The sequence below is a fragment of the Streptomyces sp. WMMB 714 genome, from assembly GCF_900090125.1.
GTDB classification, from domain to species: Bacteria; Actinomycetota; Actinomycetes; order Streptomycetales; family Streptomycetaceae; genus Streptomyces; species Streptomyces daqingensis.
The window spans coordinates 172446-253560 of sequence record NZ_FMHJ01000012.1; the positions used below are offsets into that span (position 1 = coordinate 172446).

An 81115-nucleotide genomic window follows, 5' to 3' on the forward strand; every position below is an offset into this window, starting at 1 on the left:
AAGCGCTGGTCGCCGAGCGAAGGCGTGCTCTTGTCGTTCAGCGCACCGGTTGGGGCAAGTCGGCCGTGTACTTCGTGGCGACGGCGCTGCTGCGCACCCGCGGAAGCGGCCCCACCGTCATCGTCTCCCCGCTCCTGGCGCTGATGCGCAACCAGGTGGCGGCCGCCGAGCGGGCCGGTATCCACGCTCGTACGATCAACTCCGCCAACACGGAGGAGTGGGAGGCGATCCAGGCCGAGATCGCCGAGGGCGCGGTCGACGTGCTGCTCGTCAGCCCGGAGCGGCTCAACAATCCGGACTTCCGGGACGAGGTGCTGCCCCGGCTCACAGCGGCCACCGGGCTGCTGGTCGTGGACGAGGCGCACTGCATCTCCGACTGGGGGCATGATTTCCGGCCGGACTACCGGCGGCTCCGCACCATGCTGGCCGAACTCCCTCCGGGAGTCCCCGTGCTGGCGACGACGGCCACCGCCAACGCCCGCGTGACGGCCGACGTGGCGGAGCAACTCGGCACCGGAGCGCCGGCCGGAGACGGGGCCGAGGGCGGTCAGGTCGACGCGGCACTGGTGCTGCGCGGGCCTCTGGACCGGGAGAGCCTGAGCCTGGGAGTGCTGCGGCTTCCCGACGCCGCCCATCGCATGGCGTGGCTCGCGGACCACCTCGAGAAGCTTCCGGGCTCCGGCATCGTGTACACGCTCACAGTCGCCGCCGCGGAGGAGGTGACGGCCTTCCTCCGCGGTCAGGGACACGAAGTGGGCTCCTACACGGGCCGGACGGAGCACGCGGAACGAGAAGCCGCCGAGGCCGACCTGCTGGCCAACCGTGTGAAGGCGCTCGTGGCCACCTCCGCTCTGGGAATGGGCTTCGACAAGCCCGACTTGGGCTTCGTCGTACATCTCGGATCACCCTCCTCCCCCATCGCCTACTACCAGCAGGTCGGGCGCGCGGGACGCGGCGTGGAGCATGCCGAAGTCCTCCTGCTCCCCGGGCCGGAGGACGAGGCGATCTGGCGGTACTTCGCCTCCCTCTCCTTCCCCGCCGAAGAACAGGTGCGCCGGACGCTGGAGGTGCTGGCGTCCTCGGAGAGGCCGCTCTCCCTGCCCGCGCTCGAACCGCAGGTGGATCTGCGGCGCTCCCGGCTGGAGACGATGCTCAAGGTGCTGGACGTGGACGGCGCGGTCCGCCGGGTCCGCGGTGGCTGGACTGCCACAGGGCAGCCCTGGACGTACGACTCGGAGAGGTACGCCTGGGTCGCCCGTCAGCGGGAGTCCGAGCAACAGGCGATGCGCGAGTACGCCGTGACCACCGAATGCCGCATGGAGTTCCTGCGCAAACAGCTGGACGACGAGTCGGCGGCGCCCTGCGGCCGCTGCGACAACTGCTCGGGCGCCCGATTCGATTCCCACGTCTCCGACAAGCTGCTCGAAGCGGCGCGCGGCGAACTCGCGCGGCCCGGAGTGGAGGTGGAGCCGCGGAAGATGTGGCCGACCGGGCTCCCCGCGGTCGGCGTCCCGCTGAAGGGCCGCATTCCGGCAGACCAGCAGGCCGCCGCCGGGAGGGCTTTGGGCCGACTGTCGGACATCGGCTGGGGTAACCGGCTCCGCCCGCTGCTCACCCCGCAGGCCGGAGACGGGCCTGTGCCGGACGATGTCGCGCAAGCGGCTGTCGAGGTCCTTGCCGACTGGGCCAAGGGGCCGGGCGGCTGGGCGTCCGGCGCCGCGGACGGCTCGGCCCGCCCGGTCGGTGTGGTCACCGTCGATTCCCGATCCAGGCCGCAGCTGGTGCGCTCGCTGGGAGAGCGCATCTCCTCAGTGGGCCGCATACCGCTGCTGGGCACCGTGACGTACGCCGAACAAGCGGCCACGGGTGCACCCCCACGCAGCAACGGCGCGCAGCGGGTGCGTGCGCTCCATGCGGACCTGATCCTGCCGGAGCCACTTGCACGTGCGGTCGCTGAAGCAGACGGCCCGCTGCTGCTCGTGGACGACTTCGCCGACAGCGGCTGGACTCTGGCCGTTGCCGCGCGGCTGCTGAGAGGAGCAGGCGCGTCGGGTGTCCTGCCCCTGGTCCTCGCCGTGCAGGGCTGAAGCGCAGCCGGACGCCGACCGGCTGTTGCTCCGGCTCCGGCCGGAGCAACAGCGGCCGATCCCAGATCGAACGGTCAGCGGGCGTCCCGGCTCAGCTCAGCTTCGGGGAGCAGGCGCATGTGCAGGCGTCACAGCAGGTCGCGAAGCCGCTGCGGATCGCCGCAGACGATCAGCCGCTGCCGGGCCTTCGCCAGCGCGGCGGGCAGTGCCTCCGCCGCCGAAGCGTCGGTACCGCCGTTGACCGCCAGAACCGCCACTGTCCGCCGGGTGACACGCGGCAGCGCATCAGCGCTGACGCAGAACACGTCGTTGCCGTCGGTCAGTTGGCGCCAGTAGGCGTCCTCACCGAAGGAGAGTTCATGCTGGGCCCACGGGTGCTGTTCCCCGGTGGTGAGCAACAGAATGTCGCCGGGCGCGATTCCGTCGTCCAGGAGCTTGTCGACGGTTTCGTCGGCGACGTCGACCGCCGTGTCGTCTGTGGCGCCGACAAGTTCGATCTGTGCGGTCACGGTCGAAGTACCGCTGCCCGATGCCGAGTTGCCGCGCTGCTGCGACGGGCCCCCGCTGCGGACGGTTCCTGGACGGCCGGGTGTCGGTCCCTTGCTGTCCGCACGCGGATGCGCGGGGCGGGACGGGTTACGGGGGCCGGGGACGGGTGCTGCGGAGCGGGAAGCCTGCGGAGTTCGGGTGGCGGCCGCGATGTTGCGGGGGCCCGGGACACTCTCGTGAATCGTTGGCTCCTCAGGAGTGAGAGGCATGGAGTGATGTCTATCAAACGCGGGTTCGGGTCCCGTGGGCGGGTGCGACTCCCGGCATCGGGGCTCCCGCCTGCTGGTTCAGAAGATGCTCATCTGGTCCACGGACGGGTCCTCGGCCGAATCCACCCGCGTCCGCTTCAGGTGCTGCCAGCGGGGGAGGGCGTCCATGAAGGCCCACGACATGCGGTGGATCGGTGTCGGCCCAAGCGCCTGAAGCGCCGTCTTGTGCACGGGCGAGGGGTACCCGGCGTTGTCGTGAAAGGCGAAGTCCGCGTGCTCGCTGCCGAGTTCGGCCATCAGCGCGTCTCGGCGCACCTTGGCGAGGACGGAGGCCGCAGCCACCGAGATGCACGACTGGTCGCCCTTGATCACGGTACGCACCCGCCACGGCATGCCGAGGTAGTCGTGCTTGCCGTCGAGGATGACCGCGTCGGGCCGGACGGGGAGGGCCTCCAACGCGCGTACAGCAGCGAGCCGCAGCGCCGCCGTCATTCCGAGTTCGTCGATCTCCTCCGAAGAGGCGTGCCCGAGCGCGTGAGCGGTGACCCACTCGTTCAGTATCTCGGCGAGTTCCGTGCGCCGCTTGACGGTGAGGAGCTTGGAGTCGGTGAGGCCCTCAGGGGGGCGGCGCAGGCCGGTGACGGCCGCGCAGACGGTCACGGGACCGGCCCACGCTCCCCGGCCGACCTCGTCGATACCGGCGATCAGCTTGGCACCCGTCTTCGCGCGGATCGACCGCTCGACTGTGTGCGTCGGAGGCTTGTACGGCATGGCCGCCTCAGCGTAGCGCTGAGTGCCGGCGCCCTGCTCCGGGGGGCTATCCGACGGCCTCTCGTCCGGAGTGCGTTCGCCCGCGCCGGCCACTTCCTCGCCGGACACGGCGTGTTCGCCCTCCGGCTCGTGCAACGAGCCGTGTGGAGCGGTGTCTTCGTCCGGAGAGTTCATCGTCGCGCGTCCACCGAGATGGATTCAGCCGAGGGAACCGTACGAGCGCGGTGTGCACCACTGCTCGAAGGGCCGGTCGAGGTGGTACCTGCCATCACTCCCCAGTTCCAGCGTACGCGTCTCCGCGTTGCCGGGGTTCGACAGCGACTCGAACTCCGCCACGGTCCAGTGCAGCCATCGCATGCAGAACAGCCGCATGGTCAGGCCGTGCGTGACGATCAGTACGTTGGGCGGGTGATCGGGCCGCTCGAAGCTGCGCCACAGACTCTCCAGGAAGGCGCCGGCGCGGTCGTAGACGTCGGCGCCGGACTCCCCCTGCGCGAAGCGGTAGAAGAAGTGTCCGTACGCGTTGCGGTATTCCTTCTGCTTGCGTACGTCCTCCCGGTCCTGCCAGTTCCCCCAGTCCTGCTCCCTCAGGCGCGGCTCCTCGCGCACGCGGATCAGCGCCGGATCCAGCCGGAACGCGGCGAGGGTCTGGTGGGTCCGGCGGTACGGCGAGACATAGGCGGAGATCCGCTCCTGGCCGAAAAGCTTCCGCAGGTGCTCGCCGGTCTCCTCGGCCTGGCGTACGCCCCGTTCCGTCAGTGCCAACGCGTGGTCCGGGACCCGCTCGTAGATGGAGTCGTCGTTGTTCCCCTCGGACTCTCCGTGCCTGACCAGGACGATGCGACGAGGTCTTGCCATAGGGCCACTCTAGGCTCACGAAGGGAGATCAGACGGTCCAGGAGGGTTCGAGGTCGATCACATCGCCCGCGATACCGGTCACGTCCGCACCCAACTGGGCACGCAGCGCGAGCCGCTCTACGCGCTCTGTGCGGTACTTGCCGTGCTCGGCGGCCGAGTCCCACATGGAGAGCACCATGAATTCGTCCTCGGTCTGGGCCTGCGTGAAGACTCCCCGCAGCATCCCCGGCGAGCCCGCCATGGCCGGATTCCACACCTTCTCCTGCATGAGCGTGTAGTGCTCGATGCGATCAGTGCGGACCCGGCAGTGAGCGACGCGCAGCAGATCGGCGTCCGTGAAGACGGGCCGGAATCCCGTCTTCACGTCGAAGCGGTACTCGAAGAGGCGGACCCGCATGTCCTTGTACGTGCCGACCTGGGCGGCATGGAGCCGGTCGTGGGAGCGGGCCATGAAGGAGTCGTAGAACGCCCGGCTCTCCCAGAACCCGAAGAGATGCGCGACTCCCGGCCGGGCACGGCTCCAGCCGCCGCCCTGACCCCGGAACCCCGGCTCGCCGAGCAGTCCCGCCCACTTCCGCTGCCCGCGCTCGAACCCCCGACGGTCCACGACGGTGCAGCGCATCCACTTGACCAGCACCGCGCCATCGTACGGCCAAGAGAGTGACAATCCGTACGCACACGGTCCCCGAGTTGTGCTCACGCGCCGCTCGGTACCGCCTTCCCGGGAGCCCTTCACCGGTCATCGGCTACGACGGCCCCCTCCCGCCACGACAGCCTCCAGATACTCGCTGTAGGTACGGACGCCGACCGCGCGACCGGGCGTCGTGTGATGCCCCTCCCGGTAAGCCCTGGCTGCCCTCCCGGGCGGCCGTACCGGCACGAGCGGACCTCGCAGGCCGTATGCACGCAGAGTGAGCAGGGCGAACTCGCGCATGGTGCGCACTTCCGGACCACCCATGTCTGCCGCTCGCCCTGCGGCCTCGCCCGAGGACAACTCGGCGAGTCTCCGGGCGACTTCGTCCACCTCGATCGGCTGGGCGGACATGCCGGCGGGATACATCGTCACCGGGAGTCGCCGCTGGATCGAGGTGATGCGTGCGATGAGGTCGTGGAACTGCGTGGTGCGCAGGACGCTCCACGGCAGGCCGCTCTCCTCGATGATCTTCTCCGCAGCCAGCTTGGCCCGGTAGTAGAAGAAGGGGATCCGGTCGACGCCGACGATGGAGATGTAGACCAGGTGCGGTGCGTTTCCCGTCCGGCGTACGGCCTCGATCAGTGTTCGTGTGGCCCCGAGGTCCTTGCCGGAGCCGGTCGTCGCGCAGTGGATGACGCTGCCCACCCCGGCGACGGCTGCATCCAGCCCGGCCCCCGTGGTGAGGTCGCCGCTCACCCAGTGAGTTCTCGGAGCGTCCGCCTGCGCCGCGCCGTCGGACGCCGTATCCGCAGCGGGCCGCGGACGGCGGCTGAGGACACGCACGGGCCGCCCGTGCTCCAACAGATCGGAGACGACCCGCCGGCCAAGCGTGCCTGTGCCGCCTGTGACCAGCACCGGTCCGGAGTTCTCGCTCATGACCCCATCCTCCGTCCGCCCGGCGTCGTCCGCGACGCCCTCGCTCCGCACCGTGTCGCACCCCGGGCCGCCGGGCCCTTTCGGTCGGCCAAGCCCTCCGCAGAGCGCTGACGGATAGGTTTCCGCCATGACGGACGACTGGCGAGAGGACCGGATCGGCAGTGCCCTGCGGGGCGCGAACCCCAGCGTGCTGCGAAGGATGGAGTCCGGCTTCGCGGTGATCGGCGACGTTCAGTTCCTGCCGGGGTACTCGCTGCTGCTCACCGACGACCCTGAGGTGCAACGGCTGTCGGAATTGCCCAGAGCGAAGCGGATCTCCTTCCTCTCCGACATGGACCGCCTGGGAGAAGCGGTCGAACGCGCCTGCGGCCGCCTCGACTCCGCCTTCAGGCGCGTGAATCTGGAGATCCTCGGCAACACCGACGCTTTCCTGCATGCCCACGTGTGGCCTCGCTTCGACTGGGAGCCGGACGAGCTGGTGGGCAAGCCGGTCTGGCTGTATCCCGGTGACCGATGGCGCGATGAGAGGTTCGCGCTCGGCACGCAGCACGAGTCGCTGCGGAAGGCGATCGCAGCCGAACTGGACGAGTTGACCTCGCCGCCGAGCGAGCGGAGCGGCTGACGGGCAAAGGAGCCGAAAACGCGAACGGGGGCGCCGACCGGTGGTCGGCGCCCCCGCCCCTGAGCGTCGGCACTTCAGCTGCGGAGTTTCACGCGCACAGGGTGCCCTTCCGCTCGCTCAGCTGCAGCCGCTCGTGGAGCCGCACCCCTCGCAGAGGTAGCAGCTGCCCGCTCGGCGCATCTTGGTGCCGCAGGAGAAGCACAGCGGTGCGTCGGCGTTGAGGCCGAGCTGCATCTCCATCAGCTCCGTCGAGTTGTGCGCGCCGCCCGGCGCGGGCGCCGGGGCCTGAGACTCGCTGACTCCTTCTGCCTTGGCCTCTTCCCTGGCCTTCTCCTTCGCCTCCTTGACCGTTTCGGCCTTCGGAGCCGACTGCGCCAGGCCCTCGACGTCCAGCTCCTCCTCGGACGGCTCGTACGAACCTGTCTCCAGGTGACGCTGCCGCTCCCCTGCGGAGTGGATACCGAGAGCCGACCTGGTCTCGAAGGGAAGGAAGTCCAGCGCCAGCCGCCGGAAGATGTAGTCCACGATCGACTGCGCCATGCGCACGTCCGGGTCGTCCGTCATGCCCGCCGGCTCGAAGCGCATGTTGGTGAACTTCGAGACGTACGTCTCCAGCGGCACGCCGTACTGCAGGCCGACCGAGACGGCGATCGAGAAGGCGTCCATCATGCCCGCGAGCGTCGAGCCCTGCTTGGACATCTTCAGGAAGACCTCGCCCAGCCCGTCGTCCGGGTAGGAGTTGGCGGTCATGTAGCCCTCGGCGCCGCCCACCGTGAAGGAAGTGGTGATCCCGGGGCGCCCCTTGGGCAGGCGCTGCCGGACGGGCCGGTACTCGATGACCTTCTCCGGCTCTGCCTCCGCCTTCTTCTCCTCCTTGCGCTTGGCGGAGAGCGGCTGGCCGACCTTGGAGTTCTCGACGTAGACGGCGAGCGCCTTGGTGCCGAGCTTCCAGCCCTGGAGGTAGATCTCCTCGACGTCCTCGACGGTGGAGGACGCGGGCATGTTCACCGTCTTGGAGATCGCCCCGGAGAGGAACGGCTGGGCTGCCGCCATCATCCGCACGTGCCCCATGGGGGAGATGGAACGCTCTCCCATCGCGCAGTCGAAGACGTCGTAGTGCTCGGGCCGCAGACCGGGAGCGTTCACCACGTTGCCGTGCTCGGCGATGTACTCGACGATCGCCTCGACCTGCTCCTCCTGGTAGCCCAGCCGCTTGAGGGCCTTGGGCACGGTGTTGTTGACGATCTGCATGGAGCCGCCGCCGACCAGCTTCTTGAACTTGACCAGAGCCAGGTCGGGTTCGACGCCCGTGGTGTCGCAGTCCATCATCAGGCCGATGGTGCCCGTCGGCGCGAGGACAGAGGCCTGCGCGTTGCGGAATCCGTTCTTCTTGCCCAGCCGCAGGACGTCCTGCCAGGCCTCGGTGGCCGCCGCCCACACCGGCGTGTCCAGGTCGTCGGCGCGCTTGGCGGCCGTGTTCGCGTCGGAGTGCTGCCGCATGACGCGGTTGTGGGCGTCGGCGTTGCGTGCGTACCCGTCGAACGGGCCGACGACAGCGGCCAGTTCGGCCGAACGCCGGTACGACACGCCCGTCATCAGCGAGGTGATGCTGCCGGCGAGCGCCCGGCCGCCGTCGGAGTCGTAGGCGTGGCCCGTGGCCATCAGCAGGGCGCCCAGGTTGGCGTAGCCGATGCCCAGCTGGCGGAAGGCCCGCGTCGTCTCACCGATCTTCTCGGTGGGGAAGTCGGCGAAGCAGATGGAGATGTCCATCGCCGTGATGACCAGCTCCACGACCTTCGCGAACCGCGCGGCGTCGAAGGACTGGTTGCCTTCGTCGTCGTCCTGCAGGAACTTCATCAGGTTGAGCGAGGCGAGATTGCAGGACGAGTTGTCCAAGTGCATGTACTCGCTGCAGGGGTTGGACGCGGTGATGCGTCCGGACTCCGGCGAGGTGTGCCAATGGTTGATGGTGTCGTCGTACTGGATGCCGGGGTCGGCGCAGACGTGTGCGGCCTCCGCCATCTTGCGGAAGAGCGACTTGGCGTCGACCTCCTCCACGACATCGCCCGTCATGCGGCCGCGCAGCGCGAACTTGGAGCCGGACTCGACGGCCTTCATGAACTCGTCCGTGACACGGACCGAGTTGTTGGCGTTCTGGTACTGGACGGAGGTGATGTCATCCCCGCCCAGGTCCATGTCGAAGCCCGCGTCGCGCAGGGCGCGGATCTTCTCCTCCTCCTTCACCTTCGTCTCGATGAAGGCCTCGACGTCCGGGTGGTCGACGTCGAGGACGACCATCTTCGCCGCACGGCGCGTGGCACCGCCGGACTTGATCGTTCCTGCCGAGGCATCGGCCCCGCGCATGAAGGAGACGGGCCCGGAGGCGTTGCCGCCGGAGGAGAGGAGTTCCTTCGAGGAACGGATGCGGGAGAGGTTGAGACCGGCGCCCGAACCGCCCTTGAAGATCATCCCTTCTTCCTTGTACCAGTCGAGGATCGACTCCATGGAGTCGTCGACGGACAGGATGAAGCAGGCGGACACCTGCTGCGGCTGCGTCGTGCCGACGTTGAACCACACCGGCGAGTTGAAGCTGAAGATCTGGTGCAGAACGGCGTAGGCCAGCTCGTGCTCGAAGATCTCGGCGTCCGCCGGCGACGCGAAGTAGCCGTTCTCCTCACCGGCCGCACGGTACGTCTTGACCACGCGGTCGATGAGCTGCCTGAGGCTGTTCTCACGCTGCGGCGTGCCCACCGCCCCGCGGAAGTACTTGCTAGTGACGATGTTGGCCGCGTTGACCGACCAGAAGGCGGGGAACTCGACGCCACGCTGCTCGAAGTTGATCGACCCGTCGCGCCAGTTCGTCATGACGACGTCCCGGTACTCCCAGGTCACCTCGTCGTAAGGATGCACCCCGGGAGTCGTGTGGACGCGCTCGATGCGCAGCCCCTTGCTTCCCTTGCCGCCCTTCGCGCGGGAGCCGCGTGCCGGGCCGCTCGTCGTCTCTGTCATTCCGCCTCCCTGTACCGGGCATAACGCCCCGATGTACCCCGAATCTTCCCAGGGCACCTTGCTGTGTCCGATGGCTTGTGCCGGCTCGTGGCGCACGGACGCACCATGGCCGGGTCGAAAGTCCTGGCGGGCTGCCGCTCAGTCGGCGGCGGGCACCGCTACCGGCGGTGCGGAGCTCCCGCTCCCGCCGTCCGCCCCACTTCCCCCGCGGGCCCCGTCGCCCGCTTCCTGCTCGCTCGCCCCCACGCTTCTCCGCGCTTCGCGCAGCTCCTGCACGGCGTCCTCGAAGTCCTCCAGGGATTCGAAGGCGCGGTAGACGGAGGCGAACCGCAGATAGGCCACAAGATCGAGGTCCTGGAGCGGGCCGAGTATCGCCAGCCCCACGTCGTGCGCGGACAGTTCCGCACTTCCGGTGGCGCGCACAGCCTCCTCGACGCGCTGCCCGAGCTGCGCCAGCGCGTCCTCTGTGACGGGACGCCCCTGGCACGCCTTGCGCACACCGGCGATGACCTTGTCCCGGCTGAACGGTTCGGTGACGCCGCTGCGCTTGATCACCATGAGGGACGCGCTCTCCACCGTCGTGAAGCGGCGGGAGCAGTCCGGGCACTGGCGGCGACGCCGGATCGCGGTGCCGTCGTCGGCCGTGCGGCTGTCGACCACGCGACTGTCGGGGTGTCGGCAGAAGGGACAGTGCATTTTCCCCACCCTCCTTGAGCCTGCGAGAAGCCCGCTTCGTGCATGACTGGTACACCCCTCGGCGGGCACCGGAAGCGCCCGCGAAGTTGCCACAAGCATAAGCGACGAAGAGACGAATGAATCCCCCGGGACCACAACTTGTGGGTGGCGTACGCCAATCTAACCACTAGATCTGGTGTCGGTGCGTCAGATGCCGCGATGCGTGTCGCAGCTCGCGCGGTGCTCCCGACCCTACGCGAGAAGAGCCGCCGCAGACGCATCGGGGCACACCTGGGAGACTCCTCCCACACTGGCTCGAACCGGCCGGCGCAGCGGCTCGGCGAGACGACGGCGGCACTCGAAGAGAACACCCTCTACACCGCCGGCGCGACTTCGACGCGAAGAACCGGAGATTTTCACTCGAACGTGTGTTTGGCGCAACCTTTCGAAACCAACTACCGTTGTCCCACTAGGGAGAACCGCTCGAGAGGGGCCGACGTGACCACAACCGCAGACAGCGCCACCATCACCCCCCAGAACCGTCCCACGCAGTCGCCCGATCGCGTTCAGTCACTGAACGACGGTCCCGTGAGCCCGGAAGCGCCCGAGGAACAGCAAGCCAAGCGCTCGCTGCCCGGACGACCTCCAGGGATCCGTGCGGACAGTTCTGGGCTCACCGACCGGCAGCGCCGGGTGATCGAGGTGATCCGCGACTCTGTGCAGCGGCGCGGCTACCCGCCGTCGATGCGGGAGATCGGCCAGGCCGTCGGGCTCTCCAGCACGTCCTCCGTCGCCCACCAGCTGATGGCGCTCGAGCGCAAGGGCTTCCTGCGCCGCGACCCGCACCGTCCGCGCGCCTACGAGGTGCGGGGCTCGGACACGCCCAGTACGCAGGCGGCCACCGACACCGCGGGCAAGCCGTCCGCCTCGTACGTGCCGCTCGTCGGCCGCATCGCCGCCGGCGGTCCGATCCTCGCGGAGGAGTCGGTCGAGGACGTCTTCCCGCTGCCGCGTCAACTGGTCGGTGACGGCGAGCTGTTCGTGCTCAAGGTCGTCGGTGACTCGATGGTCGAGGCGGCCATCTGCGACGGGGACTGGGTGACGGTGCGCCGTCAGCCCGTGGCCGAGAACGGGGACATCGTCGCCGCCATGCTGGACGGCGAGGCGACCGTCAAGCGCTTCAAGCGCGAGGACGGACACGTGTGGCTGCTGCCGCACAACGCCTCCTACCAGCCCATCCCTGGCGACGACGCCACCATCCTCGGCAAGGTCGTGGCGGTGCTGCGAAGGGTGTGACCCGCATCCGCCCCCTCGCCGGGTCACGAGCCGTCGGTTCCACTGCGCCGGGACCGGCGGCTCTGTTGTGCGCGGACGCGCCGCTGCCGCACCCTCGCCACGTCGGGCAGGAAGCGGCGGGAAATTGCTTCGACAGGGACGGTTGCCACCCGGCAGGGTGCCGTCCGTGACGAGCAGCGATTTGTGGTCCCGTGAAACCGCCGAACGCTACGACGCCGAGGAGCGCGAGAACTCCTCGGCCGCCGTACTGGAGCCGACCCTCACCTTCCTCGCGGAGCTTGCCGGAGGAGGCCGCGCACTGGAGTTCGCCATCGGCACCGGACGGGTGGGCGTTCCTCTACGGGAACGCGGCGTTCCGGTGGTGGGCATCGAACTGTCCGAGCACATGGCAGCGGTCCTGCGGCGCAAGGTCGACGAGGACACGCTCCCGGTCGTTATCGGAGACATGGCAACCACCGTCGTCCCTGGCGAGTTCGCCTTGGTCTACCTCGTCTACAACACCATCGCGAACCTGCTCACGCAGGACGAGCAGGTCGAATGCTTCCGCAACGCCGCACGCCATCTGACGCCCGGCGGCCGGTTCGTCGTCGAACTGGGCGTGCCGCCCCTGCGGTTCCTGCCGCCCGGCCAGATCGCGGTGCCCTTCGACGTATCCGAGCAGCATCTCGGCTTCGACACCTTCGACCTGGTCAACCAGACGCTCGTCTCCCACCACTTCACCCGCGACGGCGACGACGGCCGCTACCGCCGCGGAAGCTGCCGGCAGCGGTACGCCTGGCCGGCGGAGCTGGACCTCATGGCACGGATCGCCGGCCTTGAGGTGGAACGCCGCGTGGCGGACTGGGAAGGGACGCCGTTCGGTCCGGACTCCGGCAAGCACGTCTCCGTGTGGCGCAAGCCGGTCTGAGGTCTACGACCGGCCGGAAGGCGCAGCCTCCTTGGCTGCCGCGTCGATCGCGGCGAGTGACCGGCGTACCTGGTTGCGGTCTGTCGTGTACCAGAAATCCGGCATGGAGGCCCTCAGGAAGCCTCCGTACCGTGCGCGCGCCAGACGCGGGTCGAGGACCGCGACCACGCCCCGGTCCTCGGACGCCCTCACGAGCCGGCCGGAACCCTGGGCCATGAGCAGCGCCGCATGCGTCGCGGCGACCGCCATGAAGCCGTTCCCGCCGTGCTCCTCGACCGCCTTCTGCCGGGCGCTCATCAGCGGGTCGTCCGGGCGGGGGAAGGGGATGCGGTCCATCACGACGAGCTGGCAGCTCGACCCTGGCACGTCGACGCCCTGCCAGAGCGAGAGCGTCCCGAACAGGCACGTCTCCGCGTCCTCCGAGAAGCGCCTGATCAGTTCGCCCAGCGTCTCCTCACCCTGCAGCAGGATGGGCACGTCGAGCCGCCCCCGCAAGTCCTCCGCGGCGGACTGCGCGGCCCGCATGGAGGAGAAGAGCCCGAGCGTGCGGCCGCCCGCCGAGCCCACCAGGTCGGCGAGTTCGTCGAGCATGTCGCGCCGCTGGCCCTCCCGGCCGGGCGGCGCCAGATGGCCGGCGACGTAGAGGATTCCCTGCTTGCGGTAGTCGAAAGGGGAGCCGGCGTCGAGCCCGCGCCACTGCGGTGCCTCCTCCCCCGTCTTCTCTCCCTCGCCGCCCGGCGAGTCGTCCTCCAGGACGCGTTCGGGGGCCAGGCCGAGTGAAGCGCCCACCCCGTTGAAGTCGCCCCCCAGCTTCAGAGTCGCCGAGGTGAGCACGACGGAGCGGTCGGCGAACAGCTTCTCGCGCAGCAACCCCGACACGGAGAGCGGCGCGACGCGCAGGGACGCGCCGTAGCGGTCGTGCCGCTCGTACCAGACGACGTCGAACTCCGAGCCCTCCACGACACGTTCGGCGACGTCGTGGACGTTCTCCATCGCCGCGAGGGCCAGTTTGCGCACGGCGTCCTCGTCCTGCACCGACTTGTCGCGGGTGTTGCCCAGTGCGGTGACGCACTCGCGCGTCGCGTCGCGGAGGGCCATCAGGGCGTGACCGAGCTCCTCCGGGACGACTTCGAGGCGCCCGGGAAGAGCCAGCTCCATGAGGCGCTCGAACCCCTCCGCGGCGGTCAGCGCACGGTCGGCCGCCTTCTCGTCGACGAGCCGTGCCGCGCGGCGCACCGCTCGGTTGACGCCGCCCGGGGTCAGCTCGCCCGTCGCCACGCCAGTCACCCGCGAGACCAGCTCGTGCGCCTCGTCGACGATCAGGACGTCGTGCGGCGGGAGTACGGGAGCACCTTCGATGGCGTCGATCGCCAGCAGAGCGTGGTTGGTGACGATGACCTCGGCGAGCTTGGCCCGCTCGCGGGCGGCCTCCGCGAAGCACTCCGCGCCGTAGGCGCACTTGGACGCGCCGAGGCATTCGCGCGCGGAGACCGACACCTGGTTCCAGGCCCGGTCCGAGACGCCGGGGCGCAGGTCGTCCCTGTCCCCCGTCTCCGTCTCGTCCGACCAGTCGCGCAGGCGCAGCAGGTCCTTCCCGAGCCGGGACGTGGGGGCGGCGCCCTCGAAGGGGTCGAAGAGCCCCTCTTCCTCGTCCTGCGGAACGCCCTCGTGCAGCCGGTGCAGGCACAGGTAGTTCGAGCGGCCCTTGAGCATGGCGAACTCGGCACGGCGGCGCAGCAGCGGCTGCAGCGCCTCGACCGTGCGGGGAAGGTCGCGCTCGACCAGCTGGCGCTGGAGGGCGAGTGTCGCCGTGGCGACCACGACGTGCTCGCCGTGCGCCAGCGCCGGAACCAGGTAGCCGAGCGATTTGCCCGTGCCGGTGCCCGCCTGGATCAGCAGATGGGTGCCGCTGTCGACGGCCTCGGCGACCGCCTCGGCCATGGCGATCTGACCGGGGCGTTCCGTGCCGCCGACAGCGGTGACGGCGGCGTGCAGGAGATCGGTGAGGGCGGGCTTGCTCATAGACACCGCACCCTACGCGCCGCCTCTGACAACGCGTCGGCCGCGCTCACCCCGGCGGGAGGTCGGCGGAGGGGCTCAGCGGATTGGCAACCGTGCCGTGCACGGCGGCGTGCGGCCGGTCCGGCCTGTCGCGGTAGCCGTCCAGATGCAGACGGTTGCGGTTGAGGCAGAGCCTGTCGATGCGCGGCGTGAGCAGGTCGAACGTGCCGAAGCGGTCCTTCATCTCGGGGAAGCGGGCCTGGTACCGCTCTGTCTCCGCTCTCACGAGGGCCCAGAACTCCGCTTCCGGTACGTGCAGTTGCTCCTCGCAGAGCGGAGCCAGGTAACGGAAGACGCCCACGAACAGGCCGGAGTGGATGAACTGGGTGAGGAAGTCCGGCGGCTCCCGCAGCAGCACCTCGCCCACCTCCGCCGGCATCCCGGCGAGCTCCGGCACGGGCTCGGCGCTCACGTTGACGTCGTCCACGAAGTCCTTCACCGCCAGGCGCACCGGCACGTCGTCCTCGTCGAAGACGACGATGGCGTTCTCGCCGTGCGGTGAGAAGACCGTGCCGTACCGGTAGAGGAAATGCAGCAGCGGCGGGAGAAGGGCCGCGAAGAGGTGGCGCAGCCACACGCACGGCTCCAGTCCGGAGCGTCCCACCAGCTCCGCGGTCAGGGAACGGCCGCGGGCGTCGGTGTGGATGAGGGCCGCGAGGGTGCGGGCCCGCTCGCCCGAGTCCAGCTGTCCGGACAGCGGTTCGCGCCAGATGCAGCCCAGCAGTTCGCGGTACTGGTACGGCACTTGCGGGAGCCGGTCGAACAGGGGGTGGGAGACGGTGACGGAGGCGACCTCGCCGAGGAGGATCACCCGGCACTCGTCCCGGAGGTACGCGTCGCCGTCGCGCAGCCCGTGGATCCACCGGGTCACGGCTGGGGCCGCCAGGGTGCGCTCGGTCGGCAGACCCCTCCAGACGAGGGTGTTCAGCACGGACAGCGGCAGTTTCACCGTGAGCCGCTCCGGACGGCTGGTGTTGAGGAAGGTGCGGATCGACTGCTGGGGCAGTCGCAGATCGCCGTCCGTGGGCAGGGGAACGATGTCACCGGTGGCGAGGGACGCGGCATAGAGCGGTGCGATCATCTCCTCCCACTGCCAGGGGTGGACGGGCAGGAAGAGGTATTCCTCGGCCTGCAGTCCGCGTTTGCGCAGCGTGTAGCGGAAGCTGCGGAGCGTCTCCGGCCCCAGCTCGCGTGCGTAGAGCTGCTGCGGCTCGGCGAGGGAGGGCACCCCGCGGTACGCGGCCAGACCGGCCCGTACGGCGATCCAGGGCAGTCTCTCCGCGCTGCGCGATTCCGGGGCCCAACGGGCCGCGTCGGACGCGGAGAAGCCCATCCGGCCCTTGTTGGCGACGAGCCACGGGTGGCCCTTCTGGTGGCCTTCGAGCTCCGCGTAGCCCAGGTCGGCCAGGCGTTCCGCGGTGAGTTCCCGCGCGGCCGAACGGACGTCCGCGGTGAGCGTGGCCGTCAGCTCGCGGATGAGATGCCCGGTGGTGTCGCCGGTGAGTCCGAGCACGGATTCGTGAGCGTGAGAGAGGAAGGTGAAGGGGTCCGCGTCGGCGGGGGTGAGCGACGCCGGGTCGATGTTCCAGTGGCCGTACGCGCCGCGCCGGGCACGGAAGCGGAGGGTGAGCCCGTCGTCGACGCGGAGGCGGTACGACCGGCCCGCGGCACCCTCCGAGGCAGCGCCTGTGCGGGAGTCGGGCCGGACGTCCGGATCGTGCTCCGGTTCGATGATCCCCTCGTAGGCGAACTCGCTGAGCATCTTCAGCAGGAGTCTGCGCGAGGCACGACGCCAGCTGTCCGCGTCCAGTCCGTGCGGGAAGTGCAACGGGGCGGGGCGACAGGTGTCGTCGGTGCCGTCGTCAGCCGTCGGCGGAAGGTGCACAGGGGTCTCCTTTGCTCGGGGACTGGAACGCTGGAGCAGCGAATCTTCGGGGGACGGGCGCGGTCGTACGCGCCTCAGAGCACTTCGCGCAGTTCGCGGTCGCGGACCATCAGCGCCGCGCGCTTGTCCGGCAGGTCCACCTCGGCGGACAGCCGGAACCCGGCGCTCAGGAACGCCGAGACGGAGGCGACGTTGCGTACGTCCGGCTCGGCCAGGACCCGGCCGCAGCGGGGCCGCTGGTCGAGGACGAGGTCGGCGACGGCGCGCAGCAGAGCCGTGCCGATGCCGCGGCCGCGGTCGGGGACGCCGCCGATCAGCAGGTGCAGTCCGGTGTCGTGCGGACGCGCCTGGCAGTAGCGGGCGATGGGGTCGAGGTCTGCGCGGTAGACCTCCCAGTAGCTCATGGGTACGCCGTCTAGAACGCCCAGACAGGGAACGCTGCGTCCGTCACCGTCCAGTTGTTTCCGCAGATGCTCTGCTGTGACGTCCTCCGGACCGGCGAGCTCCCAGAACGCGGCCACTGCGGGGTCGTTCATCCATGCGGTGATCAGCCGGAGATCGCGTTCCAGACGCACCGGCACCAGCCGCACCGTCCCGACCGGTGTGCCTGCGGGCGGCCAGGTGTGGACGGAGTCGAGAAGTCCGGGATCCTTCGCGCTGCCCGGGACGGGGCCGCGGGCGCCCGGGCCGGCGACTTGCCGGTCGTGGCCGTACGGGAGGACTGCGGAGCCGCCTGGAGGTGCGGCCCGGCCGGCAGTCGTGCCGGAGCCGGACGCTGCGTGTGCGGCGAGCCGGCCGATCTCGTCCGCCTTGTCGTGTTCGGCCAGCAGGGCGGCCAGTTCACCGGCCAACTGAAGATCGAGGGTGTCGTCGTTGCTGGATCCGGAAGGGGGCCGGTTCGGCTGTTGCACGGACGGCGCCTCCTCTCGCTTGTCAGGGCCCGGCGGGTGCCGTGGTGACGGTCCGCGCAGGCCGTTCGCGTCGCCCGCGTGCGTGCGCGGTGCGACGTCTGGCGGGAGCCCGGCGTTCAGCCGGCCACGGGGTTGGTGACGGTGACGTAGACGGACTGGGTGTCGACGGGTCCGACCAGTTCGTCCATGCCGTGCAGCCTGGTGAGCAGGTTGGCCTTGCATCGCAGCGCCGGCGCGTCGAGGAGCATGGCGGGGAGCGGCGACGCGGGTGCGCCGTCCTCCCCCACCGCCTCGGTGCGCAGGAAGCGGCGGAACGCGGCGAGCAGCACCTGTTCGGTTGCGAGCCGTTGCTCCCCCAGCGAGCCGATGAGGCCGAGCACGTTGTTGACGCCCAGGTAGTACGCGAACCGCTCGTCGACCACCGCGTCCGCGACGAAGGAGTCGCTGGCGACGCCGAGCGCCGCTCCGGGAAGCCGCTGCTGCAGCTCCTCCCGGTGGGAGGTGCGGAAGTAGTAGCCCTGGTTGTCGCGGTAGCGTCCGCCGCTCGGCCAGCCGTCGCCGTCGAGCAGGACGAGCGTGTTCTGCTGATGCGCTTCCAGTGCGATGCCGGCGTTGGCATCGAGCCACAGCACAGGCCGTACGACGGCGTCGAGGTAGCGCAGGAACCACTCGGTGGCGACAGCGGTGACCGGCCGCCCCGTCCTCGCGGACAGCCGCTGCACGATGCCGGCCAGACGTGAACGCATGACAGTGCCGCCGGCCTCCGCCACGGGGCGCGGTGAGGTCAGTCCGGCCAGGCAGACGGCGTCGTCCGAGGCGCCGAAGGGGTTGTGCCGGATGACCGTGTCCATGCCCGGGACCGGCAGCCCGTCGGGTCCGTCGACGCCGAGCCACGCGGGATCGCGGACGATGTCGAAGCCCGGATGCGCTGCGCGCCACTGTGCGCTGAGCCCCGCACGCAGCAGACGGTGCACCTCCAGGCCGCGAAGAAGCTCCTTGCGGAGGTTCTCCCGGCGGGAGTTGGTGATGGGGAGGTCCAGGGAGAGCTTCAGCATCGCCGGTCCGTCGGGTCGCGCGACGGTGCGGACGGACGAGGTGGGGTGCCACCGGTCGCCCGTCGTGCCGATGTCGTGCAGCAGTCCGTCCGAGAGGAGCCGGGCCACTGCCGGTCTGTGCTGAAGCTGGCGGGCCTGCCACGGGTGCAGGGGCAACGGCACGGTACCGGCGGGCAACCGGACAGCGGCATCCCCGGCGAGGCGCACCGCGAGCTGGTCGCCTGTGACTGTCCGGCCGCGCTCCGTCCATGCGGAGTCCCGGGCGAGCACTGACCGGTCGACTGCCATCCAGTGCAACTGGAAGGAGCCCCGCAGCTCAGGCGAGTACGCGCGGCACTCTGCCTCGGAGAGTCCTTGGCGTGCCTTCGGCGACGGATGCAGGGGGTGACCGAGGACGAGTGACTGCTCGGCGTCCAGGAACGGGCCCACGGGGGACGGCGGTTCGGGTGCGGCTGTCCGTGCGGCGAGGAAGCGGGCCGTGCGCTCGACGGAGTCCGCGACCCGGCCCACGAGACCGGCGGACTCGGCGGAACCGGCCGCGTTGTGCGGGGAGGCGGCACTCGCGGTGGTCGTGGCCGGGGCCTGTGTCGCCGCAGCCGTCCGGGCGGAGTGCGACGCCTCGCGGCTGAGGAGTGCGGCCAGCGTGACGGCGTCGACGGGCGCGCAGTCCGGCGGGGCCTTCTCCGGTACCGGCGGTCCGAAGCGGTGGCGGCCGGTGTCGGACCAGTAGCGGACCGGGACCCGCAGTACGAGGCCGGACGCGTGCAGTGCGACGCGCAGTGTGTCCTGGGCGGGCCGCGGGATGTCGTTCTCCCGTACCCAGCACCGCAGCAGGTTCTCCGTCGCGGCGGCGTCCGCCGCCTGCGCGGGGTCGCTGGGGCTCTCGGCGGGCGGACGCATGTCCGGAGCACCCGCTGCTTGCCGTGGCAGTCCGGTGTGGCCGGCGCCTTCTGCCGTCGCGTCCAGCAGCGCGGTCGCAGCGGGCAGTGCGGCCGCCCGTGGACGCGGCGGTTCCGGCGTCCCGTCAGCGGCTTGCGATGGAGCCGATGAGACGGTGCTCTCCGGCAGGTCGATCCGGCGGCTCGCCAGAACCTGGCCGGGCACGACGGCGCGGTGCCGGCCCGTAGCGGGAGCGGGCGCGGGCGCCGTTCCGCTCGGCGGGCCTTCGGCTCCGGTACGCGCGTTCACAGAGATCTCCTCCGGTGTCGACTTGGCGCGCTCAAGAGCGGGCCGGACTCCCCCGTCCGTACCAACGAAGCCGATGCCCGGGGATCACGGGCGAAGTGAAGATCTGTCATGTGAACCGGTCGGAACCGTGGACCCTGCCGGGCCCGTCCCCCTTCTCACCGGGCATAGTGGTTGCCGCTCCGCTCGGCGGGGCCCTCACAACTCAAGAGGCGGAACGACATCCAGGGGGAGTTCATTCATGTCAGCCAACCTCCGGCGCTCGCGACGACGTTCAGCGCCGGCTGTGGCCACAGTCGCCGCAGTCGCGGCTCTGGCACTGACGGCCACGGCTTGCGGGCCGGAAGAGGACAACGGGGGGAGCGCGCCCAGCGCTTCGGCCTCGGCGGCCGAGCCGGACGCCAAACACGATCTGAACCTGCCGGACGAGCTCCCCAAGGACCTCCCGAGTTCCCTCAAGGACCTGGAGAAGTGGCGCAACGGCGAGTGGAAGAACTGGGACCGCGACGAATGGCTGCGCCAGGCCAAGGAGTTCATCAACCCGATCATCGACGACCTCTGGGACCCGGACCGGATGAAGGACGCCGACGGGAACGACCGCAAGGTCGATGACGACGAGATCGACGACGGCGGGAGCGGCGGCGACAACGGCACCGGTGAGGACGAGGGCGTCACCGACCCCACGCCTGCGCGCGTGACGGCCAAACCGGTCAGGCTCCCCTACACCAAGGACACCGCCCCGGTGGGCAAGGTGTTCATGGACACCCCGAAGGGGCCGCTGGTCTGCTCCGGCACCGTCGTCGAGGACCCGGCGCACCCCGGGAAGTCCAACCTCGTGGCGACGGCCGGGCACTGCGTGCACGCGGGCAAGAGCGGCGGCTGGTTCCGCAACGTGGTCTTCGTGCCGCGCTACAACCCGAAGGGCCTCTCCAACGCGCAGCTGGAGAACGCCAAGAGCAAGGACGTCGCCCCCGACGGCGTCTGGTGGGCGAAGTACGCGGGCACCACGGACCACTGGATCGACGAGGGCGCGAAGGCCGGTGGCGGCGGCGCGTCGCAGGACTTCGCCGTGATGAAGGTCCGGCCGGAGGACAAGAAGTCCGGTCCGTCGCTGCAGGAGGTCGTCGGCAAGGCCGCGAAGATCAACTTCAACACTCCGCGTGTGAAGTCCATCCCGAGCCTCACACCGCACGGCTACCCGGCGGCGCCGCCGTTCGACGGGGCGAAGATGCTCACCTGCACCGGCAAGCCCGGCCGTCTCACCATCGACCCCGCGCAGCCCACGATGTACCGCGTCGGCTGCACCATGACCGGCGGCTCCTCCGGCGGCGGCTGGCTCACCGCGAGCGGTCGGCAGCTGCTGTCCGTCACCTCCATCGGTCCGGTGCAGGGCGGCTGGCTCGCCGGCCCCCGCATCGGCAAGGAGGCCAAGGGCGTCTTCGACAGGATCGCGAAGAAGTAGCCGGCGGCACCGCACCACCGGCGCCCGAAGCGGTACGGCCGGCGCGTCCGGGGCGCGCCGGCCGGCATCCGCCCGGTGCCTGCTCGGCAACAACCCGGACCGCTCCGGCAGCCCGGACCGCTCGGTCCCCGGCGCCGCACCGGAATCGCCGCCCGCCGGCCGGCGTTCCCCGGCGCCGCACCGCACCCTCCGCGGGGCGGTCACGCCCCACGGCACGCACAGCCATCAACTCACGCCCGATCAGGGGGATCTGTTCCATGTCATCGATACGCAGGCCGGGACGCCGTCCTGCCGTGGCCGCCGCGGCGGTCGCCGGGGTTCTCGTACTGACCGCCACGGCCTGTTCACCGGGCGGCGAAAGCGACAGCGCCGCGCAGGCCAGGCCGTCCGAACGGCCGTCCTCCGCGGAGGACCTGGGCATCCCCGACAAGCTGCCTGAGGACCTGCCCACTTCGCTGAAGGACCTGGAGAAGTGGCGCAACGGCGAGTGGAAGAACTGGGACCGCGACCAGTGGATCCGTGAGGGCTCCGACTTCGTGAACCCCTACATCAAGGACCACTGGAAGCCCGGCCGCATGGAGGACGCCGAGGACAACGGCAAGCGCGTCCCCGAGAATGTCGAGTCGGCCTCCGGCGCCAGCGCGACCGGCCCCGAGCCCCGGCCGGTCGAGGCTCGCGGCGTCAAGACGCCGTACACCAGCAACGCCGCACCCGCGGGCAAGGTCTTCATGGAGACGCCGCAGGGCCCCAAGGTCTGCTCGGGCACCGTGGTGAAGGATCCGCGCAGTCCCGGACAGTCGAACCTCGTCGCCACGGCGGGCCACTGCGTCCACTCCGGCAAGGACGGCGGCTGGCTGCGCAACATCATGTTCGTACCTGCCTACAACAACCGCGGACTGCCGCCGTCGCAGATCCGGAACGCCCAGCCGCAGGATGTCGCTCCGTACGGGCAGTGGTGGACGGAGTGGGCGCAGACGAGCGACTACTGGATCAAGCAGGGCGCACAGTCCGGCGGTGGCGGGGCCCAGCAGGACTTCGCGGTGCTCCAGGTCCGTCCGCAGCAGCGCACGGGCAAGTCCCTGGAGGAGACAGTGGGCGCGGCAGTGAAGATCAACTTCAACGCTCCGGCCACCGAACGCTTCTCGGGCCTCAGCTCCTACGGCTACCCCGCGGCTCCGCCGTACGACGGGGCGAAGATGTACAGCTGCACGGACAAGCCGGGCAGTCTCACGATCGACCCCGGACAGCCCGCTCTCTACCGCATCGGCTGCACCATGACCGGCGGTTCCTCCGGCGGCGGCTGGTTCATGAAGGGCGAGAACGGCAAGGCCGAGCTGGTCTCCGTCAACTCGATCGGCCCGCAGCCGGCCACGTGGCTGGCCGGGCCGCGACTCGGCCCGACAGCGAAAGCGGTCTTCGACAGCATCAGCAAGAAGTTCGCGAAGTAGAACTGACCGGCACACGCACTCACGCCGGCAGGACACACGCGACGGCCCGCTCTTCACATCGAAGAGCGGGCCGTCGCACTGTTCGGCCGCCACGGCGGCTGTGTGCTACGTGCGCTGGGCAGCGGCAGCGGGCTCGTACTGGCGCAGTTCGGACGCCAGTTCCGGATGGACACGCACCTTGAGCAGCGTGCCCTCGCCCGTGTGCTCCTCGGAGAGCACTTCGCCCTCGCCGTGTACGCGGGAGACGAGATTGCCCGCCGTGTAGGGCACGAGCACCTCCAGCTCCACGGACGGACGCGGCAGTTCCTCGTCGATGAGCGCACGGAGCTCGTCGATCCCCTGCCCCGTACGGGCGGAGACCGCGAGCGCGCAGCGCTCGGCACGCAGCAGCCGTTCCAGCACGAGCGGTTCGGCGGCGTCGGCCTTGTTGACGACGACGATCTCGGGGACGTGCGAAGCCCCGACGTCACTGATCACCGCGCGCACAGCGGCCAGTTGCTCCTCCGGAGCGGGGTGCGAGCCGTCCACGACGTGCACGATGAGGTCGGCGTCGGCGACCTCCTCCATCGTGGAGCGGAACGCGTCCACGAGGTGGTGCGGGAGGTGCCGCACGAAACCGACGGTGTCCGTCAGGGTGTGCAGCCGCCCGCTCGGCGTCTCCGCCTTCCGCACGGTCGGGTCCAGAGTCGCGAACAGGGCGTTCTCGACGAGGACCCCGGCGCCCGTCAGGCGGTTGAGCAGCGAGGACTTGCCCGCGTTGGTGTATCCGGCGATCGCGACCGAGGGCACCTTGTTGCGGCGCCGCTCCTGCCGTTTGATCTCGCGGCCGGTCTTCATCTCCGCGATCTCGCGCCGCATCTTGGCCATCCGCTCACGGATGCGCCGCCGGTCGGTCTCGATCTTGGTCTCACCGGGACCACGCGTCGCCATGCCGCCGCCCGAGGAACCGGAGCCACCGCCGCCCATCTGCCGTGACAGCGACTGGCCCCAGCCGCGCAGCCTCGGCAGCATGTACTGCATCTGAGCCAGCGCGACCTGTGCCTTGCCCTCACGCGACTTGGCGTGCTGGGCGAAGATGTCGAGGATGAGGGCCGTACGGTCGACGACCTTCACCTTGACGACGTCCTCGAGATGGATCAGCTGACCGGAGCTGAGTTCACCGTCGCAGACCACGGTGTCCGCACCGCTGTCGATGACGATGTCGCGCAGCTCCTGGGCCTTGCCGGAGCCGATGTACGTCGCGGCGTCCGGCTTGTCGCGGCGCTGGATCACGCCGTCGAGGACCAGTGCCCCCGCCGTCTCGGCCAGCGCGGCGAGCTCCGCGAGGGAGTTCTCCGCGTCCCGGGCCGTGCCGGAGGTCCACACCCCGACGAGCACGACGCGCTCCAGGCGGAGCTGCCGGTACTCGACCTCGGTGACGTCCTCCAGCTCGGTGGAGAGGCCGGCGACGCGGCGCAGGGCCGCCCGGTCGCTCCGGTCGTACTGCTCGCCGTCACGCTCTCCGTCGACCTCGTCACTCCAAGCAACGTCCTCTTCCATCAGGGCGTCAGCTCGACGGTCGGATTCGGCGACACGCAGGCCAGTGGTGGGAAAGGAAGAAGAGGGAGAAGAGAAGGTCATTTGATCCTTACGTCGAAGGCGGATGCGGGAGATGTGCGCGCGGTACGCGACAGGGCCCCGCGAGTCCCGATAGGGGAACGCTTGCCCCGCGTCATTGATTCCCGGGCGGATTCCCGGACGCCGGAGCGTCCCGTGACGCTCCGTGCGCCGCCTGAAATGGTGGCACGGCGCCCGCGCGCCGTCACCCCGTTTACCGGCCGCCCGCCCGCCACCGCGGATGGCCGGGCATCGACGGCGTCTTCTCCCCGTACAGCCAGTCGTCGAAGAACGCGCTCAGGTCCTTCCCGGAGACCTCGTTCGCCAGGGAGACGAAGTCGTCCGAGGAGGCGTTGGCGTCCCGGTGCCGGGTGACCCATTCCCGCTGCAGCCGGTCGAACGCCTTCGCCCCGACCTTCTCCCGGAGGGCGAAGAGCAGGATCGCGGAACCGTCGTAGACGCTCTTCCGGAAGATGTTGATCTTGTTGCCGGGTTCGGCTGCGTGCAGACGGCCGGGCGGGCCGAACTTCCGCCGCCAGGTGTCGGACTCCTCGTACGCCTTCCTGACCCTCGAGGCCAGTGACGGACCGCCGCGTTCAGCCGCGTAGAGCCACTCGTACCAGGTGGCATGGCCCTCGTTCAGCCAGAGGTCGTCCCAGGTGACGGGAGTGACGCTGTCACCGAACCACTGGTGCGCCGCCTCGTGCACCATGATCGACTCCGGATACCAGTCGGGGACGGCGCCGGAGGTGAAGAGCTGCTTCTCGAACAGGGACAGCGTCTGCGTCTCCAGTTCGAAGCCGGTGCTGGCGTCGGCCATCAGCAGACCGTACGTCTCGAACGGATAGCGCCCCAGCCTTCTCTCCAGCCACGCCAACTGCCCCGGCGTCTTCTCCAGCCACGGTTCCAGCGCCTTCCGGTCCTTGCGGGGCACCACATCACGCAGCGGCAGACCGTGCGGCCCCTTGGCCCGCCGCACGGAGGAACGGCCGATCGACACCTGCGCGAGCTCCGTGGCCATGGGGTGAGCGAGACGGTACGTCCACTCCGTGCGGCCGCCGCTCCTGTGCACCTTCCTCTTCAACTGTCCGCCTCCGACGACGGTCAGAGCCTTCGGAGCAGTGACGCGGAACGTGAATGCGGCCTTGTCGGAAGGGTGGTCGTTGGACGGGAAGACGCGATGGGCGGCGTCCGCCTGGTTCGCCATGGCGAGGCCGTCCTCGGTACGGACCCAGCCGCTCGTGGCCGCCTTGTCCGTCGGACTGGTGTGCCGGACCTCCACGCGCATCCGCTGTCCTTTCCGCAGCGCAGCGGCCGGGGTGACCACCAGATCCTCCTTCACGCTCTGGCGCTTCGCCGGACGGCCGTTGACGCGTACAGAGCGCACCTTCCCCGCCGTGAAGTCGAGGTTGAAGCGGGACAGCCCGTCCTTTGCGGTGACGTCGGCGTCGATGACTGTGCGCGCGTCGAGCGGCTTGGCGTTGTCACCCGAGTAGTCGAAGGCGATGTCGTAGGCGCGCACGTCGTACCCCGGGTTGCCGAGTTCCGGGAAGAGCCGGTCGCCCACTCCCTGCGGTTCCGGCGGCGGCAGAGCGGCACCGACGAGCGCGAGGACGGCGGTGGCGACGGCGGCGCAGGTGCAGGCGCGGCGACAGGCGGGAGGGGTCGCCCGCGCACTGCGCGCCGGCGCCCGAAAGAGCGGGAAGTCCATGCAGTACTGCTATCCGTGGCGGACAGAGCGCAAGGTCTGCCCCGCGCGGGCCCACTCGAAAGAAGTCAGCGTGCTGTGTCGGCAGGACAGTGCGACAGCTGCGGGCCTTCACCAACCGTGCGGTTCTCCCGTCTGCGCGGCGTCGAACGTCAACGTGCCGGGAGCGGCCGGCTGGCCCGGGTGACGTCGTAGACGCCGGGGACGCGTCGCATCGCGCGCATCAGATCAGGCAGTCCCGCCGCGTCGGGCAGTTGCAGCGTGTACGTGTGGAGGACTCGCTGTTCGCGCGGCGGTTCGACGTCGGCGGCGACGACTGCCGCGCCCTGCGCCGCGATGATCTCGGTCAGATCCGCCAGCAGATGCGGCCGCCCCAGCGCTTCCGCGCGCAGGGTGACGCGGCAGCCCGCTGCCCCCTGCCGCCAGCTCACCGGGACCGGTCGCCGGCCGGTGGACGCCATGCGTGTCACTGTCTGGCAGCTCTCGCGGTGCACTGTCACAGCGCCGCCCCGGACAGCGAAACCGGTGACGGAGTCCGGCGGCACGGGCGTACAACATCGCGCCAGGCGCACGACGGCGTGCGGGTCCTCGGCCACAACCGATGCCGTCTCCGTCGCGCGGCCGCTGTCGGGGGACGGACCGGTGCTGTCCTCCCGGGAGCTTCGGCCACCCGGGTCGGCCGGGTCCGGCGGAGACACGGGAGCCGCCGTCGAGCAGGGTGCGACAGCGCGGGAACCGCCGTCTCCGGCCTGCCGGGCGTGACCGCCACCGTTTCCGGTGGCACCCACACTGGTCAGCTCCTGCTTGGGCTCCGCCTCCGCCGCCACAGGGTGAGCGGCGAGCCAGTGCCGGATCGCGATGCGCGCGGCCGGGGTGCGGGCGTGGTCGAGCCATTCCGGCGATGGACCGGACGGTGCGGAAGCCGCGGGCTCGAGGAAGAGCTGCAGCGCGTCGCCGTCCCTCAGCACCGTACTGAGCGCCGTCAGGCGCCCGTTGACGCGTGCGCCGATGCAGCGGTGGGCCGCTTCCCCGTACCTGGCGTAGGCGGCGTCCACGCAGGTCGCCCCCGCCGGAAGCGGCAGCGCGCCACCGCTCGGGGCGGGCGCCGCGCCAGGGGAGGCGCAGTAGACGGTGATCTCCCGGTCCTGCGCGAGTTCGTCGCGCAGCTCCGTCCAGAAGGTCTCGGTGTCCGTGGCGTGGCTCTGCCACTTCAGCAGCCGGGAGAGCCAGCCGGGGCCGGGCTCGGTGTCGCTGCCGTCACCGCCGGAGGGGACGCCGTGCGGGTCGCCGAGTGCGATGACGCCGGCCTCCGCGACCCGGTGCATCTGCCGTGTGCGCACGAGGACTTCGGCCACGCGGCCTTCCTCGTCGGCGATCGCCGTGTGCAGCGACTGGTAGAGGTTGAACTTCGGCGCCGCGATGAAGTCCTTGAACTCGGCGACGATGGGCGTGAAGCAGGTGTGGAGTTCACCGAGGACGGCGTAGCAGTCGGCGTCCTCCTCCACCATGATCAGCAGACGCCCGAAGTCGCACGGCCCGAGTTCGCCCCTCTTCTGGCGGAGGCGGTGCACGGAGACGGTGTGGCGGGGCCGGATGAGGACCTGCGCGATGATGCCGGCCTCGCGCAGCACCCGCCGCACCGAAGTGGCCATGCCTGTCAGCGGATCGGGCTCCTTGGCGTGTTCGGCGATCAACTCCCGTGCCAGCGCGTGCTCTTCAGGGTGGAGGATGGCGAAGACGAGGTCTTCCAGCTCGGTCTTGAGTGCCTGTACGCCCAGCCGCTCGGCGAGCGGGATCAGCACGTCCCGCGTCACCTTGGCGATGCGGACCTGCTTCTCGGGGCGCATGACGCCCAGCGTGCGCATGTTGTGGAGCCGGTCCGCGAGCTTGATCGACATCACGCGGACATCGTTGCCGGTGGCCACGAGCATCTTCCGGAACGTCTCCGGCTCGGCGGCGGCGCCGTAGTCGACCTTCTCCAACTTGGTGACGCCGTCGACGAGATAGCTCACCTCCTCGCCGAACTCCTCGCGCACCTGATTCAGCGTCACGTCGGTGTCCTCGACCGTGTCGTGCAGCAGGGAGGCCGTCAACGTCGTGGTCTCCGCGCCCAGTTGGGCCAGGAGCAAGGTCACGGCCAGCGGATGCGTGATGTACGGGTCGCCGCTCTTGCGCATCTGTCCGCGGTGCGAGGACTCCGCGAGCACGTAGGCGCGGCGCAGCGCCGCGAGATCGGCTTCGGGATGGTGGGCACGGTGCACTTTGGCGACGTGCTCCATGGCGTCGGGCAGACCGTCACGGCGCGGGCCCTGCCCCAGCAGGGCCGCGTGACTGAGCCTTCTCAGACTCCTCATGGCACCTCCGCTGACGCAACACCCCGGACAGGCCCGGGCCTGTGATGCTACCGACCCCAGCACACGCGGATGACCGGGTCCCGCGCAGCGTGAAACGGATCACCCCATCGAGGGACGTTTAAAGGTAAGGGAGTTCACCAGTGCGCTTGTTGCGTGCCGCCGGATCCACGCCTCAGGCGTACAGCCACTCCGGATCGAGGGAGCCCTCCGCGACGATCACAGCGGGGCCCGTCATCTCGACTTCGCCGTCGGCCCGTTCGGTGATCACCAGCCGTCCGCCGGGCACGTCCACGGTGTACGTCGCCGACGTACCGTCAGCTGCCGGGTCCACACCGTCGCGCCGCGCGGCCGCCACCATCACGGCGCACGCACCGGTACCGCAGGAACGCGTCTCCCCCGAGCCCCGCTCGTGGACGCGCAGGGCGACGTGGCGGGGGCCGCGGTCCACCACGAATTCGACGTTCACGCCCGCCGGGTAGACCGCCGCCGGGGACACCTCAGGCGCGTCCAGCAGCCTCCCCGCATGCGCGAGATCGGCGACGAACGCCACAGCGTGCGGGTTGCCCATTCCGACGTGCACGGCCGGCCACTCGCGTTGACCCACGCGGACCGTGACCTCGTCCCCGGGAAGCGCCGCCGACCCCATGCCGACGGTGACCTCACCGCCGTCCTCGGCGAGGTGCGTGCGCCGCACCCCCGCCCGGGTCGCGATCGCGATCTCACCCGCCTTGGCCAGGCCCGCCCTCTCCAGGTAGCGCACGAAGACGCGTACGCCGTTGCCGCACATCTCCGCGACGGAGCCGTCGGCGTTGCGGTAGTCCATGAACCACTCGGCGTCCCCCGCCATCGCCCTGGCCTCGGGATGGGCCGCCGACCGCACGACCCGCAGCAGCCCGTCGCCGCCGATCCCCGCCCGCCGGTCGCACAGCCGCGCGACAGTCTCCGGAGACACCTCGAGAGTGCCGTCCGGGTCGGGGAGGATGACGAAGTCGTTCTCGGTGCCGTGGCCCTTCAGGAACGGCACGGGCTGTGCGCTGACCATGCACCCGATCCTACGGGAGCACCGCTCGCCGCTCCTGGCGGCCTGGGGTACTCAGCGGAGGCGGGCGACGCGCCAGATGGCCAGCACCACGACGGTGCCCACGACGACGGCGTACAGCAGCACGACGCGCCAGTCCGGGCGGTCGCCGGACCCCCGCGCGGGCAGCCCCGGCCACATCAGGCCCGCTCGGCGGGCCGCCATGACGCCCCAGCCCGCGGCGCAGCCGCAGATCAGCAGCCCGAGCATGGAGACGACCGCTCCGGTGCCGCCGCCCGGCTCGAAGGCGAGGGGGAACGCGAACATCAGGGAGCCGAGTGCGCTCAGCCCGACGATCGGGGCGATCTGCCACAGCCGCAGCTTGCGCGGCGGACGCAGGTCCTGGGGTTCGACGGGCGGCTCGTCGACGGCGCGCAGCTCGTCGGAGTCGTGGCCGAGACCGTCCTCATCGCCGTCCACGGCATCGGCGAGGCCGTCACGCGCACCGGAGGTGCCGTTTCCGCGGAAGCCGGCACTGCGGTGAGCCGCCGCGGCACTGCCGACAGCGGAACCGCCGCCGTGCCCGGACGAATCCTCCGCCCGGTCGTCGAGGCTCGTGATGTCGTCGAGGCTTCCAACAGGCCCGACTCGCTTCGCCTCGTCGACGGCTGTCTCCTCATTGTCACGAGGGCCGGCCTCCATCGCCACCCGCCCTCCCAACTACGGCTGCAGGCTCCGAACGATGGTCGATGATGGCACGCCGCCACGGCCCCGACGGACGCGCAGGGCGTCCCGATGCCATCACGTGATCAGGCTGTGACCGCTTCTTCCAGGAGGGCCAGTGCTTTCCCGGTCAGTTCCGTCCTGTCCGGTTCCGCGCCGCTCAGCCAGTGGACACGCGGGTCGCGTCGGAACCACGAATCCTGGCGGCGCGCGAAGCGCTTCGTGGCGCGCACCGTCTCCTCGCGCGCCTCCGCCTCGGTGCACTCTCCCGCCAAGCTGGCGAGCACCTGCTGGTAGCCCAGGGCGCGGGACGCCGTACGTCCGGATCGCAGGCCGGCGGCCTCCAGGGCACGTACCTCGGCGACGAGGCCCGCCTCCCACATGCGGTCCACACGGGTCGCGATCCGGGCGTCGAGTTCGGGCCGGGCCACGTCGACACCGATCTGGACGGTCTCGTAGACGGCCTCGTGCCCGGGGAGGTTGGCGGTGAAGGGGCGGCCGGTGATCTCGATGACCTCCAGGGCGCGCACGATGCGCCGGCCGTTGCTCGGCAGGATCGCCCGCGCGGCCGCAGGGTCGGACTGCGCGAGCCGCGAGTGCAGCGCTCCCGACCCCTCGGCCGCGAGATCGCCCTCCAGCCGCGCCCGCACCACGGGATCGGTGCCGGGGAAGTCCATGGCGTCGATCGCGCCCCTCACGTACAGCCCCGAACCGCCCACCAGCACGGGGACGCGTCCCGCGGAGCGGAGCCTGTCGATCTCGGCTCTGGCGAGCCTCTGGTACTCGGCGACGCTTGCGGCGGCTGTGACGTCCCAGATGTCGAGCAGGTGGTGCGGGACGCCTCTGCGCTCCTCGTCCGGCAGTTTGGCCGTGCCGATGTCCATGCCCCTGTAGAGCTGCATCGAGTCCGCGTTGATCACCTCACCGCCGAGGTGACGGGCGAGCTCGACGCCCAGGTCGGACTTCCCCGCAGCGGTCGGTCCGACCACGGCGACGACCGGCGGTTCGCTGCGGCTTGAGGGAAGGGCGGAGGGATTCACGCCGTCAGTGTCGCAAACCCCCGTGGCGTCCCCCCTCCCCGAAGGGCCGTGCAACGCGCGGCCCGAGCGGCTTCGTTGTGCTTTTCAAGTATTTCCGGAGTCGCTCTCCGGGACGCCGCGGCCCGGCGTTGAGGGGTCGAGGCTTCCCGAAGCGCCGGATCGCGGCCGAATGAGTAAGGTCAGGAGTGTAGGTATGGGCGTCTTTGTGTGACTTCTGCACCGTTCTCCGGTCCGCCTCGGAAGCCGCCCGCCGGCACCGCCGAGGGTGCCGGGCCGGCGAGCGGGGAGGCGCAAGGGCAGGAGGCCGGGCCGCACCGGCGGCTGTGGACGAGAGCGAGGATCTCGGTTCCGAGTCAGCGGTCGCCCGAGGCAGCCGTCGCCGTCGAAGCCGGCGACGCCCGCAAACTGAAACGCCGCTCAGGCACACCGCAAAGAAGGAAGGTGGCCACCATGGGCTTCATGGACAAGGTCAAGGACATGCTGGGCCAGCACAGCGACAAGGTCTCCAAGGGCGTCGACAAGGCCGGAAAGATGGCCGACTCCAAGACCAAGGGCAAGTACAGCGACCAGATCCGGAGCGGCACGCAGAAGGCCAAGGACCAGGCCGAGAAGCTCGGCCGGCAGGACGGCGGCGGTAAGGGACGCTCCGATTCCGGCGGGGGCCGCGGCAAGGGCCCCGGCGGAGCCTGACCAGGAGTCCGAGCCGCCGAGCGGACCGAGCCGGGCCTCCTACGGTGCGGACCGGCCCGCGGGCGTGTGACTCCGGAGTACTCCGGAGTCACACGCCCGCTTCCGTACGGGCCGGCCGAGGGCGGCTTTACGGCGACGCCCGTCAGCTCCAGCTGGCGACGAGGTACCCGACGCCGTACGGAGCCTCGTCGTAGAGCAGGCGCCCTTCGAACCCGTCGCCGGTGCCGGCCTCGCCCTTTCCGGCTGCCGCCGCGCCCGCGAGCACGTGCCAGCTCGAGCGTCCGGACGCACCCAGTTCGTACCCGAGCTCCTCGTCCAGAGCGAGGAGCTGCTCCGGGCTCGCCTCGTCCAGCGCGCGAGCGGCACGGGCGTCGAAGGCGGCGGCACGTTCGTCGAAGTAGCCGGGGGCCTTGAGGGTGCGGCAGTTCGTGCCGTCACCCATCACGAGCAGAGCCAACCGCTCGTCCGAAGCGGCCAGTTGGGCACCGACGGCCTCGCACCGCTCCCTGTTCAGGGGCTCGCCGACGCCGAGGCCCTCGACGGGGGCGGCAGTCCACTCCGCGCGGCTCAGCAGCCACGCGCCGACGGCCAGGGACGAGGGCAGCGGGTGCGCGTCAGGGACCGCGTCGCCCTTGCCGAGCGTGACGTCCAGGTCGACTCCGAAGCCGCGGAAGGAACCCCGCGCCCCCTGCGCGTACGTACCGCGGGCGGGGGGCTCGGCCGGACCGACGACCACGAGTTTCTCCGGGCGGGCCGCGGCGAGACGTCTCAGCGCTTCGTCGCAGGCCGCACGGGCTGCGTCCATCTCGTGGGCCGCACCTCCCGCGACCTCGGGTACGAGCAGCGGCGGACAGGGGCATACGGCTGCGGCGACAAGCATGGCGCGCAGCTTAACGCCGCAAGTCGCTCTGCGTAACCGCTCGATCATCACGTAATTACGGCGAGCGGCACGGACTGGGGATCCGCCGCCGCGCGGCGCCGGAAGTCTCACCCGTCGCGCTCCTGTACGAGTGCCGCCCAGGTGAAGCGAATGTGGGGACGTCCCGCTCGCGCCCCCTGTGGACGATGAACACCGCGTAGCAGCCGGTGACTTCGCCGGCGGCCGGCGGTGCCGCAAGGGGGCTGCCCCAGCCGTCAGCGGGAACGCGGGAACGCGGTCTCCCGCGCCGTCCGCCGGCGGCGGACGCGTCTCGTCCGTCCGGATCCGCGTGTCAGCGGACTCCGCAGCCGCCGGTGTCGGCGGGGAGCGGCTCGGGGACGCCCACCGTCGGCAGCCCCAGCATGACGCCCTGCTGCTGCGCGCCGGCGGGGGGTGCCGCGTGCCGGGCCTCCCAGGCGTCGCCCGCGCGGGTGCGGCGCACCGAGACCGGCGGGGCCTCCGCGAGCAGGTGGTGCGGTGCCGCGTAGGTGATCCCGACCGTCACCGTGTCACCCGGGCGTACCGCCTCCTCCGGCGGCGCGAAGTGCACGAGCCTGTTGTCGGGGGCCCGCCCCGACAGCCGCTTCGTGGCGTTGTTCTTCCGTCCCTCGCCCTCCGCGACGAGCAGTTCCAGTGTCCGGCCGACCTGCTTCTTGTTCTCCTCCCAGGAGATCTCCTCCTGGAGTTCGACCAGGCGCTCGTACCGCTCCTGCACGACCTTCTTGGGGATCTGCCCGTCCATCTCGGCGGCGGGCGTCCCGGGGCGCTTGCTGTACTGGAACGTGAAGGCCTGCGCGAAGCGGGCCTCCCGTACGACGTGGAGCGTCTCCAGGAAGTCCTCCTCGGTCTCCCCGGGGAAGCCCACGATGATGTCCGTGGTGATGGCCGCCTCCGGCATCGCGGCGCGCACCTTCTCGATGATGCTGAGGAAGCGCTCCTGGCGGTACGAGCGCCGCATCGCCTTCAGCACCTTCGACGAACCCGACTGCAGCGGCATGTGGAGCTGCGGCATCACGTTCGGCGTCTCCGCCATGGCCGCGATCACGTCGTCGGTGAAGTCCCGCGGGTGCGGCGAGGTGAAGCGGACCCTCTCCAGTCCGTCGATACGTCCGCAGGCGCGGAGCAGCTTGCTGAACGCCTCGCGGTCGCCGATGTCGGAGCCGTAGGCGTTGACGTTCTGCCCGAGCAGCGTGATCTCGCTGACGCCCTCGTCGACGAGCGCCTCGACCTCGGCGAGGATGTCACCGGGACGGCGGTCCTTCTCCTTGCCGCGCAGCTGCGGAACGATGCAGAAGGTGCAGGTGTTGTTGCACCCGACGGAGACCGAGACCCACGCCGCGTATGCGCTCTCGCGCCGCGTGGGCAGCGTCGAGGGGAACGCCTCCAGCGACTCGGCGACCTCCACCTGCGCCTCTTCGCGGATGCGGGCCCGCTCCAGCAGTACGGGCAGCTTCCCCACGTTGTGGGTGCCGAAGACGACGTCGACCCAGGGGGCCTTCTTCACGATCGTCTCGCGGTCCTTCTGCGCGAGGCATCCGCCGACGGCGATCTGCATGCCGGGACGGGACGCCTTCTTCGGTGCGAGCTGGCCGAGGTTGCCGTACAGCCGGTTGTCGGCGTTCTCGCGCACCGCGCAGGTGTTGAAGACGACGACGTCGGCGCCGTCGGCGTCCCCGGGCGCGCGCACGTAGCCCGCGTCCTCCAGCAGGCCGGCCATCCGCTCGCTGTCGTGGACGTTCATCTGGCAGCCGAACGTCCGCAGCTCATATGTCTTCGCAGTCATCTCAGTCGACCAGAGTACGCGCTCCGTCACGGCCCCCGCCCCTCGCTTACCGGGCCGCGGGCTGGCACGATCACGCGCATGTTCAGCTTCCGCCGCATCCTCCCCGGCACGGGCAGCGGCCGCTCGCGCCGGCGCTCACTGCTGCGTGCCGGAGCAGCGGCCGCCGTGGTGCTGTCCCTGCTGCTGTGGTGGCTGATCCCCGGCGGGCAACCCGCACCCAGCGGCACCGTCTCGTTCGCCACGGGAGTCCCCACCGGTGTGTACGCGCGCTACGGCTCGCTCCTCAAGGAGCGTGTGGACCGCGAGATGCCGGGGGTGGACATGCGGCTGCTGCCCAGTCAGGGCTCTGTGCAGAACCTGGAGATGGTCTCGTCCGGCAAGGCCTCCTTCACGATCGCGGCCGCCGACGCGGTGGCCACCTACCGCGACAACAGGGAGAAGGGCGCCGGCCGGCTGCGCGCGTGTGCCCGGCTGTACGACGACTACATGCAACTCGTCGTACCCGCGGGCTCCGCCGTGCGCAGTGCGAAGGACCTCGAGGGACTGCGCGTGGGCGTCGGCCAGGAGCGCTCCGGGGTGAACCTCATCGCGGGGAGGCTGCTGCGGGCGGCCGGGCTGGACGTCGACAAGGACGTTCACGCTGTGCGCGCGGGGATCGACCGGATGCCCGGCATGCTGGAGCAGGGGAAGCTCGACGCGTTCTTCTGGTCGGGTGGCCTGCCGACCAACGCGATCGAGGGGCTCGCCGCGAAGACCAACATCCAGCTCGTCCAGCTCGGCGACCTCGTACCGAAGTTGCACGCCCTCGAGCCCGAGACCCGCTACTACCGGGCAGCGGTGATGCCTCCGGACGCGTACCCGGCCGTCCAGCAGGGCGAGCCGGTCAAGACGGTGGCGGTGGCCAATCTGCTGGTGACCACGGACCGTACGGACACCGCACTGACGGAGGGTGTGACGCGGGCGGTCCTCAGGAGCCGCGACCAGATCGGCGACAAGGTCCACGCGGCACAGAAGGTCGACCTGCGTACCGCGATCTACACGGCTCCGCTGGCGCTGCACAGAGGCGCGAGGGACTACTACCGCTCGGTCAAGCCGTAGCGCACTGTCCGTGCGGGCCCGGCTCCCGGGGGCGGCCGGCTCGACGGCCGGACAGCTGCATGCTCGACGGCCGGACAGTGCACCGCTTTGCGGCACCTCTGCCGTAGCGCTCCTGCCTCGCACCCCGTCGTCGCGCTCTCCCACGGCAACTCCCCTTTCGCGCCTCTGCCTTCGGCGAATCTGCTGGGGGCCGAGATCTCTTGGGCGGGCACAGCACCCCGCCGAGTGTGGAGGACAGCGGCATCCCGGCCGCCCCACACATGGAGGAGCCATGGCCCTGCTGACGACCGGCCTTCAGCCGGTGCGCGGCGCGCGAAGCGCCGACGAGGACACTCCCCGCACCCGCTTCGACGACCTCCTGGCGGAGCAGCTGGTCGCACAGCGCATCGTCCTGCTGGGCACGCAGGTCGACGAGGTCTCCGCGAACCGGGTCTGCGCACAGCTGCTCATGCTGTCCGCCGAGGACCCGAGGACAGACATCTGCCTGTGCATCAACAGTCCCGGCGGCTCCGTCACGGCCGGTCTGGCGGTCTACGACACCATGCAGCTCGTCCCGAACGACGTCTCGACCCTGGCCATGGGATTCGCCGCCAGCATGGGCCAGTTCCTGCTCACTGTCGGAGCGGCGGGCAAGCGCTTCGTGATGCCCAACACGCGGATCATGATGCACCAGCCGTCCGCCGGGATCGGAGGACCGGCCGCCGACATCGCGATCCAGGCGGAGAACCTCGAGTTCATGAAGCGGACGATCGAACGGATCACCGCGTCGCACAGCGGTCAGGGCATCCGGACGATCTCCGACGACAGCGATCGTGACCGCTGGTTCACGGCGGAGCAGGCGACGGAGTACGGGCTGGCCGACCGCGTCGTCGAATCGCTCACGGACATCCGCCCGGCCCGTACGCAGCGACGGATGGGGTTGTCATGAGCCAGTACACGATCCCGACAGTTGTCGAACGCACTCCGCAGGGCGAGAGGGCGTTCGACATCTACAGCCGGCTCCTGGCCGACCGCGTCATCTTCCTCGGCACGGAGATCGACGACGGAGTGGCGAACGTCGTCATCGCACAGCTCCTCCACCTGGAGGCGTCGAACCCGGAGCGGGAGGTGTCGATCTACATCAACTCGCCCGGCGGCTCGTTCACTTCGCTCATGGCGATCTACGACACGATGACGTTCGTCGGGGCCCCGATCTCCACGTTCTGCGTCGGTCAGGCCGCCTCCACCGCCGCGGTTCTGCTCGCGGGCGGCGACGCCGGACGACGCTTCGTCCTCGATCACTCGCGTGTGCTGCTGGGGCAGCCCGCGAGCGGCGGCCACCAGGGGACGGTCTCCGATCTCAGCCTGCAGGCCAAGGAGATGCTGCGCATCCGCTCCCAGGTCGAGGAGGTCCTCTCCAAGCACACCCACCACGACGTCGGGACCCTCCGCGCCGACATGGACCGCGACAAGGTGTTCACCGCTCACGAGGCGGTGGCGTACGGGCTCGCCGACGAGGTGCTCACGAAACGCGCCGAAGCTGCTGCCTGACGCGCGGTTGCGGCGCCGCCGTCAGTTCCGCCACGTCGAGCGGGGGCGGCGGCGCCGGACACGCCGTCAGGCGGCGAGGCGCATCTCCCCGTGCAGGGGGCTTGTGCGCGCGCCGCTGTGCCGGGAGCCCGCGGCGTCGGGCCGGCGCGCGAGGAACGAAGTGGCCGAAGCGGGCGCCGTGCGCGGCGCCGACGCCCGAGCGACCCCGGCGAGGCGCACCAACTCCTCGTGCACGAGGACGAGGAGACCGGCGAGATCCAGGCCGAGCGCCCTGGCGGCTGCCGCGAGCACTTCGGACGACGCCTCCTTCAGACCGCGCTCCACCTCGGACAGGTACGGCATCGAGATGCGGGCGGCCTCCGCGACGTCCTTGAGCGTGCGGTCCTGGGCGAGCCGCTCACGCCGCAGGACGTCGCCGACGACGTCCCTCCAGAGGGGCTCCTTCGCGGCAGCGGGACCACCAGGAGCGGCGGGGCGCTCCACCGCGGGGTTCCCGGGGTGCGCGGACGGCCGCACGGGCGGGCGCCCCTGCCCGTGCGGTGCGTGCGGCGACGCCGTCTCGGGCGGGCACAGGGGGATGACGCGGGCTCGGTTCGCGGCGTGTTGGGTCACCTTCCCAGCGTAGGAGCGCGCAGCCCCAGGGGAAGGCAGCCGCGGTCTGCCCTCGGCGAAACAGCGGGGTTCGCGCCGCCGCGGGACGCGCTCACGGCGGCACGCACCGCCCTGAGAGCGCGTCTCATTTGGGCCGGCATGCAGTCGGTAGCCTGCGGTCGTGGGGATTGTGGAGCGCTTGGTGCCGGGCGAATTGAGGGAGCTGTTCCGACGGGTGGTGCCCGAGGCACCTGCGCGACCGCAGGGCGGCGGCCGTCGCAGATCACCTCACTTGCGTCAGCTCAGGCTTTCCGCCACCGACAGGTAATCGGTGTATATCTGCGGTGAGCCGGAGAACGAAGCCAGCTGCTTCCATTCTTCGTACATCTGCTTCGTGTCCCGATATGCCTTGGCGAATGCGGCAGCCTCAGCAGTCGGGATGTCCGCATCAGGATAGAACGCATGAAGTGCCGCGAGGCTGGCAATCTCCATCATCACGACATACTGATCCAGCCGGTTTCCGCGCTCGCCTTTCAGCAGGCGGAATTTCCAGTCGGGATAGTCCTCGATGCGATGATGGTTTTCAGCGATGAAGCTTTCGAAGGTATCCGCCCGGACGTCGGGGCGCAGCGCGAGATTGTGGATGCCGATCACCCGGGCGAGAGGTTCTTCTCCTGGGCGGCGCTCCTGATAACGCGGCCCATCGCCGACGGTGCTCTTCTTGTTTTCCGCCAGCAAGCGGTAGTCGGTATAAATCGTGGGCAATTCGCTGAATGTGCCGTATTTCTTCCATTCACGGACAAGCTCCCGGGCCTCGGGACGGTCGCGCCAGAACTGGCGTGCCAATTCTGTTTGATTGCCGTCAGCCGCCAGGTAGTGGTCGCGCTGCCCGGCGTCATCGATTTCGAACAGCATCATGTATTGGCCGACTCGTTCGCCACGCAGGCCGCGCAGCAGCGTCCAGCGCCATCCGGGGTAGCAGGGAATATGCACGCCCTTATGACGAGCAAAGGTTTCGAACTGCTCCGGCGTCACGCCGGCCTCGGTATCGATAGCGATGTAGTACAGAGTGAAGACCGGCGCGTTCGACGTGTCTTGGCGTGGCATTCAATGCTCCATCGGTCTCGACTACTGTTGGGCGAATCTGCTGGTCCAAGTCGTATTTGGTTGTTCCGAAGTTCGACGGCAAGTCAAGCATCGTCTGCATCCTCATCTGCTACCGCAGACTCACTGAATGAGACGAGCCCTTGGGTACGGCCTGCCGGCGGGCCGACCGCCTGTCCGCCGGATCAGGCGTCCGGGTCGAAGGGGATGTCGTCCGGCTTGGCCTCGGCGAGGTGGGCGTTGAAGGTGTCGTCCTTGATGCCGAGGGTCGCGTCGCCGAAGTCCGCGCCGGTGAGCTTGTCGCGCACGCCCTCGGGGAAGCCGTTCCAGCCGACCAGGGCCGGGTACTGCCACACGCCCTTGTGGTTCTCCGGGGGTTCGTCGCCTCCGTCGTTCTTGGCGGCCCGGAAGCAGTGCGTGCTCACCCCGTCCTTGTGGTAGACGACCTTCGGGTGCGTGCCGTCGAACGGCAGGTCCGAGGCCTTGTGGACGGCGAACCCGCCGTGCTGGGAGGTCGAGACGTACTCGGCCTTCCCGTCCTTCACCCACACCACGACGTGTTCCCAGTCGTGCCTGTGGCCGGCGCTGCCCGGGCCGAGGGAGACCTGGTCCTTCTCGAAGTAGGAGGCGTAGACGATCCCGCACCAACCGTTGTTGCACTTCTCGCGCGAGTAGTTGTTGGTGTTGTCGAGGTCGGATTCGTCGTGGCACTCGCCGTTGACGTCGCCGCCCAGCTTCAGCCCCTCGTTCAGCGTCCCGTCGGGACCTATGGCGGGGGTGGCGTAGCAGCCGTCGGTGTCGTAGTCGTAGGCGGGCTGGAACGTCTTCTCGCGTTCCTCCGCGTTGGCCGGCAGTGCCGTCGGTGGCCCCACGACGGCTGAGGCGGGGAACGCGAGCAGTGCCAGGACGGCGGCTGTTCCCGCGGCTCCGGCGATCGACAGCCGCCTCAGCCGCCGGCGCGCGGGCTTCGAGCTGGTGGTCTTCTCCACGTGCGTCCTCCTCATCGGCCCGGCAGGGGCCCGAAACTCCGAACCGAACTCAACTGAACGGCCTGCATTGGCATGCGCATGATTGGGGCGAGGGAAACATCCTCCGCCTCGTGGACACCGCGCCACAAGGCGCCGCAGCGTCCGTGCGCGGTGCCGAGGCAGTTCGACGCCCGTGAGGACTGTGAGGACTCCGCGTCTCTCCGGCTCAGGCGCACCCGGCGGTTCCTTCCGGCCCCAACAGGCGGGCCGCGGCGAGCCGTTCGCGCTCGCCGGCACCGGCCCTCCCGCCGGACAGACCGGCGGCGGTGTGCCCTTACGCCACCGCTGGCCGAATCACAAGCGCTATCTTCGCGGCGCGCATGATGGCAGGGTCCCTACCAGGAGGAACGAGGATCCACAGATCGGAGCAGCCGCATGCACGACGACCGCCGCATCGTTGAGGACCGACTGCGCCGCGTCCTGAACGAGCGCATCAGGCCCGCGGTGTACAGCAGCCCCGTACCCCTGACCCTCGGGCGCTGGGACGCACCCGGCGAGCCCGTGCCTGTGGACGAGGGCCTCAACGCGTCCTACGAGCCCGCGAAGGCGGGCGAGCGGTGGGGGCCCGCGTGGGGCACCACCTGGTTCCGCGTCACCGGACGCGTCCCGCAGGAGTGGCGGGGCCGGACCGTCGAAGCGGTGCTGGACCTCGGCTTCGACCGGAACATGCCCGGTTTCCAGTGCGAGGGCCTCGTCTACCGGGCGGACGGCGAGGCCGTGAAGGCGCTCAATCCGCGCAACGACTGGGTGCGCATCGCCGATTCGGCGACCGGCGACGAAGAGATCGAGCTGTTCGTCGAGGCCGCTTCCAACCCGATCGTCAACACCCCGCAGACGCCCACGTACCAGGGCGACAAGCTCACCGCCAGCGACCGTCCGCTCTACCGCCTGCGGCGCATGGAGATCGCGGTATTCGAGGAAGAGGTCTGGGAGCTGGTCCAGGACCTCGAAGTGACCGGATCGCTGATGCGTGAGCTGCCCCTCGAGGACGCGCGGCGCTGGGAACTGCTGCGTGCCATCGAGGACGCGCTGGATGCTGTCGACCTTCATGACATCGTTGGCACCGCCTCCGCCGCCCGCGCCGCACTCAGTGGCGTACTGTCCACGCCGGCGCGCCCGTCGGCCCACCGCATCAGCGCCGTCGGGCACGCGCACATCGACTCCGCGTGGCTCTGGCCTGTCCGCGAGACGGTGCGGAAGGTCGCCCGTACGGCTTCGAACATGGTCAACCTCATGGACGACCACCCCGAGTTCATCTTCGCCATGTCGTCCGCGCAGCAGCTGGCCTGGATCAAGGAGCACCGGCCGGAGGTCTACGCGAAGGTCAAGAAGAAGGTCGCGGACGGCCAGTTCGTGCCGGTCGGCGGCATGTGGGTGGAGTCCGACACCAACATGGTCGGCGGTGAGGCCATGGTGCGGCAGTTCCTCTACGGAAAGCGGTTCTTCCTCGACGAGTTCGGCGTGGACACCAAGGAGGTGTGGCTGCCGGACTCCTTCGGCTACACGGCGGCCATGCCGCAGATCGTGAAGCTGGCGGGAGCGAAGTGGTTCCTGACCCAGAAGATCTCCTGGAGTGAGACGAACAAATTCCCCCACCACTCCTTCTGGTGGGAGGGCATCGACGGCACGCGCGTCTTCACGCACTTCCCGCCGGTCGACACCTACAACTCCGACCTCGGCGGGGAGGAGATGGCGCACGCCGCCCGCAACTACCAGGAGAAGGGCGGCGCCGCCCGCTCGCTCGCCCCCTTCGGCTGGGGAGACGGGGGCGGCGGTTCCACGCGCGAGATGCTCGCCCGCGCCGAGCGGCTGAAGGACCTCGAGGGCTCGCCCCGCGTGACCATCGAGAAGCCGTCGGCCTTCTTCTCGAAGGCGGAGGAGGAGTACGCGCAGAAGGCGCCCGTGTGGGCGGGCGAGCTCTACCTGGAGCTGCACCGGGGCACGTACACGTCGCAGGCGAAGACCAAGCAGGGCAACAGGCACAGCGAATCACTGCTGCGCGAGGCCGAGTTGTGGGCGGCGACGGCCGCGGTGCGGACAGGGCACACCTACCCGTACGAACAGCTCGACGCGCTGTGGAAGACGGTGCTGCTGCACCAGTTCCACGACATCCTGCCGGGTTCGTCGATCGCCTGGGTGCACCGTGAGGCCCGTGAGACCTACGCCCGGGTGAAGGCGGAGCTCGAAGCAATCATCGGGGAGGCGCAGGCCGCCCTCGCCGGGGAGGGCGACGTCCCGCTCGTCTTCAACGCGGCACCGCACGCGAGGGACGGCGTCCCCGCCGGCGGCGCAGCGCCTGCCCGGGAGCGCGCCGGCGGCACCCCCGTGTCGGCCGAGGAACGCCCCGGCGGTGGCTGGGTCCTCGCGAACGGGCTGCTCCGGATCGAAGTGGACGCGCGCGGTCTGGTCGTATCGGCATACGACAAGGAAGCGCAGCGAGAGAGCGTCGCCCCCGGCGAGGCTGCCAACCTGCTGCAGGTGCACCCCGACTTCCCCAACCACTGGGACGCCTGGGACGTCGACGCCTTCTACCGCAACAACGTCACCGACCTCACGGACACCGACGAACTGGCGCTCGCGGAGTCGGGCGAGGAGCGGGCCACCGTGCGTGTGGCCCGCTCCTTCGGGGGCTCCTCCGTAGTGCAGCGGCTCACGCTGCGCGCGGGCGCGAAGGTGCTCGACGTCGAGACCGAGGTGGACTGGCACGAGACCGAGAAGTTCCTGAAGGCCGCCTTCCCGCTGGACGTGAAGGCCGACCGCTCCGCGTCCGAGACGCAGTTCGGGCACGTCTTCCGGCCCACGCACACCAACACCTCGTGGGAGACCGCCAAGTTCGAGATCTGCGCCCACCGCTGGCTCCACGTGGAGGAGCCCGGCTGGGGTGCCGCCGTCGTGAACGACTCGACGTACGGGCACGACGTCACGCGCGAAGTCCGCTCGGACGGCGGCCAGACGACCACCGTCCGGCTGTCGCTGCTGCGGGCGCCCCGTTACCCGGACCCCGAGACCGACCAGGGCACGCACACGCTGCGCTTCGCGTTCGCGCCGGGTGCCACGCTCGGCGACGCCGTGCGGGAGGGCCACTGGATCAACCTTCCGGAACGAACGGTGACGGGCTCCGGCAGCGACGTCGCACCGCTGGTCGGCGTGGACAACGACCAGGTCGTCGTCGAGGCCGTCAAGCTCGCGGAGGACCGCAGCGGCGACCTCGTGGTGCGGCTCTACGAGTCGCACGGCGGGCGCGCGCGGACGGTGCTCTCCACCGGCACTCCGGTCACCTCCGTGACGGAGACGGATCTGCTGGAGCGTCCCCTCGCGGACGCCGAGGCGCGGGAGCTGACCGCGGACGGCACGGTCGAGGTGGCGCTGCGTCCCTTCCAGATCCTCACCCTCCGGCTGGGCAGGCAGACGGCCCAGCAGTAGGACGGTGCACTGCCGGGACGGCGTTCGGACCGCGTCGCCGGATGCGCGTCCCAGCCGTCCCGGCAGTGCGATCCGGCAGTTCCAACCGGGCAGTCCGTACGGAACGGTCAGGTCCTCGGCTCGTTTGGACCGGTCAGGTCCTCAAGCGTTTGGACCGGTCAGCTTTTCGGCTTCGCCTGGCCGCTCCCCGGACCGGCGGGCGGATCGTCCGATGAGGGTTTCGTGCGCGGCACGGTGATCACCACACGCAGCCCGCGGGGCTCGTTGCGCCGGTAGGCGATGCGCGCCCCTCCGGAGGCCAGCAGCGCCTGCGTGATGGACAGGCCCAGCCCCGACCCCGAGACGTTCTGATGCCGGTTGCTGCGCCAGAAGCGGTCGCCGATGCGCTCCATCTCCTCCTCGCTGAGGCCCGGCCCGCCGTCCGCGACGGTGAGCGTGACCTGGTCCCCCTCGGAGGCGACGCCCACTGTCACCGGCCCGCCCTCGGGCGTGAACTTCAGGGCGTTGTCGACCACCGCGTCGAGCGCACTGGACAGTGCGACGGGATCGGCCCAGCCGGTGGCGGCCGCGGAGCCCTCCGACGCCAGCCGGACACCCTTGCGCTCCGCGACGGGACGCCACGCAGCGACGCGTTCCGCCGCCAGTTCGGCCACGTCGGTCAGGCGCAAGTCGGCCGGGGCGTGCTCGGCCAGCGCCAGGTCGAGCAGGTCGTCCAGCACACGGGCGAGGCGCTTGCCCTCGGACTGGACGGACTCGAACTCCTCGTGCGCTTGCGGCAGTTCCAGGCCCAGCAGTTCGATGCGCAGCAGCAGGGCGGCCAGCGGATTGCGCAACTGGTGCGACGCGTCCGCCACGAACGCCCGCTGCTGCTCCAGTACGTCCTCGACGTTGTCGGCCATCCCGTTGAACGAGCGGGCCAGCCGCCTCAGCTCGGGTGGTCCTTCGGAGGCGGCCACCCGCGACTTGAACTTCCCCAGCGCGATCTCGTGGGCGGCCCTGTCCAGCGTGCGCACCGGCCGCAGCACCCAGCCCGTCAGCCGCAGGGCGAGGCCGACGGCCAGCAGCATCGCGGCGAACTCGCCCACGGCGATCGGCAGCCAGTCCCGCACGATCCGGGAACGCAACTGCCCGGTCGGCGAGTCGGTCAGTACGACGGCGGCCACGTCGCCGTCCCGGATGACGGGCGAGGCGACGGCGATACGGGCGTCCCCCTGCCACGGCCACACCTGAGCGGGGTCGTGGCTGCGGCGACCGGCCAGCGCCTCGGCGAAGGCGTCGGCGCCCTGACCGTCCTCGGGGACCTTCCATCCGTCCGGCGCGACCCCCATGGGGCGCCCGTCGCGGAGGAAGACACCGACGTCGATGCCGTACAGGGCGTGGTAGCGGTCGAGCTCGTCCTGGAGGATCTTGCGCCGTTCGTCCTCCTCGCTCGACGTCGCGACGAACTGCGCGAGCGCGGCGAAGCGCGCGGTGTCGTCGATCCGGTCCACCACGACGCGCTGCTGCTGCGCGGCGGCCTGACTGGCCGCGAGGGGGAAGCCCAGGGCGAGGAGCACACCCGCCAGCAGGACGAGCAGCAGCGGTAGCAGACGGGCATGCATCGCGGATCCCTGCCGGCCCGGTCGCCTAGGCCGTCTGCGACGGCACGACGAGCCGGTAGCCCACACCCCGCACCGTCTCGATCAGTGCGGGCTGCTGCAGCTTCGAGCGCAGGGACGCGATGTGCACCTCCAGGGTCCGCCCGGTGCCCTCCCAGCTGGTGCGCCAGACCTCGCTGATGATCTGCTCGCGCCGGAAGACGACACCCGGCCGCTGCGCCAGCAGCGCCAGCACCTCGAACTCCTTGCGGGTGAGAGCGACAGGAGCACCCTCGACGTAGACCTGGCGCATGGACAACTCGATGGTGACCGGCCCCAGCCGGAGCGTGCGGTCCGCGGCGGCTGGGCCGCCGGCGGCACCCGCCGCTCCCTGCGCGCCCGGTGCGCCGGAGCCGCTGCCGGAGGTGTCGGCGCTGTCCTCGGGGGCCGCCCGGCGGCTGACTGCGTGGATGCGCGCCAGGAGCTCACCGGTGTCGTAGGGCTTGACCACGTAGTCGTCGGCGCCCAGGTTCAGGCCGTGGATCCGGGACCGGACCCCACCGCGGGCGGTCACCATGATCACGGGAGTGGAGCTGATCTTCCGGATGCGCCCGCACACCTCGAAGCCGTCCTGGTCGGGGAGGCCGAGATCGAGCAGGACGACACCGAAGGGAGGGGCGTCGTCGGCGGGCAGCAGTTCCCGGAGAGCCTCCTCGCCGCTGCGAGCGTGGACCACATCGAAGCCGTGCCGTTCCAGCACCGCTGAGAGCGCCGCGGCGACGTGGTTGTCGTCCTCGACGAGCAGCAGCCTCACTCCGGCCTCCCTTCGAATCGTCGTGCCTGCCGTTCGGCGAGTCTGCACCGGCACTGCATCCACGCGCATTCGCGCAGGTGAGTCAAGGGGCTCCCGGTCACGCGGAACGTACCGTTATGCAGCCGGTACGACACAGTGCGCAATTCCCCCGCCGCTCCGGCGACGTGCTCGCGGCCCACCGCCTCCGGCGCGTTCCCAGTGGCACAAGCAGCCCCGTAGCCTGGGCAGGCGCTCGCACAGTGTGCCGTTTCGCGACGCGATCGTTATGCTCAATTTCCCCTCAGATGTAATGACGCTGGTGGCGGTCGCTCATTAGTGTCCTCGCAACCGACGAGGACGGAGCTACACGCCGATGAGCGAAGTATCGGTGACCAAGGACGCCGCGCCGGCCGCGGACGACCTGGTCGTACTGGACAACGTCAACAAGCACTTCGGCGCGCTTCATGTGCTCCAGGACATCGACCTGACCATCTCGCGCGGGGAGGTCGTCGTCGTCATCGGGCCCTCGGGGTCCGGCAAGTCCACGCTGTGCCGCACCATCAACCGCCTCGAGACGGTCGACTCGGGCAGCATCTCCATCGACGGCAAGCCGCTGCCCCAGGAGGGCAAGGCGCTGGCCAAGCTGCGCGCGGACGTCGGGATGGTCTTCCAGGCGTTCAATCTCTTCGCGCACAAGACGGTGCTCGAGAACGTGATGCTCGGACAGACCAAGGTCCGGCGCACCGACAAGCAGGAGGCCGAGAAGAAGGCCCGCGCCCTGCTGGACCGCGTGGGCGTGGGCAACCAGGCGGACAAGTACCCCGCGCAGCTCTCCGGAGGCCAGCAGCAGCGCGTCGCCATCGCCCGCGCGCTCGCCATGGACCCCAAGGTGATGCTCTTCGACGAGCCCACCTCCGCGCTCGACCCCGAGATGATCAACGAGGTCCTCGAGGTCATGAAGCAGCTCGCCGACGAAGGCATGACGATGGTCGTCGTCACCCACGAGATGGGCTTCGCACGCTCGGCCGCGAACAGGGTCGTCTTCATGGCGGACGGCCGAATCGTCGAGGAGGCGACACCGGACCAGTTCTTCAACAACCCCCGCAGCGACCGCGCGAAGGACTTCCTCGCGAAGATCCTCCACCACTGACGTGCCCGCCGAGCGGAGGGCCGCGATCCCGACTGGCCCAGGCGCCTGCGACCGCCGACCGGCTTCCCGCACCCCCGGCTCTCACCCCACCGACAGCCGGACCGCCGGACGCCCCCACGCACCGATACCGAGCAAGGGATGTTTCTCATGAAGTTCCGCAAGAGCGCCGCTTCGGCGGCCGTGGTCCTCTCCGTCGTCCTCTCCGCCGCCGCCTGCGGCGGCAAGGAGGGCCCCGCCGGTGACAAGCCGGGCGGCGACACCGACAAGAAGGCGCTGCCGACCTACAAGGTCGCCAAGGACGTCGACGTCGACTCCCCCGTGATCAAGAAGGCGCAGAAGCGCGGCAAGCTGATCATCGGCGCCAAGTCCGACCAGCCCTACCTCGGTTTCCAGGACCCGTCCTCCAAGGAGTACGAGGGCTTCGACATCGAGGTCGCCAAGATGGTCGCGGCGGACCTGGGCTTCGACCCGGAGAAGGAAGTCCAGTTCAAGACGATCGACTCCTCGGTCCGTGAGACCGCGATCTCCAAGGGCCAGGTCGACCTGATGGTCGGCACCTACACCATGAACGACGAGCGCAAGAAGCAGGTCAGCTTCGCGGGCCCGTACTACATGGCCGGCCAGGACCTGCTCGTCCGCAAGGACGAGAAGTCCATCAAGGGCCCGGACAGCATCAAGGGCAAGAAGGTCTGCTCGATCACCGGCTCGACGCCGCTGCAGAACATCAAGGACAACAAGTCGAAGTACGGCGCGACGCCCGTCGAGTTCGGCAAGTACACCGACTGCGTCAAGCAGCTGCTCGACGGCCAGGTCGACGCCATGACCACCGACGACGCCATCCTCAAGGGCTACGCCGCCGAGCGTCCCACCAAGCTCAAGGTCGTCGGGGAGACCTTCAGCGAGGAGCCGTACGGCATCGGCCTGAAGAAGGACGACAAGGCGCTGCAGGAGGCCGTGCTCGACGCCGTCGAGGCGCACCAGAAGGACGGCAGCTACAAGAAGGCGTACGACGCCACGCTGGGCCGCTCCGGCTCGAAGTTCGAGGAGCCCCCGGCCCTCGAGCGCGGCTGAGTCCGCGCCGCGAGGCCTGCCGGCGCGCCGCGCTCCGTGAACGCTGCCGGCGCGCCGCAAGCCCTGCCGGCCACCGGCGTCACCCGCCGTCCCGTACGCCCGCCTCGCGGGCGGGCGTACGGGACGCGGCATTTCCCTGACCGCCCAGCGGAGACCCTATGAATGTTCTGCTCGATCACCTGGACCTGTTCCGCGACGGATTCATCGGAACGGTCTCACTGACCGCGACCAGCGCTCTGCTGGCACTCGTGCTGGGCGTGCTGATAGCCGGCTTCCGGGTCTCACCCGTGCCGCCCCTGCGCGCCTTCGGCACCGTGTGGGTGACGCTGCTGCGCAACACCCCGCTGACGCTGCTGTTCCTCGTCGCCTTCTTCGTCCTGCCGCAGGTCGTCTTCCCCGGCATCAGCTCGTACGTCCTGGGCGTGCTGGCACTGGGCTTCTACACGTCGGCGTTCGTCTGCGAGGCGGTCCGCTCCGGCATCAGCACCGTGCCGCTCGGGCAGGCGGAGGCGGCCCGCAGCCTCGGCATGACCTTCGTGCAGACGCTCCGGATGGTCGTACTGCCGCAGGCGACCCGGACGGTGCTGCCGCCTCTCAGCAGCATCATCATCGCGCTGACGAAGAACTCGGCCATCGCCGGCGCCTTCAACAACCCCGAACTCTTCAGCGTGCAGAAGGTGCTGAGCGACAAGGGCTTCAACGTCATGGTCATCTTCGTCTGGGTGGCCCTCGCCTACCTCGTCCTCGTCTTCGCGATCAGCGGTCTCTTCCGCTTGCTGGAGCGCCGTCTGGAGGTCGCCCGATGAGCTCGTCCGTCCTCTTCGACGCACCCGGGCCCAAGGCCCGCATGCGCAACCGCCTGTACGCCGTGATCGGCACGGCCGGCCTCCTGGCGCTGCTGGGCTTCGTCGTCTACCGGCTCGCCTCCAAGGGCCAGTTCGACGGCGCCATGTGGGACATCTTCAACTACGCGGGCGTCCGCAACTCCATCGTCACGGGCATCGTCAGCACGCTCCAGGCGTTCGCCATGGCCGGGGTGCTGTCGCTCGTCCTCGCGGTGCTGCTGGCCGTGGCGCGGCTGTCGGACCACAAGCCCGTCAGCTGGGTCGCCACCGGCATCATCGAACTCTTCCGCGCCGTACCGCTGCTGATCACCATCTACGTGCTGTGGGTGGGCTTCTTCACCAGCGAGCCGCTGTGGGCCGTCGTCATCGGACTCACGCTCTACAACGGAGCCGTACAGGCCGAGGTCCTGCGCGCGGGCATCGTCGCCGTGCCGAAGGGGCAGAGCGAAGCCGCGTACGCCCTGGGCATGAGCAAGACCCAGGTCATGACGACGGTGCTGATCCCGCAGGCCGTGCGGTCGATGCTGCCGACGATCGTCAGCCAGCTCGTGGTGACCCTCAAGGACACGTCGCTGGGCTTCGTCATCACGTACGAGGAACTGCTCTACGCCGGACGTCAGATGGCCAGCACCATCCTCGTCGACGGTGAGAACCCCTACGTTCCGGTCGTCCTCGTCTTCGGTGCCATCTACGTCGCCATGTGCCTCGCTCTTTCCGCGCTGGCCAACTGGATCGAGCGGCGCGGACGCCGCACGAAGACCGGCATCAAGGTCGCCGAGGCCCAGAAGGCGACGCCCGACATGGGCAGCGCGGGCGGAGGGGCCGCGATCTGACGGGCCGTCCCCGGCCGAGTACGCCGGCGGGGACGGAGCAGCGTAAGGACGAGGCGGGGGCGGAGGCCCGGACAGATCATGACAAGTCCGGGCCTCCGCCCCCGCAGCTTGACGGGTGACCTTGCACTGGGTTGCATACATTGCGTGATCGCTCACGAGGCTCCACCTGTGCCGACTCCCCCTTCGCCGGCCGCTCCCGCGGCACGGGTGACGCGCGGTGCGGGACGCCTGGCGCACACCTGCCGCAAGGGACTGTCCGGCACGCGAACCGGAGCAGGAATCCGCACGGTGACGCGCGCGTGACCGAGTCCGAAGTCATCGTCGTCGGCGCCGGACCGACCGGCCTCGCCCTCTCACTGGCCCTCGCCAGGTACGGGGTGCCTTCCCTCGTCCTCGACAACGGGGACGGCGAAGTGACGGCGCGGGCAGCCCGCACCTGCGTACTGCGTCCCGACACGGCAGCATGGCTTCCCTCGGCCCCGGGAGCCGCCGTCCCTGCCGCCCGCTGGACTTCGTGGCGCGCAAGGCGCCGCCGGCAGACCGTCCACCAGAAAGAACTCGACGAGACCACCGCCCCCTTCCACGTGGAACAGCACGCGCTGGAGCGGGCACTGCGCGCGGCACTCGCACAGGAGAAGCTGGCACGCGTCATGCCGGGCAGCCATCTGGACATCCTCGAACAGGACGCGGCAGGGGTCACCGCGCACACGCGCCCGCGCAGCAGAGACGGCGGGGACGGCCACGGCGGCGGGACGTGGTGGCGCGGCAGCTACCTGGTGGGCTGCGACGGTGCGCGCTCGACGGTGCGGAAACTGCTGGGGGTGCCCTTCGCCGGACGTACGGCCGTGGAGCGGCACGCGGTCGCGGCCCTGCGGACGCGGCTCCCCTGGGAGTCGGAGGCGCTGCTGGACCGCGATCTGGACGGCGGACTGAGCGAGGTCACCGCGCGCCCCCTGCCCGGCGGGGTGTGGCGGCTCGACTGGCTGCTGCCGGCCCGAGGCGACCTCGTCACGCCGGAAGCGCTGCTGGATCGCATCCATTCGACGCTTGCCCACTGGCACCGCGAGAGCGGAGCCGACGGCTCCGGCAAGGGCGCGGCGGGCGGCGGCCGTGACGCCGCGGCGTCCGGCCCGTACGAGCTCCTGGACACGGGAGTGCACACGTCGCACCAGCGGCTCGCCCGGCGGTGGCGTGTGGGGCGTGCCTTTCTCGCGGGGGACGCGGCACATCTGGTGGGCGCTCTCGGGGTGCAGTCCGTGGACGAGGGCCTGAGGGACGCCGCAAACCTCGCGTGGAAGCTCGCCGTGGTGTGGCACGAGACGGGCGGAGTGCGCGGGCCGCGCGTCGACCGGGACGCCGTCGACGTGGTGCTCGACAGCTACGAGTCGGAGCGGCGCGGCGCCGTCGGCTCCCGGCTGCGCGCGGTCGACCAGGCGCTGCCGCTGGTACGCCGGGAAGGCGGCGGACTGCGGGCCATCCTTCCCGGCGGCGGTGCGCGTACGCCGCTGGAGCTGCTGACGGACGGGCACCTCGGGCAGGGACTGCTGGGCTCACCCGCGGCCTACAGAAGCTCACCGCTGGCACCGGCACGAGGCGCTGTCGACTCGGTGCGTGTCGCCACGCAGTCGGGGGAGCTCGTGCGCGACGTACCGGTGATCGCCCTGGACGGCGAACGAGGCCGGTTGCGCGAGCGGCTCTGCGGCAACGGGGGCGAGCTGCTTGTGGTGCTCGTCGCCCCGGGGACCGGGGTGTGGGACAGCAGGCACTGGCTGTCCGCCGGGATAATGCCCGAACTCGCCGCGGCCGTGGGGGCGTTGCCGCTGAAGGCCGAGCTGCTGGTGACGGAGGACTACCCGGGCGCGGCCCCTCACACCGTGCTGGTGATACGGCCCGACGGTCACCTGGTGACGGCCCTGCCGGCGCCCCGCATCGCGCAACTGCGTGCATGCGCGGACGCGTTGCGCGGTGGACCCTTCACCGGAGCGCACTCCCCTGCTTCCCGGGACACGCGCCGGTAGCGAGCGCCGCCGGCCCGCGGTCACGTCGGGGCGGAGCCCGATCGGTAGTGGACGTCGTCTTACGGCACCGAACAGTCGGGTACGCAGGATCCGCCCTTCGGGGCCGAGCGGCTACCGGACCGGGGCAGCGCCCGTCAGTCGTCCGGCAGGTAGTGCTCCAGCAACTCCCCGTCCTCGCCCTCTTCTTCCAGCGCCTGGCGGACCACACGCAGCGCAAGTCCCTCGCCGTACCCCTTGCGTGCCAGCATCCCGGCGAGGCGTCGTATGCGCTTCTCCTGGGCGAGACCCCGGGTGCTGCGCAGCTTCCTCTCCACGAGGACGCGGGCCGTCTCCGCCTCCTGTTCGGAGTCGAGTTGCCCGACCGCTTCGTCGACGACTTCCGACTCCACACCCTTCAGGCGCAGTTCACGGGCGAGCGCCCGGCGGGCGAGCCCCCGGCCGTGGTGCCGGGACTCGACCCAGGCGTCGGCGAATGCCGCGTCGTCGATCAGGCCCACCTCTTCGAAGCGGGCGAGCACCTCCTCGGCGGCCTCGTCGGGGATCTCACGCTTCTTCAGGGCGTCGGCGAGCTGCTTCCTGGTGCGGGGCGTCCCCGTCAGGAGGCGGAGGCAGACGGCTCGGGCACGCTCGACGGGGTCCTTCTCTGCACCCCCGTCCGGACCACCCGCGGCCACTGCCTCTCCGCCGCGGCCACCCCCGGCCGCGCTCTCGTCCCCGCCATCAGGGTCGAAGTCGCGGTTGCCGTCGAGGTCGCCGTCGAGGTCGAGGTGATCCTCTTCGGGCTCCGGGCCCACGTGCGGTCGGGCGTGAGAGCCGGAGCCGGTGCTCCGTCCGTCCCTGCGCCGGGAGCCGCGTGGCATACGCGTACGTGATGTGCGCGGTGATCCCACCTCGGCCCTCGACGAGGTGGGACCACCGCTGTCTTCGCGCACCGGCCACTGGCTGCGCCGCGTCACGGATCAGCTCTTCGCGGCGGCGGACTTGGCGGACTTGGTCTTCGCCGCCGGTGCCGGCACCGACTTGGCCGCGGAAGGCGCTCCGTCCGCCGCCGAGCCCGCCGCGTCGACGCCGGGCTCGCCCGTGGGCTCCTCCGGAGCCACACCGATACCCAGCTTCTCCTTGATCTTCTTCTCGATCTCGTTGGCCAGGTCCGGATTGTCGCGCAGGAAGTTGCGGGAGTTCTCCTTGCCCTGCCCGAGCTGGTCGCCCTCGTAGGTGTACCAGGCGCCGGATTTGCGGATGAAGCCGTTCTCGACGCCCATGTCGATCAGGCCGCCCTCACGGCTGATGCCCTGCCCGTAGAGGATGTCGAACTCCGCCTGCTTGAAGGGCGGAGCCACCTTGTTCTTGACGACCTTCACGCGGGTCCGGTTGCCCACCGGCTCCGTGCCGTCCTTGAGGGTCTCGATGCGGCGGATGTCGAGCCGCACCGACGCGTAGAACTTCAGCGCCCGGCCACCGGTGGTCGTCTCCGGCGAGCCGAACATCACGCCGACCTTCTCGCGGAGCTGGTTGATGAAGATCGCCGTCGTCTTGGAGTGGTTGAGCGCACCGGTGATCTTCCGCAGCGCCTGGCTCATCAGGCGGGCCTGGAGACCGACGTGCGAATCGCCCATCTCGCCCTCGATCTCCGCACGCGGGACGAGCGCCGCGACGGAGTCGATGACGATCAGGTCCAGCGCACCGGAGCGGATGAGCATGTCGACGATTTCCAGCGCCTGCTCGCCGTTGTCCGGCTGGGAGAGGATCAGCCCGTCCGTGTCGACGCCGAGCTTCTTCGCGTACTCGGGATCGAGCGCGTGCTCCGCGTCCACGAACGCGACCGTGCCGCCCGCCTTCTGCGCGTTGGCCACCGCGTGCAGGGTCAGAGTCGTCTTGCCGGAGGACTCCGGGCCGTACACCTCGACGACACGGCCGCGCGGCAGGCCGCCGACGCCGAGCGCGACGTCGAGTGCGGTGGACCCGGTGGGGATGATCTCGACCGGATCGTTCGGCCGCTCCCCCATGCGCATCACGGCGCCCTTGCCGAACTGCCGTTCAATCTGCGCGAGGGCTGTTTCGAGCGCCTTCTCGCGGTCGGTTTCTGCCATCGGTGCCACCCGGTTTGCTTGAGTCGATCGCTTCACGTCCACGACGCTAGCGGCTGCCACTGACAATCCGCCCGGAGCCCGCTCCGGGCAGGAAGGGCGGGAGCGGGATGCTCCCCCGGCCCGCCAGGAACTCCATAAGAATCGATGTTCGATTTTTGCGTCAAGTCACCCCGGATTTCTGTGGATAACTCCGGAAAGGCCTGCTCATAACGGCTGCTCAGAAACGGCCGGGACGGGACCGCGCCACGGAGCGGCAGCACCCCACCGGCTCATCTCTTCTCCGCGGGCACGTCCATGACGGCGCACACCGTGCGCCAGATCTCCTTCGCGTCCCAGCCGGCGTCCAGGGCCTCGCAGACCGTACGGCCGCCGAGTTCGGACATCACGTGGTCGCGGGCGAAGGAGTCGGCGTAGGCCTCGCCGAAGTGGTCCGCCATCCGCTGCCAGAAATCCGTCAACCGCATGGGCCCAGTATCCAGCTCCGGTCCGGCCGTCCTCCGGCGCACTCGTCGAGGCACGCTCACGGCCCCGGCAGCAGCACCGGCGCACATCGAGGCGCGTCCCCGCGTCCGAGCGCCTGGGCGCCCGGCATCTCCGCGGGGCTGCGACGCCTCAGCTCAGAGCCCGTACTCCCGCGGTCACCAGTACCGCCACGGCGATCACCACGAGGAAGGGCGCCCGCACCAGCAGTGCCACGGCTGCGGCCGCGATCCCGGCAGCCCTCGCGTCCAGCGTCAGGGAACCGCCCTCACTGAACGTCTGCTGCGCGGTGAGCGCGGCGAGCAGTGCCACCGGAAGCAGCGTCACCAGCCGCTTGACGACGGGCCGCTCCAGCACGCCCTGAGGCACGGAGAGCCCGAGCAGCTTGGCCGCGTAGCAGCCCAGGGCAGTGGCGGCGATCGCGATCCACACGTTCATGACCCGTCCTCTCCACGCCCCGCCCCCGGCGCGGCGTCCTGCTCCGTGTGACCGGCTTCGGCCGGCTCGGTGGCGTCACGGCCTGCGCGCCCCCGTGCATGGAACTGTCCGCGCAGCAGCAGGACCACTGGTGCGGCCAGCGCCGCGAGCAGTACGGGCACGCCCGCGGGCAGTACGGGGAGCAGGCTGAGCACCACGACGACCGCGAGCCCGGCGGTCGCACGTGCAGCGGTACCGCGGAGCATCGGGGCCAGCAGCGCGAGGAAGACGGCGGGCCCGGCCGCGTCCAGTCCCCACGTCTTCGTGGCACCCAGTGCGCCCGCGCCCACGGCGCCCAGCAGCGTCGTGAGGTTCCACAGGAGGAAGACCGTCACGCCCGTCACCGTGAACCCGAGGCGGGCACCTCGCCGGTCGCGCTGTGCGAGCGCCACCGCGGCGGTCTCGTCGATCACCATGTGGGCCGCGAAGGGACGTACGGGGCCCGGCACGCGCAGCAGCGTGGCCAGCCGCAGTCCGTAGAAGGCGTTCCGCACACCCAGGAAGAAGGCGCCCGCCGCGGCAGTGAGCGGTGCGCCTCCCGCCGCGAGCGCCCCCACCAGCGCGAACTGCGACGCTCCGGTGAAGACGAAGAGGCTCAGTGCGCAGCTCTGCCACAGCCCCAGCCCGGCTCCGACCGCGGTCACCCCGAAGGCGAACCCGGACAGTCCCACTGCGACACCGACACCCAGGGCGTCCCGTACCACTGCACGGTCGTCCCCGCGTCCAGATGCCGGTCCGGGACGGTCATCGCCGGGCTCGGGCGCGGGTCCGGAACGGCCGGCCGCCTCGTCGGGGCCTCGGCCTTCTGACAGATCTTGCTGTTCACGCACACCGCCACGCTAGGCGAGCGGCGGACTCCGCTTCTTGTACGTTCTTGCGCTCAGCGACAGCGGGCGGCCTGCAACTCGGTGCGCACGGTTCAGGACGGGCGGCCCGTCGTGCCCGAAGAGGGCCGCCCGGGCGCGCCGAGGCGCTCCCGCTGGTACGCGCCCGGCGGTACGCCCACGATGCGTCCGAAGTGACGGTTCAGATGGGACTGGTCGGTGAACCCCACGGCTGCAGCGGTCTCCGCGGGCGGCGTGCCGGCTTCGAGCAGAGCCATCGCCCTGTGCACGCGGGCGTCCGTCAGCCAGGCGTGCGGCGGCATGCCGTACCGCTCACGGAAGGCGCGCAGCAGTGCGAAGGTGCCGGTGCTCAGCTCGCCGGCCAGGGATTCCAGGGTCGGGGGCCGCACCATGCGCTCCTCCAGAACGGCGCGGGCACGTTCAGCTGTCCGCGCACCCGCCGTGCGCACAGTGCGCGCCGGAAGTGGTCCGCCGTGAAGCCGCAGCAGCCGCGCGACGGTGCTGCGCATCAGGCTGTCCGCAGCGAGGGCCTGGCCCGCCTCAGCCGCCCGGACCACTTGCGCGATCAGCGCCGCGGACTGCGGTTCGTCCACTGCCGCGGCGGCGAAGCCCGGCGTGCCCCGCAGCGACATGGTCTCGGCCGCGATGCGCGCGACCAGTCCGGGGGCCGCGTAGAGCACGTGGTAGCGCCACCCCTCCGGCCCGCCCTCGTGGGCGGAGTGCGGATCCCCGGGGTTGATCAGCGCGAGACCGCCGGGCCCTGCCCGGTGCTGCGTTCCCCGGAGCGTGAAGACCTCGACGCCTTCCGCTATGGCACCGAGGACGTAGGCGTCGTGGGTGTGCCGGGCGAAGGTCTTGCGCAGGTAGCGGGCGCGCAGCAGATCGACCTCCGGCAGAGCCGGATGCCGCCAGTGCCGTGCGCTCTCACCCTCCACCCCGCCATTCTGCGTCCGTTGTGGCCCCTGCGGTCCCGTCGGGTCCGCCCGATCAGCGCCGCGGCATGGCGATGTCGGTGGCCGGGTGCACGATGGACGGCATGGGTCAGTCCACGCCTGCAGCGGCGCTCGACGTCTTCTCCCCCGCGACCCGGGCGTGGTTCGCGGGGGCCTTCCGCGAACCCACTGCCGCGCAGGCGGGCGCCTGGAGGGCCATCGCCGAGGAGTCGGACGCCCTCGTCGTGGCCCCCACCGGATCAGGCAAGACCCTTGCCGCCTTCCTCGCCTCCCTGGACGCGCTGGCCTCCTCGCCGCCGCCGGCGGACCCCCTCAAACGCTGCCGCGTGCTGTACGTCTCGCCGCTGAAGGCCCTGGCGGTGGACGTGGAGCGCAATCTGCGCAGCCCGCTGACGGGGATCCGCCAGGAGTCCCTGCGGCTCGGCCTGCCCGAACCGGACATCAGGGTCGGCATCCGCTCGGGGGACACCCCCGCCGCAGAGCGGCGCTCCCTCGCCCGGCGCCCTCCCGACATCATGATCACGACGCCCGAGTCGCTGTTCCTGATGCTCACCTCGGCCGCCCGGGACGCCCTCTCCGGCGTGGAGACGGTGATCCTCGACGAGGTGCACGCGGTCGCGGGCACCAAGCGCGGCGCGCACCTCGCCCTGTCTCTGGAGCGGCTGGACCATCTGCTGGAGCGCCCTGCCCGGCGGATCGGCCTGTCCGCGACAGTGCGTCCCGTGGACGAGGTCGCCCGCTTCCTCTCGCCGCAGCGCAAGGCCGCCGTCGTACAGCCCCCGTCCGGCAAGGAGTTCGACCTGTCGGTCGTCGTCCCGGTCGAGGACATGGGGGAGCTGGCCGGATCCCCTGTGCAGGACAGCGGCACGGGCGGCAGCGGCCCGGCGGACGGCGCGAAGCCCTCCATCTGGCCGTCCGTCGAGGAGCGCATCACCGACCTGGTGCAGGCGCACCGCTCCACCATCGTGTTCGCCAACTCCCGCCGCCTCGCCGAGCGTCTGTGCAACAGGCTCAACGAGATCGCCTACGAACGCGCGACGGGCGAGGCCATGCCGGAGCACCACACTCCGGCGGAGGTGATGGCCGAGTCGGGGTCGGCCAAGGGCGCGCCGCCGCTGCTCGCCCGCGCCCACCACGGCTCCGTCTCGAAGGACCAGCGGGCCCAGGTGGAGGAGGAGCTGAAGTCGGGCCGGCTGCCGGCGGTCGTGGCCACCTCCAGCCTGGAGCTGGGCATCGACATGGGCGCGGTCGACCTGGTCGTGCAGGTCGAGTCGCCGCCGTCCGTCGCGTCCGGGCTTCAGCGGGTCGGCCGTGCCGGGCACCAGGTGGGTGCCGTCTCGGCCGGTGTCGTCTTCCCCAAGTACCGCGGCGACCTCGTCCAGTCCGCCGTCGTCACCGAGCGGATGCGCGAGGGGGCGATCGAGGCGCTGCGCGTCCCGTCCAACCCGCTGGACGTGCTGGCGCAGCAACTGGTCGCGATGGTCTCGGTGGACACCTGGGACGTGGAGGAGCTGCTGCTGCTCGTCCGCCGTGCCGCTCCCTTCTCCTCGCTGCCGGAGTCGGCCTTCCACGCCGTGCTGGACATGCTCGCGGGCCGCTACCCGTCCGACGCCTTCGCCGAACTGCGCCCCCGACTCGTCTGGGACCGCGTCGCCCAGACCGTCACCGCCCGGCCCGGTGCCCAGCGGCTGGCGGTCACCTCGGGCGGCACGATTCCCGACCGCGGCCTGTTCGGCGTCTTCCTCGCCGGCTCCGACCCGAAGAAGGGCGGAGGCCGTGTCGGCGAGCTCGACGAGGAGATGGTCTACGAGTCCCGGGTGGGCGACGTCTTCACCCTGGGCACCACGTCCTGGCGGATCGAGGACATCACCCGCGACCGCGTGCTGGTCTCCCCCGCGCCGGGCGTCCCCGGGCGGCTGCCCTTCTGGAAGGGCGACCAGCTGGGCCGGCCCCTCGAACTCGGCAGGGCGCTCGGGGCGTTCCTGCGGGAGGTGGGGTCCCTGCCCGCGGAGGCCGCCCAGGAGCGGCTCGCCGCCGCCGGGCTCGACCAGCTGGCCGTCACCAACCTCCTCACGTACCTCGCCGAGCAGCGCGAGGCCTGCGGCCACCTGCCGGACGACCGCACGATCGTGGTGGAGCGCTTCCGCGACGAGCTGGGCGACTGGCGCATCGTCGTGCACTCGCCGTTCGGCGCGCAGGTGCACGCCCCCTGGGCTCTCGCCCTCGGTGCCCGCCTGACCGAGCGCTACGGCATGGACGCACAGGTCATGCACGCCGACGACGGCCTGGTCCTGCGACTCCCGGACGCCGACCTGATGGGGCTCGACCTGCTGGACGAGGCCTCCGGGGCCGCCGGGGACGCGGGCTTCGACTCCGGCGAAGCGCCTGTCGGAGTCTCTGACGTGCTCTTCGACAAGGGCGACGTCGAGCAGATCGTCACCGACCAGGTGGGCGGCTCCGCCTTGTTCGCGGCCCGCTTCCGCGAGTGCGCCGCGCGTGCGCTGCTCCTGCCGCGCCGCAGCCCGGGCAAGCGCACGCCGCTGTGGCAGCAGCGTCAGAGGGCGGCCCAACTGCTCCAGGTGGCTTCCGAGTTCGGGTCCTTCCCCATCGTGCTGGAAGCCGTGCGGGAGTGCCTGCAGGACGTCTTCGACGTGCCCGGGCTGTCCGAGCTGATGGGTGACATCGAGTCTCGCCGGGTCCGCGTCGTCGAGGTCACGACGAGCGACCCGTCCCCCTTCGCTCGCTCTCTGCTGTTCGGTTACGTCGCGCAGTATCTGTACGAGGGGGACTCGCCGCTCGCGGAGCGGCGTGCTGCCGCGCTGTCCCTCGACTCGCGGCTGCTCTCCGAACTGCTCGGCCAGGCCGAGCTGCGGGAGCTGCTCGACGCGGAGGTGCTCGCCGAGCTGGAGCAGGAGCTGCAGTGGCTCACCGAGGACCGCCGCGTCAAGGACGCCGAGGGCGTCGCCGACCTGCTCCGGCTGCTCGGGCCGCTGACGACGGCGGAGCTGCGGGAACGGGGTGGCGATCCGCAGTGGGCGGCCGATCTGGAGTCCGCCCGGCGTGCCATCCGCGTACGGATCGCCGGCGAGCAGCACTTCGCGGCCGTCGAGGACGCCGGCCGGCTGCGGGACGCGCTGGGCGTGGCGCTGCCCGTAGGGGTCCCGGAGGCTTTCACGGAGCCGGTGCCCGACCCCCTCGGCGATCTCCTCGCCCGTTACGCCCGCACCCACGGCCCGTTCATCTCGGCCGACGCGGCCGCCCGCTTCGGGCTGGGCGCCGCCGTGGCGGAGGGCGCGCTGCACCGCCTCGCGGCGAGCGGCCGCCTCGTCCAGGGCGAGTTCCACCCGGCGGGCATCGGCCAGGAGTGGTGCGACGCGAATGTGCTCCGCCGTCTGCGCCGCCGTTCGCTGGCTTCGCTGCGGCAGGAGCTGGAGCCCGTTCCGGCGCCCGCACTCGCCGCGTTCCTCCCCCAGTGGCAGCATCTGGGTTCCGGCAGGGTGCGGGGAATCGACGGACTGCTGCGCACGGTCGAGCAGTTGCAAGGGGCGCCGGTCCCTGCCTCGGCCCTGGAGAAGCTGGTGCTGCCCGGCCGCGTCCGCGATTACGCACCGGCCATGCTGGACGAACTCACCACCACCGGCGAGGTGATCTGGGCCGGCGCCGGCTCCCTGCCGGGCAAGGACGGCTGGATCTCCCTCTACCCGGCCGACAACGCTCCTCTGCTGCTCCCACCGCCGCTGCCGCTGGAGTTGACGCCGCTTCACCGCTCGGTGCTGGACGCCCTCGCGCCGGGCTACGGCCTGTTCTTCCGTCAGATCGCCGACCAGGTGCGCGCGACGGCGGTTCCGGAGGTGACGGACCCCCAACTGGCCGACGCACTGTGGGACCTGGCCTGGTACGGCCATGTCGGCAACGACTCCCTCGCTCCCCTCCGTGCCCTGCTGGGCTCGGGCCGCACGGCGGGAGCCACCGCGCACCGCGCCAAGCGGGCCGTCCCCCGCGGCCGTTACGGCTCTCTGACGGCGGCAGCGACCCGCAGCGGTACGAACCGTCCGACCGCCTCGCGCAACGGCCCGCCGACGGTGGCGGGCCGCTGGTCCCTGCTGCCCGTCCCCGAGCCCGACGCGACGCATCGCGCGCACGCGCTGGCCCGTACGCTCCTCGACCGGCACGGCATCGTCACCCGGGGAGCGGTGTCGGCGGAGGGCGTGCAGGGCGGCTTCTCAGCGGCGTACAGGGTGCTCGCGGCCTTCGAGGAGAGCGGCCAGGCCCGGCGCGGCTACGTCGTGGAGGGCCTTGGCGCGGCCCAGTTCGCGATGGACGGCGCCATCGACCGGCTCCGTGCCGTGCACTCCGCACGCGAACGCGAAGAGCACTTCCGGGCAGTCGTCCTGGCCGCCGCCGACCCGGCGAACGCCTTCGGCGCGGCGCTGCCGTGGCCGGATCCCCCCGAGGGGGCCACGCACAAGCCGGGGCGGAAGGCGGGAGCCGTGGTCGTGCTCGTCGACGGGGAGTTGACGCTCTACATGGAACGCGGCGGGAAGACGCTGCTCGCCTGGCCCGGCGGCTCCCAGGCGGGCGGCACCGCGGAGGCAGCCGGGGCGGACCCCCAGGGCCACCCCGGAGCCGCGTCTGCACTGACGACGGCCGCCGAGACGCTGGCACGGGCGGCTCAGGACGGCGCGCTGGGGACGGTCACCGTCGAGCGTGTGAACGGGACGCCTTCGCTCTCCTCGCCGATAGGCACCATGCTGGAGAGCGCGGGCTTCCACGCGACCCCGCGGGGGCTCCGGCTCCGGGCGCGATAGCCGGGAAAGCCGTCCGCAGGGGACGGCGGCAGCCCTTCCACCGTGCGCCGTCGCCCACCCTCCGTCCCGACTGCTCCAGGATGTGCGATGCCCGAAGGAGACACCGTCTGGTACAGCACGCGCCAGCTCCATGACGCGCTCGCCGGCCGGACCCTGACGCGTACGGATTTCCGCGTCCCCAAGATCGCCACCGCCGACCTCGGCGGGCGCATCCTCCTCGAAGTCGTCCCCCGCGGAAAGCACATCCTCATGCGCGTCGAGGGCGGCGTCACCGTCCATTCGCACCTGGGCATGGAGGGTTCCTGGAGAGTGAGCAGCCCGCAGCGGCGCCCCCGGGGCGGGGGCGGGCCCTGGCACGAGATCCGTGCGGTGCTCGCCGCCGGCTCCACCACCGCCACCGGATACCGCCTCCCCGTCCTCGAACTGCTGCGCACCGACGAGGAGTCGGGAGCGGTCGGCCATCTGGGGCCCGACCTGCTCGGCCCCGACTGGGACGCAGCCGAGGCCGAGCGCCGCCTCACCACTGACCCTGGCCGCCCGCTCGTCGAAGCCCTCCTGGACCAGCGCAACCTGGCCGGGATCGGCAATGTCTACGCTGCCGAACTCTGCTTTCTCGCGGGCACCTCGCCCTGGACTCCTGTGGGGGAGCTTCCCGAGGATCTGCCGGGGCGCATTCTCGCCGCCGCGCACCGCCTGCTGGACGACAACAAGGGCCGCCTCGCCCGCCGTACGACGCGCGCGCCATCAGGAGCCGACCGCGACCGGGCGGTGTGGGTCTACGGACGGACCCGCCGCCCCTGCCACCGCTGCGGGACGCCTGTCGCCGCAGGCACACACGGCCCGCCCGACCGGCTCCGTCCGGTCTTCTACTGCCCCCGCTGCCAGCCGGGCCCGCGCCGGGACGAGCAAGGCACCCACCGCGGCTGACCCCGCTCGCATGCTCCCCGCGGCGCTGCCGGAAGCCGGCCTCAGCGCCGCCCGTGAAGGCGAATCCGGCGGTCCTCCCGGTACCGGCCGCCTGACGGACGGCGCTCGCCGTGCGACGTGCGCGCCCGCTGCTCGCCTCCCCGGTACGTCTCCACCCTCCCGACCGCTCTGCTGCGGCCGGAACGCCTCACCGCCCGCCGTCCGGGGCGGCGAACGGACCTCCCCCGCCCCGACCACGGTCCCCTGAGCGTGACGTGGACGGGCAGCAGCCCGAGCCCCCAGCCGAGAAGGACGAAGGCCGCTCCCGGTGCCGCATGCTCCTCGGGCCACCACGCCACCAGGCAGCACCACACCCCGCACAGCACAGCGGGAAGTACGCCCCGGCCGCGGCCCGGCAGCCCACCGTTCAGCGCCGCCATCGCACCTCCGGGACACCAGGGAACGGCTGCATAGTGCTCATGCTCGCGCACACTCCGCGACCTCGCGACCACAGACCGAGACCCCGCCGGGAACCCGGCGGGGTCTCGATGAAGTACAGCCGGCGGTACGGGCCCTCAGGCCGCGACCACGTTCACTGCCTCTGCGGGCGCCTTGATCGTCACGCGCTCTTCCGGAACCCCTGTGACCGAAGTCACGGAGACGGGGTTCAGCACAGGCCTGCGCATCGGCGCGGGCACGGTGTCGCTCGCGGCGGACTCGGCCAGCTCCGCCAGAGCCAGCTCGTCGCTGACCTCGCGCATGAGCTCGGACATCCGCACATCCAGCGCATCGCAGATCGAGGACAGCAGCTCCGAGGAGGCTTCCTTCTGGCCGCGCTCGACCTCGGAGAGATACCCGAGCGAAACCCGGGCAGATGAAGAGACTTCGCGCAGGGTCCTGCCCTGGCGCTGGCGCTGCCGACGCAGCACGTCACCCAGCAGGCGACGGAGCAGAATCATCGGTGCTCCTCCCTCTCAACGCGCGGCGTCTTCCACAGCTTGATACCCACCACCCCAGGGGGTGTGAATCCTTCAGGCTCCACCGTACCGCCTCGGGCTCCAGCCGTGCGGGGAGCGATGTCTTGTTCACTCAGGGCTGCAAACATCAATTCCCCCCGTGTTGTTCCGTATCCTTCGGCCGCATCTTCCCCGTCAGTTCCTCATTAAGCAGCTTCAGCGCGTTCGTCACACTGCCTTTGCGGATTGTGGCGCGATTCCCGTCAAGCTGCAGCAGGCGGGAGTCCGCACCCCGCGGACCGGCCACGGCGACGTAGACGGTGCCGACCTCGTTCCCGTCCTGCGGTTCCGGGCCTGCGACCCCGGTCGTCGCCACGCCCCAGGTGGACCGCAGCAGCTTCCGCACCCCCTGCGCCATCTGCCTGGCGACCTCGGCGTCCACGGCACCGCGCTGCTGCAGCAGGTCGCCGTCCACTCCGAGGAGTTCCTGCTTCACGTCGGTCGCGTACGCGGTGACCGAACCCAGGAACGCCTGCGACGAGCCGGGTGCCGACGTGATCTCGGCGGCGACCATGCCACCGGTCAGCGATTCGGCCACGGCCACGGTCTCGTCCCGCTCGATCAGGAGGTCGAGCACTTCGACGGACACGTCGAAGTAGTCCTCTTCGCGCTCCTGCGTCACGACCCCACTCCCTTGCTCTCCTCCGCCCCCTCGCGCGCACGCCCCGCCCGCCGCAGCACGACGGCCTGGCGCACGTAGTCGAAACCGGTCACGACCGTCAACGCGACCGCCACCGCCATCACCCACCAGCGCAGCGTCGCCAGCGGCCCCGTGAGGGCCAGCACGTACATGCCCACGGCCACCCCCTGCGCGAGCGTCTTCAGCTTGCCGCCGCGGCTGGCGGGGATCACCCCGTGCCGGATGACCCAGAAGCGCATCGCCGTGATGCCCAGTTCCCGGAAGAGGATCACCCCCGTCACCCACCAGGAGAGATCGCCCAGCGCGGACAGGCATCCCAGCGCCGTGCCCATGATCGCCTTGTCGGCGATCGGGTCGGCGATCTTGCCGAAGTCGGTGACCAGGTCGTAGCGCCGGGCGAGCTCGCCGTCGAAGAGGTCCGTGATCATCGCGACGGTGAACGCCGCCCACGCGAACGACCGCCAGGCCGGGTCGTGCCCGCCCTGTGCCAGCATCAGCACCACGAAGCCCGGCACAAGCAGCAGCCGCACCATCGTGAGGATGTTGGCGATGTTCCACAGGCTTACTTTGCGGACGGCGGCGACCGCGCCGGCCGCGGGCTGAGGTCTGGGCTGGGGCTGGGGCTGGGGCTGGGCCATCGCACCACCACTCGACGCGGAGGCAGGCATTCCTGTCATGTGGCTGCCTCCTCGCTGCTTCCGCCGCCCTCGTCGCCTCCCTCGACAGCACCACCCAGAGGTTCGGCGACAAGGTCGACACCTTCGGTGGCGACCACCTTGGCCTCGACCATACTTCCGATCACGAACTCACGTCCCGGCAGCGCGGCGACGTCCAGCAGCACGTTGCCGTCCGTCTCGGGCGCCTGGTGCGCCCCCCTCCCCAGGACCGTGACGCCCTCGGCGCCCTCCTCGTCCTCCAGGGACTCCACGAGGACCCGCACCGTCTCACCGAGGCGCTCCTCGGCACGTTGCGCGGACAGCTCCTCGGCCAGCCGGGAGACCCTCTCCAGGCGCTCCGCCACCACTCCCGGATCGTTCTTCTCCTCGTATCCGGCCGCTTCCGTCCCGTCCTCGTCGGAGTACCCGAAGACACCGACGGCATCCAGCCGGGCAGCGCCGAGGAAGCGCTCCAGTTCCACGACGTCCGCCTCGCTCTCGCCGGGGAAACCGACGATGAAGTTCGACCGGACACCCGCCTGCGGCGCCTTCGAGCGGATCGCGTCCAGCAGTTCCAGGAAGCGGTCCGTGTCCCCGAAGCGGCGCATCGCGCGCAGCACCCCCGGAGCGGAGTGCTGGAAGGACAGGTCGAAGTACGGGGCCACCTTGTCGGTGCCCGTCAGGACGTCGATCAGGCCGGGACGCATCTCGGCCGGCTGCAGGTAGCTGACTCTGACGCGCTCGATTCCGTCGACCGCGGCCAGCTCCGGCAGCAGCGTCTCGAGCAGGCGGATGTCGCCCAGGTCCTTGCCGTAGGAGGTGTTGTTCTCCGATACGAGCATCACCTCCCGCACGCCCTGCTCGGCCAGCCACCGCGTCTCGCCGAGTACGTCGGAGGGCCGCCGCGAGATGAACGAGCCGCGGAAGGAGGGGATTGCGCAGAAGGAGCACCGCCTGTCGCACCCCGACGCCAGCTTCACGGACGCGACCGGGCTGCCGTCCAGACGGCGCCTCAGGGGAGCCCGCGGCCCCGAGGCGGGGGCCAGCCCGTCGGGCAGGTCCTCGGGCTCAGCGGCCGCCCCCTGGGCGTCCGTGCCGTGGCCGGGGAGGGCCACGGCCGGTCCGGCGCTCTGACGTTCGGCCGGGCTCACGGGCAGCAGCTTGCGCCGGTCCCGCGGGGTGTGCGGGGCGTGGACGCCGCCGCTGAGGATCGTCTGGAGCCGGTCGGAGATGTCGGCGTAGTCGTCGAAGCCGAGCACGCCGTCCGCTTCGGGAAGGGCCTCCGCCAGCTCCTTGCCGTACCGCTCGGCCATGCAGCCCACGGCCACGACCGCCTGGGTGCGGTTCCCCTCGGAACCCTCCCCGGACTTCAGGTCGTTGGCCTCCAGCAGTGCGTCTACGGAGTCCTTCTTGGCGGCCTCGACGAAACCGCAGGTGTTGACCACGGCGACGTCTGCTTCGGCGGCTTCCTCGACGAGGTCCCACCCGTCCGCCGCGAGGCGGCCTGCGAGCTCTTCGGAGTCGACCTCGTTCCGGGCGCAGCCAAGCGTGACAAGGGCGACGGTGCGGCGTTCGGGCATGGACTCAGCGTACTTCGTCGTGTCGTGGCCACGGCCCGCAGGTGACGCTGCCCGCAACCCCCCGCGCGACCTCGTACGAGGCCGCGGCCGGGCCCCGGAAACGGTTAAGTCCGAAGTCCCGCCTTCCCCCACGGGGGCGGACGGCGCGACTTCGGACTTACTCGCGGCCGGAACTGCCGGCGCTCAGCCTGCTTCGGGGTCGCCGCGGGTGTAGGAGACCCGCTGAACCTGGCCGTCCTCGCCCACGTCCTTGACCTCCTTGCCGTTGACGTAGAGCTTCACGCCGCCGGCGTTGCCGAGGACGAGGTTCAGGCGCTCGTCGTCGGTGAAGGTCTTGCTCTTCCCCTTCTGGAGCACACCTTCGTGTACGAGCCGGCCGTTGTGGTCCTCCGCAGAGATCCACACGTTCTGCTCGGCCGTCATCTGTACGGTCACCTTGTCCGCCGGGGCAGCGGCGATCGCGCTGTCGGACGGCTTGGGGTCCGCCGGGGGCGTGTCGGTCGGGTCGGCCGACTCCGAGGACTTGCCCGGCTGCGAAGGCTGCGAGGAGGGGGTCTCCTCGGCGGCCGGCGGAGTGGCCGGTTCCTCTCCTCCGATCAGGGTGAAGCCGACAAAGCCGATCACGATGACGATGGCCGTGACCATGGCCACGGTCCAGTTGGGCCTTCGCCGTTCCGGACGGATCCGCTCGGCCTCGAAGAGCGCTGCCGGCGCGGTCGGCTGAGGACGGCCGCCGTGCTCGGCGTCGTACTGCGCGACGAGCTCCTTGGGATCCAGTCCGACTTCGCGGGCGAGCGTGCGGATGTGTCCGCGTGCGTAGACGTCGCCGCCGCACCGGGAGAAGTCATCCGCTTCGATGGCCTGGACGATGGGGACGCGCACTCTCGTCGACGTGCTGACTTCGTCGATGCTCAGTCGGGCGTCGTTACGGGCTTGTTGGAGGGCTTGACCGACCGATGGCCGGTCCTCTTCCGCTGCGTTGCCGATGGACACGGGGGCGCCTTTCGAGCGTGTAGCCACCTGCTGGACGTTCAGTCTAGGGGCGGAGCAAAAGAGTGGGGCAAGCGGGCGGACGGAGTTTGTACGCCATCGGGATCGTCGTACCTCCCGACTTTGAACGCTTCCGTCCGCTCCCGTCTCCGGTTTGACGTACGCGCGACGGAAACGGTTGCCTCACTCGTCCTTATGGGTGAGGTTCCCCGCGGATCACGGCCAGCACACCCTCGAGTTCGTCAGGCTTGATCAGCACGTCCCGCGCCTTGGACCCCTCGCTGGGCCCGACCACGCCCCTCGACTCCATCAGGTCCATCAGCCGCCCGGCCTTGGCGAAGCCGACCCGCAGCTTCCTCTGCAGCATCGACGTCGAACCGAACTGCGTGGAGACGACCAGCTCCGCCGCCTGGCAGAGCAGATCGAGGTCGTCGCCGATCTCCTCGTCGATCTCCTTCTTCTTGCTCTGCCCGACCGTCACGTCCTCGCGGAAGACCGGGGCCATCTGGGCCTTGCAGTGCTCGACCACCGCGTGGATCTCGTCCTCGTCGACGTAGGCGCCCTGCATGCGCACCGGCTTGTTGGCGCCCATCGGGAGGTAGAGGCCGTCACCCTTGCCGATGAGCTTCTCGGCACCCGCCTGGTCGAGGATGACGCGGCTGTCCGCGAGGGACGACGTGGAAAAGCCCAGCCTGGAGGGCACGTTGGCCTTGATGAGGCCGGTGACGACGTCGACGGACGGACGCTGCGTCGCCAGCACCAGATGGATGCCCGCCGCCCGGGCGAGCTGCGTGATCCGCACGATCGCGTCCTCGACGTCACGAGGGGCGACCATCATCAGGTCCGCCAGCTCGTCGACGATGACGAGGAGGTACGGGTAAGGCGACAGCTCCCGCTCGCTGCCCTCCGGTGCCGAGATCTTCCCGCTGCGCACGGCCGCGTTGAAGTCGTCGATGTGGCGGTATCCGAAAGCGGCCAGGTCGTCGTAGCGGAGATCCATCTCCCGCACGACCCACTGGAGCGCTTCGGCCGCCTTCTTGGGATTGGTGATGATCGGGGTGATCAGGTGCGGGATGCCCTCGTACGACGTGAGCTCCACGCGCTTCGGGTCGACGAGGACCATCCGCACGTCGTCGGGCGTGGCCCTGGCGAGGATCGAGGTGATGAGGCAGTTGATGCAGGACGACTTGCCGGAGCCCGTCGCGCCGGCGATCAGCATGTGCGGCATCCGCGTCAGGTCGGCCGAGACGTAGCCTCCCTCGACGTCCTTGCCCAGCCCCACGAGCATGGGGTGTTCCTCGCCCGCTGCCTCCGCCGAACGCAGCACGTCGCCGAGATTGACCATCTCCCGGTCGCTGTTGGGGATTTCGATGCCGACGGCGGACTTGCCGGGGATCGGACTGATGATGCGCACGTCGGGGCTGGCCACCGCGTACGCGATGTTCTTCGTCAGCGCCGTGATCTTCTCGACCTTCACGGCGGGCCCGAGCTCGACGACGTAACGCGTCACCGTCGGCCCGCGGGTGAAGCCCGTCACCGCCGCGTCCACCTTGAACTCGGTGAAAACCGTCGTCAGCGACTCGACGACGCGGTCGTTGGCGGCGCTGCGCGTACGCCCTGGACCGCCCCTCGTCAGCAGATCGAGTGAGGGCAGGGCGTAGGTGATGTCGTTGGACAGCTGCAGCTGCTCCGCACGGGCAGGCAGCCCGCCGGCCTCCTCCGGAGCCGCCTTCTTCGTCAGATCGGGTACGGGCGTGTGTTCGACCTCGCCGGCTTCCTGCGGTGCGGCCGCACCCTCGGAGCTCGCCCGGGCCTCCGCTGCCCGGCGGCGCTCACCCGAGGAGACGCCGTTGCTCAGATCCGCGACGAGCGGTGAAGGCTGAACGCCGTGCAGCAGCGCCCCGTCCAGCGACGCCGCGGCAGCCGCCGCCACGTCGACGGAATCGCTCTCCCGCCCCCCGGCGGCACCGCCCCGCCTCGACCGGCCCTTCGACGAGCGGCGCCGGTCGAGAGCCTCCTTCTCGGCATGTGCCGGGTCCAGGTAGTCCTTGCGCATGCTGTGCGCGCGAGGCCGTCCCCCGCGAGCAGGCCGCCCGTACTCCCCGTCGTCCTCGAACTCCACCCCCGCGGGCTCAGGGTCGTGGACGATTCCGAGCCGCACCCCGAGGGCGCGCAGCCGTCGCGGAATGGCGTTCACGGGCGTGGCCGTGACCACCAGCAGGCCGAACACCGCTACCAGCACCAGCAGCGGCACGGCCAGCACCTCGCCGACCACCTCGATCAGCGGCCGGGAAGCAGCCCAGCCGATCAGACCGCCCGCGTCCTGGATCGACGCGTGGCCCTCCCCGCGCCCCGGCGCTCCGCACCCGATGTGCACGAGCCCCAGCCCGCCGACGACGAGCGCCGAAAGGCCCACGACGATACGTCCGTTGGCCTCCGGCTTCTCCGGGTGGCGGATCAGCCGTACGGAGATCACGCCGAGGAGTATCGGCACCAGCAGGTCGAGACGGCCGAACGCCCCCGTGATGAGCATCTTGACCAGCTCGCCGACGGGACCCTTGAGGTTCGACCACGTGCCCGCCGCCACGACGAGTGCGATGCCCAGCAGCAGCAGGGCCAGCCCGTCCTTGCGGTGTGCCGGATCGAGGGCCTTCGTACTGCGCCCTATCCCCCGGAACAGCGCTCCGACCGCATGTGCGACACCGAGCCAGCACGCGCGCACCAGACGGTAGACGCCCGCTGTCGGTGAAGGGGCGGGCTTGGCCGCGGACTTGGCCTTCGCCTTGGCTGCCGACTTCTTGGCCGGTGCCTTCTTGGCAGTGGCCTTCTTCGCCGGCGGCCTTTTCGTGGCAGCCTTCTTCGCGGGAGCTTTGGCGGCTGCCTTTCCGGTGCCTGACGTACGAGAGGCCATGGTGGTGAGGTTACCGCCGCGGGGCGTCCGAGGCACGAACGGGCGGGTATGACGGGCGGTCAGCCCCGAGCGGCCGCAAGCCGGTCCGCAGTGGAACGCCGACGGCTTCGGCCAGGCGAGACTCGGTCAGCTCCGGTCAGTTCTGCGACGGGACCTGGGCCGAGGCGCTGCCACCCGTCCCCGGTTCGAGGGCGTCGAGCGCACGGCGCAACCCGGAGAGTTTCCGCTCGAGGTGCGCGGCCGTCGCGACAGTGGCCGACTCCGCGTTGTCGCCGAGCTGCTTCGAGAGCGCCTCCGCCTGCTCCTCGACGGCGGCGAGGCGGGCCGACAGTTCCGACAGCAGACCGGGCGGCTCGCCCGCCTCGTCGGAGGGGCCCTCCGACGGCTGCCCCGAACCGCTGCCGTTCTCCAACTGCAGCCGCAGCAGCGAAGCCTGCTCACGCAGCTGGACGTTCTTCATGTAGAGCTCGACGAAGACCGAGACCTTGGCGCGGAGCACCCACGGGTCGAACGGTTTGGAGATGTAGTCCACCGCGCCGGCCGCATAGCCCCGGAACGTGTGATGGGGACCGTGGTTGATGGCCGTGAGGAAGATGATCGGGATGTCCCGCGTACGCTCCCTGCGCTTGATGTGGGCGGCGGTCTCGAAGCCGTCCATCCCAGGCATCTGGACGTCCAGCAGAATGACCGCGAAATCGTCCGTCAGCAGCGCCTTGAGCGCTTCCTCCCCTGACGATGCCCGCACCAGCGTCTGATCGAGCGCGGAGAGGATGGCCTCCAGCGCCAGCAGATTCTCCGGCCGGTCATCGACCAGGAGGATCTTGGCCTTCTGCACCATGGCCCGTCCTCCTCGCCCCGGCAGCCCCTCGGACGCCGCCCGTGGAAGCGGCTCTTCGACGCCGCCAGTCCTTGTGCGGGTCATCGTAGCCGCACGCCGCGGTTCACCACACCCTGTCACCGTGATGTCACTGTGCACACATCAGAAACGCATCAGGGGAACAAAAGGTTCCCCCTCGACCGTACTTCACACGACTTCGGCACACTGCGTCAGCAGCCGAACCCCACTGGCACGGTGCCATATCAACGCGTCCTCATCCACTCCCTCATGACAGACAGCAGATGGTCGGTGTCGACCGGCTTGGTCACGTAGTCGGACGCACCTGCCTCGATGCTCTTCTCCCTGTCGCCCTTCATGGCCTTCGCCGTCAGCGCGATGATCGGCAGCCCGGCGAACTGCGGCATCTTGCGGATCGCAGCCGTCGTGGCGTAGCCGTCCATCTCCGGCATCATGATGTCCATCAGCACCACCGCGACGTCGTCGTGCTGCTCCAGCACCTCGATGCCCTCCCGCCCGTTCTCGGCGTAGAGCACCTGCAGCCCGTGCTGTTCCAGCACGCTGGTGAGCGCGAAGACGTTGCGGATGTCGTCGTCGACGATGAGCACCTTCTCCCCGGAGAAATCACCCCCGGGGCCGGGCTCGACCAGATCCTGGCCGCTGTGGAGCCAGTCCTCGTCCTGCGCCTGCTCGGCACCCTCGGCCGAGTCCGAACGCGCCTTGTCCGGCGCCCCGTTGCCGCCGGCGCGGGTACCACCGCGTCCGTTGCGGCCACCGCCGCGGCCGTTCTGCAGGGCTCGCGGCTCGGGCTGCGCCTCAGGGGGCAGCTCCCGCTGCTGCTCGCCCTCTGTGGCCGAGCGCTGCCGGCGGCGCCGCACGAGTGAGGCGGCAGCGCGCTCCGCCTCCGAGGCGGCGGGCTCCTCGCCCTCCTCCTCGGAAGTCACGGCGGCGTCCTCGGAAAGCTCGCCGGAGGCCTCCTCCGCGGCGTCGACGCGCTCCAGCGGTTCGATGCGCTCCGCAGCCGCCGCCGTGGTCTCCGCCGCCGCGGCGATGGCCAGGGTGTTCGAACCGAGCTGCGCGTAACCCTGCGGCGGCAGTTCGGTCGGATGCAGCGGAAGGTAGAGCGTGAAGGTCGATCCGCGGCCCGGCTCACTGGCCGCGTAGATCTCACCGCCGAGCAGCCGCGCGATCTCCCGGCTGATGGACAGGCCCAGCCCCGTGCCGCCGTACTTGCGGCTGGTCGTGCCGTCCGCCTGCTTGAACGCCTCGAAGATGACCCGCATCTTGCTCGCGGCGATGCCGATACCCGTGTCGGTGACGGAGAAGGCGATCATCTCTGCGTCGGCGTCCAGCAGCGAGCCGTGTTCCAGCATCTGCTCGCGGATGACCTCCGGGACCTCCGCCTTGGCGGAACGGATCACCAGCTCCACGGCGCCGCCGTCGGTGAACTTCACCGCGTTGGACAGCAGGTTCCGCAGCACCTGCAGCAGCCGCTGCTCGTCTGTGTGGAGCGTCGCCGGCAGCTCCGGCGAGACCCGCACGGAGAAGTCGAGGCCCTTCTCCGCCGTCAGCGGCCGGAACGTCGCCTCGACGTAGTCGACGAGCTGGACGAGCGCGATGCGCGTCGGGCTGACGTCCATCTTGCCCGCCTCGACCTTCGACAGGTCGAGGATGTCGTTGATCAGCTGCAGCAGGTCCGACCCCGCGCCGTGGATGGTCTCCGCGAACTCGACCTGCTTCGGGGAGAGATTGCCCTCCGCGTTGTCCGCGAGCAGCTTCGCCAGGATGAGCAGCGAGTTGAGCGGTGTACGCAGCTCGTGGCTCATGTTGGCGAGGAACTCGGACTTGTAGCGCATCGAGACCGACAGCTGCTCGGCACGCTCCTCCAGGACCTGCCGGGCCTCCTCGATCTCCCTGTTCTTGATCTCGATGTCGCTGTTGGTCTGCGCGAGCTGTTCGGCCTTCTCCTCCAGCTGCGCGTTGGACTCCTGCAACGCCCGCTGCCGGTTCTCCAGCTCCTCCGAACGTTCCCGCAGCTGTTCGGTCAGCTCCTGCGACTGCCGCAGCAGCACCTCGGTCCGCGTGTTGACGCTGATCGTGTTGACGCTGGTCGCGATCATCTCCGCGATCTGGTTGAGGAAGTCCTTCTGGATCTGCGCGAAGGGCTGGAACGCCGCCAGCTCGATCACGCCCAGGATCGTCCCCTCGAAGATGACCGGCAGGACGATCACATGGGCCGGAGGCGCCTCGCCCAGACCGGACGAGATCTTCAGGTATCCGGGCGGAGCGTTCTCCACCAGGATCGTCCGTCCCTCCTGCGCCGCCGTGCCCACCAGGGACTCGCCCGGCCCGAAGGTGATGGGCATGGTGCCCTTGGAGTAGCCGTAACTGCCCAGCATCCGCAGCTCGTACTGGCCGTCCGCGCTGTGATCGGCCCCGATGCCGACGTCCTCCTTGTCCTCGTCCGTCGAGACGGCGAGGAAGAACGCGCCGTGCTGCGCGGAGACGACGGGCGTCAGCTCGCTCATGATCAGACCGGCCACGTCGGTGAGGTCCCGGCGGCCCTGCATGAGTCCGGAGATCCGCGCGAGGTTGCCCTTGAGCCAGTCCTGCTCCTGGTTGGCGAGGGTGGTCTCGCGCAGGTTGGCGATCATGGTGTTGATGTAGCCCTGCAGCTGCAGGATCTCGCCGGCCGCCTCCACGTCGATGCGCACGTTGTGGTCGCCGCGCGTCACGGCGGTCGCGACGTCGGCGATGGCCCGCATCTGGCGGGTCAGGTTCGACGCCATCTCGTTCACCGAGTCGGTGAGGTCCTTCCACGTGCCGGCCACGCCCTGCACGCGCGCCTGGCCGCCCAACTGCCCCTCTGTGCCCACCTCGCGGGCCACCCTCGTGACCTGCTCCGCGAAGGAGGAGAGCTGGTCCACCATCGTGTTGATGGTCGTCTTCAGCTCCAGGATCTCCCCGTTGGCCTCGATGTCGATCTTCTTCGTGAGGTCACCGCGGGCGATGGCGGTCGTGACCATCGCGATGTTGCGGACCTGCCCGGTGAGGTTGGACGCCATCGAGTTCACGGACTCGGTGAGGTCCTTCCACGTGCCGGCGACCCCGGCGACCCGCGCCTGACCGCCCAGCACACCGTCCGTACCCACCTCGCGGGCCACGCGCGTGACTTCCTCCGCGAAGGTCGACAGCGCCGTGACCATCGTGTTGAGGGTGTCCGCAAGCTGCTCGACCTCGCCGCTCGCCTCGACGGTGACCTTCTTCGTCAGGTCGCCGTTGGCGACCGCGGTGGCCACCTGCGAGATGTTGCGCACCTGGCTGGTCAGGTTGTTCGCCATCAGGTTGACGTTCTCGCTCAGGTCCTTCCAGATGCCGGTCACGCCCGGCACCCGCGCCTGACCGCCGAGCATGCCTTCCGTACCCACCTCGCGGGCCACACGCGTGACCTGCTCCGCGAACGAGGACAGCTGGTCCACCATCGTGTTCACGGTCGTCACCAGAGCAAGGATCTCGCCCTTCGCGTCGACGGTGATCTTCTTCGACAGGTCGCCCTGCGCCACCGCCGTGGTGACTTCCGCGATGTTCCGCACCTGGGACGTCAGGTTGTTCGCCATGAAGTTGACGGACTGCGTGAGGTCCTTCCACGTACCCGAGACGCCCTTGACCTCCGCCTGGCCACCGAGGATGCCCTCGGTACCCACCTCGCGGGCCACACGCGTGACCTGCTCCGCGAACGAGGACAGCTGGTCCACCATCGTGTTGAGGGTGTTCTTCAGCTCCAGGATCTCGCCACGGGCGTCGACGGTGATCTTCTGGGACAGGTCGCCCCGCGCCACGGCGGTAGCGACCTGCGCGATGTTCCGCACCTGGTCGGTGAGGTTGCCGGCCATGCCGTTCACGGAGTCCGTCAGGTCGCGCCAGACACCGGCGACCCCGGGCACCTGCGCCTGGCCGCCCAGCCGCCCCTCCGTACCGACTTCGCGGGCGACGCGGGTGACCTGCTCCGCGAACGCCGAGAGCTGGTCGACCATCGTGTTGATGGTGTTCTTCAGCTCCAGGATCTCACCGCGCGCGTCCACCTTGATCTTCTGGGACAGGTCGCCCCGCGCCACGGCGGTCGTCACCTGCGCGATGTTCCGCACCTGGGAGGTGAGGTTCCCGGCCATGAAGTTGACGGAGTCCGTCAGGTCCTTCCATGTGCCGGATACGCCGTCCACGCGGGCCTGGCCGCCGAGGCGCCCCTCCGTGCCCACGTCGCGGGCCATCCTGGTGACCTGCTCCGCGAAGGAGGACAGCTGGTCGACCATCGTGTTGACGGTGTTCTTCAGCTCCAGCATCTCGCCGGAGACGTCGACCGTCACCTTCTGCGACAGATCGCCGTTCGCCACCGCCGTCGTCACCTGCGCGATGTTGCGGACCTGGCCGGTGAGGTTGCGGAACGCGGTGTTCACCGAATCGGTGAGGTCCTTCCACGTGCCGCCGGCGCCGGGTACCTGCGCCTGACCGCCCAGTTCGCCTTCGACGCCGATCTCCCGTGCCACGCGGGTGACTTCCGCACCGAACGAGGACAGCTGGTCGACCATCGTGTTGACCGTGGTCTTCAACTCCAGCATCTCGCCGGAGACATCGACCGTCACCTTCTGCGACAGATCGCCGTTCGCCACCGCCGTCGTCACCTGCGCGATGTCCCGCACCTGAGCGGTGAGATTGCGGAACGCGGTGTTCACCGAATCGGTGAGGTCCTTCCAGATCCCGGCCGCACCGGGCACCTGCGCCTGGCCCCCGAGGACGCCCTCGGTGCCGACCTCGTTGGCCGCACGCGTCACTTCGTCCGCGAAGGTCCGCAGCGTCTCGGTCATCGTGTTGATCGTCTCGGCGAGCTGCGCGACCTCGCCCCGGGCGTTGACGGTGATCTTCTGGGAGAGGTCGCCGTTGGCGACCGCCGTGGTGACCTGTGCGATCTCACGCACCTGCGAGGTGAGATTGCCCGCCATGAGGTTGACGGAGTCCGTCAGGTCCTTCCACACGCCTGCGACGCCCTGCACCCGCGCCTGCCCGCCCAGCTCCCCCTCGGTGCCGACCTCGCGCGCGACGCGCGTCACCTCGGACTGGAAGGAGGAGAGCTGGTCGACCATCGTGTTGACGGTGTTCTTCAGCTCCAGCATCTCGCCGGCCACGTGCACGGTGACCTTGCGCGACAGATCACCCTTGGCGACCGCGGTCGTCACCAGCGCGATGTCCCGCACCTGAGCGGTGAGCCGGGACGCCATCGTGTTGACGGAGTCCGTCAGATCCTTCCAGGACCCGGACATGCCGCGCACACGCGCCTGCCCGCCGAGCTTGCCCTCCGTACCGACCTCGCTCGCGACGCGCGTCACCTCGTCCGCGAACGTCGACAACTGATCGACGAGGCCGTTCACCGTGCGCCCGACCTTCAGGAACTCGCCGCGCAGCGGGTGCCCGCCGCCGTCCGAACCCCGCGAGCGGAGATCCATCCGCTGCTCCAGGTCGCCCTCGGCGACCGCGGACAGCACCCGCCCGACCTCGGAGACGGGCCGGACCAAGTCCTCCACCAGCGCGTTCGACGCGTCGATGGCGGCGGCCCAGGAGCCCTCGCACGTGCCGGTCTCCAGCCGCTCGGTCAGCTTCCCCTCACGGCCGACGACGCGGCGCACCCGCGCCAGTTCACCCGTCAAATGCAGATTCTGATCCGCGACCTCGTTGAAGACGGCCGCGATCTCCGCCATCGGCCCGTCTCCCGTGACGGTCAGACGCTTGCGGAAATTGCCGTCCCGCATCGCCGTCAACGCCGTGAGGAGCTTGTTGACGGAAGCCGCGTCGACCTCGATCGTCCCGCTCTTCCGGGAGCGGCCGCCCTTCGGGCGCGTACTCCTGCTACGCGCCGCTGCGCCAGACTCCACCGTGTCCCTCCCGAAGGGTCGACCGTACTGCCGTCATACCCGGGTTGTTGCTTCGAGCCTTCCCAGTGTTTCACCCTGCCCGAACCAGGCGATAACAGTTCGGCAGCATGGCACACAGCTCTACACACGGCCCGGCCGGAAAACACACCGGATCCGGCACCCGCGCACACTGCGAACGTAAGTAACCTGGCCTCCGGCTGTCCATCCACCCCCGATGCGCCGGGGACAGGGCGAAAGGCACGAAGGGCACAGAAGAGCACGGAGCGTGCAGGGGCAGCCGCCAGGGCACGAAGAGCAACGGAGGGGCGCCGCGGGTGACGCAAGAGAAGAGCGCCGACCGCGGGGACGCCCCGGCCGACAGCGGCATGGGTCTCCCGGTCGACGGCAGCGGCGGCGGGCACAGCAACGGCAGCACGTCCGCGACCGGCGGCGGAGCACCCCGCATCGTGCCCCAGGGCCTCCCGCCGGACGCGGACGGAGGCAGCGGCGGACCCGCCGGCAGTGAGCAGCGATACAAGGGGAAGCAAGTGATCACCGCGAGGGCAGCGGCCACGTTCGAGCCTGTCGGACGTTCCGTCGCGACGGCCCGGGCCTTCGTACGGGACACCCTCCAGGGCTGGGGCCTGGGCGACATCGTTGACGACGCCGTCGTCCTGACCAGCGAACTCGTGACCAACGCCGTCGTGCACGCCGGCACCGCTGCGGAGGTCGTCTGCCTGCGCGACGGCGACGGCGTCCGCGTCGAGGTCGTCGACCGCTACCCGGAACGCGAACTGCCGCTGCAGGATCCCGCCCAGGTGATCGCCAGCCCCGACCGCGAGGGCGGCCGCGGGTTGCTGCTCTGCGCCGCCCTGGCGTCGCACTGGGGCGTCGACTACACGGCAGCCGACAAGCGCGTCTGGTTCAGCCTCGACCTCCCCGAACGCCCGGTCGGAACCCGGGCTGCCGGCCCCGCGCTGCCCGACGACGCTCTCCCCGTGGCCGATACACGCGTCCACGTCGCCGTCGTCCAAGTCGACCGCCATGGATCGATCGCCGCCTGGAACGAGGACGCCCAGCATCTGTTCGGTTACGCGGCCGAGCAGGTGTCCGGCAAGCCCCTCACCGACTTCGCGGCCTGGCCCCACACCCCCGGCACCAGCACGGGCATCGCCGAGGCGCTCCAGCTGTCGCGCTGGGAGGGCTCCTACGGGCTGCGCGGCGCCGACGGCCGTACGATCCCCGTCTACGCCTCGCACCTGCGCGTGCGCGACAGCGACGGCGAACCGTCCACCGTCTGCCTCCTCGTACGCGACCACGAGCGCGCCATTCTCCAGACACCGCTGCGCTCCCCCGCGCCGGACTCCGCAAGCCGCCAGGACAACGGCGAGGGGCCGTCCGACCCCTTCGAAATCTTCATCGGCTCCCCCGCTCCCGACGACCTCGACGGACTGCTGCAGCGCACAGTGGAACGCGCACGCGACATGCTCGACGGCGACGCGGCCTACCTCCTGCTGGCCACCGACGACGAGACCGAACTGGAGGTTCGCGCCTCCACCGGTCTGCCCTCCGCCCGTCAGCGCTTCGCCCGCGTGCCCGTCGAGGCCGGAACGGGACGGTACGGATCCGCCCGCATGCCCTCCGTGCACGAGGACCTCACGGTCGTTCCTGGTGCGGTGCCCCTGCTGGACGGGACGGGCATGCGCGCGGTCGTCACGGTCCCGCTCAAGGTCGAGGGGCGGCTGACCGGTTCGCTGGGCGTCGCCACCGAGTCACCTGGTCGCTACACGAATGAAGAGGCACTGCGTCTGCAGTTCGCTGCCGACCGCATCGCCCTCGCAGTCGAACGCGCTCGCCTCACCGAGCTGGAACGGCTCCGCCGCGGCTCCCTCTCCTTCCTCGTCGAGGCCTCTGACCTGCTCGCGGGCACCCTCGACAGGGACCAGACGCTGGCCCTCATGGCTCAGATGACGGTTCCCACCCTGGCCGCCTGGTGCGCTGTCTACACGGTCGCCGAGCCCGGCTCCGACCCCAAGCTCTCCTACGTGCTGCACGAGGACGAGGACCGGATCGACAACCTCAAAGCCCTTCTGGCCAAGGTCGATCCCCCCGACCCCGTCCCCACGCCCGGCGCTCGCGTATGGAGCGCCCCCGCGGAAGCAGCCCACTCCGCTGCGTTCCGTACGTCGCTGCGCAGCGTGGCACTGGGCGAGGACGAACCGCACCTGTCCTCGGGCACTTCGCGAGCGACTGCGTCAGCCGTCGGCGGCGAGACAGTGGTGCTGCCCCTGGTGGCCCGCAACCGCGTCATCGGCATGCTCACGCTCGGCAAGCCGACAGACGAACGGTTCCGTCAGGAGATCCTCGAACTCGCCGAAGACCTCTCCCGCCGTGCGGCTCTCGCGCTGGACAACGCGCGGCTGTACTCGGAACGCACCGCCATCAGCCAGTCGCTGCAGCGCAGCCTCCTCCCGCCTGAACTGCCCGACGTGGGCGGCGGCGTGGAAGTAGAGGTCATCTACCGCGCGGCAGGAGAGGGCAACGAGGTCGGCGGCGACTTCTACGACCTCTTCGACATCTCCGAAGGCACCTTCGGCTTCGCCATCGGCGACGTCTGCGGCACGGGCCCCGAAGCCGCTGCCGTCACGGGCCTCGCCCGGCACGCACTGCGCCTGCTGGCCCGCGAGGGCCTGGGCGGCCCGGCGGTGCTGGACCGGCTCAACACCGCCATCCTCGACGAGGGCGCGCGCAGCCGCTTCCTCACGCTGCTGTACGGGGAGTTGCGGCCGCAGAGCGACGGCAGCGCGGAGCTCAAGGTGGTCTGCGCCGGCCATCCGCTGCCGCTGCGGCTGCGTCAGGACGGCAGCGTCGAACCGGCCGCCGACCCGCAGCCGCTGCTCGGCGTCATGGACGACCTCGAGCTCTACGAGCAGACGATCATCCTTGAACCGGGCGACGTACTGCTCTGCGTCACCGACGGCGTGACCGAGCGCCGTGAAGGGACCCGCATGCTCGGGGACGACGGGCTGGCAGACGTGCTCACCACCTGCACAGGCCTCACAGCCGGTGCCGTCGCCGCACGCATCATGCGCGCCGTGGAACGGTTCGCGAGCGACGCGCCGTCCGACGACATGGCCATCGTCGCGATGCGAGTCCCGGAGTAGCCGACCGGTCCTGCGTCCATTCCGACCATCCCGCGTACGCGCACACGAAAGGCCCCCGCGGAGAGCGAGGGCCTTTCAACTGCCTTGCTGAGAGCCCCAAAACGGAATCGAACCGTTGACCTTCTCCTTACCATGGAGACGCTCTGCCGACTGAGCTATTGGGGCGCGCTGCGGCGCCGCTGATCTTACCCGATCCAACCCGGCTGAGCCGAATCGGCAGCCGGCCCTCGTCGCCACCGCTCAACTCGCCGTCGCATTCGCCCACTTCGCCCCTCAGCAGGCCGGCTCCATGACGAGTCCGCCCAGGCCGTTGCACGCGGACACCACTCGCTGCAGCTCCCGCTTCGTCATCGACGCCTCCAGCGGAAGCGCCAGCGTCTCGTCCGCGGCACGTTCTGATTCGGGCAGCCGCACGTCGGTACGGAGCTCGGCGGTACGGTGCGCCGGCGTCCTCACCGGGACGTAGCACGCCACGCCCCTCGCCCGCAGCGCGTGCTTGAAGGCATCCCGGTCAGGCCTGCCGTTGCCCGGGACACGCACCACATAGTCCGTGTACGCGTGCTCGACCCCCGTCGCAGTCTTCGGTACGACCACGCCACGCAGCCTCATGTCGAGGTAGGAGGCGCACTGCCGGCGCCGAATCGCGTCCACTGCCGCGACTTGGGGTCGGACGCCGAAGCCGACCACCCGCAATCCGCGCCGCCGTGCGAGTGCTTGCAAGCCCACCATGTCCGCGGGATGCCCGAAGAGGTGGACGGGAACGACAGCGACCGTCGAAGAGGTCACCACGGCGTCCACGGAGGCCGGGTCCAGGCAGAAACTTCGCGGCTCGATATCCGCGAACACCGGCCGGGCGCCCAACTCCCTTACCGCTCTTGCTACTTCGAAGCCCCCATACGAGGGCACCACGACATCGTCTCCGACGCTTACCCCGGCTGCCGTCAATTCGCTCGTCCCCATGCGAGCGATGCTCCGGTTGCGACATGAACACCTGGTGACGGAATAGAGAAAGGCCGTGGTCCCCGGACTTAACAGTCCAAGAACCACGGCCTTTTCTAAAGTTTGTTCGGCGGTGTCCTACTCTCCCACACGCTCCCGCATGCAGTACCATCGGCGCTGTCAGGCTTAGCTTCCGGGTTCGGAATGTAACCGGGCGTTTCCCTCACGCTATGACCACCGAAACACACCACCACCACCACCATGGGTGGTGGAAACCTGTATCGGCAACACACACTCACTCTGCAATTATCACAAGCGGGTTGTTGTCTCAGAACTGACACAGTGGACGCGAGCAATCAATGGTCAAGCCCTCGGCTTATTAGTACCAGTCAACTCCAACCCTCACGGGTCTTCCATATCTGGCCTATCAACCCGGTCATCTCCCGGGAGCCTTAACCCCACAAAAGGGG

Annotated in this window: 58 protein-coding genes, 1 tRNA gene, 2 rRNA genes and 1 pseudogene (1 of these 62 running past the window's edge); 20 read left to right on the forward strand and 42 right to left on the reverse strand. The window is 70.3% G+C overall.

Features of this window, described 5'->3' with window-relative positions:
• Window positions 1–2087, forward strand: the 3' portion of a protein-coding gene (locus H181DRAFT_RS21515) for a RecQ family ATP-dependent DNA helicase (RefSeq protein WP_045866211.1). Its footprint begins 124 nt before the window's first position; the window shows 2087 of its 2211 coding nt (coding positions 125–2211); its start codon lies off the left edge, out of view; its stop codon occupies window positions 2085–2087.
• Between the two features lie 128 nt (window positions 2088–2215).
• On the opposite strand, the gene H181DRAFT_RS30255 is transcribed toward H181DRAFT_RS21515, so the two are convergent.
• The 5 genes from H181DRAFT_RS30255 to H181DRAFT_RS21540 all read right to left on the reverse strand — a co-directional run bounded on the left by H181DRAFT_RS30255 (window position 2216) and on the right by H181DRAFT_RS21540 (window position 6044).
• A complete protein-coding gene (locus tag H181DRAFT_RS30255; protein WP_045866212.1) occupies window positions 2216–2596 on the reverse strand; it encodes a hypothetical protein in 381 nt (126 codons plus the stop codon).
• A 327-nt stretch (window positions 2597–2923) separates the two neighbouring features.
• Entirely contained in the window at window positions 2924–3616 is a 693-nt protein-coding gene (locus H181DRAFT_RS21525) for a ribonuclease HII (protein WP_045866286.1), read from the reverse strand.
• Window positions 3617–3814: 198 nt separating this feature from the next.
• Window positions 3815–4474, reverse strand: a complete 660-nt coding sequence (locus H181DRAFT_RS21530; protein ID WP_045866213.1) for a histidine phosphatase family protein — start codon at window positions 4472–4474, stop codon at window positions 3815–3817.
• 28 nt (window positions 4475–4502) lie between these two features.
• A complete protein-coding gene (locus H181DRAFT_RS21535; protein WP_045866214.1) occupies window positions 4503–5111 on the reverse strand; it encodes a YdbC family protein in 609 nt (202 codons plus the stop codon).
• Window positions 5112–5213: 102 nt separating this feature from the next.
• Window positions 5214–6044: an SDR family oxidoreductase gene (locus H181DRAFT_RS21540; RefSeq protein ID WP_045866215.1), complete on the reverse strand. Its 831-nt coding sequence runs from the start codon at window positions 6042–6044 to the stop codon at window positions 5214–5216.
• 127 nt (window positions 6045–6171) lie between these two features.
• Here H181DRAFT_RS21540 and H181DRAFT_RS21545 point away from each other — a divergent pair, with 127 nt between their 5' ends.
• Entirely contained in the window at window positions 6172–6666 is a 495-nt protein-coding gene (locus tag H181DRAFT_RS21545) for a diadenosine tetraphosphate hydrolase (protein ID WP_045866216.1), read from the forward strand.
• A gap of 117 nt (window positions 6667–6783) precedes the next feature.
• Here the strand turns inward: H181DRAFT_RS21545 and H181DRAFT_RS21550 are convergent, their stop codons facing one another.
• Window positions 6784–9675: a vitamin B12-dependent ribonucleotide reductase gene (locus H181DRAFT_RS21550; protein ID WP_045866217.1), complete on the reverse strand. Its 2892-nt coding sequence runs from the start codon at window positions 9673–9675 to the stop codon at window positions 6784–6786.
• A gap of 138 nt (window positions 9676–9813) precedes the next feature.
• On the reverse strand, window positions 9814–10371 hold the full coding sequence (gene nrdR, locus H181DRAFT_RS21555) for a transcriptional regulator NrdR (protein ID WP_045866218.1): 558 nt from the start codon (window positions 10369–10371) through the stop codon (window positions 9814–9816).
• 477 nt (window positions 10372–10848) lie between these two features.
• Between nrdR and lexA the strand changes: the two genes are divergently transcribed.
• Both lexA and H181DRAFT_RS21565 read left to right on the forward strand, forming a co-directional pair.
• Complete coding sequence (lexA, locus tag H181DRAFT_RS21560) at window positions 10849–11646, forward strand: transcriptional repressor LexA (protein ID WP_045866219.1); 798 nt, start codon at window positions 10849–10851, stop codon at window positions 11644–11646.
• A 166-nt stretch (window positions 11647–11812) separates the two neighbouring features.
• Entirely contained in the window at window positions 11813–12553 is a 741-nt protein-coding gene (locus H181DRAFT_RS21565) for a class I SAM-dependent DNA methyltransferase (RefSeq protein ID WP_045866287.1), read from the forward strand.
• Between the two features lie 3 nt (window positions 12554–12556).
• On the opposite strand, the gene H181DRAFT_RS21570 is transcribed toward H181DRAFT_RS21565, so the two are convergent.
• The 4 genes from H181DRAFT_RS21570 to H181DRAFT_RS21585 all read right to left on the reverse strand — a co-directional run bounded on the left by H181DRAFT_RS21570 (window position 12557) and on the right by H181DRAFT_RS21585 (window position 19365).
• Window positions 12557–14575 carry an ATP-dependent DNA helicase gene (locus tag H181DRAFT_RS21570; protein ID WP_045866220.1) on the reverse strand — a complete coding sequence of 673 codons (2019 nt, stop codon included), beginning with the start codon at window positions 14573–14575 and terminating at the stop codon, window positions 12557–12559.
• A gap of 46 nt (window positions 14576–14621) precedes the next feature.
• Window positions 14622–16442 (reverse strand): IucA/IucC family protein, encoded by a 1821-nt coding sequence (locus H181DRAFT_RS21575; RefSeq protein WP_045866288.1) that lies wholly within the window; start codon window positions 16440–16442, stop codon window positions 14622–14624.
• 131 nt (window positions 16443–16573) lie between these two features.
• Window positions 16574–17410 carry a GNAT family N-acetyltransferase gene (locus H181DRAFT_RS21580; protein ID WP_045866221.1) on the reverse strand — a complete coding sequence of 279 codons (837 nt, stop codon included), beginning with the start codon at window positions 17408–17410 and terminating at the stop codon, window positions 16574–16576.
• A 116-nt stretch (window positions 17411–17526) separates the two neighbouring features.
• Window positions 17527–19365 (reverse strand): IucA/IucC family protein, encoded by a 1839-nt coding sequence (locus H181DRAFT_RS21585; RefSeq protein ID WP_107068824.1) that lies wholly within the window; start codon window positions 19363–19365, stop codon window positions 17527–17529.
• A 526-nt stretch (window positions 19366–19891) separates the two neighbouring features.
• On the opposite strand from H181DRAFT_RS21585, the gene H181DRAFT_RS21590 reads away from it, so the two are divergent.
• Together H181DRAFT_RS21590 and H181DRAFT_RS21595 are read left to right on the forward strand one after the other, a co-directional pair.
• On the forward strand, window positions 19892–21112 hold the full coding sequence (locus H181DRAFT_RS21590) for a trypsin-like serine peptidase (protein ID WP_045866222.1): 1221 nt from the start codon (window positions 19892–19894) through the stop codon (window positions 21110–21112).
• A gap of 257 nt (window positions 21113–21369) precedes the next feature.
• The gene (locus tag H181DRAFT_RS21595; protein WP_045866223.1) at window positions 21370–22560 is read left to right on the forward strand and encodes a trypsin-like serine peptidase; all 1191 of its coding nucleotides are present in this window, start codon (window positions 21370–21372) and stop codon (window positions 22558–22560) included.
• Window positions 22561–22665: 105 nt separating this feature from the next.
• Here the strand turns inward: H181DRAFT_RS21595 and hflX are convergent, their stop codons facing one another.
• The 6 genes from hflX to miaA all read right to left on the reverse strand — a co-directional run bounded on the left by hflX (window position 22666) and on the right by miaA (window position 30999).
• On the reverse strand, window positions 22666–24180 hold the full coding sequence (gene hflX, locus H181DRAFT_RS21600) for a GTPase HflX (RefSeq protein WP_045866224.1): 1515 nt from the start codon (window positions 24178–24180) through the stop codon (window positions 22666–22668).
• 190 nt (window positions 24181–24370) lie between these two features.
• Window positions 24371–25867 carry a M1 family metallopeptidase gene (locus H181DRAFT_RS21605; RefSeq protein ID WP_078895901.1) on the reverse strand — a complete coding sequence of 499 codons (1497 nt, stop codon included), beginning with the start codon at window positions 25865–25867 and terminating at the stop codon, window positions 24371–24373.
• A 149-nt stretch (window positions 25868–26016) separates the two neighbouring features.
• Window positions 26017–28218 (reverse strand): RelA/SpoT family protein, encoded by a 2202-nt coding sequence (locus H181DRAFT_RS21610; protein WP_045866225.1) that lies wholly within the window; start codon window positions 28216–28218, stop codon window positions 26017–26019.
• Window positions 28219–28390: 172 nt separating this feature from the next.
• The gene (dapF, locus tag H181DRAFT_RS21615; RefSeq protein WP_045866226.1) at window positions 28391–29260 is read right to left on the reverse strand and encodes a diaminopimelate epimerase; all 870 of its coding nucleotides are present in this window, start codon (window positions 29258–29260) and stop codon (window positions 28391–28393) included.
• A 51-nt stretch (window positions 29261–29311) separates the two neighbouring features.
• Complete coding sequence (locus H181DRAFT_RS21620; protein ID WP_045866291.1) at window positions 29312–29716, reverse strand: hypothetical protein; 405 nt, start codon at window positions 29714–29716, stop codon at window positions 29312–29314.
• 329 nt (window positions 29717–30045) lie between these two features.
• The gene (gene miaA / locus H181DRAFT_RS21625) at window positions 30046–30999 is read right to left on the reverse strand and encodes a tRNA (adenosine(37)-N6)-dimethylallyltransferase MiaA (protein ID WP_045866227.1); all 954 of its coding nucleotides are present in this window, start codon (window positions 30997–30999) and stop codon (window positions 30046–30048) included.
• A 450-nt stretch (window positions 31000–31449) separates the two neighbouring features.
• Between miaA and H181DRAFT_RS21630 the strand changes: the two genes are divergently transcribed.
• Complete coding sequence (locus H181DRAFT_RS21630; protein ID WP_045866228.1) at window positions 31450–31689, forward strand: antitoxin; 240 nt, start codon at window positions 31450–31452, stop codon at window positions 31687–31689.
• 142 nt (window positions 31690–31831) lie between these two features.
• On the opposite strand, the gene H181DRAFT_RS21635 is transcribed toward H181DRAFT_RS21630, so the two are convergent.
• Together H181DRAFT_RS21635 and miaB are read right to left on the reverse strand one after the other, a co-directional pair.
• Window positions 31832–32569 (reverse strand): class III extradiol dioxygenase subunit B-like domain-containing protein, encoded by a 738-nt coding sequence (locus H181DRAFT_RS21635; protein WP_045866229.1) that lies wholly within the window; start codon window positions 32567–32569, stop codon window positions 31832–31834.
• Between the two features lie 331 nt (window positions 32570–32900).
• Window positions 32901–34391 carry a tRNA (N6-isopentenyl adenosine(37)-C2)-methylthiotransferase MiaB gene (gene miaB, locus H181DRAFT_RS21640; RefSeq protein WP_045866230.1) on the reverse strand — a complete coding sequence of 497 codons (1491 nt, stop codon included), beginning with the start codon at window positions 34389–34391 and terminating at the stop codon, window positions 32901–32903.
• Between the two features lie 78 nt (window positions 34392–34469).
• Here miaB and H181DRAFT_RS21645 point away from each other — a divergent pair, with 78 nt between their 5' ends.
• From H181DRAFT_RS21645 to H181DRAFT_RS21655, 3 genes are all read left to right on the forward strand, one after another.
• Window positions 34470–35489, forward strand: a complete 1020-nt coding sequence (locus tag H181DRAFT_RS21645; protein WP_045866231.1) for a TAXI family TRAP transporter solute-binding subunit — start codon at window positions 34470–34472, stop codon at window positions 35487–35489.
• A gap of 271 nt (window positions 35490–35760) precedes the next feature.
• A complete protein-coding gene (locus H181DRAFT_RS21650) occupies window positions 35761–36417 on the forward strand; it encodes an ATP-dependent Clp protease proteolytic subunit (RefSeq protein ID WP_045866232.1) in 657 nt (218 codons plus the stop codon).
• The gene (locus tag H181DRAFT_RS21655; RefSeq protein WP_045866233.1) at window positions 36414–37019 is read left to right on the forward strand and encodes a ClpP family protease; all 606 of its coding nucleotides are present in this window, start codon (window positions 36414–36416) and stop codon (window positions 37017–37019) included. Before H181DRAFT_RS21650 ends, H181DRAFT_RS21655 begins: the two co-directional genes overlap by 4 nt.
• 66 nt (window positions 37020–37085) lie before the next feature.
• Here H181DRAFT_RS21655 and H181DRAFT_RS28540 read toward each other — a convergent pair whose 3' ends face one another.
• A complete protein-coding gene (locus H181DRAFT_RS28540; protein ID WP_078895902.1) occupies window positions 37086–37631 on the reverse strand; it encodes a helix-turn-helix domain-containing protein in 546 nt (181 codons plus the stop codon).
• A gap of 160 nt (window positions 37632–37791) precedes the next feature.
• Here H181DRAFT_RS28540 and H181DRAFT_RS30030 point away from each other — a divergent pair.
• Window positions 37792–37893, forward strand: a pseudogene (locus H181DRAFT_RS30030) (IS5/IS1182 family transposase); the annotation flags it as partial.
• 14 nt (window positions 37894–37907) lie between these two features.
• Here the strand turns inward: H181DRAFT_RS30030 and H181DRAFT_RS21665 are convergent.
• A complete protein-coding gene (locus H181DRAFT_RS21665) occupies window positions 37908–38717 on the reverse strand; it encodes a hypothetical protein (protein WP_045866234.1) in 810 nt (269 codons plus the stop codon).
• 182 nt (window positions 38718–38899) lie between these two features.
• Window positions 38900–39655 carry an NPP1 family protein gene (locus H181DRAFT_RS21670; RefSeq protein ID WP_254666939.1) on the reverse strand — a complete coding sequence of 252 codons (756 nt, stop codon included), beginning with the start codon at window positions 39653–39655 and terminating at the stop codon, window positions 38900–38902.
• A 462-nt stretch (window positions 39656–40117) separates the two neighbouring features.
• Between H181DRAFT_RS21670 and H181DRAFT_RS21675 the strand changes: the two genes are divergently transcribed.
• Entirely contained in the window at window positions 40118–43165 is a 3048-nt protein-coding gene (locus H181DRAFT_RS21675) for an alpha-mannosidase (RefSeq protein WP_045866236.1), read from the forward strand.
• Window positions 43166–43323: 158 nt separating this feature from the next.
• On the opposite strand, the gene H181DRAFT_RS21680 is transcribed toward H181DRAFT_RS21675, so the two are convergent.
• Together H181DRAFT_RS21680 and H181DRAFT_RS21685 are read right to left on the reverse strand one after the other, a co-directional pair.
• Window positions 43324–44766, reverse strand: a complete 1443-nt coding sequence (locus H181DRAFT_RS21680; protein ID WP_045866237.1) for a sensor histidine kinase — start codon at window positions 44764–44766, stop codon at window positions 43324–43326.
• Window positions 44767–44791: 25 nt separating this feature from the next.
• A complete protein-coding gene (locus tag H181DRAFT_RS21685) occupies window positions 44792–45556 on the reverse strand; it encodes a response regulator transcription factor (RefSeq protein WP_045866238.1) in 765 nt (254 codons plus the stop codon).
• 352 nt (window positions 45557–45908) lie between these two features.
• Between H181DRAFT_RS21685 and H181DRAFT_RS21690 the strand changes: the two genes are divergently transcribed.
• From H181DRAFT_RS21690 to H181DRAFT_RS21710, 5 genes are all read left to right on the forward strand, one after another.
• A complete protein-coding gene (locus H181DRAFT_RS21690) occupies window positions 45909–46685 on the forward strand; it encodes an amino acid ABC transporter ATP-binding protein (RefSeq protein ID WP_045866239.1) in 777 nt (258 codons plus the stop codon).
• A gap of 147 nt (window positions 46686–46832) precedes the next feature.
• Window positions 46833–47756, forward strand: coding sequence for a glutamate ABC transporter substrate-binding protein (locus H181DRAFT_RS21695; protein ID WP_045866240.1), 924 nt, complete (start codon window positions 46833–46835; stop codon window positions 47754–47756).
• Between the two features lie 158 nt (window positions 47757–47914).
• Window positions 47915–48562, forward strand: a complete 648-nt coding sequence (locus H181DRAFT_RS21700) for an amino acid ABC transporter permease (protein WP_045866241.1) — start codon at window positions 47915–47917, stop codon at window positions 48560–48562.
• Entirely contained in the window at window positions 48559–49434 is an 876-nt protein-coding gene (locus H181DRAFT_RS21705) for an amino acid ABC transporter permease (protein WP_045866242.1), read from the forward strand. The genes H181DRAFT_RS21700 and H181DRAFT_RS21705 overlap by 4 nt, the downstream gene beginning before the upstream one ends.
• Window positions 49435–49733: 299 nt before the next feature.
• Complete coding sequence (locus tag H181DRAFT_RS21710) at window positions 49734–51452, forward strand: FAD-dependent monooxygenase (protein ID WP_045866243.1); 1719 nt, start codon at window positions 49734–49736, stop codon at window positions 51450–51452.
• A 134-nt stretch (window positions 51453–51586) separates the two neighbouring features.
• Here H181DRAFT_RS21710 and recX read toward each other — a convergent pair whose 3' ends face one another.
• From recX to H181DRAFT_RS21740, 6 genes are all read right to left on the reverse strand, one after another.
• On the reverse strand, window positions 51587–52312 hold the full coding sequence (gene recX, locus H181DRAFT_RS21715; protein ID WP_074467980.1) for a recombination regulator RecX: 726 nt from the start codon (window positions 52310–52312) through the stop codon (window positions 51587–51589).
• Window positions 52313–52411: 99 nt separating this feature from the next.
• Entirely contained in the window at window positions 52412–53542 is a 1131-nt protein-coding gene (gene recA, locus H181DRAFT_RS21720; RefSeq protein ID WP_045866244.1) for a recombinase RecA, read from the reverse strand.
• 269 nt (window positions 53543–53811) lie between these two features.
• Window positions 53812–54006 carry a DUF3046 domain-containing protein gene (locus tag H181DRAFT_RS21725; protein ID WP_045866245.1) on the reverse strand — a complete coding sequence of 65 codons (195 nt, stop codon included), beginning with the start codon at window positions 54004–54006 and terminating at the stop codon, window positions 53812–53814.
• Window positions 54007–54154: 148 nt separating this feature from the next.
• Complete coding sequence (locus H181DRAFT_RS21730; protein ID WP_045866246.1) at window positions 54155–54460, reverse strand: AzlD domain-containing protein; 306 nt, start codon at window positions 54458–54460, stop codon at window positions 54155–54157.
• Window positions 54457–55203, reverse strand: a complete 747-nt coding sequence (locus tag H181DRAFT_RS21735) for an AzlC family ABC transporter permease (protein WP_045866247.1) — start codon at window positions 55201–55203, stop codon at window positions 54457–54459. The genes H181DRAFT_RS21730 and H181DRAFT_RS21735 overlap by 4 nt, the downstream gene beginning before the upstream one ends.
• A gap of 215 nt (window positions 55204–55418) precedes the next feature.
• On the reverse strand, window positions 55419–56279 hold the full coding sequence (locus H181DRAFT_RS21740; protein WP_045866248.1) for an AraC family transcriptional regulator: 861 nt from the start codon (window positions 56277–56279) through the stop codon (window positions 55419–55421).
• A 92-nt stretch (window positions 56280–56371) separates the two neighbouring features.
• Between H181DRAFT_RS21740 and H181DRAFT_RS21745 the strand changes: the two genes are divergently transcribed.
• Both H181DRAFT_RS21745 and H181DRAFT_RS21750 read left to right on the forward strand, forming a co-directional pair.
• Window positions 56372–61105 (forward strand): ATP-dependent helicase, encoded by a 4734-nt coding sequence (locus H181DRAFT_RS21745; protein WP_045866294.1) that lies wholly within the window; start codon window positions 56372–56374, stop codon window positions 61103–61105.
• 87 nt (window positions 61106–61192) lie between these two features.
• Window positions 61193–62032, forward strand: a complete 840-nt coding sequence (locus H181DRAFT_RS21750; RefSeq protein WP_045866249.1) for a DNA-formamidopyrimidine glycosylase family protein — start codon at window positions 61193–61195, stop codon at window positions 62030–62032.
• Window positions 62033–62586: 554 nt separating this feature from the next.
• Here the strand turns inward: H181DRAFT_RS21750 and H181DRAFT_RS21755 are convergent.
• From H181DRAFT_RS21755 to H181DRAFT_RS21790, 8 genes are all read right to left on the reverse strand, one after another.
• On the reverse strand, window positions 62587–62970 hold the full coding sequence (locus tag H181DRAFT_RS21755) for a helix-turn-helix domain-containing protein (protein ID WP_045866250.1): 384 nt from the start codon (window positions 62968–62970) through the stop codon (window positions 62587–62589).
• Window positions 62971–63115: 145 nt separating this feature from the next.
• Window positions 63116–63649: a CinA family protein gene (locus H181DRAFT_RS21760; protein ID WP_254666933.1), complete on the reverse strand. Its 534-nt coding sequence runs from the start codon at window positions 63647–63649 to the stop codon at window positions 63116–63118.
• Entirely contained in the window at window positions 63646–64344 is a 699-nt protein-coding gene (pgsA, locus tag H181DRAFT_RS21765; protein ID WP_045866251.1) for a CDP-diacylglycerol--glycerol-3-phosphate 3-phosphatidyltransferase, read from the reverse strand. Before pgsA ends, H181DRAFT_RS21760 begins: the two co-directional genes overlap by 4 nt.
• Window positions 64341–65903, reverse strand: a complete 1563-nt coding sequence (gene rimO / locus H181DRAFT_RS21770; RefSeq protein ID WP_045866252.1) for a 30S ribosomal protein S12 methylthiotransferase RimO — start codon at window positions 65901–65903, stop codon at window positions 64341–64343. The genes pgsA and rimO overlap by 4 nt, the downstream gene beginning before the upstream one ends.
• 183 nt (window positions 65904–66086) lie before the next feature.
• Window positions 66087–66896, reverse strand: coding sequence for a helix-turn-helix domain-containing protein (locus H181DRAFT_RS21775; RefSeq protein ID WP_045866253.1), 810 nt, complete (start codon window positions 66894–66896; stop codon window positions 66087–66089).
• A 190-nt stretch (window positions 66897–67086) separates the two neighbouring features.
• Window positions 67087–69804, reverse strand: coding sequence for a DNA translocase FtsK (locus H181DRAFT_RS21780; RefSeq protein ID WP_045866254.1), 2718 nt, complete (start codon window positions 69802–69804; stop codon window positions 67087–67089).
• 136 nt (window positions 69805–69940) lie between these two features.
• On the reverse strand, window positions 69941–70642 hold the full coding sequence (locus H181DRAFT_RS21785) for a response regulator (RefSeq protein ID WP_045866255.1): 702 nt from the start codon (window positions 70640–70642) through the stop codon (window positions 69941–69943).
• Between the two features lie 242 nt (window positions 70643–70884).
• Window positions 70885–76563 (reverse strand): HAMP domain-containing protein, encoded by a 5679-nt coding sequence (locus tag H181DRAFT_RS21790; protein ID WP_045866256.1) that lies wholly within the window; start codon window positions 76561–76563, stop codon window positions 70885–70887.
• 527 nt (window positions 76564–77090) lie between these two features.
• Between H181DRAFT_RS21790 and H181DRAFT_RS21795 the strand changes: the two genes are divergently transcribed.
• Window positions 77091–79706 carry a SpoIIE family protein phosphatase gene (locus H181DRAFT_RS21795; RefSeq protein WP_045866296.1) on the forward strand — a complete coding sequence of 872 codons (2616 nt, stop codon included), beginning with the start codon at window positions 77091–77093 and terminating at the stop codon, window positions 79704–79706.
• A gap of 92 nt (window positions 79707–79798) precedes the next feature.
• On the opposite strand, the gene H181DRAFT_RS21800 is transcribed toward H181DRAFT_RS21795, so the two are convergent.
• The 4 genes from H181DRAFT_RS21800 to H181DRAFT_RS21815 all read right to left on the reverse strand — a co-directional run.
• Window positions 79799–79871 (reverse strand) — tRNA-Thr (locus tag H181DRAFT_RS21800).
• 108 nt (window positions 79872–79979) lie between these two features.
• A complete protein-coding gene (locus H181DRAFT_RS21805) occupies window positions 79980–80666 on the reverse strand; it encodes a DegT/DnrJ/EryC1/StrS family aminotransferase (RefSeq protein WP_045866257.1) in 687 nt (228 codons plus the stop codon).
• A gap of 104 nt (window positions 80667–80770) precedes the next feature.
• A 5S ribosomal RNA gene (gene rrf, locus H181DRAFT_RS21810) occupies window positions 80771–80887 on the reverse strand.
• A 117-nt stretch (window positions 80888–81004) separates the two neighbouring features.
• Window positions 81005–81115: ribosomal RNA gene (locus H181DRAFT_RS21815) — 23S ribosomal RNA — on the reverse strand; the annotation flags it as partial.

Excerpts from the sequence above, each read along its gene's own strand:
- H181DRAFT_RS21675 (WP_045866236.1), top strand. The coding sequence starts at position 40,118 with ATGCACGACGACCGCCGCATCGTTGAGGACCGACTGCGCCGCGTCCTG.
- H181DRAFT_RS21630 (WP_045866228.1), top strand. The coding sequence starts at position 31,450 with ATGGGCTTCATGGACAAGGTCAAGGACATGCTGGGCCAGCACAGCGAC.
- H181DRAFT_RS21590 (WP_045866222.1), top strand. The coding sequence starts at position 19,892 with ATGTCAGCCAACCTCCGGCGCTCGCGACGACGTTCAGCGCCGGCTGTG.
- H181DRAFT_RS21695 (WP_045866240.1), top strand. The coding sequence starts at position 46,833 with ATGAAGTTCCGCAAGAGCGCCGCTTCGGCGGCCGTGGTCCTCTCCGTC.
- H181DRAFT_RS21545 (WP_045866216.1), top strand. The coding sequence starts at position 6,172 with ATGACGGACGACTGGCGAGAGGACCGGATCGGCAGTGCCCTGCGGGGC.
- H181DRAFT_RS21750 (WP_045866249.1), top strand. The coding sequence starts at position 61,193 with ATGCCCGAAGGAGACACCGTCTGGTACAGCACGCGCCAGCTCCATGAC.
- miaB (WP_045866230.1), bottom strand. The coding sequence starts at position 34,391 with ATGACTGCGAAGACATATGAGCTGCGGACGTTCGGCTGCCAGATGAAC.
- H181DRAFT_RS21645 (WP_045866231.1), top strand. The coding sequence starts at position 34,470 with ATGTTCAGCTTCCGCCGCATCCTCCCCGGCACGGGCAGCGGCCGCTCG.
- H181DRAFT_RS21705 (WP_045866242.1), top strand. The coding sequence starts at position 48,559 with ATGAGCTCGTCCGTCCTCTTCGACGCACCCGGGCCCAAGGCCCGCATG.
- H181DRAFT_RS21780 (WP_045866254.1), bottom strand. The coding sequence starts at position 69,804 with ATGGCCTCTCGTACGTCAGGCACCGGAAAGGCAGCCGCCAAAGCTCCC.
- dapF (WP_045866226.1), bottom strand. The coding sequence starts at position 29,260 with ATGGTCAGCGCACAGCCCGTGCCGTTCCTGAAGGGCCACGGCACCGAG.
- H181DRAFT_RS21785 (WP_045866255.1), bottom strand. The coding sequence starts at position 70,642 with ATGGTGCAGAAGGCCAAGATCCTCCTGGTCGATGACCGGCCGGAGAAT.
- hflX (WP_045866224.1), bottom strand. The coding sequence starts at position 24,180 with ATGACCTTCTCTTCTCCCTCTTCTTCCTTTCCCACCACTGGCCTGCGT.
- H181DRAFT_RS21680 (WP_045866237.1), bottom strand. The coding sequence starts at position 44,766 with ATGCATGCCCGTCTGCTACCGCTGCTGCTCGTCCTGCTGGCGGGTGTG.
- H181DRAFT_RS21730 (WP_045866246.1), bottom strand. The coding sequence starts at position 54,460 with ATGAACGTGTGGATCGCGATCGCCGCCACTGCCCTGGGCTGCTACGCG.
- H181DRAFT_RS21665 (WP_045866234.1), bottom strand. The coding sequence starts at position 38,717 with ATGCCACGCCAAGACACGTCGAACGCGCCGGTCTTCACTCTGTACTAC.
- H181DRAFT_RS21650 (WP_045866232.1), top strand. The coding sequence starts at position 35,761 with ATGGCCCTGCTGACGACCGGCCTTCAGCCGGTGCGCGGCGCGCGAAGC.
- H181DRAFT_RS21655 (WP_045866233.1), top strand. The coding sequence starts at position 36,414 with ATGAGCCAGTACACGATCCCGACAGTTGTCGAACGCACTCCGCAGGGC.
- H181DRAFT_RS21525 (WP_045866286.1), bottom strand. The coding sequence starts at position 3,616 with ATGCCGTACAAGCCTCCGACGCACACAGTCGAGCGGTCGATCCGCGCG.
- H181DRAFT_RS21585 (WP_107068824.1), bottom strand. The coding sequence starts at position 19,365 with ATGCGTCCGCCCGCCGAGAGCCCCAGCGACCCCGCGCAGGCGGCGGAC.
- recA (WP_045866244.1), bottom strand. The coding sequence starts at position 53,542 with ATGGCAGAAACCGACCGCGAGAAGGCGCTCGAAACAGCCCTCGCGCAG.
- H181DRAFT_RS21700 (WP_045866241.1), top strand. The coding sequence starts at position 47,915 with ATGAATGTTCTGCTCGATCACCTGGACCTGTTCCGCGACGGATTCATC.
- H181DRAFT_RS21805 (WP_045866257.1), bottom strand. The coding sequence starts at position 80,666 with ATGGGGACGAGCGAATTGACGGCAGCCGGGGTAAGCGTCGGAGACGAT.
- H181DRAFT_RS21530 (WP_045866213.1), bottom strand. The coding sequence starts at position 4,474 with ATGGCAAGACCTCGTCGCATCGTCCTGGTCAGGCACGGAGAGTCCGAG.
- nrdR (WP_045866218.1), bottom strand. The coding sequence starts at position 10,371 with ATGCACTGTCCCTTCTGCCGACACCCCGACAGTCGCGTGGTCGACAGC.
- H181DRAFT_RS21540 (WP_045866215.1), bottom strand. The coding sequence starts at position 6,044 with ATGAGCGAGAACTCCGGACCGGTGCTGGTCACAGGCGGCACAGGCACG.
- pgsA (WP_045866251.1), bottom strand. The coding sequence starts at position 64,344 with ATGACAGGAATGCCTGCCTCCGCGTCGAGTGGTGGTGCGATGGCCCAG.
- H181DRAFT_RS21755 (WP_045866250.1), bottom strand. The coding sequence starts at position 62,970 with ATGATTCTGCTCCGTCGCCTGCTGGGTGACGTGCTGCGTCGGCAGCGC.
- H181DRAFT_RS21610 (WP_045866225.1), bottom strand. The coding sequence starts at position 28,218 with ATGAGGAGTCTGAGAAGGCTCAGTCACGCGGCCCTGCTGGGGCAGGGC.
- H181DRAFT_RS21550 (WP_045866217.1), bottom strand. The coding sequence starts at position 9,675 with ATGACAGAGACGACGAGCGGCCCGGCACGCGGCTCCCGCGCGAAGGGC.
- H181DRAFT_RS21605 (WP_078895901.1), bottom strand. The coding sequence starts at position 25,867 with ATGGACTTCCCGCTCTTTCGGGCGCCGGCGCGCAGTGCGCGGGCGACC.
- H181DRAFT_RS21570 (WP_045866220.1), bottom strand. The coding sequence starts at position 14,575 with ATGAGCAAGCCCGCCCTCACCGATCTCCTGCACGCCGCCGTCACCGCT.
- recX (WP_074467980.1), bottom strand. The coding sequence starts at position 52,312 with ATGCCACGCGGCTCCCGGCGCAGGGACGGACGGAGCACCGGCTCCGGC.
- H181DRAFT_RS21725 (WP_045866245.1), bottom strand. The coding sequence starts at position 54,006 with ATGCGGTTGACGGATTTCTGGCAGCGGATGGCGGACCACTTCGGCGAG.
- H181DRAFT_RS21690 (WP_045866239.1), top strand. The coding sequence starts at position 45,909 with ATGAGCGAAGTATCGGTGACCAAGGACGCCGCGCCGGCCGCGGACGAC.
- H181DRAFT_RS21595 (WP_045866223.1), top strand. The coding sequence starts at position 21,370 with ATGTCATCGATACGCAGGCCGGGACGCCGTCCTGCCGTGGCCGCCGCG.
- H181DRAFT_RS21745 (WP_045866294.1), top strand. The coding sequence starts at position 56,372 with ATGGACGGCATGGGTCAGTCCACGCCTGCAGCGGCGCTCGACGTCTTC.
- H181DRAFT_RS21635 (WP_045866229.1), bottom strand. The coding sequence starts at position 32,569 with ATGCTTGTCGCCGCAGCCGTATGCCCCTGTCCGCCGCTGCTCGTACCC.
- rimO (WP_045866252.1), bottom strand. The coding sequence starts at position 65,903 with ATGCCCGAACGCCGCACCGTCGCCCTTGTCACGCTTGGCTGCGCCCGG.